At 36.0% G+C, this 112,539-nt stretch carries 90 protein-coding genes, 2 tRNA genes, 1 other RNA gene and 2 riboswitches (1 of these 95 cut by a window edge); of the genes, 57 read left to right on the top strand and 36 right to left on the bottom strand.

Annotation, left to right across the window (positions count from 1 at the left end):
* From H3T46_RS08110 to H3T46_RS08100, 3 genes are all read left to right on the top strand, one after another.
* Positions 1-2,158 (top strand): hypothetical protein (locus tag H3T46_RS08110; RefSeq protein ID WP_198196979.1); only part of this gene is annotated, 2,158 nt, incomplete at its 5' end.
* Positions 2,159-2,744: 586 nt separating this feature from the next.
* A complete protein-coding gene (locus H3T46_RS08105; RefSeq protein WP_198196980.1) occupies positions 2,745-3,167 on the top strand; it encodes a hypothetical protein in 423 nt (140 codons plus the stop codon).
* A 352-nt stretch (positions 3,168-3,519) separates the two neighbouring features.
* Complete coding sequence (locus tag H3T46_RS08100) at positions 3,520-6,369, top strand: hypothetical protein (RefSeq protein ID WP_198196981.1); 2,850 nt, start codon at positions 3,520-3,522, stop codon at positions 6,367-6,369.
* A gap of 1,328 nt (positions 6,370-7,697) precedes the next feature.
* Here H3T46_RS08100 and H3T46_RS08095 read toward each other — a convergent pair.
* Positions 7,698-7,772 (bottom strand) — tRNA-Thr (locus H3T46_RS08095).
* A 204-nt stretch (positions 7,773-7,976) separates the two neighbouring features.
* Here H3T46_RS08095 and H3T46_RS08090 point away from each other — a divergent pair.
* The 6 genes from H3T46_RS08090 (at position 7,977) to H3T46_RS08065 (ending at position 16,584) form a co-directional block, all read left to right on the top strand.
* Positions 7,977-9,635, top strand: coding sequence for a ribulokinase (locus tag H3T46_RS08090; protein WP_198196982.1), 1,659 nt, complete (start codon positions 7,977-7,979; stop codon positions 9,633-9,635).
* Between the two features lie 120 nt (positions 9,636-9,755).
* A riboswitch (FMN riboswitch) is annotated at positions 9,756-9,910 on the top strand.
* 83 nt (positions 9,911-9,993) lie between these two features.
* A complete protein-coding gene (gene ribD, locus H3T46_RS08085) occupies positions 9,994-11,118 on the top strand; it encodes a bifunctional diaminohydroxyphosphoribosylaminopyrimidine deaminase/5-amino-6-(5-phosphoribosylamino)uracil reductase RibD (protein WP_232349973.1) in 1,125 nt (374 codons plus the stop codon).
* Positions 11,100-11,735 (top strand): riboflavin synthase, encoded by a 636-nt coding sequence (locus H3T46_RS08080; protein ID WP_110438635.1) that lies wholly within the window; start codon positions 11,100-11,102, stop codon positions 11,733-11,735. The genes ribD and H3T46_RS08080 overlap by 19 nt, the downstream gene beginning before the upstream one ends.
* Positions 11,717-12,994 carry a 3,4-dihydroxy-2-butanone-4-phosphate synthase gene (ribB, locus tag H3T46_RS08075; RefSeq protein ID WP_155580121.1) on the top strand — a complete coding sequence of 426 codons (1,278 nt, stop codon included), beginning with the start codon at positions 11,717-11,719 and terminating at the stop codon, positions 12,992-12,994. Before H3T46_RS08080 ends, ribB begins: the two co-directional genes overlap by 19 nt.
* 41 nt (positions 12,995-13,035) lie before the next feature.
* The gene (gene ribH, locus H3T46_RS08070; RefSeq protein WP_155565079.1) at positions 13,036-13,512 is read left to right on the top strand and encodes a 6,7-dimethyl-8-ribityllumazine synthase; all 477 of its coding nucleotides are present in this window, start codon (positions 13,036-13,038) and stop codon (positions 13,510-13,512) included.
* 459 nt (positions 13,513-13,971) lie between these two features.
* A complete protein-coding gene (locus tag H3T46_RS08065) occupies positions 13,972-16,584 on the top strand; it encodes an MMPL family transporter (RefSeq protein ID WP_155580122.1) in 2,613 nt (870 codons plus the stop codon).
* Positions 16,585-16,629: 45 nt separating this feature from the next.
* On the opposite strand, the gene rdgB is transcribed toward H3T46_RS08065, so the two are convergent.
* A complete protein-coding gene (gene rdgB, locus H3T46_RS08060) occupies positions 16,630-17,235 on the bottom strand; it encodes an RdgB/HAM1 family non-canonical purine NTP pyrophosphatase (protein ID WP_198196983.1) in 606 nt (201 codons plus the stop codon).
* Positions 17,236-17,557: 322 nt separating this feature from the next.
* Here rdgB and H3T46_RS08055 point away from each other — a divergent pair, with 322 nt between their 5' ends.
* The 23 genes from H3T46_RS08055 (at position 17,558) to H3T46_RS07945 (ending at position 45,518) form a co-directional block, all read left to right on the top strand.
* Positions 17,558-18,460: an aldo/keto reductase gene (locus H3T46_RS08055; RefSeq protein ID WP_155567803.1), complete on the top strand. Its 903-nt coding sequence runs from the start codon at positions 17,558-17,560 to the stop codon at positions 18,458-18,460.
* A 123-nt stretch (positions 18,461-18,583) separates the two neighbouring features.
* The gene (locus tag H3T46_RS08050; RefSeq protein WP_198196984.1) at positions 18,584-21,121 is read left to right on the top strand and encodes a penicillin-binding protein 1A; all 2,538 of its coding nucleotides are present in this window, start codon (positions 18,584-18,586) and stop codon (positions 21,119-21,121) included.
* Positions 21,122-21,201: 80 nt separating this feature from the next.
* Positions 21,202-22,333, top strand: a protein-coding gene (gene prfB / locus H3T46_RS08045; RefSeq protein ID WP_110438641.1) for a peptide chain release factor 2 whose coding sequence is annotated in 2 segments (ribosomal slippage) — positions 21,202-21,270 and positions 21,272-22,333 — 1,131 coding nt in all. Because the reading frame shifts where the segments join, the coding sequence is not laid out codon by codon here.
* A gap of 93 nt (positions 22,334-22,426) precedes the next feature.
* Positions 22,427-23,140: an energy transducer TonB gene (locus H3T46_RS08040; protein ID WP_198196985.1), complete on the top strand. Its 714-nt coding sequence runs from the start codon at positions 22,427-22,429 to the stop codon at positions 23,138-23,140.
* A gap of 86 nt (positions 23,141-23,226) precedes the next feature.
* Positions 23,227-23,436 (top strand): hypothetical protein, encoded by a 210-nt coding sequence (locus tag H3T46_RS08035; protein WP_155580126.1) that lies wholly within the window; start codon positions 23,227-23,229, stop codon positions 23,434-23,436.
* Between the two features lie 159 nt (positions 23,437-23,595).
* Complete coding sequence (locus tag H3T46_RS08030) at positions 23,596-24,549, top strand: MotA/TolQ/ExbB proton channel family protein (RefSeq protein ID WP_198196986.1); 954 nt, start codon at positions 23,596-23,598, stop codon at positions 24,547-24,549.
* Positions 24,546-24,998, top strand: a complete 453-nt coding sequence (locus H3T46_RS08025; protein ID WP_155568954.1) for a biopolymer transporter ExbD — start codon at positions 24,546-24,548, stop codon at positions 24,996-24,998. Before H3T46_RS08030 ends, H3T46_RS08025 begins: the two co-directional genes overlap by 4 nt.
* Before the next feature lie 52 nt (positions 24,999-25,050).
* Entirely contained in the window at positions 25,051-25,491 is a 441-nt protein-coding gene (locus H3T46_RS08020) for a biopolymer transporter ExbD (RefSeq protein WP_230880467.1), read from the top strand.
* A 29-nt stretch (positions 25,492-25,520) separates the two neighbouring features.
* On the top strand, positions 25,521-26,753 hold the full coding sequence (locus H3T46_RS08015) for a lipopolysaccharide assembly protein LapB (RefSeq protein ID WP_198196987.1): 1,233 nt from the start codon (positions 25,521-25,523) through the stop codon (positions 26,751-26,753).
* A gap of 199 nt (positions 26,754-26,952) precedes the next feature.
* Entirely contained in the window at positions 26,953-27,519 is a 567-nt protein-coding gene (locus H3T46_RS08010; RefSeq protein WP_155566487.1) for a NifU family protein, read from the top strand.
* Positions 27,520-27,593: 74 nt separating this feature from the next.
* A complete protein-coding gene (locus tag H3T46_RS08005) occupies positions 27,594-28,190 on the top strand; it encodes a malonic semialdehyde reductase (protein WP_198196988.1) in 597 nt (198 codons plus the stop codon).
* A 4-nt stretch (positions 28,191-28,194) separates the two neighbouring features.
* Positions 28,195-28,887: a tRNA (adenosine(37)-N6)-threonylcarbamoyltransferase complex dimerization subunit type 1 TsaB gene (locus H3T46_RS08000; RefSeq protein WP_198196989.1), complete on the top strand. Its 693-nt coding sequence runs from the start codon at positions 28,195-28,197 to the stop codon at positions 28,885-28,887.
* Between the two features lie 21 nt (positions 28,888-28,908).
* A complete protein-coding gene (gene rimI, locus H3T46_RS07995; RefSeq protein ID WP_155565091.1) occupies positions 28,909-29,358 on the top strand; it encodes a ribosomal protein S18-alanine N-acetyltransferase in 450 nt (149 codons plus the stop codon).
* 175 nt (positions 29,359-29,533) lie between these two features.
* Entirely contained in the window at positions 29,534-29,977 is a 444-nt protein-coding gene (locus tag H3T46_RS07990; protein WP_110438649.1) for a Fur family transcriptional regulator, read from the top strand.
* 55 nt (positions 29,978-30,032) lie between these two features.
* A complete protein-coding gene (locus H3T46_RS07985; protein ID WP_155566490.1) occupies positions 30,033-30,881 on the top strand; it encodes a GNAT family N-acetyltransferase in 849 nt (282 codons plus the stop codon).
* Between the two features lie 62 nt (positions 30,882-30,943).
* Positions 30,944-32,527 carry an apolipoprotein N-acyltransferase gene (gene lnt, locus H3T46_RS07980; RefSeq protein ID WP_198196990.1) on the top strand — a complete coding sequence of 528 codons (1,584 nt, stop codon included), beginning with the start codon at positions 30,944-30,946 and terminating at the stop codon, positions 32,525-32,527.
* A gap of 25 nt (positions 32,528-32,552) precedes the next feature.
* Positions 32,553-34,706, top strand: coding sequence for an FUSC family protein (locus H3T46_RS07975; RefSeq protein ID WP_198196991.1), 2,154 nt, complete (start codon positions 32,553-32,555; stop codon positions 34,704-34,706).
* A gap of 71 nt (positions 34,707-34,777) precedes the next feature.
* Positions 34,778-36,688 carry a hypothetical protein gene (locus tag H3T46_RS07970; protein WP_198196992.1) on the top strand — a complete coding sequence of 637 codons (1,911 nt, stop codon included), beginning with the start codon at positions 34,778-34,780 and terminating at the stop codon, positions 36,686-36,688.
* Positions 36,689-36,846: 158 nt separating this feature from the next.
* Positions 36,847-38,964: an FUSC family protein gene (locus tag H3T46_RS07965; RefSeq protein ID WP_155571710.1), complete on the top strand. Its 2,118-nt coding sequence runs from the start codon at positions 36,847-36,849 to the stop codon at positions 38,962-38,964.
* A 115-nt stretch (positions 38,965-39,079) separates the two neighbouring features.
* Positions 39,080-41,260, top strand: a complete 2,181-nt coding sequence (locus tag H3T46_RS07960; RefSeq protein WP_198196993.1) for an FUSC family protein — start codon at positions 39,080-39,082, stop codon at positions 41,258-41,260.
* Between the two features lie 42 nt (positions 41,261-41,302).
* Positions 41,303-41,395: riboswitch (TPP riboswitch) on the top strand.
* The gene (locus H3T46_RS07955) at positions 41,387-43,798 is read left to right on the top strand and encodes a TonB-dependent receptor (RefSeq protein ID WP_198196994.1); all 2,412 of its coding nucleotides are present in this window, start codon (positions 41,387-41,389) and stop codon (positions 43,796-43,798) included. It overlaps the preceding riboswitch by 9 nt.
* Positions 43,799-43,812: 14 nt before the next feature.
* Complete coding sequence (locus H3T46_RS07950; protein ID WP_230873028.1) at positions 43,813-44,739, top strand: ABC transporter substrate-binding protein; 927 nt, start codon at positions 43,813-43,815, stop codon at positions 44,737-44,739.
* Positions 44,740-44,852: 113 nt separating this feature from the next.
* A complete protein-coding gene (locus H3T46_RS07945) occupies positions 44,853-45,518 on the top strand; it encodes a DUF805 domain-containing protein (protein ID WP_198196995.1) in 666 nt (221 codons plus the stop codon).
* A 798-nt stretch (positions 45,519-46,316) separates the two neighbouring features.
* Here H3T46_RS07945 and H3T46_RS07940 read toward each other — a convergent pair.
* Both H3T46_RS07940 and H3T46_RS07935 read right to left on the bottom strand, forming a co-directional pair.
* Positions 46,317-47,231, bottom strand: a complete 915-nt coding sequence (locus H3T46_RS07940) for a bifunctional enoyl-CoA hydratase/phosphate acetyltransferase (protein WP_198196996.1) — start codon at positions 47,229-47,231, stop codon at positions 46,317-46,319.
* A gap of 3 nt (positions 47,232-47,234) precedes the next feature.
* The gene (locus H3T46_RS07935; protein ID WP_155565106.1) at positions 47,235-47,756 is read right to left on the bottom strand and encodes a DUF721 domain-containing protein; all 522 of its coding nucleotides are present in this window, start codon (positions 47,754-47,756) and stop codon (positions 47,235-47,237) included.
* 3 nt (positions 47,757-47,759) lie between these two features.
* Between H3T46_RS07935 and mutY the strand changes: the two genes are divergently transcribed.
* The 3 genes from mutY to H3T46_RS07920 all read left to right on the top strand — a co-directional run bounded on the left by mutY (position 47,760) and on the right by H3T46_RS07920 (position 50,313).
* Entirely contained in the window at positions 47,760-48,821 is a 1,062-nt protein-coding gene (mutY, locus tag H3T46_RS07930) for an A/G-specific adenine glycosylase (RefSeq protein WP_198196997.1), read from the top strand.
* A 25-nt stretch (positions 48,822-48,846) separates the two neighbouring features.
* Complete coding sequence (hemH, locus tag H3T46_RS07925; protein ID WP_122123248.1) at positions 48,847-49,848, top strand: ferrochelatase; 1,002 nt, start codon at positions 48,847-48,849, stop codon at positions 49,846-49,848.
* Between the two features lie 63 nt (positions 49,849-49,911).
* Positions 49,912-50,313, top strand: coding sequence for a POTRA domain-containing protein (locus tag H3T46_RS07920; protein ID WP_198196998.1), 402 nt, complete (start codon positions 49,912-49,914; stop codon positions 50,311-50,313).
* Positions 50,314-50,315: 2 nt separating this feature from the next.
* On the opposite strand, the gene H3T46_RS07915 is transcribed toward H3T46_RS07920, so the two are convergent.
* Positions 50,316-50,465 (bottom strand): hypothetical protein, encoded by a 150-nt coding sequence (locus H3T46_RS07915; protein ID WP_155580137.1) that lies wholly within the window; start codon positions 50,463-50,465, stop codon positions 50,316-50,318.
* A gap of 56 nt (positions 50,466-50,521) precedes the next feature.
* On the opposite strand from H3T46_RS07915, the gene H3T46_RS07910 reads away from it, so the two are divergent.
* Positions 50,522-50,845: a multidrug efflux SMR transporter gene (locus H3T46_RS07910; protein ID WP_110438663.1), complete on the top strand. Its 324-nt coding sequence runs from the start codon at positions 50,522-50,524 to the stop codon at positions 50,843-50,845.
* A 59-nt stretch (positions 50,846-50,904) separates the two neighbouring features.
* On the opposite strand, the gene H3T46_RS07905 is transcribed toward H3T46_RS07910, so the two are convergent.
* From H3T46_RS07905 to H3T46_RS07885, 5 genes are all read right to left on the bottom strand, one after another.
* Positions 50,905-51,900 (bottom strand): aldo/keto reductase, encoded by a 996-nt coding sequence (locus H3T46_RS07905; RefSeq protein ID WP_198196999.1) that lies wholly within the window; start codon positions 51,898-51,900, stop codon positions 50,905-50,907.
* Between the two features lie 197 nt (positions 51,901-52,097).
* Positions 52,098-53,180, bottom strand: a complete 1,083-nt coding sequence (locus H3T46_RS07900) for an AI-2E family transporter (protein WP_155571718.1) — start codon at positions 53,178-53,180, stop codon at positions 52,098-52,100.
* A gap of 90 nt (positions 53,181-53,270) precedes the next feature.
* A complete protein-coding gene (locus H3T46_RS07895; protein ID WP_198197000.1) occupies positions 53,271-54,080 on the bottom strand; it encodes an ABC transporter ATP-binding protein in 810 nt (269 codons plus the stop codon).
* 10 nt (positions 54,081-54,090) lie between these two features.
* Complete coding sequence (locus H3T46_RS07890) at positions 54,091-55,203, bottom strand: glycosyltransferase 61 family protein (RefSeq protein ID WP_198197001.1); 1,113 nt, start codon at positions 55,201-55,203, stop codon at positions 54,091-54,093.
* A gap of 43 nt (positions 55,204-55,246) precedes the next feature.
* Positions 55,247-56,074: an ABC transporter permease gene (locus H3T46_RS07885; protein ID WP_198197002.1), complete on the bottom strand. Its 828-nt coding sequence runs from the start codon at positions 56,072-56,074 to the stop codon at positions 55,247-55,249.
* 312 nt (positions 56,075-56,386) lie between these two features.
* Here H3T46_RS07885 and H3T46_RS07880 point away from each other — a divergent pair, with 312 nt between their 5' ends.
* On the top strand, positions 56,387-57,919 hold the full coding sequence (locus H3T46_RS07880) for a lytic transglycosylase domain-containing protein (protein WP_232349972.1): 1,533 nt from the start codon (positions 56,387-56,389) through the stop codon (positions 57,917-57,919).
* A gap of 796 nt (positions 57,920-58,715) precedes the next feature.
* Here H3T46_RS07880 and H3T46_RS07875 read toward each other — a convergent pair.
* From H3T46_RS07875 to H3T46_RS07845, 7 genes are all read right to left on the bottom strand, one after another.
* Positions 58,716-59,075 (bottom strand): hypothetical protein, encoded by a 360-nt coding sequence (locus H3T46_RS07875; RefSeq protein WP_198197003.1) that lies wholly within the window; start codon positions 59,073-59,075, stop codon positions 58,716-58,718.
* A 65-nt stretch (positions 59,076-59,140) separates the two neighbouring features.
* A complete protein-coding gene (gene nfsB, locus H3T46_RS07870; RefSeq protein ID WP_198196505.1) occupies positions 59,141-59,797 on the bottom strand; it encodes an oxygen-insensitive NAD(P)H nitroreductase in 657 nt (218 codons plus the stop codon).
* Positions 59,798-60,299: 502 nt separating this feature from the next.
* Entirely contained in the window at positions 60,300-60,551 is a 252-nt protein-coding gene (locus tag H3T46_RS07865; RefSeq protein ID WP_198197004.1) for a hypothetical protein, read from the bottom strand.
* 140 nt (positions 60,552-60,691) lie between these two features.
* Positions 60,692-61,396 carry an SDR family oxidoreductase gene (locus H3T46_RS07860; RefSeq protein ID WP_155580142.1) on the bottom strand — a complete coding sequence of 235 codons (705 nt, stop codon included), beginning with the start codon at positions 61,394-61,396 and terminating at the stop codon, positions 60,692-60,694.
* Positions 61,397-61,406: 10 nt separating this feature from the next.
* Complete coding sequence (gene purF / locus H3T46_RS07855; RefSeq protein ID WP_198197005.1) at positions 61,407-62,885, bottom strand: amidophosphoribosyltransferase; 1,479 nt, start codon at positions 62,883-62,885, stop codon at positions 61,407-61,409.
* Positions 62,886-62,942: 57 nt separating this feature from the next.
* Positions 62,943-63,608: a CvpA family protein gene (locus H3T46_RS07850; protein ID WP_196424839.1), complete on the bottom strand. Its 666-nt coding sequence runs from the start codon at positions 63,606-63,608 to the stop codon at positions 62,943-62,945.
* A 202-nt stretch (positions 63,609-63,810) separates the two neighbouring features.
* Positions 63,811-65,544, bottom strand: coding sequence for a Na/Pi cotransporter family protein (locus H3T46_RS07845; RefSeq protein ID WP_198184747.1), 1,734 nt, complete (start codon positions 65,542-65,544; stop codon positions 63,811-63,813).
* A gap of 339 nt (positions 65,545-65,883) precedes the next feature.
* Between H3T46_RS07845 and H3T46_RS07840 the strand changes: the two genes are divergently transcribed.
* Positions 65,884-66,093: a hypothetical protein gene (locus tag H3T46_RS07840; protein ID WP_198197006.1), complete on the top strand. Its 210-nt coding sequence runs from the start codon at positions 65,884-65,886 to the stop codon at positions 66,091-66,093.
* Positions 66,094-66,348: 255 nt separating this feature from the next.
* On the opposite strand, the gene H3T46_RS07835 is transcribed toward H3T46_RS07840, so the two are convergent.
* Both H3T46_RS07835 and metH read right to left on the bottom strand, forming a co-directional pair.
* Positions 66,349-67,506: a polysaccharide pyruvyl transferase family protein gene (locus H3T46_RS07835; protein ID WP_155580147.1), complete on the bottom strand. Its 1,158-nt coding sequence runs from the start codon at positions 67,504-67,506 to the stop codon at positions 66,349-66,351.
* 89 nt (positions 67,507-67,595) lie between these two features.
* Positions 67,596-71,093, bottom strand: coding sequence for a methionine synthase (gene metH / locus H3T46_RS07830; protein WP_198197007.1), 3,498 nt, complete (start codon positions 71,091-71,093; stop codon positions 67,596-67,598).
* A 437-nt stretch (positions 71,094-71,530) separates the two neighbouring features.
* Here metH and H3T46_RS07825 point away from each other — a divergent pair, with 437 nt between their 5' ends.
* The 10 genes from H3T46_RS07825 (at position 71,531) to H3T46_RS07780 (ending at position 86,527) form a co-directional block, all read left to right on the top strand.
* The gene (locus H3T46_RS07825) at positions 71,531-73,801 is read left to right on the top strand and encodes a peptidase domain-containing ABC transporter (protein ID WP_370552764.1); all 2,271 of its coding nucleotides are present in this window, start codon (positions 71,531-71,533) and stop codon (positions 73,799-73,801) included.
* Position 73,802: 1 nt separating this feature from the next.
* Complete coding sequence (locus H3T46_RS07820; RefSeq protein WP_198197008.1) at positions 73,803-75,371, top strand: HlyD family type I secretion periplasmic adaptor subunit; 1,569 nt, start codon at positions 73,803-73,805, stop codon at positions 75,369-75,371.
* Between the two features lie 35 nt (positions 75,372-75,406).
* Complete coding sequence (locus H3T46_RS07815; RefSeq protein WP_198197009.1) at positions 75,407-77,263, top strand: tetratricopeptide repeat protein; 1,857 nt, start codon at positions 75,407-75,409, stop codon at positions 77,261-77,263.
* 35 nt (positions 77,264-77,298) lie between these two features.
* Positions 77,299-80,385: a glycosyltransferase gene (locus tag H3T46_RS07810; protein ID WP_198197010.1), complete on the top strand. Its 3,087-nt coding sequence runs from the start codon at positions 77,299-77,301 to the stop codon at positions 80,383-80,385.
* Positions 80,386-80,501: 116 nt separating this feature from the next.
* The gene (locus H3T46_RS07805; RefSeq protein ID WP_198197011.1) at positions 80,502-81,530 is read left to right on the top strand and encodes a hypothetical protein; all 1,029 of its coding nucleotides are present in this window, start codon (positions 80,502-80,504) and stop codon (positions 81,528-81,530) included.
* A gap of 70 nt (positions 81,531-81,600) precedes the next feature.
* A complete protein-coding gene (locus H3T46_RS09050; protein WP_198193409.1) occupies positions 81,601-82,875 on the top strand; it encodes a glycosyltransferase in 1,275 nt (424 codons plus the stop codon).
* A 151-nt stretch (positions 82,876-83,026) separates the two neighbouring features.
* Complete coding sequence (locus H3T46_RS07795; protein ID WP_198197012.1) at positions 83,027-84,094, top strand: ABC transporter substrate-binding protein; 1,068 nt, start codon at positions 83,027-83,029, stop codon at positions 84,092-84,094.
* Entirely contained in the window at positions 84,091-85,026 is a 936-nt protein-coding gene (locus H3T46_RS07790; protein ID WP_198197013.1) for an ABC transporter permease, read from the top strand. Before H3T46_RS07795 ends, H3T46_RS07790 begins: the two co-directional genes overlap by 4 nt.
* A 6-nt stretch (positions 85,027-85,032) precedes the next feature.
* Positions 85,033-85,788 (top strand): ABC transporter ATP-binding protein, encoded by a 756-nt coding sequence (locus tag H3T46_RS07785; protein ID WP_198197014.1) that lies wholly within the window; start codon positions 85,033-85,035, stop codon positions 85,786-85,788.
* A gap of 487 nt (positions 85,789-86,275) precedes the next feature.
* A complete protein-coding gene (locus H3T46_RS07780; protein WP_232350058.1) occupies positions 86,276-86,527 on the top strand; it encodes a hypothetical protein in 252 nt (83 codons plus the stop codon).
* A gap of 78 nt (positions 86,528-86,605) precedes the next feature.
* Here H3T46_RS07780 and ppa read toward each other — a convergent pair whose 3' ends face one another.
* Positions 86,606-87,130 carry an inorganic diphosphatase gene (gene ppa / locus H3T46_RS07775; RefSeq protein ID WP_198197016.1) on the bottom strand — a complete coding sequence of 175 codons (525 nt, stop codon included), beginning with the start codon at positions 87,128-87,130 and terminating at the stop codon, positions 86,606-86,608.
* 289 nt (positions 87,131-87,419) lie between these two features.
* Here ppa and H3T46_RS07770 point away from each other — a divergent pair.
* From H3T46_RS07770 to H3T46_RS07760, 3 genes are all read left to right on the top strand, one after another.
* Positions 87,420-87,493: transfer RNA gene (locus H3T46_RS07770), tRNA-Ile, on the top strand.
* A gap of 107 nt (positions 87,494-87,600) precedes the next feature.
* On the top strand, positions 87,601-89,280 hold the full coding sequence (gene ettA, locus H3T46_RS07765) for an energy-dependent translational throttle protein EttA (RefSeq protein ID WP_155571733.1): 1,680 nt from the start codon (positions 87,601-87,603) through the stop codon (positions 89,278-89,280).
* Between the two features lie 80 nt (positions 89,281-89,360).
* Positions 89,361-89,873, top strand: a complete 513-nt coding sequence (locus H3T46_RS07760) for a GNAT family N-acetyltransferase (protein WP_198197017.1) — start codon at positions 89,361-89,363, stop codon at positions 89,871-89,873.
* Between the two features lie 167 nt (positions 89,874-90,040).
* On the opposite strand, the gene H3T46_RS07755 is transcribed toward H3T46_RS07760, so the two are convergent.
* The 7 genes from H3T46_RS07755 to queG form a co-directional block, all read right to left on the bottom strand.
* On the bottom strand, positions 90,041-91,717 hold the full coding sequence (locus H3T46_RS07755) for a sugar MFS transporter (protein WP_232349971.1): 1,677 nt from the start codon (positions 91,715-91,717) through the stop codon (positions 90,041-90,043).
* A 191-nt stretch (positions 91,718-91,908) separates the two neighbouring features.
* On the bottom strand, positions 91,909-92,547 hold the full coding sequence (bluB, locus tag H3T46_RS07750) for a 5,6-dimethylbenzimidazole synthase (RefSeq protein ID WP_110438692.1): 639 nt from the start codon (positions 92,545-92,547) through the stop codon (positions 91,909-91,911).
* Positions 92,548-92,606: 59 nt separating this feature from the next.
* Positions 92,607-93,269, bottom strand: coding sequence for a phospholipid-binding protein MlaC (locus H3T46_RS07745; protein ID WP_110438693.1), 663 nt, complete (start codon positions 93,267-93,269; stop codon positions 92,607-92,609).
* A gap of 15 nt (positions 93,270-93,284) precedes the next feature.
* Positions 93,285-94,106, bottom strand: a complete 822-nt coding sequence (locus H3T46_RS07740; protein ID WP_155568985.1) for a VacJ family lipoprotein — start codon at positions 94,104-94,106, stop codon at positions 93,285-93,287.
* A gap of 282 nt (positions 94,107-94,388) precedes the next feature.
* Positions 94,389-95,219, bottom strand: coding sequence for a TerB family tellurite resistance protein (locus H3T46_RS07735; RefSeq protein WP_155566527.1), 831 nt, complete (start codon positions 95,217-95,219; stop codon positions 94,389-94,391).
* 171 nt (positions 95,220-95,390) lie between these two features.
* Positions 95,391-95,615, bottom strand: coding sequence for a ribbon-helix-helix domain-containing protein (locus H3T46_RS07730; RefSeq protein WP_155565136.1), 225 nt, complete (start codon positions 95,613-95,615; stop codon positions 95,391-95,393).
* Between the two features lie 20 nt (positions 95,616-95,635).
* Complete coding sequence (gene queG, locus H3T46_RS07725; RefSeq protein WP_155565137.1) at positions 95,636-96,694, bottom strand: tRNA epoxyqueuosine(34) reductase QueG; 1,059 nt, start codon at positions 96,692-96,694, stop codon at positions 95,636-95,638.
* A 371-nt stretch (positions 96,695-97,065) separates the two neighbouring features.
* Here queG and H3T46_RS07720 point away from each other — a divergent pair, with 371 nt between their 5' ends.
* The gene (locus tag H3T46_RS07720) at positions 97,066-98,310 is read left to right on the top strand and encodes an NAD(P)/FAD-dependent oxidoreductase (protein WP_198197018.1); all 1,245 of its coding nucleotides are present in this window, start codon (positions 97,066-97,068) and stop codon (positions 98,308-98,310) included.
* Here H3T46_RS07720 and H3T46_RS09045 read toward each other — a convergent pair whose 3' ends face one another.
* The 3 genes from H3T46_RS09045 to H3T46_RS07705 form a co-directional block, all read right to left on the bottom strand.
* Positions 98,311-98,625, bottom strand: coding sequence for a TM2 domain-containing protein (locus tag H3T46_RS09045; RefSeq protein ID WP_155565139.1), 315 nt, complete (start codon positions 98,623-98,625; stop codon positions 98,311-98,313).
* 210 nt (positions 98,626-98,835) lie between these two features.
* The gene (locus H3T46_RS07710) at positions 98,836-99,210 is read right to left on the bottom strand and encodes a VOC family protein (RefSeq protein ID WP_155565140.1); all 375 of its coding nucleotides are present in this window, start codon (positions 99,208-99,210) and stop codon (positions 98,836-98,838) included.
* Between the two features lie 60 nt (positions 99,211-99,270).
* Positions 99,271-100,701 (bottom strand): PLP-dependent aminotransferase family protein, encoded by a 1,431-nt coding sequence (locus H3T46_RS07705; RefSeq protein WP_198197019.1) that lies wholly within the window; start codon positions 100,699-100,701, stop codon positions 99,271-99,273.
* Positions 100,702-101,096: 395 nt separating this feature from the next.
* Here H3T46_RS07705 and pdxS point away from each other — a divergent pair, with 395 nt between their 5' ends.
* Together pdxS and pdxT are read left to right on the top strand one after the other, a co-directional pair.
* Complete coding sequence (gene pdxS, locus H3T46_RS07700) at positions 101,097-101,984, top strand: pyridoxal 5'-phosphate synthase lyase subunit PdxS (protein ID WP_198197020.1); 888 nt, start codon at positions 101,097-101,099, stop codon at positions 101,982-101,984.
* 79 nt (positions 101,985-102,063) lie between these two features.
* Positions 102,064-102,639, top strand: coding sequence for a pyridoxal 5'-phosphate synthase glutaminase subunit PdxT (pdxT, locus tag H3T46_RS07695; RefSeq protein ID WP_155567855.1), 576 nt, complete (start codon positions 102,064-102,066; stop codon positions 102,637-102,639).
* A gap of 113 nt (positions 102,640-102,752) precedes the next feature.
* Here the strand turns inward: pdxT and tgt are convergent, their stop codons facing one another.
* The 6 genes from tgt to ssrA form a co-directional block, all read right to left on the bottom strand.
* The gene (gene tgt, locus H3T46_RS07690) at positions 102,753-103,895 is read right to left on the bottom strand and encodes a tRNA guanosine(34) transglycosylase Tgt (protein ID WP_198197021.1); all 1,143 of its coding nucleotides are present in this window, start codon (positions 103,893-103,895) and stop codon (positions 102,753-102,755) included.
* Positions 103,896-104,316: 421 nt separating this feature from the next.
* Complete coding sequence (gene queA / locus H3T46_RS07685; protein WP_198197022.1) at positions 104,317-105,369, bottom strand: tRNA preQ1(34) S-adenosylmethionine ribosyltransferase-isomerase QueA; 1,053 nt, start codon at positions 105,367-105,369, stop codon at positions 104,317-104,319.
* An 87-nt stretch (positions 105,370-105,456) separates the two neighbouring features.
* Positions 105,457-106,872, bottom strand: coding sequence for a glycosyltransferase family 39 protein (locus H3T46_RS07680; RefSeq protein ID WP_198197023.1), 1,416 nt, complete (start codon positions 106,870-106,872; stop codon positions 105,457-105,459).
* 94 nt (positions 106,873-106,966) lie between these two features.
* Positions 106,967-108,328, bottom strand: coding sequence for a glycosyltransferase family 39 protein (locus tag H3T46_RS07675; RefSeq protein ID WP_198197024.1), 1,362 nt, complete (start codon positions 108,326-108,328; stop codon positions 106,967-106,969).
* 350 nt (positions 108,329-108,678) lie between these two features.
* Positions 108,679-109,245 (bottom strand): SspB family protein, encoded by a 567-nt coding sequence (locus H3T46_RS07670; protein ID WP_155566539.1) that lies wholly within the window; start codon positions 109,243-109,245, stop codon positions 108,679-108,681.
* A 34-nt stretch (positions 109,246-109,279) separates the two neighbouring features.
* Positions 109,280-109,590: a transfer-messenger RNA gene (gene ssrA, locus H3T46_RS07665) on the bottom strand.
* 115 nt (positions 109,591-109,705) lie between these two features.
* Between ssrA and H3T46_RS07660 the strand changes: the two genes are divergently transcribed.
* The 3 genes from H3T46_RS07660 to thyX all read left to right on the top strand — a co-directional run.
* Positions 109,706-111,109 carry a hypothetical protein gene (locus tag H3T46_RS07660; RefSeq protein WP_198197025.1) on the top strand — a complete coding sequence of 468 codons (1,404 nt, stop codon included), beginning with the start codon at positions 109,706-109,708 and terminating at the stop codon, positions 111,107-111,109.
* A 269-nt stretch (positions 111,110-111,378) separates the two neighbouring features.
* The gene (locus H3T46_RS07655) at positions 111,379-111,588 is read left to right on the top strand and encodes a hypothetical protein (RefSeq protein ID WP_198197026.1); all 210 of its coding nucleotides are present in this window, start codon (positions 111,379-111,381) and stop codon (positions 111,586-111,588) included.
* Between the two features lie 485 nt (positions 111,589-112,073).
* Positions 112,074-112,539 carry the 5' portion of an FAD-dependent thymidylate synthase gene (gene thyX, locus H3T46_RS07650; RefSeq protein WP_198184773.1) on the top strand. Its footprint extends 458 nt past the window's final position, so only the first 466 of its 924 coding nucleotides appear in the window; its start codon is at positions 112,074-112,076; the stop codon falls past the right edge of the window.

Here is a 112,539-nt window from a genome sequence, read left to right as displayed (position 1 = left end):
TAAATTATCTGCTGAAATGTTGGATTATACCATAAAAGTCCCAACTCCATCCCATCAGGATGCCTCTTTGGGTAAAGTCGTCGATAAAGTTTTAAATAATGTATCCTTTTCAACATTTACAAATATTTATCAAGAAAAAAAAGAAAATAATGATTTAGACGTTAAATGTATTGCAATTGGATCTGATCGTGAAAAAGCAATTGATAATTGGACACCTCTTTTTGATAAAAATAGTAGAATTGATGGAAACGGGATTAAGTGTTTCGATAAAGAAACTGGTGAATGGGTCGTTCCTGAAGACGGGATTTTGGATATTAATTATGATATTTCTTTTGGTGATATGTCAGGAAAAAAATATGTTCCTATAGTAGAAGCGGAAAATTTTTTTAACATTGATATGGCAATCAACAATGAGCTGAATAAAGTTAATGAAATTATAGAAGTGGTTGATCAGCAGAAAATCACTTCTTACATTAAACCTCTTAAAGAAAATTTAGACTTAGTTTCTGAAGAAACAAAAGATAATCAAATAAAGGTGGATAATAAAATAGATTTAGAATCCTTTTTTCTCAAACGTGCATATCCAATTATAGATTCAGGCAATTGGAAGACTGTCAAAATCACGCAAGGTATCAATAAAGGTAAAATTGCCTGGTTTGATACAATTTCTAATAAGTATTTAAAAAAAGCTATTGATCCTAATGATTACGTTTTTACAGAAGAAATTGTGGAAGCTTATGCAGGGCCAGTAATTTTGATTGATGTAGATGTGACAATATCATCCGGTACCGAAGTGTCTGGGATCAGTTTATTAACGAATGTAAATAATAAAAGACAAGATCCATATGTTTTGGTCATTGAGGAAAATGCAAAAATTTCATATTCAAATATATTTTATAGAAATGTGATATCAAGAGGCAAATCATATCATAACACGTATTCAAGTAGCATGGTTGAATTGTATAATAATGCAATATCTTTAAAAGATACCTTGATAGTTGTGGGAGAAGTGAAAGCTAAATTTTGTTCAACAAGCAAAACGTGTACAAGTACAAAGGATTATTCCTCGGGAGATAATTTGTTTTGGTTTGGAACTGATGGGTATCCTATAGGATTAAAAGGTTACAATAACGCTGAATTTATTTGTCCAATTGTTCCATTATTGTCAGAAGATAGTCCAGTATCTCATCCATCTTACTGGTTATTTAAAGATAAAAGTAAATGTTTATATAATAATGCAATGAATACAGATGAAATAATTTCATGGGTTAAGGAACATAGTAAACAAAGATTTATTTCCAATAAAACATTGATGTATTTAGGAGACTCAACCAACAACAATTTAGTAATAGATGTTGAGGAAGTAAAAGATAGCTCTGAAAATATTGTTCTTGATAAAGAAGGATATCCTGTCTTGGTTAATGTTTATCGTGTGGATAATGGTGATGAGATATACAGAGGAAATGAACCCTTAAATTTAGTCAATTGGAATAAGATAACATTAAAAAACGGAGCGATTTTAGATGATATAATTATTTTTAGAACTTATCAATATGAAGAAGATAATAGCACGGGATTGTATCTGGAAAAAAATTGCGGAATAAAAAATTCTGAAATATATGGATACAGTCTATATAATGATACAATGAGTCGATCAAGTAATAATTATTATATCTCTTCAGGAGATGTTTATTATAATATATATTCAATTTCTGAAAATGATTGTTTTTATGATATAAATGAAACCAAATTTCCAATTTCGTTATTTGATCGTGATATAATCTATTATGACAGCAACGTGAAAAAAATAACGCAAGGTAAAAGTGATAATAGTAAGATTTTTTATATTACAATAGGTGGCACTAAAAAATCAGTAGCGAGTTTAGACTTAAGAGGTGGAAAATTAATAAATCCTTCCATTTCATTTTTTTATCAAGGTTCGATAAATGTTCTTGATGAATTATCATATAATTTTAAAGAGATAGCTATTGAACCACAACTCGTTATTGCGACTAATAATATTAAAGGTCAATTGAAAAGAATTGTAAAAAAGGGGGACAGAATAAAATTGTTGGGTTATTGGTTTTCACAAATTCAGGAATTTTCATCGTTTCCTTTAGGATTAAATAAAGTTAGAACTACATTAAATTTAATATAAAATTATAAATCTTTTATATTATTATGTATTGGATGATAAAAACAATTAGTAACAATTTAAAAACAAAAAGATTAGTAAAACATTATATGCCAATCAGAATAACTTGCACATTATCCTCGATAGAATTCCGTGTTATTTGCCAGATAAGATATTTATAATGTTAAATTGTTTTTTATCAATTCTAATTCGAAATTTCTGATTGCTGATAATCTTTTTTAAATTAATAGCTAGATCCTTCGTTATTTGTTGGACCTTTATGTCAGCAAGAAATGTTAGAAGCAAGTTGAAAACTTAATTTTATTCAATAATCACCTGAAAAGGTGATTATCAAAATTTTCAAGGTTTGAGCAAATGGTTGCAACCGATTTTTTATCACAAGCATTACAATATTTCATGAATATTTTACCGGGCAATGTAACTTTCAACTTGATAGTCTTACTTACGTTTAGTGTAACGTTATGCACATTGATTACTAGATTTTGGAAAGAGCCAGATAACAAGAATAGATTACATAAATTATGGTCATTTATCAATTTTCTGGCATCTTTTAAGTTTTCTAAAAAAAACATGCGAATATCAGGAAAAAATGATAAAAAGAAAATTATATAGATCACTTTATCATCATGAACATTGGTTTGCAGAATGGTGGAGTGCGATCTTACTTTTAAGTGCTGGTATTTATGTGATTATAATACCGGAAAGTGAAATTCTTCATCCATTTTTTATCCAGGGTTATTTAAAAATTATATCCAACCAAGTTTGGTATAGTTTATTTATTTTTATAGGATTTGTCCAATTTGCAGCTTTATCATATGAAAGCCAGCTGGGACGGGCCACTTCAGCTTTTTTTGCATCAACCTTGTTTATTTGGGAAACATTAAACAATTTTGTTTATGGATCACAATCGCATTTTTGTTTATTTGCTTGGGGAATATTTGCTTTGATTAACCTTTACGCTCTGGCACGTATATTGTCAGGAGTAGAGCAGGTTTATGAATACAATTTATGAATTAATTAAATGGTGGTGGCAAAATAATGTTGAATGGATTAGATTACATGATCCATGGGTTATTCCTGTAATAGCTATATCTATTTCATTAAGTATGATTATACGGATGATATGTGTTATTATAAGAATTTTGTGTAAAAAATAAAAAATATTAATTTAATAAAATTATTTCTTAAATAAAATTAATATTGAATGTATTATTCTTAAATAATAATATATTAAATGTGTAGAGATTTTACAGTAAATATTTGAAATTATTTAATTTCTAGCATTTATTTTATGTAAAATTTTAAACATTAAAAAATAATAATATCACAAAAATTATTTATTAATATATTACAAAGTCAAAAAAATGAATTTAAAATTTCTTTTAATGCTGGGGGTTGTATCTTCCCCTATTATAAATTTTTCTCATATTACATATGCAGAAGATTATGTGGCCAAATCTCAAATAAATGTAGCTAATGGAGTGGCTGGTTTAAATAAAAATGGAGAAATAACGGCCAATGTAAATAATGATAGAATAAATAATAATTCAATAAATAGTAATTTTATTCAGTTAAATAAAAAAAATGATCGTTTACGTTTTATTACCAACAGTCCTGATACTAATAATAATGAGATTGATATGTTTTATAATGCGGATGGTAATAATAAGGATGATTTTGGTAATCCATTAGATGGGAATACATTTTATTTCACGAATAATAAATATGGTAATAATTACCGATTCAATGGAACGGTTAAAGCTGGTGGTATTGAAATTAATGGACATGTATTAAATAAACCCATTCCAGGGGGGATTGAACCAGTTGATCCGTATAATGATGATAGGAATAATGCCAATTTAATATTTTTGAGTCAACCAGGGTATGATTGGGGAAATATTAAACCCAATACGTTAATGGTTGGAGGGCGTAGTCGCAATTCTGTAGTTGGAATAAAAGCTACCTGCCAAAATACCGGACAAGGAGATCAAGGTGGATCTTGCTATCAATTTACAAATATGAGCGGTCCACAAGCATACCATCGTAGTGGTTCTGGAGTGACTGATGGCATTAATATGGATATGCGAACAATGGATAATTCTCCTATGGATTCAATAGGTGGGAATACATTGGTTAAAAATAGCGATGGTTCATATATTGTTAAAGGTAATGAATATTCGGTAATATCGAATGTTCCTGCTGGCGCAACAAAATTTGTTATCAAAGGAACCTTTGGATGTGGGTTGGGTGAAAGCAGATCACGTTGTGAATTGAGGGGTATCAATTTTGTAAACAATGCAGGAAAAATATCAAATTCTGTAAAAGTTACCCCCGGTTTTTATAATCCTTCAAATAATACGACAGAAGTAAATATTAATGATGGTTATGTTTTGAAAGATATTTTAACTCCAGATAAAAAATTAGAAATTATATATTATGCTGCTGATGGTACAGCATATGCTATTGATTTTTCTGAAGATAACAATGGTTCTCAATATGCGGCAATTTATCCATCTTTATCAGAAAAAGAAAGAAATCTTACGCACGCTCGTATGGCTGTATGGACTAATATCGCCAATGGGATGGCCAGTGTTGAAAATGGAACCAATGAAGACAGTGGTAATACAGACATGCCCGGTTATTATTATGGATATGCTGATGGGTTTGGCGATACTGTTTTAAATCAAGCCAATATTGACGCTATTAAAGCAGATAAAACAAAAACAGATGAAGAAAAAGATCTTGCCATAAGACAAAATAAAGTAACCAAGATATTTATGAGATCTTTTAGTTATCCAGGTTTAGCTGGTGACTTAGTAAAATGGAAGAATAACAAGCATCCGCTTAATGATGATCCCAATATAAAATCTCCAGGCTTAAATGCTAACGATCAGCTGGATTATAAACTTTCCTACGCTTGTTTAACAAAAAACCAGTTAAATGATAATGAGGAACTACAAAAGAGATTGCATATTGGTAATCGACCAGATTGTTTTGATAAAGTTAATATTCCTGCAGTTGTAAGGCCGGAACAAATAAATAATATAAATTATATTTATAATAGTAATTATCATCGTTATCAAAAACCCGCCCTGTTTTTAGGAATGGTTCAAAAGAATTTTAATCTTTACACTCAACAATCATTCAATAAAAGTCCTGATTCAATTACCCGTGAATTTGATAATGAATGGGATTTTCCTATGAATCAAGATCATGATGGACAAGCATCTGTGCGTGGACTTACCATGGTCTTTTCCGGAGGTGGACACCCATTGGCTCAAGGAAGCTATATGTTGCGTATGGCTGGATTCAATCATATGCCATTGGGGTTGAAAATTGATGGTATTTGGCCATATGGTGGTAAGTCTTTTGAAACTGATGCAGGTTTCTTTTTGTATAAATGGACTATGTTAGGAGCATCTCCCTATCTGCAAAATATTAATGATGTTATGAGCATATCTGGTTTGGGACAAATAAAAACCAATCAGGCTTCATACCAACTTATGACATTTATGTCTAATGATGGTAATGTAGATAACAAGCGAAATAATTCATTGCATTTGGGTTTAACGAAGCAAAATTCTACTGATCCCCTTCAGAACTTAGCCTGGAATCAATCACCAACTTGTAACGAGAATAAAGAATGTGCTGTTTTAGGTCAGATATTTTTTGATCCGTTGGGTTATATAGGTGGTATAGGATTAGGTTCTGGTTATGGAGATAAAGCTAAATTAGGATTGGTTGTAGACAAGGATGCTAATGTTTTTATAAATAAAAATTTATCGGTAACTGGTCAATCTAATAACAATAGTATTAATACTAATTTTCTTCAGCTTAATCATAAAAACAATATTTTACGTTTCGTAACTAATAGCCCTGATACGAATAATAACATGATTGATATGTTTTATAATCGGGATGGTGATAATAGAGATGATTTTGGTAACTTATTGGAATCAAACACTTTCTATTTTACAAATAATAGATATGGTAATAATTATAGATTTAATGGCACGGTTAAGGCAAATAGTATGGAAAGTGATCAATTTACTGCTAGGGGTTCCATTTCATCACGAAGATTTATTGGTTTATTGTCAACACCATCTTCATCATCAGCGTCTTGTACAACAGGAGAGTTTACAGATGATACAAATTATCATTATGTATGTGTTTCTACAAACAAATGGAAACGTGTCGCTTTGTCAGATTTTTAGACAATCAATTAATTATGATTTTATTTTATAAAATCATACATTAAATTTTTATAATAATTTTATCCCACCTTAATGGTGGGCTTTTTTTATTTTTAAAGGTAAATTTTTATATTAAAAACAACGGGAGGTATTTGTTTAAATCACCTTAAATATTGTGTTGTTATGTCAATTTTAAATTATTTTGGTCTTTGAAAATAACGCACTGATAATCATAGGTTACTGGTAATTGTTTGGTTGAAGGATATTCAGGTAATTTTACTTATTTAAAACAAATGGGTAATGGACCAGCATTAAGTATTTGTCAGATGGAACCAGCAACTTATTGTGACATTTGCAATAATTTTTTAAATAATGCTAAGCGTCAATCTTTAATATGTTTATTAATATATATTGCAGGAAACTTTAATTTAGATAGTCAGGGATTACTAAAACCTGATATATTAATAGGTAATTATTTTTTTGTTGTGGCAATATTTCGTATTTTTATATTTGAATTAAGAAATTATTATCTTAAGTCACGAAGACTGTAGCTATGGCTCAGTATCATAAAAAATACTATAGTATCAATTTAGGTAAAGTAATTTGAAGAATTATGACCATTTTCAATAAGCCATAAACTGTTAAAATAGATTAAAAATAATTTATGAATATAAAACATAAAATATGTAATATTCATTAAATAATATAAAAGAAATTATTAGATTAATAATTTAAAAATAATTATTTTATGTATGATTTTTATAGATTTTTTTATATAAAATGTATATAATCAATAAGGTAAGGTAAAAAAAGAATTACCTCCTTTATTATTGACACAACATCTAACTAAAAATTTCAAAAGGTTTTAAATAATTTTTATTTAGAAATAAAGGCCTTTTTTACCTTACCTAAATCAATCTAGCAAAATTAATTGTGAATATCAATACTAATAGTCAATAATTTATATATCGTTATATTTATTACTTAATAATAATTAATTTTTATGACAATAATAAAGAATAAATATATATTTATTTGAATAAATAATAATTCTAATTCATGTTAAATGAAATTATAATTTTTTGATAGAATATTGTTTTGAACAATGGATAAAATGTTCACAAAACATGTAAATATAACTGTAAATTATGATTAATCAATTATACAATGCTTATTTATTATTATTAAATTTGGTAGCGAATAAAAGATATAGAAAATTATTGGCTGTTTATATTGATCAATAATTTTTTACACGTTGAAATAATAACTTATTTCTATAATAAATTATTAGGTGAATTATAATTGATCACACTATATTAAATTTCCACATATCGATTTTGTTATGTTTGTGGTGCCGGATGAGGGATTTGAACCCCCGACCTTCGGTTTACAAAACCGCTGCACTACCACTGTGCTAATCCGGCAATATATAATCAACACGTGCAGTTCTATGCCTGATTTTAGATTTAATTTCAAGAAAAAAATACAAAAAAGTTAATATTTTTAATTTTTATAATAAAAAATCAATTTTTTTTGATTGCTTGAAATTAAATTGATAATCATGAAGTGAAGGGGGATTATATGAAAACAGTTTTGTTTTCCAATTATTTTCCATGGATATACAATATATGCCTCATAAAATTGCAATAGGTCTTGATTTTGGTAGCGATTCCGTTCGCGCTCTGGCTGTAGATTGTCAAAATGGTGAAGAGCTTGCAGCAAGTATCACATATTATCCACGCTGGAAAAAGGGGTTGTTCTGTAATCCTATTTTAAATCAATTTCGGCAACATCCTCTGGATTTTATGGAATCATTAACAGAGGTTGTTTGCTCAGTCGTAAAACAATTGGGTGGTGTTGCTAAAAATATTGTTGCTATTGGAGTTGATGCGACAGGATCCAGTCCTGCACCATTAGATAGGCATGGTCAAATTCTTGCGTTACGGCCTGATTTTTCAGAAAATCCAAATGCAATGTTTATTTTATGGAAAGATCATACCGCTATTGAAGAGGCGGAAGAAATTAATCGATTATGTCAAAAACCAGCATATTCTGTTTTTTTAAAAGGATGTGGAGGGGTTTATTCATCAGAATGGTTTTGGTCAAAAATTTTGCATAGTTTCAGAAATGACGAGGCTGTTAAAAAAGCCACAGTATCTTGGGTTGAATGTTCAGATTGGATTCCCGCGTTGCTGACAGGCACAACCTTACCCTATATAATTAAAAGAAACAGATGTGCGGCTGGTCATAAATGCCTTTGGAATGAACAATGGGGCGGTTTACCTTCCTATGAGTTTTTTAAAGACCTAGATCCTGTAATGGTTGAAGAATTACCCTATCCGTTATTTAAAGAGACTTATACTGCTGATATGGCTGTTGGCAAGTTAACAAAGGAGTGGGCGGAAAAACTTGGTTTAAACGAAAATGTGACGGTTTCAGGCGGGGCAATTGATTCCCATGTCGGTGCAATAGGTGCGGGTATTGAACCCTATAGTCTGGTAAAGGTCATAGGAACTTCAACTTGTGATATGTTAATGGCTGAAAATGAGCAGGTAAAAGATAGGTTTATCAAAGGGATATGCGGACAGGTTAATGGTAGTATTGTCCCGGAATATATCGGTTTCGAGGCGGGACAATCCGCTTTTGGTGATATTTTTGCGTGGTTTCAACGTTTTTTAGGCTGGCCCTTGCAATTCTATGCACGTAATAATTTTACACATTTGCAAGAGTTTTATGAAATTGAGCATGATTTACTAAATAATCTAGCTGAAGAATGGTATAAAAATAAGAATCTAGAATATTTACCGATTGCAGTTGACTGGTTTAATGGGCGTCGAACACCTTATGCCAATCAGCGTTTAAAAGGAATAATTACAGGATTAACATTGGCCACTGATGCAGTTGCGGTTTTTGGAAGCTTGATAGTTTCCACTGCTTGTGGTGCAAGGGCTATTATGGAATGTTTTGTAGAACAGGATATACCTATTAACACAATTATTGCAATTGGCGGAATTGCTAAAAAATCATCAATCATAATGCAGACATGTGCCGATATTATGAAACGTGAAATAAAAGTGTCAGATTCTGAACAGTGTTGTGCTTTGGGGAGCGCCATTTTAGGGGCCGTAGCTGCAAAGGTGTATTCTTCAGTTTTGGAAGCTCAGCACCATATGTCCAGTCCTATATCCAAGATCTATAAACCTGATTTGCATTTATCTGAACAATACGAACGGATATACGGTCAGTATCAACAATGGGCTAGGGTTTTGGAAAGACAATATGTTTAAAATTAAGTATCAAAAAATATTTATCATTGAGGAAATGGGTGTTTATCCTGAAAAAACTTGATTACAAGAATGAAAATGCTTATCTTAATGATGTCCAGTAAATGGATGATAATTAAATAACGACGTTCTTGGGGCGAGGTGTAATTCCTCACCGACGGTAAGAGAATATCATGTTCTTAAGCCCGTGAGCGCCTGTATTGTAATAATGCAGGGTCAAGCAGATTTTGGTGCGATTCCAAAGCCGACGGTTACAGTCCGGATGAGAAAGAACGATATAATTTACCTTTTACGTTTCGTTAATAACGTGAAGAAGGTATGTTATGGAGTGCCCGCGTGCGTCTAGAGATAGGAACTAGAAATGCAAGCACGCTTAGGTTCGGTTTCACAGGCTGAACAATTAAAAATGAATGAGGGAATTGATTTACCCGAAGCAATCTCTAATGCTTTTTCATATGCTATACGCGAAGCTTTACTTTATGTTGGGCAGACAGCGCCTAATCCTCCTGTTGGATGTGTAATTTTAGATCAACAGGGTAAAATCCTTGCTACTGCAGCCCATCATGAGGCAGGTAAGCTACATGCCGAAGCGTTGGCATTGCGGCAATGTCGTGTTGCAGGTGTTTGGGATAAAATTCATGATGTTATAGTAACGTTAGAACCCTGCAACCATATAGGGCGTACGCCACCTTGTTCTGAATCATTATTACGAACTCCGGCCCGTCGTATATGGGTGGGAGTTGCTGATCCCAATCCTAATGTTTGTGGTGCTGGTAATGAACGGTTAAGACAAGGCGGCAAAGAAGTTTTTTTGTTAAGAGATCTTTGCGGTAAAAAATCTCTTTACTGGCAAAAAAAATGTGAGGATCTTATTGCTCCGTTTATTCAATCTGTGTCAAGAGGGAAAGCCTGGATAACGGTTAAACAAGCTCTTGATGTTGCAGGCTCCATGATTCCACCAATAGGGAAAAAGACATTCACCTCTTTTACATCCCTATGTCAGGCTCATCAATTGCGGCGTGGAACTGAGGCGATTATAACAGGTGTGAATACGATTAAAGAGGATAATCCCTCTTTCACCGTGCGCTATGTCCCTGATCACCCGGATCGAAAACGCTTGTTGATTATTTGCACTAAACAGCAAAAGCCTCTAGAGAAAATTGTCCCTGTAAATTATATCAAAAATGCTGAAAAAAATAATTTTTCTCTTGTTACATGTTCAAAAATTGATGATTTACCATATTTATTACATAATCATAATATATTATGGGGAATGGTTGAAGGAGGGCCACAGTTATTGCAAGTCATTCGTCAAAAGAAACTTTGGGATGAATGGCTTATATTTCGAAAACAAAATAAAGGGGATGATCAGTTAAAGTTAATTTCTAACCATCTTGCTTCACCTACGCGATTACTTTTATCCCATTTCAATTTTGTTGACTTTTCGAAAAGAAAGGAGGGCACATTATGTTCTCTGGTATCATAGAGTTTCTTGGTGTTGTTTCAGCTGTTAAATATGAAAAGCAGGATTTAAAAATTCAAGCTATGGAAATTAAGATTAAAACTGGTATACCAGATTTGATTCTTGGTGAAAGTGTTGCCGTAAATGGTGTATGCTTGACGGTGACAAAACTAGGTACGAATGATGAAGCTTCCTTTTTTATCAGTTCAGAAACTTTAGATCGTACGAATCTATATGTTTTAATTGAAAATATGAAAGTAAATCTGGAACGGGCCGTAACACCTTCCACCCGGCTTTCTGGTCACATTGTTCAGGGGCATGTAGATGCAACTGGCCGTATTTTCAAAATTGAACAGAAAGGTGAGGCACATCAATTATTTGTCGCTTTACCTTCTTCATTACGTAAGTATGTTGTGGAAAAAGGTTCAATAGCCATAGATGGTGTCAGTTTAACTATTAACGGGATAAAAGAAACAGCCGAAGAAAATCACGGAATAAATGAGTTCCTGATTGATTTGATGATTATTCCGCATACTTGGAACCATACACGGCTCGGCTTGTTAAAGGTTGATGACATTGTCAATATCGAGGTTGATATCATTTCAAAATACGTGGAAAATCTATGTCAAGTTCAAAAGTGAATCAAACTTTAAGTGCGGAATTGAAACATGCTGTTTCTGCCTTGCAAAATGGGCAGATGGTTTTGTTGGTTGACGATGAGGGACGTGAAAACGAAGGTGACCTAGTTGCTGCCGGGCAATTTGTAACGCCTGAGATCGTTAATTTTATGATTACGAATGCCAAAGGTTTACTTTGTATGCCTTTACAACGTGAGCTGGCGCAGAAACTTCGTTTACCATTAATGGTTCAACACAATACCTCACCACATGAGACAGCTTTTACAGTCTCTATAGAAGCAAAAGAGGGCATTACAACAGGTATTTCTGCTTCGGATCGTGCAAAAACCTTTGAAGTGGTTGCAAGGGATTGCGTCACTGCGCAGGATATTATTTGTCCCGGTCATGTTTTCCCCTTAATTGCCGATCCTAATGGTGTTTTATCCAGAAATGGACATACGGAAGGCTCGATTGATCTATTAAAAATCGCTGGATTGAAGCCTATTGCCGCAATTTGTGAGATTGTCAAAGATGATGGATCAATGGCAAGAATGCCGGAGCTTCGTCAGTTTTCTGAAAAATATGGTATTCCAATCGTTACAATTGCTGAAATTATACGTTGGCGTGAACAGTATGACGCGAAAAAATTGGATTCCGTATCTTCATTGGTGAAAGCGGGAACAAGAGCCCATTTACCCAATTGTTATGGTGGAGAGGATTTTAAGGTTCAGGCATTCATAGACTTGAAGGGTAATGAACATCTGGCCGTTATGAAAGGAGACTTTCCATTTCATCAAACCAATGAACAAATTCCCTTGGTTCGTCTGCATTCAGAATGTTTGACAGGGGATGTGTTTGGTTCTTTGCGATGTGATTGCGGTCCCCAATTACATCAGGCCTTGAAAATGATTGGTGAATCTGAATGTGGTGTTCTGTTATATTTATGCGGTCATGAAGGTCGTGGAATAGGGCTTTTTAATAAGGTTGAGGCTTACGCATTACAGGAAAAAGGGTTTGATACGGTCGAAGCGAATCATCAATTGGGTTTTTTGACTGATATGCGTGACTGGAAAGTTGCTGGTGCCATTTTAAAAAAACTTGGTATCAAATCTTTAAATTTAATGACGAATAACAAGAACAAGGTTGAAATGATGAAAAAACAGGGTTTTGAAATTCGTCATCGTGTTTCATTGGAAATTGATGCTAACCCTTTTAACAGTCAATATTTAAAAACAAAACGAGATCGTATGGGGCATCTTTTAACCCATTTATCTGAAATATAAATTTCAGTTAGAGTTTATAACTAGTGAATAAAGGTTTTTACATGATAAAACAAGCTCCTCAATCAATACAGAAATTTTCATTTTCCAAGCCACCACGGATCGCAATAGTTGTTAGCCGGTTTAATCAAACAGTAACGAATGGATTGTGTCAAGGAGCACAGGAATGGTTGTCTGAACATCAAATTCCTTTTTATCAAGAAGATTTATATTATGCACCTGGAGCTTTTGAATTGCCTTTAATCGCACAAAAACTAGCCAAGTCAGGTAAATATGATGGTGTTGTATGTTTGGGGTGTGTAATTAAGGGAGATACAGCGCATTTTGAATTTATCAGTCTGGGTGCAACTATCGGATTGATGCAGGCCAGTTTGCATACAGAAGTTCCTATCAGTTTTGGTGTTTTAACCACTTATACTTCGGAACAGGCACAAATCCGTTCTGAAGAAAATAAGGAGAATAAGGGTCGCGAGGCTGTGGCAGCCTGTATTGAAAGTTTGGCTTTATTACAAAAAATTTAAATTTCTCAAGTATTTAATTTTTCTTGGTAATTGGCTTGATCAATTATCAAGAAAGAAAAAAGCTGCATTATTTTTTATATATTAATTGAGAATAATTATTAATTGCATAACATTGATTGTATCTTGAATGAATTTTTATTATTTTTGGGATTTAAATATATAAAAAAAAGGAGTAGTTATGTTTTTCAGTTTTAAAAAAATTAAACTGCCAGAAGAATTCGTCATATGGAAAAGTTAATAATCCAAAATTCAGAATATTGAAATCGAACCATAATGAAAATTTCTGAATTGTTATTCCTTTTTTATAAGTTGTTACAAAATTGATTTATATAATGGATGTTGAATGTTTTTAGATGAAAGCTATTTTCTTCTATTGTTTCAATTAAAAGATATAACATATTTATAAATCTATAGAGTTTTGAATTCTTCTGTATTGTACGAAAAGGATGTGTTGCCGGAATGGTTTCTGCATTGATTAGACGGATTGTTGAATTTTGCTCACGTCATGCATGGCTTGTTTTTATAGTTTATCTGTTGCTGGCAATTGTATCTATTTTTGTAACAAGTAAGAAACTGGATATAACTACTGATACTACCAAGATGTTTTCCACGAAAATGCCTTGGAAGCAGCGATCGGACTGGATGGGAAAGAATTTCCCAAATCGAGAGGGAATTTTAGTTGCGATTATTGAGGCCAAAATTCCGGAAGAAAGGGAATTAAGTGCAGAAATCCTTGTTAATCAGTTAAATCAGGATAAAAAACATTTTTATTTTGCTAGTTCACCAGAAAATAATCCTTTTCTTGTTAAAAACGGATTGATGTTCCTTGATCCTCCAGTGTTGGATCAAACATTGAATACAATAATTCGTGCACAACCTTTTTTGAGTAGTCTTGCCGCGGATACTTCTGCACGAGGATTATTTGATACGTTGGGTATGGTTGTAGAAGGTATTAAGGAAAATCAGGTTGATCTGGAACAGTATAAAAATGAATTAAATGGATTTGCTAAAACATTAGAGAAAGCATCACAAAGAGATTTTGAACCTTTTTCATGGGAGAAAAGTCTTTCTGGAGAACTTTCAAGTTTGGCTGGTCGATATCAAATCGTAGTGGCAAAACCAAAAATGGATTTAACCTCCTTGCAACCTTCAGGGGAGGCTGTTGCGTCATTAAAAAAAGCCATTTCTTCCATATCATATGTTCAAAGAGGAGATGTGAAGATTCATATTACAGGAGATGCAAAAATCAATGATGAGGAATTTTCCACGGTCATGGATGGCATGGTTCTCGGTCTTTTTGCCTCTTTTGTATTGGTTGCGGGCTGGTTATTCCTTGCGGTAAAAACCTGGCGTATTATTTTACCCATACTATATGTGTTATTGATCGGTTTGATTCTTACAACAGGTTTTGCTTCAATTGCGGTGGGCACGTTAAACCTTATATCCGTTTCTTTCGCAATTTTGTTTGTCAGTATTGCTGTTGATTTCGCAATCCAGTTTTCTGTTCGTTTCAGGGGGCAAGATATTCAAGCGGATGACAATACCAATAAAAGGCAATCAACTTTATTGGCATTGTCTAAAACAGGATATGATACAGGTCATCAGATATTTACAGCTTCTGTTGCAGCAGCAGCAGGTTTTCTGGCGTTTACTCCGACAAATTTTGTTGGGGTTAAGCAGCTTGGCTTAATTGCTGGCACGGGTATGATTATTGCCTTGATCTGCACGTTAACACTTTTGCCAGCCATGTTAACAATTTTACAGCCAAAAATAGTTCAAGCTATGGCTGGTTTTCCCAGATTGAAAAGTTTGGATAATAAATTTCGACATTATCGTTGGTATGTCCTTGCTGTTTATGCAGTGATTGCTGTTATCGGCATTTTCTTTCTGGTTGATCAAAAGGTCAGCTTTGATGCAGACCCATTTCATACCAAGGATACCCATTCTGAAGGGATGAAGGCTTTACAGTTATTGATGAATGATCCGAATACTAATCCTTATACAGCAGATGTAATGGCTAAATCTCCTGAAGAGGCAAAAAAACTCGTAGATCAGATTGGTCAGCTTTCTTCAGTGCAAAATGTTATTTGGCTTGGATCTTTTGTTCCGGAAGATCAAAAAATTAAAATTCCAATGATCAGGGATGCAGCGTCGGTCTTGTTAAACACTTTGTCAAACACATCAATCAAATCCAGACCATCAGCATTGGAATTACGTCAGTCTATGCAGAAAATGTTGGATAAACTCAATTCGGTGCAAAATATACTGACGTCTGATAGTCCATTGGAAAGAATACGTCTTGCATTGCAAAAAATTGTCAGTATGTCTGATAATGACCTCATGAAAATCAATGATGATCTGGTTCGTTTTCTTGGTTTTCAATTGCACCATCTGGAAATTATGTTAACGCCATCAGCCGTTTCTTTAACTGATGTTCCCAAAGAGTTGGCAAATGAATATCGAACAAAAGATGGATTATACAGGATAGAGATTTATCCAAAAGGCACAAATCTTGATAATGAACAAATTGCAACGTTTGTTAAACAAATTCGTTCCGTTGCTCCTGAAGCGGCCGGAACTTCCGTTGATATCATAGAAAGTGCAAATACAGTGGTTCATGCTTTTATTATCGCGGCGGTTATGGCGATAATAACTTTGGCCATCATTATATTTATCGCATTACGTCGAATATTGGATATGTGTCTTGTATTAATGCCTTTGATATTGTCAGGACTTATGACAATTATTGTGATTGTCTTAATCGATCAGCCTTTGAATTTTGCCAATATCATTACATTACCGCTTTTACTTGGAGTTGGTGTATCCTTTAATATCTATTTTGTAATGAATTGGCGTGAAGGACTATCGAATCCCTTATCATCGCCAACTGCTAGAGCGGTTCTATTTTCAGCTTTAACAACTGGAACGGCTTTTGGATCTTTGGCAGCTTCAGCCCATCCTGGAACAGCGAGTATGGGGTTATTACTATTGATATCCCTAGGATGTACATTGGTGGCGACATTAATATTTGTTCCTGCGTTATTACCCAAACGGGATATCGATAGGGAATAAATCTATTGGGATGTTTCATTCCAATAGATTATATAGAGGTAAGGGTTAGAAACAGGCCTGAATGAATTTTTGAAAAGCTAGAGCACGGTGACTAATTGAATTTTTTTTCGAATCAGACATTTCTGCAAAAGTTAACGGGTTATTTAATGGTTGAAAAACGGGATCATATCCATGACCGTATTGTCCACGGGGAGGCCAAATAAAATTACCGTCAACTTTTCCTTCAAATTCATATGTTTTACCGTTTGGATATGCAAGGGATAGCACACAGATAAAATAAGCCGATTTATCAGGAATGGACTGTAATTTATCATGCATTTTTTGCATGGCCATAGAATAATTCTTACGGGGTCCCGCCCAACGAGCAGAATATAAACCAGGATCCCCATTCAATCCATTAAGGCAAAAACCGGAATCATCTGCCAAAGCAATCATGTTTGAGGCATAACTGGCTTGTAAAGCTTTCAAGCGGGCATTTTCATGAAAGGTTGTCCCTGTTTCTTCAGGTTCTGTCAGATTAAGTTCACCTGCCGAATGAATTCTTAATGAAAAATTGGAAAGTAATTGATGAATTTCCTTTATCTTGCCTGGGTTATGGGTGGCGAGAACAAGTTCTGTATCAGGAATAATTTTAGGTGGAAGCGAAAACATTTAAATTCTTTCATCATTCAAAAATTAAATATGTTTAAATGAGAATTATCTCTGATTAAATTATAATGCCATAATAATTTGTTTAAAATTAGAATAAATATAAGGTTATGATTTAATGTACAATAAAATAATATCTCAAGATTTATTGCGACAATTATTTTTAATATGATCTAATAAAATTTCATACTGAATAGATAAAATTCATTATTAAAAATATTACTTTATATCATTCTGATAGATAATTTATTTTTCTAAAGTGGTATTTATTTTATAAATCATTTAATTTTAATAATTAATGAATGATTTATGATAGGAAAAAAGAATGCAGTCAATTGATGCGGCTTTAGCAGGTAATTTTCAATTTGATCACCAAATCAAGATTAATCGAATGGGATTTGGTGCGATGCGTATTGTTGGTAAAGGTGTATGGGGGGAACCTGAAAATCGTAAGGAAGTTATTGCAACTTTATATCGTACGTTAGAATTGGGGATTAATTTTATCGACACGGCAGATAGCTATGGTCCTTTTATCAGCGAAGAATTAATTTGCGAAGCACTTTATCCTTATCCGAAAAATTTATTGATTGGCACAAAAGGGGGGCACACTCGGCATGGGCCGGATATTTGGCGACCCATTGGCAGTCCAGATTATTTACGTCAATGTGTTTTAATGAGTATGCGTCGTCTAAAACTGGATCAAATCCGTTTATGGCAATTGCATCGTGTGGGGGAAGATACTTTTCCGGAATTACAGTTTGAAGCTATCGCCAAAATGCAGCAGGAGGGACTAATCGGTCATGTTGGGTTATCTGCCGTATCTGTAGGGATGATTAAACGTGCGTCAAAATTTTTCAAGGTTGCTTCCGTTCAGAACAAATATAATCTGGTTAATCGGGAATCAGAAGCCGTTGTTGATTTTTGTGATGAAAATAATATCGCTTTCATACCTTATGCACCTTTGGAACAGGGGGTGAAATTCACTGGTCCTGTTCTTGAAGAAATTATGAACAAAAAACACGCCTCAGCCCGTCAGATAGCGTTGGCCTGGCTATTAAAACGTTCAAAAATCATTGTTCCCATTCCCGGAACGGGTTCCGTTCAACATTTAGAGGAAAATACAGCAGCGGTGAATGTTAATTTGACGGATGATGAATGGACAAAACTTGATTTGGAGGGGAAAAAGATTTGGGATAAACAAAAAAAATCTGCAAAATTATATTTGTAAACCGAATAAAAGATCGACATATTCTTGGAATAACAACATAGTTGTTTTTTACTCATATTAAAAATGTTATATAAGAATAACTCCTAATAATCGAGTTTTCACAATTGATGTAGAGTTTTTTTTATGTCTTCGAAAAATTCTGATCCGTCTAATACTGGTAATAAATATAGTAATTCAATTATAAAACGCCCCAGATACCGTATATGGCGGATGTTGGTTGGAATACTTGCAGGCTTGTTCCTTTTTATTCTTGCGGGAGGTGGATTATTTGCCTGGATAAAATATGAGGGAGCCGTACAGGATTTGCCTACTGTTGAGGGGTTGAAAAATTATGCCCCGCCTGTTATGAGCCGGATATATGCCAATAATGATCGTGTCATGGCAGAATTGGCATCAGAGCGGAGATTATTTGTTCCCATTACCCTTATTCCGGATCGGGTCAAGAACGCTTTTATCTCGACAGAGGACAAGAATTTCTATTCTCATGGCGGGATAGACCCCTTGGCAATTGTACGTGCGGTTGTACAAGATATGTTCCGTAAAACATCAGGTAAGCGTCTGGTGGGGGCCTCAACGATTACGCAACAGGTTGCGCGTAATATGTTGCTTAACAATAAGCGGAATTTGAATCGCAAGATTAAGGAAGCTATCTTGGCAATTCGAATTGAACAATCCCTGACCAAAGATCAAATTCTGGAAATTTATTTAAATGAAATTTATCTTGGTGATGGTGCCTACGGGGTTGCTGCGGCCGCACAAACTTATTTTCATAAAAATCTTGATCAGCTGACCGTGGCAGAAGCGGCCTATCTCGGTGGATTGCCGAAATCTCCTTATAATTATGATCTTTATCATCATCCAAAAGCAGGGCTGGAACGTCGTAATTTCGTTTTGAGCCGTATGGTAGAAACTGGTGCAATCAGCAAAGAAGTCCTGAAACAGGCAATGGATGAACCTCTGCAAGTGACACAATCTGTTATAAGACGTGGACCTTTGGCAGGAACACAATGGTTTTCCGAGGCTGTAAGGCGTGATCTGATAGATCGCTATGGAATGGATAAAACAATGCAGGGTGGTTTGGAAGTTCATACGAGTTTGGATCTGAAAAATCAAAATCTAGCAACAAGGTTAATGCAGCAGGCATTAATGAAATATGATCGGCAACATGGTTGGCGAGGTGCAATAAATCATTTAAATATTGAAGATGGAAAAGAATGGAGTGATTTGCTAGCCAGACAAAAAAATCCTGCCGGGATATTGGATGCATGGCGTGTTGCCATTGTTTTGAATAGTAGTACGGGAAAAGTTGGATGGTTGGAGAATAAGAATGAGAAATTGGCTTTATTGGAAAATAAGGATGTAAGTTGGACAAAGAGTTCTTCTCATCCATTAAAAATGGGCGATGTTGTTTTAATTGAGCCTTTGGCTGATAATGGTAAAGTCGCCTTGCGTCAGGTTCCTCTGATAGAAGGTGCGTTAATTTCTGTTGATGTTCAGACAGGCCGCGTTTTATCCATGTTTGGTGGATGGTCATTTGCTGAGTCACAGTTTAATCGAGCGACACAAGCTCAACGACAACCAGGCTCTTCTTTCAAACCCATAGCTTATCTGGCGGGGATGGAACAAAATATTCCGCCATCTCAGATTTTTATGGATTCCCCTTTTTCAGCAGGTAGCTGGCATCCAAACAACTATGAAAAAACATTCTGGGGGCCAACAGCGTTACATAATGGCTTACGTTATTCAAGGAATTTGGTCACCATTCGTTTGGCCGCTCAAGTCGGGATGAATGCTATTTCAAATTTGGCAATTGAATTAGGTGAAGTGGATTCAATGCCTAAGGTTTTACCTGCCGTTTTGGGTGCTGTGGAGACAACGGTTTTCCGTCATGCTGGTGCCTATGCAAGTATTGCGGCAGAGGGGTTGTTAACAAAACCAACCTTAATTGACTATATTCAGGATCGGAATGGAAAGGTAATCTGGCATTCAGATGTCTTGCAGTTGGAACATTCGGAAGATCCAGATAGGCTTCCCCTTATTATTGATCATCGTAAACGTGTTGCATCAGCTCAAAGTTCCTATCAAATTATAACCATGATGGAAGACGTGATGAAACGTGGAACCGGTATGTCGGCAGCGCGTGGCATAGATCGTCCACTTGCCGGCAAGACAGGAACCAGTCAGGATTTTAATGATGCGTGGTTTGCAGGATTTTCACCGGATGTCGTGACAGTAGTATGGTTTGGGTTTGATCAGCCAAAAACATTGGGAAAAGGTATGTCTGGCGCTGTTGTTGCCGCGCCAGTTTGGAATGAATTCATGAAAAACATTCTGTCTAATCGTCCCAAACTTGTTTTTGCAAAACCAGAAGGTGTTTTTCTAGCAAGTTATGATACGAGTAAAGGAAGTGTAACCGATGCTTTCAAGGAAGGACAAACCCCGGGAATTAGCATCAATTTGAATAAGGGGGCAGCAACGGGTGAGTTGACAGCCCAGGATACAGGAGCTGAAAATATACCTGATTCTGAAGAGTCCATGGATAGTAATGAGGGGATTGCATCTCCATCTAATGAAGGAAGTGAAAAAAAGATTGGTGAAAAAACAGGTCAATCTTCATCTTCAGGTGAAGGGGAAGATATAGGTATGGGTGGATTATATTAAGGTTGACCTTGTATTTTTATTAAAATCTTGTTAATTGGATTAATAATTAATTGCATTTAAGGTAAATAAAGGAAACGAGTATGTCTGCGGAGAGTGATACACTCCAACAAACAATAGAGCAGTCTTTAGAACTGCTGAGGAGGCATCTTTGACTGGGATACAGCTAAAGATCGTCTAGCCGAGTTAAATAACCGCATTGAAGATCCCAATCTATGGGATGATGCGGAAAATGCGCAAAAGATTATGCAGGAAAGAACAGGGCTTGCCAATCAAATTGAGCGGGTTGAACGGTTGGAGCAGGATTGCAAGGAAAATCTTGACCTAATTGCGTTGGCTGAACAGGACAATGACATGGAAATTGTTCAGGATGCCTTGCAACAATTGCAATCAATGGAAAAAGAAGTTAAACGTCTTGAATTGGAAAGTTTACTTTCTGGTGAAGCCGATCGGAATGACTGTTATCTGGAAGTGAATTCCGGGGCAGGAGGCACGGAAGCGCAGGATTGGGCTGAGATGATGTTAAGAATGTATACACGTTGGGCCGAACAACATGGTTATAAGGTAACCATGTTGGAAAGTACTGAAGGGGAACAGGCTGGTATAAAATCGGCAACATTGCAAATAAGCGGGATAAATGCCTATGGGTGGCTGAAAACTGAAGCGGGAGTTCATCGCTTGGTTCGTATTTCGCCTTTTGATTCAGCTAAAAGACGTCATACATCTTTTGCTTCTGTTTGGGTTTATCCAGTTATAGATGATTCAATTGATATTGAAGTAAATGAATCAGATTTGAAAATCGATACGTATCGTGCATCGGGTGCTGGCGGACAGCATATCAATAAAACGGAATCAGCCATAAGAATTACCCATGTTCCAACAGGAATTATTGTCGCTTGTCAAACGGATCGATCACAACATCGTAATCGGGCAACAGCAATGGAAATGTTGAAGGCCCGTCTATATGAATTGGAATTAAAAAAACGCGAGGAAGAGGCGGCACAGACAGAAGCCAATAAAACTGATATAGGTTGGGGTCATCAAATCCGTTCTTATGTTTTGGCACCCTATCAATTGGTGAAAGATTTGCGAACGGATGTGGAAAAAACCAATCCAGATGCTGTTCTGGACGGTGATCTGGATGATTTCATGGCAGCGGCACTGGCTTTAAGGGTGGGGGCAACACGTTCAGAAGCAAGTGCGAAAGCAACATGATAAAAAGGCTTTGTTAACAACTTTGACTAATAGTGATTTATCAGTGGATAAGTATTGAAGATGAGTAATTTCACAGGAAATGGAAAGTGATTCATGGTTAATCTTAATCAACGTCATCCTATTGAATCTATTGGTATTTTAATTCTTGTTATTTTGTTTCATATTTTTGGAATTCTTGGATTGTTGTTTCTGATGCATTCCAATAAAAAAGAAGATATGCCTGCTCCATTAGAAATAAGGGTTGTAGATGTATCTTCCGCAGCATCCTCAGCTTCCGCACAGGTTTCACAACCACCTGCACCGGAAATGATTGTTCCACCTCCAACAGAGATTGAGCCTCCCCCAATCAATACAGAAGCCCCTGTACAACCTAAACCGCCTAAAATTGTAAAAAAACAAGTCAAAAAAAGGGAACCGGCTGCCCAACCTGCAAAAAGCTCGGCATCCGATAGTCAAAATCAAGGGAATATGAATGGTACATCTGGTGAGGGGATGTCGAATACTCCAAATGATGGTCCTCCTGACAGAAGTGCTGGCAGCCGTGCACTTAATGGTGTTAAAATGAATTATCCTCCTGATATGGAAGCGGCGGGTAAGGAAGGTCGGGTTATACTATCCTGTGATATTGAAGCGGATGGTCATACCAATAATTGTAATGTAATTGAAGCCAAGGGAGGAAACTCGTTTAAAGAAGAGGCTCTACGTTATGTGGCTTCTGCCCGTTATCGTCCAGCCACACGCAATGGTATGCCGGTAAAAGAGAAAAACCATCGTCTTACAATCAGTTTTAAATTAGGTGCTGGATAAATGGTTCATTTATTTTGGATTGGATATGTCAAGCAATCACCTTAAATGCAAATAAAGATAAAATTTCTTTAAATTTAGTTACGATAATGTCGAAAAATATGAATAAATTTACCAAACAATATATTGGGCAGACCAACATTGATAATCTGTGCTTTCATGATATGAATTTTTATGACAAAAATTTTAGGGATGGTTTAGTTGATGCTTTAAATATTTGTAAAAATATATTTAAGGAACATGATCGTCACGTTATTGGGTTATCAAAAATCAATCCCAGAGCGTCACCAATTCGATAACAGATATGGTATATAGGTTTGAAATGAACCTAGAATCAATTATAAGTTGATGGTTATTCATATCAATATAAAAATAAATAACGATGAATATGTTTATGTTGTCTGAGGTTGTTTAAAGAAATTACTGCCCAGTAAAATTAACGAAGGAATGTGTTAAATATGGATAAAAATAAAAGTTTATTTCGATTGATTCGTTTTAAATTCACTGTGATTGCCGCATTTTCTGGAATGCTCTGCCTGTCAGGTATAAACAATGGTTTTGCACAGCAGCCTCAGCAAAATATACCAACATCAACTGCACATGATAACTCCGCTTCTCAACCAATGCAAAATTCAGCGGGTAGCAACGTAAATCCAGTCGTTTCTTCGAGTATAGACAATCCAGTAAAACCGGAAGCTGTCCCTCAATCATCAGAAAATCCATATGGTTTAAAAGCTTTGTGGAAAGCGGGTGATATTGTTTCAAGGATAACATTGCTTGTGTTGGCAATAATGTCAGTAGGGAGCTGGTATGTAATCGTTGCAAAAATTGTTGTCCAAAACCGTGTAACGCGTGCTGGAAAAGAAGTGCGTGAAAAACAGTTCTGGCAACAAAACACTTTAAAAAAGGGTACGGAGAGTTTAGGTGGTAACTCTTCCTATCGATATATTTCTGAAAATGGTATTGATGCATTGATGCATTATGAAGGCTCCTTGCAAGAAACGATTGATTTATACAGCTGGGTGTCCATGGCCTTACATAGAGCGCTTGACACGATACAGGGACAATTGCAAGGCGGTCTGGCTTTTTTGGGAACGGTTGGATCCACTGCCCCTTTTGTAGGATTGTTCGGAACAGTCTGGGGTATTCATCATGCCTTGACCGCCATTAGTATCGCTGGACAGGCTACATTGGATAAGGTTGCCGGTCCTGTAGGCGAGGCTTTAATTATGACAGCAATTGGTTTGGCTACGGCTGTTCCTGCTGTTCTGGGATATAATTTCCTGGTTCGTCGCAATAAAGTGATTATGGATCAAACTCGCAATTTTGCTGCAGATGTTCAAACAGTCTTACTTGGGGGAAACCTGAATAATAAAAAAGCGATCCTCGAGCAAGGAAAGAGAGGCCCATGAGCTTTAATTTGAATGGTAATCGTGGTGTGAGGGATTTTATCAGCGCGGAAGGGGATAATGATGAGGTGGTATCCGAAATCAATACAACCCCCTTGGTTGATATCATGCTTGTACTACTGATTATCTTTTTAATCACTATTCCTGTTGCCACACACGCTGTAAAGGTTGATATTCCAGAACGTAACAGTCATTTAACTCAAACCAAGGTAGGAAATATAGCCCTTGTCATTAAGGCGGATGGTCAGGTATTTTGGAATGAACAGCTATTACCTGATGAGAATGCATTAAAGGCAAAATTGGCTTCGGTAGCATCTTTACATCCTCAGCCCCAAATTCAAGTTTGGGGAGACATACAGGCAAAATTTGAGAAAGTTGGTCAGGTTATCCAGGATTGTCAGCAAGCCGGGATCAGTCGGGTTGATTTTATTACGAAACCCATTAGGAAATAGTAATACGGTATAGGGTTAAGCCAGATTATATGATTGAAAAGGATATAGTATAATGCGTTCATTACGTTCTGGACATGCTCGCAGAATCATGATTCAGCAAGGTGAAAAGGAAGAAGAGGTCATGGTAAATATTAACACGACCCCCTTGATTGATGTAATGCTGGTTTTATTGGTAATGTTGATCATAACTATTCCCCTACAGACGCAATCCGTACAATTGGCCTTGGGAAGAGCAGTTCCAGTAAATGAAACAGAACTTCCAAAAACGGTGACAATCGGTATTGATTTTGATAATAGTTTGTCGATTGATGATACTGCTATTTCCAATGAGGATGCGTTACTTGATCGTTTTCGTGAAATAGCTGCTAACTCTGACCAGCCAGTTGTTGTCGTAAAGCCCAATCGATTGGCCAATTATAAAAATGTTGCCATTGTTTTGGCTGATGCCCAACGGTTAGGAATAAAAAAGATAACAATTGCCAATCAACAGTAATGGATGAGGATAGATCGGGATATTAAACTATGAAACCTGTTACTTTATTGCGAAATTTATGGATGGTGGCTTTATTGGGAACTGCTGGAGGTTTATATTCAGTTTCTATTGAATCCAAAGAAGTGGTAAGCCAAAAAATGGCTGCTCCTTTAAAAAACATAGAACATCTTATGAAACAGGGAAAGATTGCCCAGGCCAATGCTGCGCTTAAGGAAGTTCAGACAATTCCAAATCCTTCCGCCTATGAAAAAAATATTATTGAACATTTGCGGATCGCTTTGGCAATCAAGCAGAATGATCTTGATGCAGCCTTTACCGGATATGATGAGTTGATTAATTCCACACGTACGTCTGCATCCGAAAAAATTCAAATAAGAATGGCGCAGGCCAGCCTTGCCTATCGAGCTCGACAATATGTGAAGGCAATAGAATATATTAAACAGTATTTTTTGGTTGGTGGTACCAACACACATATGAAAACATTGCTGATCCAGTCATATTTTCTCAACAATAACTATAAGGAAGCAATGACAGCTCAGCAAAAACAAATAGATGAAGAAATAAAAAATGGTCAGGTACCAGCTGAATCCCAGTGGCAAATTATGGCTAATTGCCAAGAAAAACTTGGAGATCAGGATGGTTTGCGACATAGTTACACGCAATTGGCTATGCATTATCCCAAAGCCGAATATTGGGGGCATATTATGGCGGCACTATCATCCAGCCGTGATTTATCACCCTCTGTCAAACTTGAAATACTCAATTTGCGTTTTAACATGAATTTAATGAGGACCAGTGAAGAATATATGGAAATGGCGGAAGTGGCAATGCAAGCCAATATGCCGCATTTCGCATTGAAAATCCTTGCGGCTGGTTATGACAAGGGAGTATTGGGTACGGATCATAACTCGACACGTGTTATGAGACTTAGGAAATTTATTCAGGATAAAATTAACGAGAATAAATCAGCGTTACCTGCAAAATTGGAAGCTTTCGAAAAGGCACCAAATGGTGATGATATGTTGATGCTTGGATATGATCAGGTTATGGACGGTAAAGGTCAGTCAGGTCTACTATTGATGAAGGAAGCACTGAAAAAAACGTTGAAAGATTCTAATGAGGCGTTGCTTCATTATGCAATGGCACAACTACAAGTTAACCAGAAAAATCAATCAATTCAAAATCTAAAATCTATCCAAGCACAGGGAGTTATAAAAGAAATTGCTGATTTATGGCTGATTAAATTACAGACAAAATCCTAAATCTTGAAATAGGATATATTGAAATACTAAGTAATTAATAATAATATGCTTTTTCGTGAAGAGGATAGTTTGCGATATTTTTAACAATTGTTTATTTATTTGCCTATTTTGATAAATCCACTTAAAAGGCATATTTCTTGATAGGTTTTTATTTGGGTAAAACCTGTTTATTTAAGGTGGAGGGATTAAGGAACTGGGAATGCTTATTCATACGGAAGAAACACCAAACAGTCATGCATTGAAATTCATTTTGGGTAAACCGATCCTTGATTCGAACCAGACAATTGATTTTACGAATAAAGAGGCTGCAAATATGTCGCCACTCGCATTGAGCCTGTTTGATGTTGAGGGAGTGAAACGTGTTTTTTTTGGTCACAATTTTATTGTTGTAACCAAAGATGAGAAAGTTTCTTGGTATGGGCTGAAATCAGCGCTAAGTGCTATCATCATGGATTTTCTCTTGATGAAAAGACCCGTTCTCGATAAAACTTCAAAAGTCAATGTGATCGAGATGGAAGTTGCACCTGAGGATCAAGCGGTTGTTGAGCAAATAAAATGGATATTAGATACGGAAATTCGCCCCTCTGTAGCCAAAGATGGTGGCGATATCATATTTTACGGTTATAAGGATGGATGTGTTTATTTAAGAATGCAGGGATCCTGTCAGGGGTGTCCCTCTTCAGCAATGACTTTGAAACATGGGGTGGAAGTGATCCTGCAGCGATATCTTTCTGAGGTTATTACTGTGGAGCAAGTAAGAATTTAATTTTATTTGCTAAAGAAAATATCAAAAAAATCTATGTTTCGGATCAATTCGGATGATTGAATTGGAAAAAAGAAATGGATGAAACATCTTCTTTGTCTATGGAATGTCTGGATCGTCTTTTTAATTTGGCACGGACGCCTAGGGGTTGGTTAAATAGGGATGTGGAAACTTCTGTTTTATATCAGCTTTATGACTTGGTAAAAATGGGTCCAACTTCTGCAAATTGCCAGCCGGCTCGGTTTACTTTTCTTAGTCATCCGGTAAGTAAGGAAAAATTGAGACCCGCCCTTACAGACGGGAATATTGATCTGGCACTATCCGCTCCTGTTATTGTTATTGTAGCATATGATCCAATATTTTATGAAAAATTACCGATTTTATATCCAACGGTTGAATTGAGATCATGGTATGCGGGAGACATGCCATTTGCTGAAGAGACGGCTTTGCGCAATTCTACTTTGCAGGGAGGATATATGATTGTTGCAGCTCGCTCATTGGGACTTGATGTTGCTCCCCTATCGGGTTTTGACAATACAATGGTGGATCGACTGTTTTTTGAAGAGCAGGGTTGGCATTCCAATTTTTTGATATGTTTGGGATACGGGAATAAGGAAAATATTGGGGAACGAAATGAAAGGCTTGCGTTTGAGGAAGCCTGCTTAATGTTGTAAATCTATGAAAAACGATAAAACAATTTTAGTCATTAATGGTGCCTCTGCATCTGAGCAGGCACCTAATTTTATTTCTGTTGTTGTTAAGGATAAAATATATAGGTTGGAATGTGAAAAAAAATCCTTTGAACGAGGTGCCCCAGAAAGATTTCCAATCTATTTCAATGAATTTGTGCGGAACGGTTATTTAGTCGCTAATAAGATTGATCTTATTTCTATTATTATTGGACCTGGATCTTTTACAGGATTGAGGGCTTCCATTGCATTCTCATTGGGATTGCAAACAGGGTTACATTGTCCGGTTGTCCCTTTACGCCGTGGTGAGGCGATTTTTCCATATATCGAAAAAGACTATTCTGGTAAATTAGTTTGGCATATGACCCTGGCCCGAAGAAATAGGGTATTTATTGAAACCAATCAAAAATCTGAAGTAAAAGCTTTCGATTTTGTTGATATACCATGGCCGGAAGAAGAAGTTATTTTGTCAGGTGAAGCGTTTCCAATTATAGAACCTCTTATTCCAACAAAAGTCAATTGGCGCAAATCCTCTATAAATGAGGCGGATGCCGTTATGATGGCCAAGATTGCGGATCATTATGATCAGGGTGATAAAGTTACGAATAAACTCTATCCTTTATATATAGATCCTCCCAAAGCGAGTTTACCTGCTGGTGGACTGCGAAAAGCACCAAAATAAAAATGCCGAGAGAATGAAGTGATGCCGATACAATTTATTACAGAGGGAAATGGTTTAGAATATCCATTGGCATTATTACATCAATCCGCTTTTCCAGAACATGAATATTGGAAACCTGAAGATTTCAAAACACTGATGGCTTTACCTACACATTCTGCATGTGTCTATATGGATAAAGAAAATGTAATGCTGGGTTTTCTATTTTACTCCAAAATTATTGATGAAGCGGAAATAGTTACTTTTGCTGTTTCCCCCCCTTTTCAGGGAAGAGGGATAGGCAAGGCCATTCTTGAGCAATTTATAAAAAAAATGAAAATGGAAAACATCAGATCAGTTTTTTTAGAAGTTGCTGAAGATAATAAAAAGGCATATCAGCTTTATTGTAATTATAATTTTGAAGTTCAAACAAAAAGGGTTGATTATTATGGTAAAAATAAGAATGCTTATCTTATGCTAAAGTCGTTATCCTAGAACGACTCTTGATAAATAGAGAAATATATCTTTTTTAATGATTTGAATTAAGTTATAAATAGTTTGAAGAAAGCTATCTTTTGAAGTTATAATTTTTGTTGAAAATTGACTTGGCAATTGTCCGTATTCCAGTTAGGGCGCATATAGGCTTCTTTGTAATAATTGAATGAATTGTATGACACGTGAAAAAATGAATAATTTATCTCATATAGAACGGTTATGTATTAAGAAAGGTCTGAAAATGACCGGGCAGCGACGTGTTATTGCCCATGTTCTTTCGCATGCCCATGATCATCCTGATGTTGAAGAGTTATATCGACGGGCTTCAAAATTGGATAATAATATCTCTGTAGCCACGGTCTATCGTACTGTTCGTTTATTGGAAGAAAAGGGTATTCTGGAAAAACATGATTTTGGTGGGGGACGTGCCCGTTATGAAGTGACTGAACAGGGAACGCATTATCATTTAATCGATGTTGATACTGGAAAAGTGATTGAATTTGAAGATCCTGAGCATATCAAGATGATCGAGATCATGGCGAAAAAATTAGGGTTCGAACTGGTTCAGCATCGGTTGGAACTGTTTGGGCGCCGTATTAAGACAGAACAAGATTCGTAATTTTTACAAGATATATATAAATTATTTTGGTTTATGATTTATATAGAAAGAAAATATGCATAGGGAAAAGAGAAGCGGTTCTTTATCAACTTTAGAATTGAGAAGAGATAAATTTGTTGAATTACGTTCAGGTAGCCTAGGAGTCAGGTTGGCCGAGACAGAATCGGAAAAAGATGCAGCCCGAGCTTTACGTTATCGAGTGTTTTATGAAGAGATGGGAGCGATTCCTAACGAGAATATTCGTAATCTTAAAAGAGATTTTGATGAATATGATGAATTTTCAGATTATTTACTGGTAATTGACTATAATAAAATATCTGATCATGAGCGGGTCGTGGGAACCTATCGATTAATTCGAAAGGAAAATGCCGACAAGGCGGGTGGTTTTTACAGTCGTGCAGAATATGATCTTTCCGTATTACAGGAATATCCTGGCAATCTTTTGGAGGTCGGCCGCTCTTGTGTCCATCCGCAATATCGTAATCGATCCGCAATGCAGTTATTGTGGGAGGGAATTGCTGCCTATATTTTTTATTATCGAATAGATATCTTATTTGGTTGTGCCAGTTTCCCGGGAACAGACCCCGATCAATATGCCGAAATCTTAACCTATCTTTATCAAACTCAATTGGCACCCCCAGCTTTGTTAGTCAAGGCTTTGCCAGAGCGTCGTGTGGAAATGTTGCGTGTCGATCCGCATCATTTGGATCATTTTCGTTGCCGATTGGAACTTCCTCCTTTAATTAAGGGTTATTTAAGACTGGGAGGATATGTTGGGGATGGTGCTGTTATCGATCAGCAATTTAATACCACGGATGTTGCAATAATTCTTAAAACTGAACTCATTGCAGATAAATACTATCGTCATTATGAACGTCGTTTGAGAGACGCATTGGAATTTTGAATTATTAATGAAGTTTGAAAATTTATAAACTATTTTATAAAGTTATTTCATATATTAAGAAAATGGATTTTCATTTGGATAAATGGCATGACTTAAAAGGATGGCAAGGAGCATTGTATCTCACAGGTTTGGGAGGAATATCTGCCTTGGCTTTTCCACCCACCTATTTTATATTTATTTTATTTTTTTCATTTCCGTTACTTCTGCATTCAATTGATCGTTCCAAAAATTGGAAATGTGCCCTGATGAAGGGTTACTGGTTTGGTTTTGGTTTGCATACAATCGGATTATCGTGGCTTGTAAATGCTATACTGATACGGGCACAGGACTTTTGGTGGCTTGTTCCAATTGTATCTCCATTATGTGCGATATTACTTGCATTATGGACCGGTTTGCCTACGCTTTTCTATTATTGGATAAAGCCTTCAAAAAAATTGAAAATTTTTGTTTTCGCTGGTTTATGGTCCGTTTGTGATATGTCCAGAGCGGTGATGTTGCCGCCTAATTGGTGGAATCCTGTTTTGACAGGTTTTCCATGGAATCCTTTGGCCAGTACCTGGGAGATCCCTGGCAGGATAGGGGATATTTTTATCCAGACCGTTTCCCTTATTGGGGTGGATGGATTGACATTGATAACGGTTATTCTCGTCTTGCTTCCATTATATGGAAAAAAAGGATGGGTGATTATCGCTGGAACTATTTGTGGTTTGGCTTTGTTTGGTTTTTACCGTTTGGCAGAAAAACCGCCTATTACAGATAATAATACACCCATTGTTGCCTTAATTCAGGGAAATATAGCTGAAGACGACAAGATAGCGAATACAGATCCTCGCCGAATTTTCAAGAAATATATGCAACTTACTTCGGATGCGGTTGTTCAGGCGGTAACCTTGCGTCAAGAATTGGGGCAGTTTGAAAGACCTATCATTTATGCCTGGCCTGAAAGTTCTTTTCCGGGAGGTATTCAATATGATGACGCAGCCAGAAAAGTTATGATGCAAAATAATCCAGATGCTTCTTTCGGTATTATAGGAGCCATCACCCAGCAAGAACCAAATGTTCTTTACAATAGTTTGGTAGTTTTAAGACAACCGGATGGAGCGATTGATCATGTATATAATAAAGTGAAATTGGTACCTTTTGGTGAATCCCAACCTTGGTATATTCCATTTCATGTTGTACCTGGACAGGTTTTAACACCAGGTGAGGGAAATGTCACATTGAATTTATCAAGAGTAAGTTCTTTTGCACCATTAATATGTTATGAAGTTATTTTTTCGGGACAGATTCTTGATTATAGAAATAGACCAAAATGGATATTGAATTTAACAAATGATGCATGGTATGGAAATTCTGCCGGTCCTAGGCAACATCTTGCTGCGGCGAGATTGCGTGCCGTGGAGGAAGGAATTCCAGTTGTACGTGTAGCAAATACGGGAATATCAGCAGTTTATGATTCTTTTGGAAGAAAAATAAGCCAGATTGACTGGGGCGTTAAAGGAATAAGGGCGGTTGCGTTACCAGGAGCTTTGTCCTTTACGTTGTTTTCGTTGGGACATCGTTTTATTCCTTTTTGTTTGTCACTTATTTGTATTTTTACAGGAGTAGCAGGCAAATTCCTCTCGAGGGGGGAAATAATTAACTAAAGGGCTAAAGAACAAGGTTGTATGGATGGAGAATGTTCGTTTAAAGTTGAATTGGTTTAAATTTAACGTTTTTTTACCAAATATACAATCTTTTAAATGGTTATACGCTCCTAAAAAAGAAGCCATTTTTTTCTCATTGCGAACAATCATTGCCTCTTTTCTTGCTTTGGCAATTTCCTTATGGATGGAAATGGACAGCCCCAAATGGGCTGTTATGACGGTATGGATAATTTCTCAAACCTCTCGGGGAGAGACGATAACCAAATCGAAATGGCGTATTGTGGGAACCATAGTCGGAGTTGTTGTTTCGGTTTTGATTGTTGCCGCATTCCCTCAACAACCATTTTTATTTGAAATATGTCTGGCTTGCTGGATAGGGGGCTGCTGTTTTTTTGCAAGCCTAATCCGTAGCTCCAGTTCCTATAGCGTTGTATTGGCAGGATATACCTGTACAATTATCGCTTTTACAGCAAGTTCTGATCCTGAAAATGTATTTATGCTGGCAATGTCCAGGGGTACTTATATCATTTTAGCTGTATTGTGTCAGGATTTAGTTGAACGTATTTTTGCTTATAACCAGGAGAAACAGGCTCGATCTAATATTGAGAAGAATATGTTAATGGCCATAACAGGAGCCCTTAATGTTATCAAGGATGTTTTTAATGGTGATTATCAGGCTGTCTATCGGGTAAGGGAAACCTTTTCTGCTATTGCTGCAACAAGAAATACCCTAGAATTCAGAAAAGCTGAAATGACTGGTAATGATCATATGATTGACCATGTTCATGCCACTTTGTTTTCTGTAGTCATTGTTTTGACTAGATTGATGAATCTAGTGCTTTACATGCGGGAATTCAAAGAGGCAGGAAATGACTTCCATAGTATTTTTTCGCAAGTTCATAATTATGTTCAATCTTTGATTCAATTTATAAATAAGAATATGGATTTTAGAGCGCATATGCAAAAGCTTGCCGATCTTCGTTGGGAATGTCGACAGATTATTGCCAATCATATTTTTCATGATACGGCTTTAAACTATTCAGATCGTGAATCTATTGAAAAACAGTCTTTTCTACATCAAAGAATTTTATATCGGGCTTTAAGTGAATTATTGGGTGAGTTGGAAGTGGTTTTAAGGGAATACAGAATGGTTCACAATCCTCCTTTGCATGACCGTTTTACATTTAGAATGCCTCCACTGCTTAATTTCAGATTGGCCTGGTCGAATGGATTGCGTGTTTTTTTGGTGGTGATTTTGTGTTGTCTGATTTGGGAAGTTACTGCCTGGCCTAATTTTACAAATGCTCTCGGATTTTCCTGTATGATTTGTGGCCGCCTATGCCTTTTTGAAAATAGTTATAAATTTTCATTGGATTTTCTAAAAGGCACAGTTTTGGCCATGATTGTCAGTGGTATTATGAATGTTACTTTAATTGCGTCAGCAAATACGATTGAGTTGCTCTGTATCGCTTTTTTCATTCCAGCTTTTATCGGGGGATTGGCGATTTATAATTTGCCAACCCGTGGTATAGGGATGAGTTTCACAATCTTTTTATCATTGATGCTGGTTGTTGATAATCAGGATAAAATGAACGAACTGACTTTTTTCAATACGGCTTTTGCCACTGTGGCAGTGGCAGCGATTGCTATTTTTTCATTCCGATATATCGCACCATATTCACCAATTCAGGTGCGAAAATCAATTCGTCAAAGAATGATAAAAGATATTCATACCCTGCCAGTTTTATTGACCATTCCTCCGGCAAGAAAATGGCTTGCGGTAACGACGGACTGGTTTGTTTCATTGATGAGGCAGTTTGACCCCGCTAAGGAGCTAACACTGATTAGACGGTATAATCAAGGTGCATTGGCGGTAATGGTTATCGGGATTAATATTATTGAAATGAGAAAAATGATCATTCATGACATTTTACCTGAGGATGTTAAAAATCAATTGCGTGTTGTTATTAGAAGAATAAGTCATTTTAAAGGAGGGCATCATGTCAGGACTGTCTTGATCATTAAAAGTGCTATTCGACGTTTACAGTACAGGGAAAGTCATGAAAAGAACCTTGCACAAAGACTTGAAATCGGTACGGCAATTGCATGTTTAATACCAATACATTATGCATTGGAAAAAAATCTTACATTTTTCAATTTATCATACAGTGATAATTAATATGCCCCAGTTATGATTAATAATTTTAATTATTGAATAGAATAAATAAAATTATTTGAATGGTATAATTTATGTTTATTGTTTCCAATCTTTTATTTTTAATGATTATTACCATAATTTTACTGTTTTACAGTTATATTGTCGGATATCCATTTGCCAGAAAAGTAAATAAATACGGATCTTTTGAATTATCTTTCCCTTTTGGTATCGCTATTTTGGGAATAACTGCATTATGGATCAATAATTTATTTAATATTGGAACATTTCAGGCCATTATAATATTTTTATTTCCTCTGGGTCTGACGTTTTGGATCAATAAACCGAGTATTGAGTGTTATAAAAAAGGTTTTTCTGACAAACCGATTATTATTTTACCTCTGATTTTGTCATTTATAGCAGTATCAGGTGTTTTTATCAAAATAAATGGATCTGATGTTGGGATTTCTACACCCTTATTTGACCATATTAAAATAGCTTTGGTTAATTCAATTGTTAGGGATGGCTTTCCTATAATAAATCCTTTCTGTATTGATCCATCTGCAGGGGAATTGTTTCATTATTATTATCTTTTTTATTTATTGTCAGCAAATATTGTTGTATTTTTCCATTGTTCAGGTTTAAATGCCGATATTATTCTTGCTTTTATTTCTGCATTTATTTCTATATTTACTTGTTTCTATTTATTAAGTGAATTATTTTCGAAATCTATTAATAAAAAAAAAGGTCAATACTTATTCTGTTTCTTTTTATTTTCTGGTTCGATTGTTTCTTTTGTCGATTTATTGACTGGTTATAAACTTTTTAAAATTCTATCAAATGTTCATCCCCTAGAATCATGGATTGTTCAAGCCGCTTGGGTGCCACAACATCTTTTGGCTGCATCATGTTCAGTTTTGGCCTTATTTTTAATTGGCGCAAGAAATTTAAATAATAAAATAATTTTATTTTCAATTATTATTTTGGTTGGTGCCGGATTCAGCTTTTCGGTATGGGTTGGGGGGCTTACATTTGCGGTAACATCATTAATGGTTTTTGTTGAACAAATAGTTGGGAAAAAAAATAAAAAAAATGTGTTAATTAACTGGTTATGGCTGGTTCTGGGGTCTTTTATAATCATTTTACCGATTATGTATAATGTCATTACCGTCCCTGTAAGGGAATCGGGTCTTCCAATACGTATATTTATATATAATTCATCAGTTTATAAACAGTTTATAGATTTTATTTTCTTTTTCACTGGGGCAATGATTTTATGGTTTCCGGTAATAATAATTGGATTATATTGTTTGATATTTGAGATTTTATTAAAAAGAATAAAGATTGATCCATCTTTTAGGGTAATATTATTTATCTGTTTAGGGTCAATTTTTGTTTCTTTATTCATTCACAGTAGTATATATAATGACGATTTGGGTTGGCGTGCAATTTTATTATTTGTTTTGACAGGAACAACGATTGTCACTTTTTATGTCAATGAATATTGTTCCAGTTTCAAAAAAGCAATTTTTATATTCATTGCTCTAATTGGTATTATTGAACCATTAAATTTCAGTAAAATGTTGATATTCGGTGCGGATTATTATAGACCCAGACCAAGTTTAAAAGAATTAAACAAAATAACTCACCGAACCCATAAACAGGACAGATTACTAATTAATATTCATCAAAACGAGACTTTTGAACCATGGGGGGGGAATCTATTGCCACCTGTAATGGTTAACAGAAAATTTTGTTTTCAAAATATTAGCTATGTCAAAACTTTTGGGCCTAACTGGGGTGAAAAGGTTGAATTGATGGATCATGCGATCAGACAGTTTTATAACGGTAAGGCCAATGATAAGGATCTGGCCTTGATTAAACTGTTTCAGTGTAATGCAATAATTGTTACACGTTATGATTCGGTTTGGAGCTATATGCCTTATACAGATTTAACCAGTGTTTATTCTGATAAAAATTTGAGAATTTATAATTTTAATCGGTGAGGGAATATTTTTAAAGTTAAATCATGATGTTTTTTTCCTATTATAACAAAGTCAAGTAAATGTTATCATGGCGTTTATGAATATTTAATTGATGCTATTTGTTCTGATCTCTGATATATCCCTTTTCTAAAGCTGTATATTGAAGATCAGGCATTCAGATGCGTCTTAGCGATTTTACATTACCGTCATTTAGCTGGTTATTTGCCCCACAAAAAACAGCCTTGATATTTGCGCTTAGAACCATCATTGCCTCTTATATTGTATTGGTCATTGCTTTATGGATGGAATTGGATAGTCCGCGTTGGGCAATTATGGCCGTATGGATTGTAGCCCAGAATTCATCCCGTGGGGAAATCCTTTCCAAAGCTTATTGGATTATTACCGGAAATGTCATTGGTATTATCATGGCATTGGTTATTGCGGGCTGTTTTCCACAACAGCCTTTTATTTTTGAAATTTCAGTTGCCATTTGGGTGTCATTTTGTTGCTGGATTGGCAGTTGCACAAGAAATTTCAGGGCTCTGGGTATGGTGATGGCAGGATATAGTTGTGCCATTGTTTTATATGGTGCCGTTGATAATTTAAATAATGTTTTCATGCTCGCAATGGCACGGGGAAGTTATTTTATTTTGGGTATACTCGCAGAAAATTTTACCGCTCGCCTATTTGATCTCAATTTGCATCATCAGGCCCATAGAAAATTGACAGAGGATTTACAATTGTCAATTGAAGAGGCTGTTAAATCCGTTATTAATATGATGAATGGAGATGATTGGGCGGTTCAACGATCAGATCAATTTTTGGCATCCGTTATTTCATTAAATAATAATATTGAGTTTCGTGAAAAGGAGATGCAGGGTACAGGTCATACAGGGGATCATGCCAGGGCTGTATTATCTTCAGTTTTGAGTTTGATTATCAAAGCTTCGGGTTTATCCATTTTAATGAAACAGACAGAAGGGAAAAATTTACAATTTTCAAGCATTTTACCCCTTACACAAATCTATTTGCAGGAACTGCTAAATCATCTTAAGTCGGGTGTTTCCATTGATGCATCCTTAAAAGCTTTGAATTCACTAAGATGGGAATGCCGACAACGTATTGCTGATAGTTTTTACCGTGTATTAAAAGAAAAAAAAATTTCGGATGATGAATATGCAGAAAAAACTTTAAATGATCGTATATTATATCAAGGTTTACGTGAAATTTTGGCAGAATTAGAAGTTACTCTGAAAGAATTTGCTAAAAGTCGAGATATGACCTTGAAAGACCACTTTCGTTTTATTGTCAAAAATAGTTATGATTTCAAAAGGGCTTGGAGAAATGCGATCAGGGCTTTTGTGGCAATAACATTTGGTTGTATTGCCTGGGAAATTACTGGTTGGAGCTACGGTCCGCTTTTTCTTGCCTTTTTATGTATGGGATGTGCACGGTTCTGTATATTTGAGAATGCTTCGCTTGCCTGTAAGGGTTGGTTCAAGGGGGCGTGTTGGGCTATATTTGGCGGATTTATTTATAATTTTCTTTTCTTGCCTGTCATTACGAGTATAGAGGTTCTCTATTTTGTGCTTTTGATCCCGTTCATGATTGGGGGGTTAGCAATGGCGGTGCCAAAATATGCTGCGATCGCTTCGGCATGCATGTTTTTTTTCTGTTATATGATTGGATTTACTAATGTTGGTAGAATGGATGAAATAACCTTTTTTAATGATTCAATGGCTATTTTCATGAGTGGATTATTCGCCTTTACCGCATATCGGTTGGTTTTTCCTTACCAACCTCGTAAATTGAGGTTTCAGTTAAGACAGAAATTGCTGCATGGTATGCATCATTTGGCGAATGCTATTGTTGTTCCATTACCTAGAGAGTGGATTAGTTATGTAATTGAAGCTTTTGTCGTGTTAATGCGTCAGCTTGATGAGGACCGAAATACGACACTGGTGCAAACCTATCGTCATGGAACGATGGCCGTGACATTGATTGGTGTCAATATCATTCGGTTGAGAGCGATGGCTGCCCATGACATCATGACAGAAGATATTAAAAATATTCTAAAAGTTGTTTTAAGACGTATTGCGAAATTTGATGGCCGTCATGCCAAATATGGTCCACATGCAAGAACTGTTGTGATTGCCCATCGTGCCATTTCTAGGTTTCGGGAAAGGGAAAGTCATGAAAAAAATCTGGCAATCCGTATAGAAATCAGTGCCGCTATTTCTTCCCTAATAATTATTTCATATGCCTTGGATAAAAACGGATCTTTCTTACGGTTGTAGCTATTGAACATTACAAAATTGCCAGTAATCTCTTTTCATTTTTCAAAAAAAAGAATAGTTTGGAAACTGTCATCATATTTATGTGATTAAAAAATAAAAAGGTTTTTGTGATTAGGTGATCGGATCCGCCAATGTGCCGTGGTATAAAAAATATTCATGGTCCAGAAAAAATTTCTTAGAAAATTACCGTTGGATTTATGCCCCAGGCTGGTCAGCATTTATTTTTGCCCTTAGAACTACCATTGCTTCTTTTTTGGCATTGGCAATCGCTTTGTGGCTGGAATTGGATAGTCCAAAATGGGCTCCCATGACAGTTTGGGTTTGTGCAAGGAACACATCACGTGGGGAAACGATATCAAAGGCATATTGGCGTGGTGTTGGAACCGTTTTTGGAGCTATTGCCGCTGTTGTTTTTGTTGCGGTTTTTCCTCAACAGCCATGGTTATTTAACATTACAGTTGCCTCGTTTGTCGCCCTTTGTGTTTGGTGTGGAACATGCATGCAGAGTTTCAAGGCGTATGCCATGGTTTTATCAGGTTATACCTGTGCGATAATTGCCTTTAGTTCCATAAACGATCCACATGGAACATTTATGATGGCAATGGCCAGAACCACTTATATTCTTCTCGGGGTTTGGTGTGATAGTTTCGTGGGTCGTTTTTTTGATGTTAATATCGATAAAAATGCTCGGACCCAATTAAACAATAATCTTAAATTTGCAATCTGTGAAACGATTCAGTCTGTTGTCAATATGCTGTCAAAAGATGAAAAGATGGTTTTGCATTCACAGGAATTGCTGACTTCGGTTATAAGTTTTGATAATTCAATTGAATTCAGGCAGATTGAAATGAATGGTAATGATCATACAGGGGATCATGCACATGCGGCTTTATTTTCAGTGACAGCTGTTTTGGCGCGAAGTATGGGTCTATCCATACGAATGCAGCATTTCAAGAATGTAACAGCTGACTTTGCCAGTATCATTCCCAATGTTCAGGAATGTTTAAAAAGAATTTTAGATTCCATTGAAAATGATCATGATTTTAATTTGGACCAATCTTATTTGAATAAACTGAGATGGGAATGTCGACAGCATATTACAGATAGTTTTTACAAGAAAATTGATACTGAAACTCCCGATAAGGGGGCAAAACAGAGGGAAATTGTTTTTAACGACCGTATTCTTTTTCGTAAGTTAAGTGAATTACTGGGTGAGATAGAAGTTACTTTAGAGGAATATCATAAAAGCAGTCATCCTATTAAAAATGATCATTTTAAGTTTCATGTTTCTGCACCTTTAAATTTTGATCTGGCTTGGAAAAATGGTTTGCGAACTTTTGTTGCAATGATATCTGCCAGTTTGATGTGGTATATGACAGGCTGGAATATGGGGGGAACCATGGTCTCTCTGACTGGAATGGGATGTGCACGTTTCTGTTTGTTTGAAAATCCTGCACAAGTTACTTTTGGATGGTTTAAAGGTACATTTTGGGCTTTATTGGCAGGAAGTATTTTGACGCTTTATCTCATTCCACCGTTGGGAAATTTCGAATCTCTTTGTATGGCACTTTTTATTCCTACAATGTTGGGTGGATTGGGAATTGCCAATTTGAAAACGCTTCCTGTATCCGCTTCCTATGCCGCATATTTACCCTATATGTTGCAGCTGGATAACCAGGTCAGGTTGAATGAATCAACATTTTTCAATAATTCCCTAGCTTTGCTAATGGGGATATTTTTCGCGATTGCTTCTTTCCGAATAATATACTCCTATAGTCCTCTTAAAACCCGTTTGCATTTACGGCAAATGCTATTGAAAAAAATGCATGCACTCGCTTCTGTATCTTTTTATAAAAGAAGTCCCCGGATATGGCTTTTTCAAACAGCCGCTTTGTTGGTTAATATGGTACGACAGTTGAGTGGTGAGTCCAATACAAAATTGATTCATGCATATAGCCAGGGTACTGTGGCAGTGATGATGATCGGATTGAATATACTTCGTTTGCACTCCATGATCGATCATGATGTTGTGACTGAAGATATAAAGATCTTATTGAGAATTGTTTTAAGACGTATCTCCAAATATAGCGGTAAATATGGTCGGACAGTCGCGGTTTGTCATGCGGTTGTAAAAAGATTGAGAGAGCGTGAAAAAAGTGAAAAAAATCTCGCCCTTCGTATGGAGATTATTGCCGCCGTATCTTGTTTGACTGTCATTGCTGATTCCTTAGATAAAAACAAGGCTTTTCTGGATGTAACTCATCCTTTCCTGCTAAAAGAGGATAGTGTCATATAAAAGACTTGTAATTAATTAAAAAATTGATAAAAATCATTTTGTTATAAATCACCGGGGTGTCCGTTAGGGGCTGAGAATAAACCCGTAGAACCTGATCTGGGTCATGCCAGCGAAGGGAGGAACTTAATGCGATCAATTTTATTTGCTTTTGTACGTTATCTTTTACTGTTAATTCCTATTTTGGGAAAGCTTCCCTCTATTCAGGCAAAAGATATTCATATCACTCAATCTCAACCAGAAACTCATTCGATAACGCGACACGAAATGCAGTCTGATCCTGGTGAGCAGATTATAGTCAAGGGAACTTTCCGTGGTTATCCTTCTGCCAATGGATATATTGGTAAGCAAGCTGGTGGGGGATTGATTAGACCAGAAGATTCCGTTCGATCCCTTAGTACCGTTTCTTCTGATTTTATTCATAAACAGGCACCCACGTCCAATGTTTACAATCTTATAAGTCTATTGCCAGGTGCAAATGTGTCGGGATCGGACCCTTTCGGACTTGCCACACAAACGGACATGACGGTAAGGGGAATGACTTCTGATTCTATAGGATATGTTCTAGAGGGAATGCCTTTAAATGATGTGTCCGATGGCGGTGGCTATTTGAATCAGTTTGTTGATATGGAAAATCTTGAATCGGTAGGTTTAAGTCAGGGAAGCCCCGATCTTGACAGTCCTGTTTTTAATGCTGCCGGTGGCATTGTCAACATCAAGTTTCGTGAACCATCTGATCATCTGGGTGGAATGAACCAGTTTTCATATGGTTCTTATCATACGGGTAAGATTTTTGCCCGTATGGATACCGGAAAAATTGGCAAAACGGGTATTAAGGGTTTTATTTCCTATTCTTATACGGATGGGGACAATTGGCGTGGAGCCGGATATGACCATCGTCAACATGTTGATTTTAAATTTACCAAAGAATGGGGGAGTGACAATCGGGTTTCATTGCTTGGTAACTGGAACCGCTCTTTGATGAGCAGCTATTATACGCCCACTAAGCATGAATGGAAAATGAACGGAATAAAAAAAGGTAATAATTATTCAGGCACATGGTATCATAATGGAATAGACAATAGTAATTACTGGAAATTATATCAGCAAACCTTTCAGCAAATTTATCTTGCAACTCCTGGACAATTCACGCTGACAGATAAATTGCAATTTACAGTAACTCCCTATTTTCAATATGGTTATGGAAATACGCCATATGGAGCTATGCTTTCCGATCGTGGATTATGGCAGGGTAATCTTCCTGTGGAAGGGAGCATTTCCATTCCAGGGGCTGTTGACGGTCAGGGAATGGTTATGGGAGATTGGTTCCAGCGAACTTATCGTTCAGGTTTTACTCCAGAATTACATTTAAGATTAAAACATCATCATTTATACTTGGGATATTGGTATGATTATTCAGACAACTTGATAAATGAACCTTTTACGCCAGTATCAGAAAATGGCAAACCATGGGACTTGTGGGGGGGGAAAGGCAAGACGATCCGTTTACCAGACGGTCAACCACTTTATGCAAGGGATACAAGTATAATTACGCAAGTAAATGCGGTATTTATCGGGGATCGCATGAATTTTCTTCATAACAAACTGCATATTGATGTGGGATTTAAGCAAGTTATGTTATCACAGGCTGGATATAATCGTATTCCAGGACCTCAATATCGTACCGGTAACAATGTTGCCAAACCATTGCCCAGAATTGGCATGGTTTATCAATTTACAAAAGAACACCAGCTTTTTGTCAGCGCAAGTACAAATTTTTCTGTTCCCCATCAATCAACGTTGTTTGATACCTATGATCCAAATTCTGGAACATTGACAAAGAAGGGGACAAATCATTTGAAAACAGAATATTCTATTGAGGAAGAGATTGGCTATCGCTATAATGGTCCACGATTGGTTGGTTCGGTTACATTTTTTAACTATAATTATACCAATCGCATGATCAAAACAGTTTTACGACAAAACAATGCCTGGATAGGATCTTCAATTAATGCGGGTGGACAGACTTCACGTGGAATAGATGCTGAATTAGGATTGAAACCCTGGCATCATTTTAGTCCCTATATATCAGGGGAGTATTTAAATGCAACCATGGATAATGATTTTAAAACACGTGGAGATTATTTGCCTACCAGGGGAAAAAAAGCGGTAAGAAGTCCATCCTGGCAGTTTGCAATAGGGCTAACCTATGATGATGGACATTTTTTTGCCAATGGAAATATGAAAATGGTAGGCAAGCAATATGCCACCTTCATGAATGATGAAGCAATGGGTTCTTATGCAACTGGCAATCTTGCACTTGGATACCGTTTTGATTCTATTTCTTTTGCAAAATATCCAGAAATCAGGCTTAATTTTATAAATATAACTGATCAAAAACATCTGTCAGGAATAGGTACTCCAACATCGAATGCTCATAATACGGTTGGAAAAAATGGGACTGTAATCAAGGGTTCATCACCTTATTATAATATTGGTGGAGGATTTGCCACAATGTTAACGCTAACGTCCGCTTTATGAAAGTCAGGATGGTGATGAGAATTTCAAGAATATTTATCTTTTTTGCGATTTTGTGTTTCATTTCCCAGGTAAAGGCAGAGGATAAAGTCACCGTAATTTTGGACTGGTTTCTCAATGCAAGTCATGAATCTTTGCTGGCTGCTCAATATAGTGGAGCTTTCAAACGTTACAATCTCCAGGTTGAGATGATCTCACCCGCTGATCCTGGTACACCACCAAGATTGGTTGCTGCGGGACAGGCAGATATTGCGATCTCCTATCCTATTCAATTGGGCATGATGATTGACCATCATATTCCGTTAATACGAATTGGATCTCTTTTAAATCAGCCCTTAAATACATTGATTACCTCGCGGAATATCAAGACCTTACAAGATTTAAAAGGAAAAAAAATCGGTGTTTCCGTTGCTGGGGATGATCATACGATTTTGAAAACAATGTTGGAAAAGACAAACGTTCAGTTATCCGATGTACAGATCATCAACGTTAATTTTCAGCTAGAACAAGCATTAATGACTGGGGCAGTTGACGCAGTTATCGGTGCATCACGGAACTATGAAGTGATTGATCTTGAACAGAAGCATTATCAATTCAATATTTATAATCCAGAAGATTATGGTGTTCCAATTTATGATGAAATGATTTTTGTAACTCGTCCTGAACTTGTAAAAGATTCACGAATTATCCGTTTCATGCAGGCCTTAAAAGAGGGGAATGTATATTTGAAAAGCCATTCTCTAGAAGTGTTTAACAAGACAATTAAAGATCATCCTGAATTGAATACGCCCTTAAATAAAACCGCTTGGAATGTGACCTTAAATTTATTACCGACAGATCCAGTTATCTATGATAAAGCAAAATATCAACAATTTCTTGATTTTTTGTGGAATAAAAAGGTTATCAAGCATCCTGTACAAATTTCATCATTTGCAGCTTATTGATAAATGGCAATAATCTTAATAATTTTTTAAATATATTGAAAGTAACATGGAAGTCAAATAATATCAAAATTATAATAAAATTTATTTAAGTTCGAAATTTTAGAAAGATTATTATGCAGGGTCAATTACTAAATTATATAATGCAAGATAATAAAGGCTATATTGTTGGAGATAATGGTCAACGTTACCAATTTTCTGGAAATGAATGGAAAGAAAATCGTATTCCAACCAAAGGGGAGCGTCTAGATTTTGAGGTTGATGCCTCAGGACAAGCTAAATCAGTTTTCTTTGCTCTTGATAGTCAGAATGGTTCAAGTCATGAACAAAATAGTGATCAATTCGATCCAAACATGCATGAATTATATCAAACAGAGTCAACTTATAATATGTTTCAATGGTTCTGGAAATGCTTAAGAAATTTTTTTAATTTTTCTGGAAGGGCAAGAAGAAAAGAATATTGGTTTTATATGTTGATTTTGTTTTTATTAACTATTTTTATTAATGTTTTTGTACTTCTGGTTGTTGGTTTTATGGTTGGAAATCTTGATGACTATACAATGAGCATATTGACAAATATTACAAGTTCATTACTAGTCATTGTTTTTATAATTCCCTCATTCGCAGTAACCGTTCGACGTATGCATGATATAAATCATTCGGGTTGGTGGCTTCTAATAAGTTTTGTTCCCATGATTGGTTCAATATTATTTCTAATATGGATGTTGAAAAATACCAAATTTGAAAGAAACAAATGGGGATCACCTGCTAAATCCAGATAGATGATAATTTTTATGAAATTTATATAATCATTAAATTTGGTATAAAATTTGAAATTCATATACTATTACGGTTAAAATCCGTAATAGTATAATTTAAAAAATCATATAGTGTTTAAAATAATTTTAAACTAGAGGCAGATAACTTCACATTGTTGCATTTCAGAAAATAAAGGCTCTTTGTGTAGAAGACAATGATCAATGTTACAAATTTCTGGGAAAAAAATAGTAAGAAAATTATCATCCAGCCAAAAGGGAAATGTCTTGATATTGGTATTGGCACTTTGGAACAAGCATATTTGTTTTCTTGTTTCTATTGAAAAATCCTAATGGTTCAAATAATTAAGTCGGTTAGTGAACAGTTAAATCAAGTATAATTGCATCCATTATATCAAACATGTTCCAGTTTTTTGGAAAGATTTGATAAATTTTGTGAATTATTAAGGTAGAAATGACCAAAAAAAATCGGTATTATGTTTCATTTCAGGATTTATTGTTAACCATTATTTTTTTAAATATATTATTTTTTAAGATTTTCATAATAATTTTTTAGGCAGTTTTGTGTTGACAAATCTTGCTGTAAGTTTTTATCGCTTGTATTATATTAATTGTTCCGGAAAATGATTGTTGATTTGTCCGACTGATAAATGTTTTATTATCATTATTATTTGAAATGCAAATGAATACATAATACCGGATTGATCAGTAAGGATCTTCTGCCTAAATTTTCTATACTTAAGATATATCTTGAATTAGGGATTATATTAGAAGGCAGTGATAAAACTGCCTTAGGAATTTTGATTAATGAGTTAAACTATGATGATAGGATAATTTTGCCATAGCACAGGAAACAAGACGACTATCCAAACTGCTGGCACGACTGGTTAAAATGATTGGGGCTTTCGCACCTAGTACTATTCCAGCACTGTCTGCCTTTCCAATGAATGATAGAGATTTGAAAAAAATGTTTCCTGCCTCTAGATTGGGAACAACCAGAATTTGGGCCTTTCCAGTTACGGGTGTATCAAGACCTTTCATCGCCGCTGCCTCAGGGCTGATGGCATTATCTAATGCAAGGGGTCCATCAAGAATACCATTAACAATTTGTTTTCGATCTGCCATTTTGCACAAGGCTGCGGCTTCAAGAGTAGAACTAATATCTGGATTTACCATTTCTACGGCTGAAAGAATTGCAACCTTGGGAACACCATATCCTAAAGCATGATGCAGATCTATGGCATTTTGAATAATATGCATTTTAGTGACAAGATCCGGGGCAATATTAATGGCGGCATCTGTAATCATGTAAGGGGTATGCCAATTGGGACCATCCATTAGGAAAACATGGGTAATGCGTTTACCTGTTCTTAAACCGGCCTCTTTATTGATTACAGCTTTCAAGAGAATGTCCGTATGCAGACTGCCTTTCATCAATAAATGCGCTTTTTGCTCGCGAATTAATTTTACACTATGTGTGGCGGCCTCAGATTCTGAAGATGCCTCAATAATTTGATGGTTTTTCAGATCCAATCTATATTGTTCGGCGATAAGCTTGATTTGTTTTTTGGGACCAACAAAAATTGGGGTGAATAAACCAAGTTTAAAGGCTTCAAGTCCTGATTCGATAGCGGTTGCTTCGCATGGATAACATACAGCACAATAAGGTGGGGATTTATCCTTTGCTTTTTCAATAATTTTTTGATGATGGTTATACATGGATCAATTTTTTCCTTTCTTTTTTATTTGTATGTGCCCCCCCAATCGTGACAGTGCGTTTTGCAGGGGACCAGGCGGTAATATCGGAATTTCTACAGGTTCCACCAAAGATGAATGATTTATAGATTTTGTCAAAGGGTAAGTGTTGTATCGTTGGTAAACAAATTTTAAACGAGCCACAATTTTCTGGCCAAAATAAAGATTGATTTTTTCAATAAGACGTTCAGAAAAATATTGAAGTTCGGTTGCTGTTGTATTAGAACATGCAATTGTTAACGTCCCGTTGGCTAGATGACGTGGAGATGTTCTATTGCCGTATATAGGGCCGATAATATCGACCCAATTAATGCTGATCTGGCTGTGGGCAAGGGATTTTTGGCGAAAAGCCTGTTTCGTAAGGCTATGAACAGTACCGCCAATTTGACTCATTGTAAAGGTGCGCCTGTCAGGATGTCGAGAATTCTGTTCTTTTGAAGTTTGTGATAAATTGCGTTTTTTTTGGTTTTGTTTGGGAATATTTGTCATTTTATGTCAAAACAGGGTTTTTGTGCGCAGTCATTATTAGAATGGTATGATCATAATCGGCGAGATCTTCCTTGGCGAGCAAAAAAAGATGAAAAACCAAATCCTTATTATGTGCTGTTAAGTGAAATTATGCTTCAGCAAACACAAGTTGCAACGGTTATTCCATATTTTTACCGTTTTATAGAACATTTTCCAACTATTAATATTCTGGCAAATGCAGATCGTGATACGGTCATGTCACTATGGACTGGACTGGGATATTATAGTCGAGCCAGGAATTTGCACCGTTGTGCTCAGGAAATTATGCGTAAAAATGGCGAAGTTCCTGACACGGTCAAGGAACTAAAGGCTTTATCAGGTGTTGGAAATTACACAGCGGCAGCGATAGCATCAATTGCCTATAATGTTCCTGTAGTGCCAATTGATGGTAATGTCGAACGTCTGACAGCACGTTTATTTACTATCGACGCAGAGTTACCAAAAGCAAAAAAATATCTTGATGAAAAAGCTGGTCATTTAAATGATGATCTTATAGCTAAACAAAGAGCCGGTGATTTTTCCCAAGCGTTATTTGATGTGGGAGCAACAATTTGCAAACCAAAAAAACCTTCCTGTTTATCATGCCCTTTGTCTAGACAATGTTTGGGATATAAAAAGGGAATAGCTGAAACATTGCCAAGAAAGGTTGTAAAATCTTTAAGACCTGTAAGATATGGAATTGCTTTTTTTATTCAGGATCGGGAAGGCAGGATTTTATTTAGGAAACGTCCAGCAAAGGGATTGCTGGGTGGAACCTTGGAATTGCCAGGCACTCAATGGGATTTAAAGCCAATATCACTGGATAATGCAAAAGAAAGCGTTGGGGTGAAAGGATTATTTGAGGACAAAGGTTGCATTAAACATGTTTTTACACATTTTGTGCTTAAATTAAGACTTTATAAAAGAATAGAAAAAATTGATTTATCGTTTAGAAATCGAGATGAGTTATGGTATGATTTCGATGACATACAATTTCTTCCATTTTCTTCATTGATGAAAAAACTTGTTCAACTGGGCTTTGATTGATACATAAATACAGGTGGTTTTAAATATGCAAACTGTCGTAAGCCCGAAAAAAATTGGGATTTTATTGGTTAATCTGGGAACACCGGAAGCAGCGTCTTATGGCGCAATACGACGTTATTTATCAGAGTTTCTCTCGGATCGACGTGTTATAGAAATGAATCCTTTGATTTGGCAACCTATTTTACAGGGGATCATTCTAACAGTTCGACCATTCCGGATTGTAAAACCTTACCGAATGATTTGGGATAACCAAGAAAATAAAAGTCCATTAAGTGTGATTACAGAACGTCAAATTCAAAAGTTGCAATCACGGTTCAAGAACAAACCTGTATTAATTGATTGGGCAATGTCATATGGAAAACCATCCATTGAGCAAAAAATCAGTCATTTCTTAAAAAAACAATTTTATCATTTATTTCTCTTGCCCTTATACCCGCAATACAGTGCGACAACCACGGCAAGTGTCAATGATAAGCTATTTAGAATTTTGCAGAAATATCGCAAACAACCTGCAATACGCACGATGTTTTCGTTTGCGGATCATCCAGTTTATATTCAAGCTTTATATAAACAAATTGAAACGACCTTAAACTCATTATCCGAACAACCCGAACGTATAATTTTATCTTTTCATGGTCTGCCGCAAACCTATGTCGATAGAGGGGACCCCTATGAACAGGAATGTCAAAAGACCGCCACGGCATTGCGAAAAATGATGAATAAAGATGAGCGGTATATGCCGTTGGTTTATCAGTCCCGTTTTGGGCCCGGCAAGTGGCTAGAACCTAATATTACTGATGTTATTAAAAAACTTGTCACGGAAGGTGTAAGAAATATAGCGGTTATGGCGCCTGGTTTTATAACAGATTGTCTTGAGACAATTGAAGAAATCGGTCATCAATATAAAGCTTTATTTTTAAAAGAAGGAGGTAAAAAATTCATTTATATTCCCTGTCTAAACGATGGGGAAATAGGAATTGATATGCTTGAGGGCTTGATTAATGAAGAATTGCGGGGGTGGATTTAAATATCTGATTATTTTGATGAAATATTGAAATAAATGATTTTAGCTTAAGGAATGAGAAAGATTATGCAAAATATATATAGAATACACAATAAATTTTATTATTTGTTTATTATAGGTTTCAGTTTTATTTTACCATCAACAAATGTTTCGGCTTTGGTTGAGCATCAGAAAACCTCTATAAAAACTATTTCTTCAATTGTATCTCACCCTAACAAATCAGATAACGACAATCCTGTTATAGATTCAATTTTATTAACCGGAAATAAAAAAATAAGTTCTGAAAAATTATTACATGTTATTCCACTTCATCAAAGAAGTAATGTAAATGAAACAAAAATAATGCAATCAATGTTTAAAATTGCGAAAGAATATAAAAAAGCAAATATAAAAGTAACAATAACCCCAATTATTGGTAAGGTTATTAATAATCATACATCTATTCAATTTGATATTCACGAAAAATAATATTAAAATTGATTGAATTCATTTGTATCTTGGGAAATTCGTTCTTCAATTGTTTTTTTGGTTTTTAATGTGGAGCCGATAATTTTCAATATAAATAAAATCAACAGGCCAATGATAATGTCAATAATAATCATAGTGCCAAAAATACCCATAATCTTCCTCCTTTAAAAATTCTAATTTATTATATGTTGAAATGGTTTGATTGTTAATGCCTTATTTATATTTAACAATGGCTATCTGTATTGAAATTATTGCGACAAGCAGTTTAAAAGCATCAAATGGTTTTACAAATTTGGGATTTACGATTGTTTCGCTGATAGGATATGCCATATCATTTTATTCATTATCGATCGCATTAAGGATCATTCCTGTTGGAATAGCCTATGCAATTTGGTCTGGGGTGGGAACAGTAGGAATTTGCATGATTGGATGGGTGATTTATCAACAAAAATTAACTATGACTTCAATTATGGGAATATTATTTATAATTATAGGAGTTTTGATTATTAATTTAGGACAAAATTCTCATTAGGAATTAATTGGAAGCGTTGATCCCATTTAATGATTATAGAATAAACGCCCCAATTTATTTTATCGGCTTGGTGGAGCCATAAAAGAAGGTTCTATATTTTTCTTAATATGTTTGGCAAGAATTTCATCAAGTTTTTTATAGTCCTCTTTTGTCAATTGCCAGCCCAAGGCATCTTGAACACCATTTATCTGTTGGGGTTTTCTAGCTCCCCAAAGTGCAATATTGCCTTTATAACGATCAATGACCCAGCGAACAGCCAAGGCTAGCAAACTTTTATTGTAGTTTTTTTGTGCATATTCTTCCAAATCTCTAGTCGCTGCCAAATAATGTTCGAAAAGGGGTGGTTGAAATTTAGGATCAGATTTTCTCAAATCATCCCCCGTGAATTTAGTGTCTTTGTTCATTTTTCCACTTAACAAGCCACGGCAAATTGAACCGTAACAAAGGGTGGCTAATTTATGTTTTTCTGCGCAAGGAAGAATATCATTCTCGATACTTCTTTCGAACATGTTATATGGAGGTTGAATAGCGGCCAAATCGGCATATTGGCTGAATTCTTCAATTTGTTTGGTTGAAAAATTGCTGACACCGATTGCTTTGATCTTGCCATCTTTTCTCAATTTTTCCATAGCCTGTGCCGTTTCTTTAATCGGGGTTTTATCATCTGGCCAATGAATTTGATAAAGGTCAATATAGTCTGTATTCAGTCTGCGTAAAGAATCCTCAATTTCTTTTTGAATACGTTTCGGGCTGGAATCTCTAAACATTTTACCAGAATTATCCCAATTTAATCCGACTTTAGTGGCCAATACAATATTATCTCTTTTCCCTTTTAAGGCTTTACCTACGACTTCTTCTGCATGGCCAAAACCATAAACTGGCGCTGTATCAATCATATTGATACCATTGTCTAGTGCTGCATGAATGGTTTTGATAGCATTGTCGTCATCGGGTCCTCCCCATGATGATCCGCCGATTGCCCATGTTCCTAGAGCAATTCGAACGATTGTTTTATCAATATTGTGGATTTTGATTGTGTCATGTTGATTAGTCATGATCCCTCCTTATAAGACTTAAATATTTATATCAATAATAAGTTTATCATGATTTATATTTTGCGCGTAATTATTATTTAAATATTAGTAGTAAAGATATTAATATTTAATTTTTCATTAATCCATATAAATGAATATTTAGTAATAATAGTAGTAAATAAAATTTTTATTTGTGTTTCTACAGTTTTATTATTGAATCATTCAATGGGGGGCAGTTCTTCATCTGATTTCAGTTTCGGAGTACTGGCATCCATAATGGCTAGTATTGCAGCTGTCAGAGGTGAAGCAAGGATCAGTCCTGGCATGCCTAAAATTGTACCAAAAACAGTTTGAGATAAGATAGTGATAGCAGGAGGCATTTTTACAGTATGTTTTTGGATAAGAGGTGATAAGACATTTCCTTCTAAAAACTGGATGATACAATATAAGATTATGACTAATATACCTTCTTTATTCCCTTGAGAAAAACCAATTAAAACAGCAGGAACAGCCCCTATGATTGCTCCGATATAAGGGATAAAATTCGCCATGCCGGCAACAAAACCCAATGCAAGGGCCAGGGGTACCCCAATAATGCTTAAACCAATGAAAGAGCAAATCCCGACGACTAGCATGTCCAGAGATTGTCCAGCTGTCCAGGACCATAAGGCATGTCCGCCAACCATTAATAACTTACGGATTTTTGGACGTTGACGACCTGGGAAAAGACGGAGTAGGCCATTACCGTATAAATTTGGTGAGGCAGCAAAATATAAACCCGCTATGAATACAACAAATATGGTGCCAAGAACCCCAAATACAGATGTAATGAAACCGGTCATTGAACCTGCAATTCTAGAGCCAAGGGTAAAATGAGCATTACTATTATTAGAACCCCCACCAATAGAATTGGGAAGATAATTCATAATCATGTCCCCCAAGGGATTATTATGCAAACGATCCCTGAAAGTCCCGACTTGAGTTCCAAGAGCATGTTTTAATTTGATAATTTGTTCATTAATCTGCGGTCCGCTGGTTAGGATGACTGCACTAATAATGCCAACAATTAAAATTAAAACTATGGTCAGAGCTAGCCAGTGGGGAAGATGTGTATGTTTGCGAACGATCGTTGCAAGTCCCTTCAGAATTATGGCGGTTAGTGTTGCCGCAAAAATAATCATCATCAAATCGCCAATAAGCCAGACTGCTATAACCCCTACGGTCAGCAAGATGACAATTTGAAGAAGGGAATAGAGCTGTTCCTGTTGGGTTGGTTGTTCTGAATTAGAATTAGGAGACATTTTATTATATATTTATAATATTATGAATATGATCCATCATGCGATGATTGTTGTGATAATTCAATAGTTAAATAATATCATGTTGAGTTTTTAGAAAGAATTTTCACGCATGCTTTTTTCATAATGGCTGACTGTCTCTTCCACTGATCCGTCAGCGTATATTTCTCCAGCCTTTAGCCATATTACACGGGTACACCATTGCCTGATGATTGGCATGGAATGTGTTGTTAAAACAACAATTTCTGCCTTATTGATTATATTTTCCAATCGTTGTCTTGCTTTACCCTGAAAATTGTTATCTCCAGCCATGAACCATTCATCCATGAGCAAAATATCAGGGGTTACAGATGTTGCCAGACCAAAGCTTAATCGCATCATCATACCTGCAGAATATGTCTTGATTGGCAAATCGAGAAATTCATGTAATTGTGCGAATTCCTCAACATCTTTTTCCAGGGCTTTGATCTGCTCATTATTGTATTTAAGACGTTTACCCCTTAAATAAATATTTTCCCTACCAGAGAGGATACGGTTCATGCCAGCATTCGTATCCAATAAAGATTCTATTTTACCGTTAGTAATGATTTTTCCAGAATTGGGTTCGTATATTCCAGTGATTGCACGGAGCAGGGTTGATTTTCCTGCCCCATTGTGGCCTATCAATCCAACACGCTCTCCCGCTTTTATTGATAGATTGATATTTCGCAATGCTTGAACCGTTATACGGTTAGCATTGTCAACCAGAATATCAGCACCTGTTTTCTGGTTTAAGGATTGTTGCTTAGAGATGAACTTTCCTGCCTTAGCAAATAATGTTTTTTTTAAGGAACGATGATTGCTATGATAAAGAGGGAATTGTAATGAAAGTTCCTCTAATTTTATAAAACTTGATTGAGTCATTGATTGGATTTTATAACGCTCTTACATTACGAACAGTTTTTTTAAAAAATTCTATATTGATATTATCTTTTAGCATGTCAATAAAGCAGTAGTTGATATTGTTTGTGGAGGCTATTAAAAAAGGCCAGCATGATATGCTGGATTTATTTTTGTTAAAAGAGGTCAATTCCAATAAGGTTGTGTCTTTTTGACAGAAATATAGATTAATCAGTTCAGGACAATGTGGGGCTATGATAAATTCAGCCTGTGAAAAAAGTGCGATTTGTGATTCCCAGTCCATATTCTCTAAATGGATAATGGGTAAATTCAATTCATTACAAGCCTGGGTCAAGATTGATTGAAAATGATCAGAAAAACAGGGTTGATTTTTCTGGTTCGTTGCAATCAAGAAATTTGTGGGAAGGTCATTTTTATATCGGGAATTTTTGTTAATGAAATTGAAGATTCTTCTAGTGTCATGAAAATTGAAATAATCGTAAGGATAATGACTGTTTGGATGGAATAATGCTAGTTTTTTCGCTTTATATATACCGTCCTTCAAAAATATTGTACGAGAGTTTAGCTTAGCTTTTTCTAATGTGTTATCATATAATTCACGAGATATTGAATTACCAATGAATATATTATTGTTTCTATATTCAGGAATGGCAATTTTCATTGTTGTAGGTGTATATAAATTTGCCAGATAAGATTTTGACAGACAATATCCCATCCAGTGGTCGTATTGCATCCATTTGGGATCAAAAGCGAGAAAAATTTCTTCTAATAATTGTGCATCATTCAAATCAATCTTTATTTGATCTAAAGACTGATTTTTACAAAAATGAAGAGTTTCATCAATTAATTGTAGATCATTTGTTATAACTACACCATCGAATCCCTCTTGAACAATAAAATAAGCATTTTCAAGAATTGATAAAAAGAGATTTCCTTCATGGTTATAGGTTAGAATATCATTTAAATTGTTATTGTGCGGATCAATCTCAAATCCTAAATCATTTAAATTTTGCCCTTCGTAAGCCGGGATCAAGGGATGACGCAAACGTTTTGAATGATTAACTGAGCTTTTCAATACGCCAGGCGGGCGAAAAGTAAAAATAGAACAATTTTCCTTAATATTCATGGTTCAATCGCTTTGTATATCTTATAAATAAATAGTTTAAATTTTATATCCAAAAAGCCAGCCTTGTTCTCGACCGTATAAACATTATCCAAGCAAGTCCCCATAATACCAAACTATAAGCTAAAGCACTTAGATAAACAGAAATGGTAGGGATTTCTCCCAGAATAGGTCCCTTAATAATCTGCATCGTGCTGTATATTGGATTAAGCAAAAGTAATGATTGAAAATTATGAATCTGAGATGGCATCCACATGATCGGGGTAATATAATATACGATTTGTATCAGACTGTTGATTATTTGAGGAATGTCTCGAAAACGCGCACAAATACAACCTAGAAAAATACTGATGGCAAGACTATTGATAATCCAAATAATAAATCCTGGTATGGATAATAATATAATCATACCAGGCCATTTATTGTAATAAAGAATTACAAGAAAGGGAGTAATGCAGTTTAAAAGGGTAATCAGGAAATTCCTGACAACAGTACGGATCGCTTGCAGGAAAAAGGGAAGTTTAAGTGAATGAATGAAAGTGTCGGTTTGTAGAAAACATTGACATGCATCAACAATCATATTGGCAATACCGTTTTGCCAAAAAATAAAAGAGATTGAAAGATAAGGGAGATAGGTTTCCGTATGGATTTTAAACAGGGAACCGTAAATGAGACCAATTGCCAACATCATCGTCGCTGATGAGAATGTCATCCATATAGGTCCTAAAAGGGAACCCTTATAACGTAATTTGATATCTAGCCATGCCATTGAATAAGCCAGTTTCCACAATTTTAAACTTTCTTTAATATCGATCCAACATTGTAGATGTCGATAATAAAAATTCTGATTACTGGTTCGTATTTGCGTGGACATTTTAAAAATTAGACATCAATTCTTGTTGAAACAAAATATTTAGTCATGGTTTATCACAAAGAATAAAATATACACAAATCATTCTTCAAAAAATGACGGGGATTTTTTATTCTTAATACTTTTAATAATAAGTTTTCTTACTCTATTGTAAAGAAATGCTTTATAATGTACACCTTAGATAGAATTCTTAAAGTGTTTATCTGATTCGTGCAAGTCTTTGCAATCCGAACAGCTTCGTAAGATAACACTGAAAAAAAATGGATTTATTTGGAAATAAATTCTTTATGGAATGTAGATAAGGGTAAAGGTATAATGAAGCGATCAGAAGATTTTACAGAATCTGGCGAAAAACTCAAATCTGGTTCAATGAAGTTTATTATTTCCAGACAAAACGAAAAACAACTTCATGATAAATCTCTTTATTTATCCCTGGTTCGTTTTGGTGTGCTCGGATGTATTATTGGAATGTTGGCTGCATGTGCAAACAATGCACCCCGTCAGCAACAAATACCTATTGCTCAGGAAGTTGCGCATTATAAAGCGAATGCCCGTTCTTACTATACTCCACCAGGGCCTCCAGAGGATCCATGGGGGCCATATATTCAGGAGGCATCTGCTCGGTTTGATGTGCCGGAAATATGGATTCGGGCAGTTATGCAGCAGGAGTCTGGCGGGAGTTTATATCATAATGGACAATTGGTAACTTCTGGTCCCGGTGCGATGGGGTTGATGCAGTTAATGCCTCCAACATATGATGAAATGAAAATTGCTCATAATTTAGGGGATGATGCTTATGATCCTCATGATAATATCATGGCTGGAACGGCATATATTCGTCAAATGTATGATATTTATGGCTCTCCAGGTTTTTTGGCTGCATATAATGGGGGCCCTGGCAGATTGGATGATTTTTTAACACATAATCGTACATTACCTTTGGAAACTCGACGGTATGTTGCCTCAATTGGCCCTCAAATTCAGGGTATAAAACCAAACCGACAATCGCAAGCTGATTTGATGGTAGAGGGTCATGAAAATGGTATGGGTGTCAATGCAGTTCAATATGCTGCGGCAACGCAACCCGGATTTCAAAGAATGTCATTGTCGCCTCAAGCTCAGGCAGTGCAGAATGCATGGCAAAATCGTCAGACAACAGAAACGCTTAATCAGGCCAGTCTTAATGGGACAAGCTCTGCAACAACTGATAGTTTGAACAGGCAAAGTTTACGAGGGGCAGGCTCAGCAGCGACACAAGTTGCTATGGCATCACCATTGCCTTCACAGCCTGCTGTATCGACCTATCCAGTTAAATGGAAGAATTTTGACACTCATCCAGTTGCTTCTTCAACTGCACCATCAGTCGTTACGCGTCAAGATGTTAAATCAGCATGGTTGGCTAGGGGATATCAATCGACCCAGGCACCAGCAATGCAATCGCGTCCAATACCTGTTCAGGTTGCATCAGCTCCGGCAGCTTTGCCATCAAGATCAGAACGGAAACAATATTATAGACCCATTTCCTACCAATTTCCAGCTGCAGAGGCTTCTGTAAATTATAATCGTAAAAGAGGTATGGATTTAACTAAAAAAGAAAATGTGTCGTCATTATCAGGAAACTGGGGAATTCAGGTTGGAGCTTTTGCTTCATCAAGTCAGGCGAAAAATGCTATTGGTATTGCAAAAAATCGAGCTTCTCTTTTTTCAGGTAAGCAACAGGTACAAGTCGTTCAAAAAGGTAAAAGCAAGATATATCGCGCTAGGGTGACAGGGTTAAGTCTAAATGCCGCCCAGATGGCCTGTAAAAAACTAACTGCTTGCATCATGGTAAAACCATCCAATAGTTAATGATTCTAAAATTTAATTCATTAGCTAATATTAAAAGCGTGCCAAATAATTATATGTCTAGTTCGCCTTTATTAAAAATTAAATTGTGAATATCTGCAATTTGGGTTCAGTTATTGCCCGAAAAAATTGAAGGTCTGTTATAATCTTACGGTTCAACTGTTCTACTGCAATTCATGATCAGTATGGATTATGCATAATTGTTCTTCCAATTGCAATGGTATCAGCTTGTATGACTTGTCAAAATAGTTTTGGCTTTCAATGGAAAGGATATTACAACAACAGTAATAGTTGTAATGTCTGTTTGTTGCTTTATTTTCTCTGCAAAAAAAGCTTAAAACCTGGTTGGCAGGAATCAGCAGACCAAGGTCAAGATTGCAGATGAAACGTGAATAACAGTAAAACCTAGTTTTTCCGATTTCTTGCAGAACAAGATGTATTCTTCCAGATTTTATCCAATTTTGACTTAATTAATAGCAGAAATTTTTGCCCAAACAAGAATGTTGGTAGAAATTTCTTTCTTACGGCTTAATAAACCTTTAAAGGGAAATGTATGTGGTTAAGTGAGTTTTTTTTTATTAATCTGATCTGAGATTAGATGGTAGAAAAAGAAAAGCATGAAGTAATATTCATTAACCATATGAATGTCGATGTCATTCAAACCGATTATTTTTTCGTTGCCAATTAATTAATAAAATCCAGATTTGTTTTTTTGATTACCCCTTGATGGTCGTTCCCGTTGGCACAGGAGAAACCAGAAAAAATGGCTGAAGGAACAGTGGTTTGCCAGCCATATAGGTCAAGATGGAAGAATAGGATGCATATCTTTGGTTATGGGTTTTCCATGGAATATGAGTTGAAACTTTTCAATCAGCATAGACCAGTTGAATGGCGACTGACATTGATGATTAACGTTGTATATAGAACTCAAGACCATTTTTAGTTTGTTTGCTTCTTCAGGCCATAATTCGACACAATGAGGACAAGTTTTTCTTTTAAGTGAAACAGCTGTTGCCTTGATAAAAAAAAACAGTTCCAGATTTAATCTACTGCCAATATGAACAAGATGCCAATCTGTTTTTTTCAACGTTGGCACTATATTGGCATAATGGCGGTATGATAGGTTTTCCAGAGATGGGGAACTGATTTTATGGTTCAAAAAGGTGAATCAATAACCTATTATTGTTACACAATATTGTAATCGTTAAAAGTCAGTTATCCTGATTAACAGAATGTAAAGAGCTCCTCTTTGGGGAAACGTGATTTAGGTTGTTTGGCGTTATAATCAGTTTTATCATGATAACCCAAAGTAATTACAAGAATACTTGTAAATCCTTTTTCTTTTAGGTGGAATTCTTTGTCTAAAATATCTGCATCAAATCCTTCAATGGGACTGGCATCTATATTTGCTAACGAGGCACCTAGTAATAAGTTTCCAAGAGCAATATAACCTTGTTTTGCTGTCCAATTGGGAAGATCCTTTAGAATTTTTTTATGCAGATTCATATATCCGATATAAAGATTGATAAATTCTTCCTTGTTTAAATTTGGGTTATGACGGCCATCCTTAATTTCTTGTTCAATAATTTTGCGAATATAGGCTTCATCCATATCTGTTTTTGAACAAATAACAATTGTATGTGAAGCACGGTCAACCTTGTGTTTATTATAAAGGAATTCTTCCCTTACCATTGATGAGGCAACGCGCTTAATACCATTTTCCGTGGAAGCAACAATGAAGTGATAAGGTTGTGAATTAATTGAAGTAGGTGTGTAGCGTAAAAGGTCAACTAACTGATTTATAATATGATCAGGAATTTTTTTTGTTGGATCATATCTTTTAGCGGTAAAGCGACGGAGTGCAAATTTTTCGATATCCATGATTATCCTTACGTTAATAATTCATAATAAAATTATATACATGTAAAAAATGTATAATAAATTAATATATGCCTATAATCGTAAAATGAATGGAAAAAGAGATCAACCTTAAAATAGTCGGTTTATATTATGATTGTTATAAAAGTGATAAAGAATTATGTAGTTACAGCCCGTATAATGATAGATAAGATATACATGCAATTCAATTCTTTAATTATTAATTAATTTACAACTCTAAGCTTGTATTGAGTGTTTCGTGAAATGTTTTATTAATATAGAAATTTGCACTATAAAAATTAACTTGCCAATTTAAACATGTTATTTTTTAAAAGTGTATTTTTTCAAATCTTTTGTGTTCATTTATGAGAGTCAACAATATTTTAATTTTTCATAGTAAATAGATGAATAATTTGAAGATTAGGCAGTGTATTTAGATAGGATTTTACGGTTATTTTGTACAGTGGTATTATCTCAAAATATTTTATTAAATTTTAATAAGATATCAGTCAAAAAGGTTTTGACATTTTATTTTACTAAACAGAATTGATAACGTAATAATCAGTAAGGTAAATAAATTTATCGAGGTTAGAGAGGAAAGATGCGATAATTTTATAGGAATGGGGCCTGTATTAACAGATTGAGGTCCATAGGTTAAAAGTGTAAGGGCATAAAAATCAATAGTGAGAATATAAATTGTCCAAGCGATAATACTGCTAAACAAAATACCATAAATGATACGGTTAAATTTTAACATGCTCCTTCCTCCTTTCACAGGATATGATTTTTACATTCGTAATATTCCATTATTTCAAGTAGGTTTACCACTATATTGAAAATTATAAAAAAAATCAATTTAATAAAGTGGTTATATCAATTAATTTTGACTTATTAACGTTATGGATTTTGTTTTTTTAGTAAAAAAGCAAGAATTATTTTTGCCGTTTTTTCTGGCGAATTAAGTTTATCTTTATCTTCCGCAGGAAAAAAGGATTGTCTCAATAAGGTTTTGGTTGGCGGAGGGGTAATGGTTTGAACATGAACTGTAGAGATATCCTTTATTTCTTCTTTCCAACAATTTATAAGATTTTGAATAGCTGCCTGAACAGAGGTGACTGATCCCCAAAATGCACCGGGTTTCGTTATCCCCTGAAGAAAAAGAGCTTGAGAATTTGGTGTGGCGCATAACAAGGGGGACAAAGTTCGAACAAGTTTCATACAGCTTGTAAGATTGATGGAAATATTTTTTGACCAGTCTTGATCCGTTATTTGGTCAACAGGTGTAAGTGGCGTGTAATGAAAGGCTGCATGAATGAAAATATCAAGTCGATGGAATTGCTGGGCAATGGAAGGGCCAATATTATCAATTGTTGTATCGAATGGATTTTTGGGTTGCAAATCAAATGGAAATAAGGTGGCCTTACCACCTTTTTGGCGGATTATATTATCTGTCTGTATTAATCCTCCCTGCGTTCTTGCGCTGAGAACGCAGTGTGCACCAGCCTCGGCCAATGCTATGGCACAAGCCTGACCTATGCCACGACTTGCACCAGTAATGAAAGCCACCTTTTTTTTAAAAGGGAGATTAACTAAGGATGACATGACAGTTTCATTATTTATTTTGTGTTAGGTTCATGTCATGATCTGTAAGTTGAATAGGATAGTCTCCTGTAAAACATGCATCACAATATTGCGGCTTTTCGTTATTTCTTTCCTTTTCTTCCAGAGCTTTGTATAATCCATTGCATGAAATGAATCCCAGTGAATCTGCCCCAATCAATTTGCACATTTCATCAATATCATGTGTGTGTGCCAGTAGTTTTTCTTTTGATGGAGTATCAATTCCGTAATAACAGGAAAACCGTGTGGGGGGAGAGGCAATACGCAGATGAACTTCGGCTGCTCCTGCAGCTCTGACCATTTCAACGATTTTTTTGGATGTTGTTCCACGGACGATGGAATCATCAATTAAAATGACGCGTTTATCTTTTAAGATTGAACCGTTTGTGGAGTGTTTGAGTTTTACTCCAAGATTACGGATTTGATCAGTCGGTTCAATAAAAGTCCTTCCTATATAATGACTACGGATTATGCCTAACTCAAATGGAATATTGCTGGCTTTTGCATAGCCGAGCGCAGCAGGCACACCGGAATCGGGAACAGGAACAACAATATCTGCCGCAACGGGATTTTCAAGCGCGAGTTCGGCTCCAATTTTTTGACGTGCTATATATACGGATTTATTTTCAATAATGGAATCGGGACGGGCAAAATAAACATATTCGAAAATGCAAAAGCGATGAGAAATATTATGAAAAGGTTTAATGGAACGGATACCCTCATCATTAATGATGATGACTTCACCAGGCTCGATATCACGGACAAATTCCGCGCCCATGCTGGAAAGTGCACAGGTTTCACTGGCAACAACCCAGCATTCTTTTTCCTTATTCTGGTTGAGTTTGCCGAGTATCAGGGGACGAACACCTAACGGATCACGAGCGGCAATTAACATATCCTTGGAAAGGGCCACCAGAGAATATGCACCCTGAACCTGTTTTAAGGCATCAATAAAGCGGTCAATAACATTGCTGTACAGGGAAATGGCAATCAAATGGATAAAGACTTCGCTGTCTGTACTGGATTGAAATAGGCATCCTCTGCGTACCAGGGATTGTCTAAGGAGTTGTGCATTGGTAAGATTTCCATTATGGGCAACAGCAAATCCACCAAATTCAAAATCACCATATAAAGGTTGTACATTACGAAGCTGCGTGGCACCTGTTGTAGCATAGCGATTGTGACCAATCGCAATTCCACCTGGTAATTTGGCGATAACCTGGGGATCGGCAAATACTTCACCGACCAGCCCCAAACCACGATGAATATGAAAATTTCCATCGTAAGTAACAATACCTGTCGCTTCCTGACCTCTATGTTGTAAGGCATGTAATCCCAATGCAGTCAATGATGCGGCATCTTGTGTTGTCCAGACGCCTACCACGCCACATTCCTCATGAAATTTATCATCTTCATGATCTGGGGATGTATGTATTGTTGAATAGGATATTGATTCGCTAGATTTATTCATCGCAATTCCGAAAATAAATGAATAGATAAGGGTTTTATGAGTTAAAAATGGCCAGGATTATTGTGAGGGAGCAATTGAGGAATACCCCCCCTCTGGTTGAACAGCAGACGGCTCATCATTATGCGATTGATCTGTCGAAGAGGATTGATGAGATATTCCATTATGTAATCCAGTTCCGTCAGGTATTGATACTCTTGGTGTCTTTGTTTGGGGGACAACAACATCCCGTTGCATTGAGCTTGGGAGAAGATTATTAATCAGGACAGCTCCCTGATATATATAGGGAACCATTTGACTTTCTTGAAGAGGTTCAGGCCATTGTGCGGCAGGAAAAATTATTCCGCCAATCAGATAGAGAATGGCCAACCCTGCATATCCCTTAACCCCACCACATATTGCACCAAGTAATCTGTCCAGACGACCCAAAAGGGAGATTCGCGCAGAATTTTGACCGACAACGGCATTTGCCAGCGCATTAATGACAATACAGGTCAAGGCAAATATAACAATAAAGGAGGCAATATTTGCCAAATTTTCAGAGTTTACGTAAGGCGATAGCTTGGGGGCAAGATCGGGATACCAGCGATTGGCCAAGCTGGCTGCGATAACCCATCCAAATAGACCTATACATTCACGAGTAAACCCTCGCGTAAGACCGGATAAGGCACCAAGGATAATTACACCAAGACAAACAAGATCAATCCAGTTCATAGAATTAAGCACTTGATTAACTTATTCCCTTTAATAAGATTATAAAGCGGTATTAGTAAATAAACAATTCATTTACCGCAATGGGTAAATAAAAAATATTTTTATAATTTTTAATTACAAAAAACAAATAACTGTAAATTGTTTGATAATCATGGATCTCAATTATGAAGGTGGTTGAACTATATCATAAATAGAAATTATTTTTCAGAGTTTTTCAATCACGGGTTAATATATTATCTTCACGTTGTAAAATCTTGATTGGATCATTGTCGTAATTTTCTGTATCCTCTTCAGGTTGCAGACGGCTGGGTAATAGCATTCCATTCTGATCCAGAACAGGGTAGGCGGCTGAAGCTACAACATGAGTGTTTGTACGTTTTAAATCACGGGCCAATTCAATCATGAATGAACCATACTGAATCTGGTTTTTTTTATCGTCTGTGCTTTGTCGAAGATTTTCATAATAGATAGCGATAACTTTGCTTTCAATTTCACGGAATATATCCTTCTCTTCGGCAAGTTTACGGGCAATATTCTCGTCTTCATTAATCAGCAAGGTTGCTGTTGTATGCAGATTTTTATGGATGCGTCGCATCATTTTTTGCAATGGATCCATCATGGGTTTTGGTAAAATGATTCTTTGTTTAACCATTTTCTGTACGGTTGAAAGAACATTCCTGTCCAGGACATCACCCGCATTGGCAATTTGTGTACAGAAGGTTAGGATTTTTTCCACCTGATTCAATTCATTTTGATTCAAAGCTTCGGGATCCAAACCGGTGACGTAACTTTGTATTGAGTTTGTTAATTTATCTAGCGTATTATCAAAACGTCGTGCGGCGCTGGCAATTTGAGGCGTTTGATTTTTAAAACTATCGTCAACACCATTCAGCATTTTTTCCAAAATATCACATAAACGCAATGATTCCCGGGTTGCATTGCCAAGGGCAAGAATAGGTGATTGTATGACGGATTTATCAAGATAGACCGGTTTTGAGGGATCCTGAACAGTTTCCTCTTTTGTGCGTGGAAATATTTTTTTTAGTAAATTGGCGTAGGGGGTTAGGAAAGGCAAGAATAGAAGTGCCGTTGCAATATTAAATAATGTGTGAAAATTGGCGATAGATCGGTTGATATCAGGATAGTAATATGTGAACCAATGGGTGAGTGGATGAATAAAGATAAAGACAATGGCCGCACCGATAACACGGTTTATTAAATTTCCCATAGGTAAACGTTTGGCAATCACGTTTTTTCCTGTTCCCTCTATCACGGGATTGAGAGCGGTACCGATATTGGCGCCCAAAACCATGATAAAGGCTGTTTCAGCAGGTATGACATTGTGAGAGGCGAAGGACGCTATTAGCAATACAACCGCCACGGAAGAATGCATAATCCAGGTCAGGATCATTGATAATAAAATTGTAATAAAAGGCATATCTGTAATGTTGCCCAATACTGTACGAAGCGCTGGTTGGTTGGTATAGGGATGAAGGATTACCAGAAATTGATGTAGGGAGATCAGAATCAGGCCTAATCCGATGAAGACTCGTCCAAAATCACGGATATGATTAAGACCCCGGCGAAACATGATGACGCCTATCAAAACAAAAAGGGGTGCGATACGGGACACGTCAAATGATAATAGCTGGACAATTAGGGTGGTTCCAACATTTGCCCCCAGCATAACCGCCAATGCAGAAGGTAGTCCGATTACCCCATTGGCGGCAAATCCAGTGATCATAAGTCCCGTTGCAGTTGAGGATTGCAAGATTGCAGTGATACCTGCACCTGCGATAAAAGATTGGAATCTGTTTCGTAACATGGTTGACAGGAAATGATTTAACCGTGCGCCAAACGCTCGTTGCACACCGGTTTGAACCATATGAACACCCCATAAAAGCAGGGCGACACTACCAGCAAGATCAATTACAGTAACAAAATTCAAGGAATATCCTCTTTTAAAGTTTTAAGTTATTGAAGTTAGAAGAAAAAAGTTTTTTAAATAAAAAAAGTTATAAATTAAAATTATATAAATAATTGAAAAATTCCTTGTCAAAAGGTGAATATAGCATAATTTTACGCGCTTGAAATTAAACTTTCCAATTTAATTCTCGAAACTGTCGGATTTAAATTTTGAAAATATTACTGGTATCGTTTTTCTTTAATTGGGATATTTTGATAATTTATTGATTTTTTTGATATTTTTCAGGAAGAAAATTGCTTTTCCATCATTTATATCATGAATTGAAACAATTACTATTTCCATATAAAGGAGAATATGAATATGTCAGTATCGGATCATGATTATATCAATTTTTCACAAGATGATGAATTGAATTATATTTTAAAAAAATATCATAAATTTCAAGCGCATGAAAATCGGGTTGAACTGAAAAAACTTGGTCAAGCCTATAAGAATGAAATAAAGTCAAAAAGGCTAAAACATGTTGAGTTTTATCCTTATCTAGAAAAACACTTAGATAAATTAAGATAAACTGGGGTTGAGGATGATAAGGGATTATATGTTTTAAAAAAATTGTGGTAAGGGATTAATTTTTAAATAGTAAAAGATGATAAAGCCATCACTATGTTATTGTTATGTAAATTATAAATTATTCTAACCTTATCACAATGTTATTGAATATAAATATAAGATTTAAATTAATTATTTATTGTTGTGAATCGAATAATTGATTATATTTTTTAATAAATACCATTTTGCTAATTTTAAATTTTATTATGGAATGATTTATAACGGAAAACTATCAATAATTTGGTTCTTGGAGTTTTCGAGTTTATCAAAATAGCTTAAATCAAGTTGTCTTAACGGAATATGATTTAAATTTTTGAATAAAACGGGGTTATAAAAATTTATTTCTGTACGATGTATGCCTGCGAAATAATCAAAGAATTTCCATTTTCCGCCATCATGCAATTTATCATCCCACAACCAAATATTTGGGATATGATAGCTGTCTGCAATTACAAGTCCATGTAAACTGCTGGATGCAATATATTTACAGGATTTTAACTGGTCAATAAAAACGTTAATATCAGGATCGGTGATATCAATAAAAAGAGTATTGGGTGTATTTTGTAATATTTGCTCTACCCAGCTCTTTTTATATTGACTGTGATGAACAATAAGACCCCAGTCATATTTTTTTTCTTTGTCGGGGTTATATATACGGTCACATATTAATCCAGGATCCCCATAAGGTAATCTACATTTATGTGAAGTGAAGGATTCATGAGTCAATGGTCCACGTAATAAAGAAATCTTGAATAATTCAGTAGGTAATGAGGAAGGTGAAAGAGTTCCGCTCCCCCATACAGGATAAATTCTGTTTCTTGGTGTTGCCCAGTTTAAAATGCTGCCTATTCCGATTAAGTCTGTGTTTTTTAAATTGGTTCTACATATTATTTTTTTACTTAAATATCCAATAATATATAAATTTAGTTCATCACCTATATTTGTGAACTGTTTGTTGCGCCACCAATACAGATTAACAGAATTGTTCATTTTTTTGTTAACCAGAGTGTTGAATTGGTTTATATCAAATTTTATTTTATATGCTTTTTGAAGCTTGAATTTCTTCCATTGTTTATTTTTTAGCTGTACAGTTTGAAATAATGTTTGATGATGATGTGTTGTAATGGGAATATTATAATAATAACAGTTTAATCGTCGGGAAATAAAAGAGTAATTTCCGGGAAATTGATGTTTTATAATAACATGATCAAACAGGTCTTTTTTATCATGGATGAATCCTGTTTTCATATCAGTTGTGGACAAATAAACAGGGTGGTGATTGTTTTTTTTCTGAACCATATAGAGGTGATGGTTTAGATAGCATAAAGAAGATTCTTCTTCAGTTCTGCAGATTATAAAATTTTTAAGTGACATAGTTAAAAAAGTTTTTAACCTAATTTAAATTTTGTCACCTAAATTAAATGTGAATGTTTATTGCGTCAATGAAATTCATATTTTTATTGTCATACAATAAAATATTTTGCTTTAGGATGAAAAATTACCAAAGCTGACGTTGACTGCTCTGGATGCAATTGCCATTCTTCAGATAGGGAGATTCCAATCTGCTTTGCGTCAAGAAGATTCAATATATATTTTTGATCCTCAAGATTAGGGCAAGCGGGATAGCCAAAGGAATATCTGGACCCACGGTAATTTTGCATCAACAGCTTGTTCATATCAGGATCATCTTCACTACTGAAACCTAGCTCTGCCCTCATTCGTTGATGCGTATATTCAGCCATTGCCTCGGTTATTTCAACAGATAAACCATGCAAATATAAATAATCCTGGTAACGGTTTTCTTCAAACCAGATTCTGGCTGTGTCTGAAGCTTTTTGACCTACAGTGACAATTTGCAAGCCAATTACGTCACGAATGGGATCATTGTAATCCCGGATATAGTCAGTGATGCAAATGCGTTGATTGCCAGGCTGTCTTGGAAGGGTAAATCGGCACAATTCGGTTTTCCCATCCCTATCGAAGAGGATTAGGTCCTCAGCGCTCGCAGCGGCTTTCCAGTAACCATAAACGGCTTGTGGTTGAAGGATTTTTTTCTGCTCACATTGTTGGATCAATTTATATAGGATTGGTCGTAAATTTGTTTTCGCATCTTGCAGGAATTCTTCCAGCGTTTTTCCCTGCTTTTTCATTCCCCACTGCAATTGATATAAAGAACGTTCGTTTAGGAAGGGTAAAACAGCTTTTAAACTGGTTTCTAACTTTCGCGCCCCCCAAAATGGTGGATTGAGGGGAGGTTCGTGAGAAGTCATTTTATTTCTTCGCAAGGATGATTCTTCCATGGAAAAAGGAGCTACAATGGTTTTTTCCTTTTTTTCTGGACGTTTGGGTTTTTTATTTTTGATTTTTTGGGCAGCAAGATAATTATCTAAATCACCATGGGTTAATTGTTCCATAAGTGTCAAACCATCAAAGGCATCCCTGGCATAGGCAACCATCCCGTTATTTTTTTTATAGATTTCCGCACAATCTTCTTCAACGTAGGCACGTGTTAAAGCTGCTCCTCCGAGTAGAACAGGTATGCTGAGGCCTTGTTGCGCCATTTCTTCAAGGTTTTCTTTCATGATAACAGTTGATTTGACCAATAATCCAGACATGCCGATCGCGTCAGCATTATGTTCCTTTGCTGCCTTAATCATGTCTGCTACAGGTACTTTAATGCCTAGATTGACAACCTTGAAACCGTTGTTGCTTAAAATGATATCGACAAGATTTTTGCCAATATCATGTACATCCCCTTTTACCGTTGCCAAGATCATCGTACCTTTGGTTTCATTATTTTTCTTTTCCATAAAAGGTTCAAGAAAGGATACGGCTGCCTTCATTGTTTCGGCAGATTGCAAGACAAAAGGAAGCTGCATTTTCCCAGATCCAAATAATTCCCCTACCGTTTTCATGCCATTAAGTAAAAGGGAATTGATTATTTCAAGGGGGGCATAGGTTTCCATCGCCTTTTTTAAATCATCCTCCAAACCTTTGCGATTTCCATCTACAATTCGGTTATGCAATTGTTCTTCAATGGTGGTAGCGACAGCGCGAGTTGCCACTTGTGTGGCTTTACGATCAGCAAAAATTTCTAAAACTTTTTTGAGTGGGTCATAATCATCAGTTCTTCGATCAAAAATCAAATCTTCAATGACTTTAACTTCATCTTTGTCCAAAAGGTGCATGGGCCGTATTTTAGAAACATGAACAATGGCAGCTGTCATTCCCATTTTCTGGGCATGATAAAGAAAAACAGAATTCAAAACTGCTCTGGCGGCTGGATTAAGTCCGAATGATATATTGGATAATCCGAGCACAATTTGAATGTCAGGAAATTCATCGTGGATGGCTTTGATCCCTTGTAAGGTCCATAAACCCAGTTTACGGTCATCTTCTACTCCAGTGGCAATAGTAAAGGTAAGAGGGTCAATCATCAAATCGGAGTGAGGCAGGCCATATTTGTTACAGGCAAAATCAACTAATCGACGGGTGATTTGTAATTTGTCTTCAGGTGTTCGTGCCATTCCTTGTTCATCAATGGTTAATGCAACAACAGCGGCACCAAATTTACGGGCCAGTTTTAAACGATGAGCCGCTATTTCTTCACCATCCTCAAAATTGATTGAATTAATGATGGGTTTTCCACCATGAAGTTTAAGACAAGTTTCAATCACTTCCGTACTAGTAGAATCTATAACGAGAGGAACATTGATAGATGACGTGAGGCGAGGAATAATTTCCTTCATATCCTTTTTCTCATCATGACCTACAAAGGCCATACAAACATCCAGGGCGTTTGATCCTTCTTTCAGTTGTTCACGACCGATTGTAACGCATCCATCCCAATCTTGTTGATCCTGTAAATCACGCCATTTCTTAGAGCCATTGGCATTACAGCGTTCCCCAATCGAAAACAGACTATTTTCCTGTCTTAAAGGTGTGGGGGTAAAAAGACTTGAAACCGAGGGAATCCATATTGAACTTCTGGGTATACAGGCTGGTCGGTCTGTGAAGCATCCCCCCAAAGCCGCTTCTTTTTTGAGCATCTGATCAAATGCAGCAATATGATTAGGATTAGTTCCACAGCAACCACCGATCATATTTATTTTCTGTTCTTTTATATAATGGGACATCCAAACAGCCATTTCTTCTGGAGAGAGTGGGTAGTGCGTTTTACCGTTGACGAGTTCTGGCAATCCTGCGTTAGGTTGCATCGAAATTAAATGCGGCCAGTATTGAGAAAGCCATTTGATACCCTCGGCCATTTCCCGAGGACCTGTTCCGCAATTCATTCCCATCATTTGAACATCCAACGCTTCAATGACGGTCGCTGCGGCAGCGATATCACTTCCAACAAGAAGGGTACCTGTTGTCTCAATGGTTACTTGTACAAAGATTGGTAAAAAAATATCAGCTTCTTTTAATGCTATTTTGGTTGCGTTTACAGCAGCCTTGATTTGAAGTAGATCTTGGCATGTTTCAATTAAAAAAGCGTGAACACCTCCTTCAATCAAACCTCTACATTGCTCTGTAATTGCATCTTCAAGTGAATCATAATCAATATTTCCCAAGGAGGGTAGTCTAGTCCCGGGTCCGATTGATCCAAGGATATATCTACTTTTTTTATCAGCAAATGAATTTGCGGCTTCATTGGCAATTTCAGCGGCACGTTTGTTGATTTCTCTTGTTTGGTCCTGAAGGTCAAATTCGGATAGGGTGATGGAAGATCCTCCGAAAGAATTTGTTTCCACCATATCTGCACCTGCTGCAAAATAGCGTTTATGAATATCCCTAATCAAATCGGGTCTAGATAAATTAAGGATTTCTGTACAGTTTTCCTTTCCCCAAAAATCTTTGTTAATATCTAGATCAAGTGCTTGAATGATGGATCCCATTCCTCCATCACATAAAAGAATCTGTTCATGAAGTTGATTCAAAAGCTGACTTTGTTTGGACATAGAAAACCTTGATGTTAGAATTTTTTATTTATTAAAATCAGGATACTGAATTGAAATATCTACCATAATTTTAATAAAATGAAATTTATTAAATAAATAAAAAAAAGAATAAGAGGTCCATTTCGCATTTTAATTATTTGAATTAATTTTGATACTCCAAGTCCGGTTTGAAGATATGTGAAAAGAATGATAGGGTAAAACTCATTATAGTATTTATTGCATATTCAGCATGAAAAGAATTGAATTATTAAAATGATAATGATATTTTGGCAGAAAAATTACAAAGCATTAATAGATATAGTTGATTAAGGATAATGATTTTATTGTTTATTTTAATGGTCAAATAAATTTATGATAATGAAAACTGCATATTAAAAAGCTGTTCTTATTAAAAATTTGTAAAATATTTTGTTAATTTAATTGATAAAGGATGATCGGTGGATCAACCAGATAAGGGCTCCATACAGTTAGGAGCAGGGCAAAGCAATAATCAAGGGAAAACGCAGAAGCTTTCCCCAATGATGATTCGTTTACGGGCAACAATGGCAGCTGCAAAATATCATGGGGTTGATCTAGATATACGTGATTTTGCAGCTGAGCCTGGTGAAGACTCACCGTCCCCGGCAACCTTGGCACGCTGGCTGAATAGTCAGGGGTTGATTGCTAAAGGGATGCGTTTGAAATGGCGATATTTGATACGCTTGTATAATTCACCTCCCATTGTACTAATGTTTAAGGATGGTTCCGCAGGGTTGATGGTGGGTGTCAATCCTGAAAAAAGAATTGTTTTTTTAAGAGATCCGTTGAAGGGGGAAGGTGAACCTCCTATCCCTGTTGAAGAAATTCGCTTAAGGCAGGCCTGGACGGGTGATATTCTTCTTGTAAAGCGAAATAAAAATCTTTCTGAAAGTGAAGATAAGATTGATTTTAAATGGCTTTTCAAAATGGTATTGCGTGAACGTGCCTCCTTGCGTGATATTTCAATAAGTTCAATGATAATAAGTATTTTGCAAATTTTTCCTGCTTTTATAGTGATGCAGGTAGTAAATCGTGTGGTTGCTTTTCAATCAATGGCGACACTGATATCAATTAGTGGGTTGTTGATTGTCTTAAGTTTTTATGAGATCTTAATTAGTTATGCCAGACGAGAGATTACCAACGTTATGGCAACACGTTTGGATGCTCGTATATCTATTCATACCTATAATCGTTTACTTTCTTTGCCATTGGAATTTTTTGAACGACAACAGGCAGGCCGTTTAATCGGGAAGGTTTCTCAGATATATCAAGTGCGAGATTTTATCACGGGCCGATTAATGACAACTTTTCTGGATATGTTTACGTTAATTGTTATTTTACCTTTCTTATTTTATATTAGCGTTATTTTAGCATGGCTGACGGTTGTTGCGGCAGGTTTGATCGGTTTAATTGTAGTTATTTTTATTAAACCCTTAACATATTATTATAGTAATCGTATTGAAGCGGAAATGACGCGTGGATCTGCAATGTATGAAACCGTTGCAGGTATACGAACTGTTAAAACTTTAGCTTTGGAACCTTCCCGTCGTCGTAATTGGGATAATATTGTTGCTGAAGTTTGTAAATGGCGGTTATCAACAACGCGTATGCAAAATTGGCCTGAAACATTGGTTATGCCGTTGGATTTCTTTATCAATCGAGGGATTATTTTAATTGGTGCCTTTATTTGTATAACCAATCCAACAGCGGGAGTTGATGCTGGTGCAATTGTCGCTTTTATGATGCTGGGAGGGCGTGTCGCGGCTCCTCTCGTTGGATTGGCTAAATTAATGACTGTAATAACAGAAGTAGAAACCTCATTAGTTCAAGCGGGAGAAATTTTAAATAATCCAACGGAAACAAAAGCGTTGACTACAGGATTGAGACCAAAGATTATTGGTGCACTATCCTTTGAAAATATTAATTTTACATATCCTGGAGGAAGTAGTCGGGCGTTAAAAGATTTAAGTTTTTCAATCCCAGCAGGTACTATGTTGGGTTTGGTGGGGCGTAGTGGATCCGGTAAATCCACTATAACACGTCTTTTGCAGGGCGTAAGCCGAAATTATGAAGGTTTTCTAAGGCTGGATGGTGTAGATTTGCGTGAAATCAATCTTACCCATTTAAGGCGCTCTTTTGGTGTTGTTTTACAGGATAATTTTTTGTTTCGTGGAACAATTAGGGATAATATTACCGCTGGACGTCCAGGATTGACAATGGAAAAGGTTATCTGGGCAGCACGAATGGCTGGCGCTGAAGAATTTATAGAGCGTATGCCCGCTGGATATGACACTTTTATCGAAGAGGGCTCAACGAACATTTCAGGAGGACAAAGGCAACGTCTTGCAATTGCAAGAGCTGTTATTCTAGACCCAAAACTAATGATTCTAGATGAGGCAACATCCGCTCTTGATCCTGAAAGTGAAGCATTGGTTAATGCCAATTTGGAGCGAATTGCCAAGGGAAGAACGATGGTTATTGTTTCACATCGATTATCATCATTAGTGAATTGTGATCAAATACTGGTTATGGATCAGGGTGAAATGCAGGCAATTGGAACACATGAACAATTATTAGAAACCTGTGAAATTTATCGTACTTTATGGTTGCAGCAAAATCGACATGTTGATGAAAGAAAGCATTCAAAAAAGAATGAAGCCCAGAAACCTGTAATTACGGAAGGAACATAAAATGGTGGATGATAATCATAAAAATCAATTGCCAGGAAATGTGAATTCTGAAAATAACAATGAAAAATCTAATATTTCTAATGAATTGACAGATTCTACTGAAAAAAAAATAAAAAAAACTTCAGAAAAAAAAGATGTTTCATTGAATGATGAACAGGCAAGCATACCAGAAGGATATTTGCCTGCAGCAGATAACACGGCAGAATCTCAAGCTGATATGCCGATAGCTTTACTAGAGTTTACTTCACCTACTGCAGCTATTATCAATATGCCGCCAACGGCTTCTGCCCAGTATATTACTTGGGTTATTGGAGCTTTGGCGCTTTTTTCCATTATCGCGTTATGTGTATTTCCACTTGACAAAGTAGTTTCAGCTCAAGGTCGACTGGTTTCAGTGGATCCACCTTTGTTAATTCAACCAATGGAAGAGAGCATTATTAAATCAATTGATGTTAAAGAGGGGGATTTTGTAACAAAAGGACAGGTTTTGGCTCATTTGGATCCGACAATTCAACAGGCCGATATTGATAATCTACGTTTACAAGTTGAAAGTGGACAGGCTGAATTTGACCGTTTGCAGGCCGAAGCTTCTAATAAAAACTATACAGTGGACCCATTAAATCCTTATTCAGTAGAACAGGGGAATAGTTTTATAAAAAGAAAACTTGAGTATGATGCGAAAGTTGATGGTTTCAACCAGAAAATCAACGAACAATCGTTTCAACTTAAAAACTTTCTTGCAACTACTGCTGTATTGAAAGGGAGATTGCAAGTTGCATCTGATATTCATTTGATGCGGAAAAAATTGCAGGAACAACAAGTGGGAAGTCGCCTATCAACTTTAGGTTCGCAAGATACTTTAATGGATGTTGAGGATAAATTAATAACGGCACAACAATCAGCGAATGCCACGCAAAAGAAAATAGCATCTTTATTGGCTGATAAACAGGCCTACATTGAAAGTTGGAAGGGTGAAGTTTATAAGAATCTAACTTTAATTCAAAGGCAATTGGCAAAAGATAAGGGAGAGTATGAAAAGGCGAAACTTCGTCGTAAAAAAGTTTTGATGAGGGCCGAACAGGATGCAATTGTACTCTCAATTTCAAAAGGTTCTGTTGGTTCTATACTAAATTCTGGAATGCCGTTTATGACTCTAGTACCTGTTGGTACAGGTTTGGAGGTTGAAGCTGCTGTACAAGATGCGGATGTTGGATATATGAAGTTGGGTGATAAAGCGATTATAAAATTTGATACTTTTCCCTATACACAATATGGTGGAGCGGAAGCAGTTGTAACAAATGTTAGTGCCGATGTCTTTCAGCCTGGTGATACAGGTCAGGATATGAGTAATCGTCGGGGTGCAGCACCTTTACAATTTCGAGAAAAACCTTTTTATCGTGTAAGATTGAAAATCAATAAATACACTTTGCACAGTATACCGAATTTTTTTCATCCAACCCCTGGACTTACTGTTACAGCTGATGTTCATGTTGGTAAAAGAACAGCGGCTCAGTATTTAATGAATGGTATTGTACCTAAGTTAACAGAAGGAATGCGTGATCCACAGTAATGTAAAATATAAGGTGAAATTGAATTGGGAAATTTATGATGCGTGTTTTTTTTAATCCCTTGAATAAAGTCAGAAAAAAGAAAATTCAAAAACTTTTGAATAAAGGGAAAAAACATTATGAAAGAAAAGAATATGTTTCAGCATATAATTGTTTTTCACAGGGCGCATCTTTAAAATCCCCTGAAGCTCAATATTACCTGGCTTTATGTTATTTAAATGGACATGGAGTTGCTTTTAGCCTGCAAGAAGCGTCTTTATGGTTTGAAAGTGCAGCATCAGCTGGCTATAATGACGCTGAATATATGCTTGCATTATTATATATGCGTGGACTTCCCGAACTTAATGCAGTAACGGGACATGATATATTTACCCTAAAACAGGCTAAAGTTTCCGATGACTTAAAAACCGATTATGAAAAAGCTCGTTATTGGGCTCAAAAAGTAGCTGAAAATGGGTCTGCTGATGGTCAGGCCCTCTATGCTTACCTCTTATCAGAAATCACATCTGAACAAAATCAATTTGATGAAATAATAAAATGGTATGATAAGTCAATTTCCCAAGGTTCACCGCAAGGTTATATGGGGAAAGGATTATTTTTATTAAAAATTAGCAAAACCCAGGATGATTATTCAAAAGCGGCTGCATTATTGCAAGTTGCAGCTGAAAATGGACTTGGTACGGCGATTTATACCTTGGCTATTATGTATGAAACTGGAAAGGGGGTTGAAATTAATCATGAATATGCTGTTCAGTTGTATAAACAGGCTGCGGAATTGGGTATCCGACAGGCGCAAGCATTATATGGCATTGCCTTACGAAAAGGAAATGGGGTTGAGCGGAATTTCGTTGAAGCTGAAACTTGGTTAAGACGTGCTGCCGTAGGTGGGGATGTAGAGGCTGCTTCGGTATTGGCCGATATGCTGGCATCAGGTAATAAGGATATACCACCTAATTATACTGAGGCTATAAAATGGTATCAGTTTGCGTTTTTAGAAAAACAGCATGTTGGTGCCGCTTTTGCCTTGGGATATTTATATTTTAATGGTTTAGGAGTTGTTAAGGCTGTAGATAAGGCAATTGATCTTTATAAATTTGCTGCTGATAAAGGATATTTGCCAGCGTTAGATATTCTTGCCGAAATCGCTCTTACAAAATCTCAATATATTTCTGTAGAAGAAGTCGTCGATAATTATTTGCGTCCCCAAGCGGAAAAAGGCAACAAGAAAATTATGTTAAAATTAGCGATGGCATTGACAAACAATAAAAATTCTGAAGTTGATTTAAACAAAGAAAAAGAAGCAAAAAAGTGGTTGCAAATCTGTTGTGATGAAGATCCAGAAGCTCAATATTGGTATGGGCGCATGTTGTTGCAGGGAGTTGCTGGGGAAAAAAATCTTAAAGAAGCTTGTAAATGGATCAAGTCTTCAGCGGAGCATGGGATAGTCAAAGCGCAATTATTATGGGCTTCCCTTTTGTCGGAAGGGAAAACGGAAGATGGAAAAATTCATATTCAGGAAGCTTTAGAATTTTTTAAAAAGGCTGCTGAAAAAGGTGATGCATCGGGCATGTTTTCATTGGGTGCAATTTATGGGGGTGGAAATCATTTAAGGGAAAATAGGCAGGAAGCTCAAAAATGGTTTGAAAAAGCTGCTGAATTGGGTCATTCAAAAGCTCAGCTGATGTTGGGACGTTATTTATATGACGGTTTAGCGGGAAATAAAGATATAGCTAAAGCGCGTTATTGGTTTGAAAAAGCAAAAGATAATGGGGAAAAAGAAGCAGGGTTGGTATTGAATGCACTAGATGAGGAAATAAATCAGCAAGATTTGAAACCTGTTAAAAATAAACAAGTGGAAGTGGCTCCCGGTTTGTTTATATTTCAAGACACATAGCTAATTTATATTTAATTGCTTAATTGTGAGGCGTTGTGTCAGGAAAAAATAAAGCACAATTAGTGGTTTACGCTAGAAAAAAAGCAGAAGGGCTCGAAAAACTAAGAAAGAATGCACAGATTGCATATTCAAAAGCCCAAGAAGCTAAGCAAAATGGACAAATTGAGATTGCACTTCAATGGATGTGTAGAGCGCATCATTTAACACGAGGCAATCCGAACATTATCTTTGATTTGGCAGTTTTAAATCTAAAAACTGGTAATTTAGAGGGTGCCCATGATTTATTGCAGCCTTTATTGAAGCAATATGATTTCTATGAAGGCTGGATAGCACAAGCAGTTATTTATTCTTCTCGCAAATCCTCAAAACAATTAATTGAAATTTTGAATTATTTTCTTTCTCATTACAGTCCATCCCCGGAAACATGGTTATTAACTATTAATCTCTTGAAACAGGTTTCAAATATTGTCGGCTGTTGTTGTATCAAGGGCTCATTAAATGAAATATGGATAGATTCATTTAATGATTATCCAGTCAGTATTTATTTGGATAATCAATTATTTATTAAAACAAATCAGCCAAAAATTATCCTGCCTTCAGGCTGGCAGAAAAAATATAAAAAATTACGTATTGAACAAGATGGTGTTCCTTTTGTAGGCAGTCCTGTTGATTTGGAGTCAATTAATCTAACAATTGGGTTTGTAGAAGTTAAGAATGAAACATTAATCGGGTGGGTTTGGTGTCCAGCCGAGCCCAGTCGAATACCTTTAATCACTATAAAAGATTATAAGGGAAAGATTTATCATCAATTTCAACCCAAGGATGATATTGAGGTTGTTACTCTTGAAACACCTTTATTACAGGCAAAATCTTTTAGAATTCCCATCCATGATTTTTCTGCCGGAATGTATTCTGTTCAAGATGAGTTTTTGCGTCATTTAATTGGTAGTCCTTTGGATCCTAGCTTGGAATTCAGGGCAAAAACTTTTTTAATCCATATGCAAACCCCTGCATATCATAAGAAAAATATTAAAATTTCAAATGTAGCTCATTTTTTTCCTGTTCAAGCAGTTTATAAAGGATATGACCCAGTAATAGATAAAAAATCATCAGAGGGCATAGTTATTGTCATACCTGTTTATAAGGGAAAACAGATAACATTGGATGCACTTCAGAGCGTATTGAATAGTGTACCGGAAAATGTAAAGATTCAATTGGTTAATGATGCTTCTCCTGATAAGGAACTGGTTGTTTCATTAAAGAAATTCATAGATGACCAGCAAGTTTTTTGCATTAATCATAAGGTAAATAAGGGTTTTCCCACTGCTGTTAACAGTGGTATGAAGGCTTGGCCTGGATACGATATTATCTTGTTAAATAGTGATACCTTTGTAGGAGGGAAATGGACCGAAACGCTTTGTCGGGCCGCTTATCAGGAAGAAAATATTGGAACGGTAACTCCTTTTTCAAATGATGCGGGTATTTATTCTTATCCTTATCACGATAAGAAGAATTTGATGCCTGATAATCAAACAATTTTTCATTTTTCAAAAATATTTAAAAAAATAAACGAGCATCAATTAATAGAGATACCTACGGCACATGGTTTTTGCATGTTTATCCGACATGACTGTCTGGCGCAAACAGGATTGTTTCGTGAGGATTTATTTGCCCAGGGATATGGTGAGGAAAATGATTTTTGCATGCGTGCACGGCATTTGGGTTGGAAACATGTTTTGGCAGCTGATTGTTTTATAGGACATAAAGGGGGTGTTTCATTTGCGTATGCAAAAAAACTATTAGGGAAAAGAAATACGGAAATTCTCAATCGGCTTTATCCAGGATATGATGAAATGGTACAGGATTTCATACGTGATGATCCGTTATTGCCATTCCGTCGAAATATTGATCTATATAGAATTCAAATCCTGCTTGATGCTCAAAAGAAACGTCATGAGAAGTATCAATTTGTTTTACTGGTCACGCATCAATTTGGTGGAGGGGTGGAAAGGGCGGTTCAAGAAAGAACAGATATTTTACGTTCCCAGGGCTTTATTCCAGTATTGATCAGACCGATAATTTTGGGGGATGGATGTCAGATTGAAATTCAATTCAAATCAAAAAGAAATTTGGAAAAAGAAATAAACCTGATTTTTCCCAATCTAATTTTTTATTTTCCTCATGAATTAGAAAAATGCCTAATTTTTCTACAATTTCTTTCTGTAGATTCGTGTGAAATACATCATTTGAAAAAACATCATAAATTGATGACAGATTTATTACTTAAAATAAATAAACCTTATGATGTATATATTCATGACTATCTGATTTTTTGTCCGAGAACCGTTTTGTTAAATGAAACCATGCATTATTGTGGCGATCCGAGTGATTTGCAGATTTGTCAAAATTGTGTAAATAGTTTGTGGAAGGAAGAGGAAAGCCCTAATTTCATTGATATGGAAAAATGGTGGCATGATTCATGGAAGGAATTAAAACAGGCAAGGGCTGTTTATGTGCCTTCCAATGATGCATTTGAACGTGTTTCAAAACATTTTCCAGAATTGGGACAGTTGGAGTTAAAATTTCTCGAAGACGATCGTCCTGATCTCACTATGAAACAATTAACATTCTTTTCTCAAAAGCCCTGCCAGTTGAATGGAAAGATCAAAGCTAGAGATAATAGTTCAAACCGTTTCCGTATTTGCTTAATAGGTGCGATTGGAGTGGAAAAAGGGTTTGATGTCATTCTTGCCTTACTTCAAGATGCTGATAAGCGTGATTTGCCGATTGAGTTTGTATTGGTTGGTCGTTCCGTGGATGATGATTTGCTAATGCGTTCCGGTCGCATATTTGTAACAGGAGAATATAAGGAGGAAGAGGCAGTTTCCATGGTGCGGGAACAAGAGGCTGATCTTGCATTTTTCCCGTCAATTTGTCCGGAAACCTGGTGTTATTCACTAAGTATTGCTTGGCGGGCTGGATTGAGGACAATAAGTTACGATATTGGCGCTATTGCTGAAAGAATTAAGCGAACAGGACGAGGAAATGTCATTTCGTTAAATTTATCTATTGCCAAACAGAATGATTTTTTATTAAAAGAATGTAAATATGTTGGTCATTAAATAAAAATTAAAATTTGTTTTGAGAAATTATTAATTTTTTATTAGTTTTAATAAAATATTATTTAGTTATTTTAACTTTGCTATACTTAGCCATCTTTTAAAAAGGAAATATATTAATGTCAAAGTCTGATGATCAATCAAATAATAATCAGTATCAACAACGAATTATTGATTTAAATGTAAATGGTCATTTAATGAGTTTGGACACTGGATTATATTGTATTTATCATGTTGCCAATCAAATTCCGGCTGATGAATTTGGTTTGCCCGGCCTGCGTATTTCTGTTCCTCCCTTCAAACAGAATGCTACAGTTGAGATCAAGACTTTTGAAAATGATGGGTGGCTAGGCGCTGAAAAAAATGCTGTTCTAGTACGTATTTCGGGAGATGCTGGTTTGGTTCTTGTAACAGTTTATCGGAATCCATCAAATAATTATCCCGCACCTCAATTACAGGTTATTCGACTTAATGATGCTTCTGAAAATGATAATTCAAATAATTTGACAAATGGATTGGGCAATCAAAATTCGGGTATCAATGAAAAAATAGCCAGACAGTCAAAGCGTGCGGTCGCTCAACAACAGAATGAAATTGAAAAAGAAGGCAAAATGCGTGTTGTCGCCCATGTTCAACGTCTTGGTGACGTTAGTGTCGAACTTGGAGATTGGATTGGTATTCCAGACAGTAAAACATGGATTGAAGGATTCGGTTTGTCATTAGATGATCGTATACAGCCAGAAGATATTGAATATCAGGCTGTATTGGGAAAAGGGTGGTTTTCTCCCTGGTATAAGGGTAATGAATTTTGTGGAAGTAGAGGAATGTCACTTCCCTTGTGCGGTTTGCGTGTTAGATTGAATGGTGATGCCGCGAAAAAATATACCTTATCCGTGAAAGCAACCTTTATAGATGGAACTAAATTAGGTCCTGTCGATGATGATACCATTCTTTCATCGGAAACCATTGCGCCTCTAGAGGCATTTAGCCTGGATTTGATTGATCATGACAAGGTAAAAAATAGCAAGGAAGTCCCTGAAACTCATGTTAGTTCCAGCAATGTGAAGAGTATAAAACCAAGAACTAATATCAAGGTTAAAAATGCTAAACATAAATCTTCATCTAATCAGAAAAAAACTGAAAGCTGATTTTAACCAATATTGATTACCAAAATTAATTATGTTTAATTAATAATTATTGAATTAGCTCGTTAAAATTGTGAAATATTTATTCATACATCAAAATTTCCCCGGTCAGTATTTACATATAATAAAATATCTTGCGGGAAAGCCTGATAATGAAATTGTTTTTGTCAGTCAAGTGACGAGGCGAACAATTGGGGGAATTCGGAATGTCTTTTACGGTAAAATTGATCCCGTAAATGAATTGCACTCTTCCTTGAACGAATTGCATCAGGCCGTTAAAAGAGGAGAGGAAGTTTACCAAACTCTTAAAAAATTAAAACAGCTAGGTTTTGTCCCTGATATCATTATTGGTCATCAGGGATGGGGGGAGATGTTGAATGTTCAGGATATTTATCCTGATGTTCCAATATTGAAATATTGTGAGTTCTATTATCATTCAGATGGATTGGATGTTAAATTTGATCCGGAATTTTTATCTGATGAACTGCTTCCGTCACGGGTCAGAATTAAGAATACCATTAATTTAATCTCTGCGAATAATCCAGGTTGGGGACAGACCCCCACGTTGTTTCAGTGGAAAACCTATCCTGAATGGGCGCGTGGACAAATTACAGTGTTGAGAGAAGGGGTTGATCTAAAGATTTGCAGTCCTGATGCAGATATATATAATCATACAATGAAATTTGAGGATTTCATCATCCACCCCAAAGATAAATTGGTTACCTATGTTGCCCGTGGATTGGAACCCTATCGAGGGTTTCATATTCTTATGCGCTCCTTACCCAAAATTTTAAAAGAACGTCCAGACGCAAAAATCGTTATAGTTGGTGGGGATCAAGTCAGTTATGGTGCTGCGCTTCCTGGTAAATTGACCTGGAAACACTATTTTCTTCAACAGTTGGGGAATCAACTGGATCCCACTAGAATTTATTTTGCCGGGCTTTTGTCTTATCCCGTTTTTTGCAAACTTTTAAAACGGTCAGATGCGCATGTGTATATGACCTATCCTTTTGTTTTATCGTGGTCTTTACGAGAAGCGATGGCGATGGGTTGTCCGATTATTGCAAGTGATACTGACCCAGTCAAAGAATTTATTGTTCATCAGAAAACTGGAATTCTGACACCTTTTTTTGATAAAGAAAAACTTGCTGATAATGTTTTGGAGGTTCTAGAAAATAAGGATCTTTCAAGTAAAATCAGACATTTTTCTCGGGAAGAGGCTGAACGATCTCTTTCAATGGATATTTATTTAAATAATTATAATACATTAATCGATGATCTTATAAATCATCGAACGCCAGATCTAAGTCTGGGTAAATCCCCTGCCATGATTGGAGAGGAGCTGTAGATCATATCCATAAAAGAGAATTTAAATACGTTAAATTATTGTATATTACAATTTTTTTTAAATTAAGTTATATTAAAATTGTATTTTATTGAAAAATACTGATATATACGTTTTTTGCCAAATTCTCTGATTTATAATAAGGAAAAACCTTATGGATTTTGATCGCATCAGCCGTCGTAAATTTACGCGTTCCTTTCTAATGGCTTCTGGTGCCGCTTTTATCGCCGGTCGTTGTGGAAATCAGGCATTCGCTGAAGAGCAATCTCAAACTGGGGATAGTCATTTTCCTGATTTGGGAACAATGCAAAAACTTCAGGGGGCTGCAAGAAAAATAACACTTGCTTGGAGTGCGGATTCAATATGTACGGTTGCCTTTCCAGTTGCACAAGCCAAGGGTTTTTTTAGTAAATATAATCTGGATGTAAATTTTATTGATTTTGCAGGATCTGTCGACCAAATGCTGGAAACAATGTCGACAGGTAAGGCTGATGGTGCGTCAGGTATGGCCCTGCGTTGGTTGAAACCTTTACAGCAGGGATTTGATGTTAAACTTGTTGCGGGGTTACATTCTGGCTGTTTGCATTTATTGGCTTATGGTACAAGTTCCATAAAGAATCTGGCAGATCTGAAAGGTAAGACAATCGGTGTTGGAGATATTGGTGGACCAGCAAAAAATTTTTTCAGCATGCGTTTCAGGGAAATCGGGATAGATCCTGAAAAAGACGTAAATTGGCGTCAGTTTCCATCTGACATTCTACCTTTGGCTATAAAACGTCAGGCGGTCCAGGCTGCAGGACTGGATGATCCCTTGGCTTATTTACTTAAGCAGGAACATCATCTTGTCACTATAGATTCCAATATGTCAGGTGAATGGGCAAAAATCGCCTGCTGTGTTGTCGGTTTAAGAGGGTCATTGATAAGAAAAGATCCATTGGTAGGTAAGGCACTCACTCAGGCAATTCTGGAAGCAGGTCAATGGGTGCATCATAATAAGGAAGAGGCGGCTGAAATTTTTAAACCCTATGCGCCCAAGGCAACTGTTGGGCAGTTAACTGAAATTCTTGAATCAGAAGGAACTCATCAACAGGTTATTGGCAGCAATCTCCGGCAAAATGTATCTTTTTATGCACAGCAATTAAAACAAATAGGTGTTTTTCCTCTTTCTCTCGATATAAATGCGTATGCCGATAAAGTTACCGAGGACATTTTTGCTTTATGATTCAAAAAGTAAAAATGGCATATTGGTCACAATTGGCAGCTTTTATAATGTGGTTTGGGACTGCTTTTCTTACCTATTTTATCAAAAATGCTGATGATTTTCCCAGAACAACTGAATTTGCCTGTCTATGTATCATTATAGCAGTTTTTTGTATAGTAACGCTTCCATTTAATAAAGTTAGATATTATGGACCATGGTTGCTGGCTCTAGCTCTTATTACAGGAGGATGGGAAATTGTACAGGCAAAGTGGTTGTTACTGCCGCGTCCTTTTTTTGGTGCACCACAGGAATTGTTGGATGTATTCATAACAGATTGGTATCGCTTACTGGATTCCCTGTTACATTCCCTAACGTTGCTGTTGGGGGGATATATTTTTGGTTGTCTTATTGGCTTTTTAATCGGGATAGGAATGGGATGGTCTTTACGTTTTGGCTATTGGGCCCATCCTGTATTGAGGTTTTTTGGACCTTTGCCACCTGTAGCTTTTTTACCTTTACTTTTTGCCGTTATACCATCCGGTTGGTTGGCGGGTGAACTGTTAATGGCATTTGCCGCCGCTTTTCCTGTTGCAGTATTGACATGGTCAGGAATCGCAGGGGTCAATCCGGGATATTATGATGTTGCCCGAACGATGGGGGCAAGCTCATCCTTCTTGATTCGTCATGTTGCCATTCCTGCGGCTTTACCTTTTGTTTTTGTAGGGATGTTCATGGCTTTGGGTTCCTGTTTCTATATGCTTGTCGTAGCGGAAATGCTGGGGGTAAAGGCAGGTCTCGGGTTCTATATGCAATGGGCGCAGGGATGGGCTGCCTATCCAAATATGTATGCGGCTTTAATCATCATGGCGGTAATGTGCACAAGCTTCATGACCCTACTTTTTAAAATTAGGAATCGTTTACTGCGTTGGCAAAAAGAAAGTATTAAATGGTAGGGATGTATGGCAGAAAAACAAAGGATTGACATTACACATTTAAGTCATGGTTATAGTCTGGATAATGATGATTTGCCGGTATTGGATGATATTAATCTGACAATTGAACCACAGGAATTTGTTGTTATACTGGGCCCATCAGGATGTGGTAAATCAACATTGTTACGAATGATAGCGGGGCTTGAGCAACCTTTGAATGGATCGATTCAGGCAAATGGACAGGAAATTTCTGAGGCAGATCCATCAAGAGTGGTTGTTTTTCAGGATCCGACCCTATATCCATGGTTGACAGTTTGGGATAATGTCAATTTGGGTTTCAAAATCCGTAAGGAAAAGAACGATCATGCCGTTCAACTGATGCTTGAACTGATCGGGTTGAATAGTTTTAAAAATGCCTACCCTCGACAATTATCGGGTGGCATGGCACAAAGGGTGGCGGTGGCCAGAGCCTTGGTTAATGATCCAGGCATTCTTATTTTGGATGAACCACTGGGAAAATTGGACAGCCTGACTCGCATTACAATGCAAAAAGAGTTGGTTCATTTATGGCAACAAAGAAAATTCACGGCAATTATGGTAACCCATGATATTGAGGAGGCATTGTTACTGGCAACGCGCATTATTGTCATGCGGCATCGTCCAGCGCATATCATAGGTGAATTTCGGCTCAATATGGATTATCCAAGGCATAGAGACTCGGAAGAACTGATTAGAATTCGTAAAGATATATTTCATCTTTTGGGTCATCAATCTGATTGGTAATGGATTAAAAATATAATTTATATTACATAATTTCATATTAATCACTTGATATAGTATGATATTGAAAAAAAACATACTAAATATAGACATTACTATAGAAAAACAATTGACATACTTGGTGGAATTAATATAAAAAAGAGTGATAAATGTTAAATTAATATTAAGACTGCCCGTCACGTATTAATTTTTAACATTTATTAATTATTTATCACTCTTTATAAGAAGGTTATATGTCATTATCATAATGTTAAAGTTATACAACCATTGTTCCTATTTTGCATTATTTAGACCCATTGTAAAGAGTGATTTGAAAATAATTATTTTTTTTAATTTTTTGCAAATGGAGTAAATAATGCAAAAAAATGATAAAAATCAATTGAGATTTAGTCTTTCAATTCCATCTCATGCTGGAAAAATTAATAAAATCACAGAAAAATATTGATCTCATACAAGTTTGTCTCATGATCAATATATTCATGATCGACGTTTGAGATTACCACCGTTTTGCTTGGAGTTTGAAAAAATATCTCAAAAATTTAATGTTCCTCTGGATCAAATTAGAATTGCCTTAAGAGGTATAAGAACAAGAAATAAAGATCCTAAACGTGGCATGTTAAATTGTGATAGACGTTCAAGAGAAATAATTTTGGCGATGGCTAAAAAATTTAATGAACCAGTTTACAAGGTTATACAACGTTTATTGATAGAATCTGCATGGGATAAAAAAATTACTAATTAATTTTTACTAGATAACTTATCAAATCTACGTTTTACTATTAAAGAGCGGCAATAATATTATTGCCGCTCTTTATAGCATTTATTTTTTATATTTTTTAATTGCGATTTCAATTAATTCACAAGCTTTTGCCTGATTGTCCCAGCCTTGGATTTTAACCCATTTACCCTTTTCCAAATCTTTATAATGGGTAAAGAAATGTTCGATTTCTTGGCGGGTAATTTCTGGAAGCTCTGAAACTTCATGAATTTTCGAGTATAGAGGATGGATTTTATCGTGTGGAACACAGATCACTTTTTCATCCATGCCTGATTCATCCTCCATTTTTAAAACACCGATTGGACGAGAACGAATAACACAACCTGGAACCACCGCTTCCGGAATCAAAACCAGCATGTCAATAGGGTCACCATCAGCTGCAAGGGTGTTGGGAATAAATCCATAGGCAGCAGGATAAGCCATGGGGGTAAAGACAATACGGTCAACAAAAACAGCACCGCTTTCTTTGTCAACTTCATATTTTACTTTTGAACCCTTGGGAATTTCAATAACAACATTAATATCATTAGGCACGTCTTTGCCCGGTGCAATCTTAGAAAGATCCATAATCATGTTCCATTATTATTTAAAACAGAAATACTAACGAATTGCCGTTGATTTATCAATATATTGAAACGGTTAAATTTCTAGACATGAATGATCAGATAGTTATATCTGGACTTGATCCTAACTTTTTGGAAAAATTATAAAAATATATCTTAAAACTTTTGATGATATCAGGATTATGGATAAATGAAATTGAATGGAATGGGTAATAATCAAAGTTTTTTCGGATAAACGTAAAGAAAACGCTTGCAAAAATGATTGTTTTACGGCAAATATGAGCTGCGTCAACGCGCCTGTAGCTCAATTGGTTAGAGCCGACCGCTCATAACGGCCTGGTTGCAGGTTCGAGTCCTGCCAGGCGCAGACGCTTTTTATCCAGCCTGAGGGCAATAAAAGATAACGGTGATTGTCTCAGGTTCTTCCCCCTAAATATTTAATACTAGATAGATGATATAAGGAGCTTCTTAACGATGGCTGGGCCTCAATATGTATATGTGATGAAAGATTTGACAAAGGCTTATCCCGGTGGTCGTGAAGTGTTTAAAGGCATAACTTTGTCTTTTCTGCCTGGGGTAAAGATTGGTGTTCTTGGGGTCAATGGTGCGGGTAAATCAACTCTATTACGCATTATGGCAGGAAAGGATAAGGAATTTGGCGGGGAAGCCTGGGCAGCTGATGGAATCAGGGTTGGATATTTAGAACAAGAACCGCAGCTGGATGAAACTAAAACGGTTGGTGAAAATGTTGCCGAAGGTTTTGGCCCTTTAAAAAAGGCTGTTGATCGGTTTAACGAAATTTCAATGAAATTTGCCGAGCCGATGGATGATGACACCATGAATGCCTTGTTGGCAGAACAGGCTGATCTGCAAGAAAAAATTGATGCCGGTAATGGTTGGGAACTTGATCGTCAAATTGAAATTGCCCTTGACGCGTTGCGTTGCCCACCAGCTGAAGCAAGAGTCGATAAATTATCAGGAGGTGAGCGACGTCGTGTCGCCCTGTGTCGCCTGTTGCTGGAAAAACCAGATATACTTTTATTGGATGAGCCGACAAATCATCTTGATGCGGAAAGTGTGGCATGGTTAGAACAGACATTACGGGATTATGCTGGTACCGTTATTCTGATTACCCATGATCGATACTTCCTGGACAACGTTACAAACTGGATTTTGGAAATTGAGCGTGGCCGTGGTTATCCATTCGAGGGTAATTATTCTTCATGGCTTGAACAAAAGCGCAAACGTCTGGCTCAGGAAGAAAAAGAGGAAAGTGCACGTCAACGGGCCCTGGCTGCAGAACAGCAATGGATCAATTCCTCACCAAAGGCACGTCAGGCGAAAAGCCAGGCCCGTATTGCAAAATATGAGGAAATGCTTTCTCAAAGCCAGGAAAAGGCAACAGGTGTTGCGGATATATATATTGCCCCTGGCCCCCGTTTAGGTAATGTTGTTATTGAAGCGGATAATCTCAGCAAAGGATTTGGTGACCGTTTACTAATTGATAAATTGAACTTCAAATTGCCTCCTGGAGGGATTGTAGGAGTAATCGGTCCAAATGGTGCGGGTAAATCAACCCTGTTCAAAATGATTATAGGTGCTGATAAACCTGATGAAGGTGAGATACGTATTGGTGATACGGTAAAGTTGGGATATGTTGACCAGTCCCGTCATGAATTGGATCCCAATAAAACCGTATGGGAAGAAATTTCCGGTGGGACGGATGTCCTTTATCTGGGTAAGCGGGCAATTCCTTCGAGAGCCTATGTTGGAACATTTAATTTCAAGGGTTCGGATCAGCAGAAAAAGGTTGGTGTTCTATCCGGTGGTGAACGAAACCGCGTTCATCTTGCCAAAATGTTAAAACAGGAAAGCAATGTAATCCTGCTGGATGAACCAACCAATGATCTTGATCTCGATACTTTGCGTGTTCTTGAGGAAGCTTTGGAGGAATTCCCCGGTTGCGCTGTAGTTATCAGCCATGACCGATGGTTTCTGGATCGTCTTGCAACTCATATCCTTGCATTTGAAGGGGATAGCCATGTCGAATGGTTTGAAGGCAATTTTGAAGCGTATGAAGAGGATAAGCGACGGCGTCTGGGCCCTGATGCAACAGAACCTAGTCGTATCAAATATCGTCCAATTTCACGATAATTTCGGTTATTATTGATTTAAATTGAAAAAGCCCATATGATTTTTGTCATGATGGGCTTTTTATGTAAGTTTTGATATCTGTGAACTGGTTGGATTTAAGAACTTCACGTTTGATTTTATCGCCGGTAAATTGGCAGGATATACCGGATATTTTGGCTTTAAAAACGGATGTTTTGACCTTTAGTAGTATGTTGGGTGGTGTTCGAACTTCATGGCAAGTGCAAAAGGAAATGGCTGAGGATATTCTTTATTGGGGATCTCATAGGATTGGCATATATACTGTTCGCAAGCATATTCAAAATAGAACAGGTCAATTTTTGGGAATAACAGGGATACACTTGCGCAATGATAACCGTGGGCATGCATTGAGATTTGCACTATGGGGATGGGCGCAAGGGAAAGGATATGCCCGTGAGGCAGCATTTGCTGTATTGTCGGCCGCCCATGAGCGTGGGTATCAACGGATAGTGGCGGTTACCAAAGAAAGAAATATAGCCTCTCGTCGAATTCTTGGAAGTATTGGCATGAATGTTGAGGAGCAATTCGTGCGTCATGGATACAAGATGCTAACTTATGTCAGTGTATTATCGTAGAGAGAATGACTGTATAGTCCGACCAAAATTTCAAATGATGTAATGTATATTGTAATTTTTATGCAGACATGAAAAATCCAGAATACGGACAAAAATTTTTTTTTCAGTTAAAGGCACATCCGTATTCCAGATTTCAGGTTTTTTAAAGAATTATATTTATGAATAAATTATGCTGTTACTTTTTTTGGATTGGAACCTTTGGCACCGTAATATAGAATAAATGCGTAACAAATCAGGGTTAGAAAGAATGCATGCTGAATTCCAATGGCATCGCTTAGCATTCCCTGAATGAACGGTACGACTGCACCACCAACAATAGCCATAACTAACAAACTCGATGCCTGTTCTGTTAGAGGGCCCATTTCTGCAATACCAAGTGAGAATATGGTTGGGAACATTATAGAGTTGAACAACCCAATTGCCACGATGGAATAAACCGCAACGTACCCTGTGCTAAACATGGTTGTCAATAATAGACAGAGATTGATAATTGCACACCAACTTAGCATTTTACTTGGCGAACTTTTGACCATCACGGCTGATCCAACAATCCTGCCAACCATGGTGCCTCCCCAGAATAAAGTAACATATTGTGCAGCTTGCTGTTCAGACATTCTGCCGATTTCTGGCAAGGTCAGATAATTTATCATAAAACTGCCCAATGCGACTTCGGCACCAACATAACAGAAGATTCCTATGGCGCCCAAGACTGCATGAGGATGTTTGAACACGTCAGAAAGTTTATAGTTTTGTTTCTGTTGGTTTTGATTGTCGTCTTTGTTGGTAGGTAATTTAAAGATTGCTACAAAGCCAGCCAGTAAAACAAGGATAATTCCAAGCACTGCATAAGGTGTTTGAACAGATTTAGCTTGTTCTTTACGATACTGTTCAATTTTAGTATTGGTTGAATCAGAAATATGTTGTTTGAGCTGTGTGAGATTTTCCTGATCAATTGGTTGCAATTTCAGGGTTGAAAAGCTTTCAAGAGCTTCAACCAAGGACCCGGTTGGAATTTGGTCAATTTGTTCAGCGGTGAAATGACTTAATAAGCTTAATTTTTTTTCAGTTGGTATATTGTTTAGTGTTGTTCCAATTAATTCGGGTGAAAATTTTTGAAATTCTTGTTGGATTAGGGAATCCGGAAGCTTTTCGTATATATAAGGAGGTATGTTCTTCAAAGCATATGCAACATTTTCATTGGAGGCCTTTGCAAAAATTGCCTCTATATCATTTGTTGGATTATTTTCAAGAGTTGAAATCAACTGGATGGTCTGTGGATCGGATGCAATCCTGTTGGGTATTGTATAAGCGGCACCGGTTAAGATTAGAATACTGCCAAGATAAGGAGCAACAGTCGTCCCAAGGGCATTCAAGGCCTGGGCCATGTTAAGGCGGCTAGAACTTGTTTTTTGTGGCCCTAAAAGTGTGACATAAGGATTGGCTGAAACTTGCAGGATGGTAATGCCGGTTGCCAAAATAAATAGGGCAAGAAGGAAAAAGTAGTAATTCGCAATTGTTGCTGCCGGCCAGAATAAAAATGTTCCAATGGCGGCAATAATCAATCCGGTAATGATTCCTTTTTTATAACCAAGTCTGGATACAATTTTGCCTCCTGGAACAGACATTAAAAAATATGCTCCAAAAAACGTGAATTGCACCAGCATCGCTTGTGTGTAATTAAGGTTAAAGACGGTTTTGAGATGTGGAATTAAAATGTTGTTTAGACAGGTTAAGAAACCCCACATGAAAAACACGATTGAAATAACACTTAAGGCAATAGGGTAATTGGTAAATTTATTGTCTTGAGTTGTTATGGTTGACGCTTCATTTGAAGAATGACTCATAAACTTAATTCCCTTGTTATTTAGGGTTATATTTTATATCAAGATGGTTTCTTTTTTAAGGTAAATATAGAAAGGCAATATTTATTTAACAAGAACTCATAAATTATAGCAAAGCATAAAAAGTGTCTGTTAAAAAGGTTTTTTTTTAATTAAACCGTAAAAAATGCCACGAAATTCTTAATCTTGAATTGCTATTTGATGATCCATTTATTTTTTTGCGAATTACGCTTTTCCCAACCTTTTTCTTCAAGCTCTGGTTTATCCCGGATCGTTTGTGGATATCCAACACAGAGGTAAGCGATAAATTCAAGGGTTTCCGGTATTTCAAGAATCTGATGTATATCCTTTGGTGTTATGATGGAAACCCATCCAACGCCTATACCATAGGCTCTGGCAGCTAACCAGAAGCTATATATGGCCATAACAGTTGAGTAAGCGGTGGTTTGCGGCATTGTCTTGCGTCCTAGGCCTTTGCCCTGATCGGGATTGCGTTCGGAAAAAACAGCAATATGATGTGGAGCGTCATCCATTCCGGATAGTTTTAAAGAATTGTAAAGCTTTTGTTTATCGGAACTGTAATCACGGCTTGCCTGTAAATTATTTTTTTTAAAAACATTATGGATTTTCTGTCGCAATTCGGGTCTGTTAATTTTGATAAAGTACCAGGGTTCACTCAATCCAACAGAAGGTGCCTTACATGCAAAAGACAATAATTGATCCATTATTTCGTCAGGTATAGGATCTGGTTTAAAATGCCTGACATCCCTTCGCCAAGTGAACAGTTGTTCAAGTTCATTTATAAAATGATCTGAAAAACGCTCTTTAGTCATGATTACTGGCAGGATAATTATTATGCCATCATAAAATATTTTATGATGGTCAATTTAATTTAGGAATGGTTTTGAAGTTGGCGTTTTAAGGCTGCAATCAAAGCGGATACATCATTTTGATGACGTGCAATAAAAGATGTGTAATCTCCTCTTTGAGTTACGGCAAGTGACGCATTTTCACCAATAATATCAACAACCATTGGGGAGCCATTTTTAATTTCAATAATCCACTGAATGACGACATCTGGCTGTTTTGGACGTTTCAAGGTAGTCTGAATGGATTTTTTGTTTCCCTCTGTTGACGTAATTTCGCCAATGGTAAATGAAACCCCTTTATATTCTCCAAGCCGATTGGTAATTGAATTAACGAGTACCTGATGAAAAAGCTGGGTATATTCTTGTTGCTGGTCTGAAGTGGCGACCCTCCAAAAACGCCCCAGACAGAATTTCGCGATACCATCGACATCAACATATTTATTCAAAATAGGCAGAAATTTTTCTTTTTGTTCAGTCTTCGAATAATCTGCATTTACAATGGCAACCATTTCATTCCCGGTGGATCGCAGCCACTCTTTCAACTGATTGTCGGAATAGGTGGCTTCTGAAGCATGAACTTGGGTTATAAGAGGGAAAATCGCTTGTTTTGAAACAACGTTCCCAGCAAGGAGAATACCGCTAATCGCAAGTGCAGGAAAAAAGATTTTACAGGGATGAATTTTCAAAATATAGCTCCTAAATTATTTAACATACCATGCAGGGACAGTTGCTCTATGATCCTCGATAAGTGCTTTGATTTCAGCATCTTGCTGTTGTTGATAGGCACTTCGGATGGTTGCGTAAGGATCCAAAGAATCCTGTTGCAATTGATTCATCGCATCAAGATAATCAGCCCTCGAACTTATTACACCTAAAATATTATATGCCCAGTTAAAAGTTATCAAGCCATATCCTCTGGGGACATAATTCCATGGTGACAGACCAACCGCAATGATGGATCCCCCACCTTCACGTAGAGAGGTTGGTCCCATGAAGGGAACGAATAGATAGGGACCTGATTTTACGCCCCAACTGGCCAGAGTCATACCGGGGGTGGTGTCATGATGTTTATATCCAGCCATTTCGGCTACATCTATTAATCCTCCAATTCCGGCCACCATGTTTATACACCAACGGGCAAAAGCATCTCCAGCGCGTCTTGATTTACCTGCCCCGACATCTGAGAAAAAGACAACGGGTTCATCCATGGTGCGTATCATATTGCTGAGTGATTTCCGGACCACTTTTGGCACCGCCCATACATACGCTTTGGCTACAGGTTTCAGCGTATATTTATCCATTTTTATTGTAAAATTGTACATTTTACGATTGGTTGGCTCATATTTGTCATTATTATGTTTATATTCAGCCAAGGCTTCAGGATCTTTTGGTGGCGGATTACTGCATCCATTCAGAAAAATGCCAAGACAGCCCAGAAAAGTTAAGCAAGGTAATAAAAAATTCTTTTTTTTCAGTTCGGATGATTTTGGAAAATTAAAGAAAGAAAATAGGGTGAAATTCATGGCAACCTTTGTTAACTTTTAATTTGTTATAACAATTTTAAATTTTGATCATACAATTTAAATGAATTAAATAAATAATCATAACAATTTAGGCAATAACAATTCAGAACATAGCAGATTCATCATTAAACAACAGAAAAAAGAATTTGTATTAATTAAAATTGAGACATGAAAGATCTGATTGTGGTAATAAAACAACAAATAACTAAAGATCTTTTATGTTATGCTCATGTCTCAAAATTAAGAATTTGATCCAAACGATTATATAGAAAATTGTTGAAATTAAATTCCACGATTATGTTTAATATAATCCCATGCAGCATTAATTTTTACGATTTTTTGGTTTGCCTTTTCAATTTCCTTTGGATCTCCTCCTTTTGCTGCAATAAGGTCAGGGTGATAGATGCGAACAAGTTCACGCCAACGGTTGCGGATAGTTTCGGTATCCGTTTTAGGATCAACCCCAAGTATTACGTATGCATCAGGTTCGTCAGAAACAGAACGGGGACTGCCTCCTTGGGTTGCATAATCCCATACTCGTTCTGAGAGACCGAATATATGCTGGATATGTCGCAAATATTTTTCTTCAAGCGGATGAAGAGGTTCCGATTTTTTTAAATCAGAACGGGCCAGCATATATAGAAGGATAAAAACATTTTCAAGTTTGCCTTTTTCCTCTTGGAAATTGTGTTTAAGAATTTTTGCAAATTTTGGATAATCATCAACTCTTGAACGGGCCCGATCAAAAAGCATACCTATTTGCTTTTCTTGTTGTGGTGGAATATGAAGATGATGTTTAAAATAATCAACCTCACTTCGGTTGACCGGACCATCACATTTGGCAAGCTTGGCAGATAAAATGATGAGACATAATGCCATAACTTGCTCTTTTTTACCGGCATTTGAGGCCATTTGCACAGCAATATAGGTGCTGGCACCCACAAGATCGGGAGAGATCTTACGTTTCCATTGTTCAACCCATCCTCCCAAAGGTGGATTTAACAGTTTGTTTTTATCTGCAGCATGACCAATGGCAGCACCTAGTAATGCTCCAAGAGGACCACTTGTTGCGAAGCCGGCGATTGTTCCAAAAATTTTTCCAAAAACAGGCATTGAATTAATATAATAGAATTAAACTTGCTTCATTCTATTATTCTTTTGTTAAAAGGCAAATTTATTTTAAAAGTTTTCGTGGCATATATTATCTGTAATATGAGGGATAATTTATTTATTTAATTACAGTCAATGATTTTTATTGAAAAAAAAGTTGGAAAAATCAAATAACTATATTTTTTTTAATATAAAATGTAACGCTGTTAATCTTAGCATAGAGGATAGCGGATGATTTGCACACCGTTTTGCATCAATTTCAGTAATCAAATGAAGCAGGGTAAGATTTTTTGATACCGCCATTTGATCTAGAATATCCCAAAAGTCCTGTTCCAGAGCGATGCTTGTGCGATGGCCAGAAATTTGAAAACTGCGTTTTTTTAAATAATGTCGTGACATGATTTTTGATTGGCTTGCAATTATATGGATATCATAAATTGATCAAATGCCCATTGGGCTGTTTCCTTGATAATAGCATTATCATGATTTTTCCAATTTATTATTAGTGGTAAAAGATTTTCTATATTTGAATTACCTGCCGCAATCAGGATATTCCTGATAAATCGTAAATGACCAATACGCTTTACAGGAGATCCAGTGAAAAAACTTCTGAAATCTTCCTCATTGAATTGAAGAAATTTTGCAAGTGGGGGTAAAACAAGTTCGGTTCGAGCCTGTAACTTGATGTGACGACTTTGACTGGCGAAACTATTCCATGGACAGACAGCCAGACAATCATCACAACCGTAAATTCGATTTTGCATAGCCTTACGAAATTCGATGGGGATACTGCCGGCATATTCTATAGTGAGATATGAAATACAGCGTTTTGCATCCAGTTTAAAAGGCTCGGGGAAAGCCTGAGTTGGACAGGAAACCAAGCATTTTTTACAGGAACCACAATGTGATTTGCTTGCAGGTAAAGGGGGAATATGAAGAGTGGTCAATATCTCACCTAAAAAAAGCCAACTGCCAAATTGACGGGAAACCAGATTTGTATGTTTTCCCTGCCAACCTAAACCTGCCTTTTGCGCGAGAGGTTTTTCCATGATAGGTGCCGTATCGACAAAAACCTTAACCTGTTCATTATTTGAATAATATTTTGTCTCTTTTAATATAAATTGGGCTAAATGTTTCAGCCATCCCTTGATTATATCATGATAGTCCCGATTACGGGCGTAAACAGATATATTAGCACATTCAGGATGTTTAAGATTTTCCAGGGGATTTTCCCGGGGGCCATAATTTACTCCCAAGACAATTGCCGTTTTCACTTCTGGCCATAAATGGTGGGGACTGGAACGATAATATAGACGATCTTCCAACCACTGCATGGTTCCATGCCGTTTGAGAGAAATAAACTCCTTAAGTAAAACCGCTTTTTCTGGTGGTAGAGATGCTTCACAAATGCCACATTGATCAAATCCCAATTCAATCGCTTTTTTTTGAATAAGTTTGGAAAAATTTTTAGGTAGCATGAAGATATGAATATATAACTATCATCAATTGTAATTCAGATTATTTATTTATAGAATAGGTTTGTATATTCAAACAAGTTTTCTTTAAGTGTAGAAAACATTCTTAAAATGAAAAATATCAAGAGACATGATTTTTATTGTCACATAAATAAATATAGAAATAGGTCATGATTATATAGTTTTATTTGCAATTGACCTAATTATTTAAAAATTGTAACGTCATCATTAAAGAACAAATAATAAGTTGTTGTTTTAAGAAAAGTAATAATTCAAATAAAAATTCAGTTTATCAATTAAACAATTGTACGGTTTTTTTTAAATCATAAACTTTATAAGTATTCAATTAAGATCACGTAAAGGGGCAAGTAAAAATGCAGAAAAAACGTATTGTTGTATTAGGAGGTGGAATTGCGGGAATGGAATTCGTGACCCGATTATCCTCTTTATTGAAATCTGAACAATATGAATTAATGTTAATTGATAAAAGCGAATATCATATTTGGAAACCGATGCTGCATACATTTGCTGCAGGAAGTGCGAAACCCAATGAACAGGGGATTAACTTTCTTACACAGGCCAAACGTGATGGTTATATCTTTAATCCGGGAAATGTTTCAAAAATTGACTTGAAACAGAGAAAAATCACTTTAGACGCATTATATGACAAAACCAACAAAGAAATACTTCCGGAACGGAATATTGAATTTGATTACTTGGTTATTTCAATGGGCAGTAAAACCAATGATTTTAACACTAAAGGTGTAAAAGAATATGCCTATCCAATTGATGATCTGGATCATGCCCTTGATTTTTACAATGATTTAAGGAATTTTATAATACAAGCTGCAATTTTGAAGGAAAAGCATCATGTTGTCATTGTTGGGGCCGGAGCGACTGGAGTTGAGTTAAGCGGTGAAATTATCTATCAGCTTAAACAGTCTTCACAGTATGTTGGGTATGATTTTACCGATTATTTGCATTTGACAGTTGTGCAATCAGGGGATCAGATTTTACCCACTTTTGAGAAAGAAATTGGTAATGCTGTCAAAGTGACCATGAATAAAATTGGCATAAATACTTTGTTATCAGCGCGCGTAAAGGAAGTAACCAAGGATCACGTATATCTTGAAAATGGTACTGTAATTCCTGCAGATCAGGTTGCTTGGACAACCGGAATAAAAGGTGATAATTTATTGCAGGAAATTGATGGTGTCGAATATTCCAAACGATCCCAGATTGTTGTGACCCCACGATTACAAGTCATTGGGTTTCCCTATGTATTTGCAATGGGAGATTGCTCTTCTGTTCAGGATAACTCTTTACCACCAACCTCGCAAGTGGCTACGCAACAGGCCTACTATTTAAGTCGTAATTTTTTAAAACTGATTCAAGATCCTGCTTCGGTCAACCCTTTTGATTATAAAGATTATGGTTCACTTGTCAGTGTTGGACGTTATCAATCTTTTGGTGTTTTTGGTCATCATATTGCAATAAGAGGGTGGGTTGCCAAAATTGCACATTTATATTTGTATCGCTCACATCAAATCAGAATATTGGGTTTGAGACGAGCAATCAGCGCAATTTTGGCAGATAAATTCAGAAAGCTGTCAATATAGTTAGGCTCGATAAAAGGTTTTGGGTTTGCTTGTTTGTATTAAGAGCATAAATAAATCATACATCCACCACAGCCAGACAATTCCGCAAAAAACATAACCTATCAGGACTATTTTTGTAACTAATCCTAAAACCATAAGGAAAGCCATCAGGATACCGGTAAAAAATTTGTTGATATAGAGACGATGCACCCCGAAGAAGCCCAAAAAAAACCAAAGGATCATAGCGATTACAAATGACCGGTTACTAACATTTAAATTGGTTACCAGACTTATTAATCTTTTACATTCCTTTAAAGTTAAATTGTTTTTGAACATTGATGATTAGCTTCCATTAAAAATTAATGATCAATGTATTATATAGTTCAAATATCTTGATTTTAAATGTATTGGGATATGGGAATGTAGTATTAACTGTTTGTTTAAAATATAAATAAATTATTGATTTATATTAGATCAATGTTCATTATTTTTGAACATTGATTGTAAATAATATGTAACAAACTTTGAATCATTCAAGAAACTATTCTATTCTTCATAAAAAGCGCAAAGTTTGTTTCCATCAGGATCACGAAGATAAGCCAGATATTTATTTGTTCCTTTGCGTAAACCTGGAGGGTCCTCAATTGACACACCACCATTGGCTATTCCTGCGGCATGGAATTGATTGACCTGTTCGGGAGAGTTCATTTGAAATCCGATAGTTCCACCATTGGAATAAGTTGCAGCCTGTCCGTTGATTGGCTTGCAAATAATCAGTTTTTGACCATCCTTCGCATAAAAAGGACGCCCCTTTTTATCAAATCCTGAATCGGAAAGATTCATAACCTTGAAAATAGAATCATAGAATTTCTTTGCTTTTTCTACATTGTTGGTGCCGACGCAGATGTGACTGAATAACATGTTTATTTCCTTATAAAATTACTTGATTTGTATAAATAGGTTAGAATTGATATTGCCTTTTCACAATGAATTTTTTAATCTTTTGATTGTTTTTGAAGAAAAATGAGAGAAATTAAATCGTATCTCTCCTTGAGACCCTCCAAATTCTTCACCCTTTGCAATAATTATTTTTTGTTTTAACCATTCCTGTAAAAGGGTGGACAATTCCTTGTTTTTGTCTGGAGGACATTTTGAATAGAGATAAAGTCCACCTTTTGGAGGTTGAATTTGAAACAGAGATTGGTAATTTTGATCCAACCAATGACATAGATTCTTTGCTTTTTTCGAAAGTTTTTTCTGTAGAAAATTGAAATGATTATCCATTTGATGGGTTAAATAATACTGGGCAAGTAATTGTGGTAAAACACTTATTCCACCCTCGATTTGACGTCTAACATTGGCAAGCTGATGGATAATGGGACGAGGGGCTATAATCCAACCAACACGGATTGCTTTACCAATATATTTAGATAAAGAACCAAGATATATAACCTGTTTGTATTTGTCATACATTTTGATGGATCTACAATCGGTATTCTCATCAAACGAAAGTAGGCTATATGCATCATCTTCAATAAGAGGAATTTGATTATCATGACAAAGCCGTAGGATTTCTTTTTTACGAAAAGATGAAAGGATTGAACCGGTTGGATTTTGAAAAACTGGATTTAAAAAAATCATTTTTACGGGATGTTTACGAATCAATTTCTGGAGTATTTCTGGGTTCACCCCATTTTGATCCAGTGCAGCAGGATGAACACGTAAACCGGAAGCTTGAAAAATGGGAAGTCGGAAAAAAGAGGAAGGGGTTTCTATCGCAATATGATCGCCTGGCCCTAACAAGGTTTGAGTCAATAAAAAAAGGGCCTGCTGAGTTCCAGTTGTAATCAGAATTTCGGATAGGTCAACTGATATACCTATACGTTTTTTCATATGATATTGAACGGCCTGGCGAAAGGAATAAAGACCTAGAAGTGTAGTTTCATCATCTTGTTCTAACGATAGAACATGTTGCCAGGGTAAATCGGTAGGATCAATTTTTGGTAAAAGGGAAGGTGCAAGATCACCAGTTGCCATATCAATAAGGTTGATATGCTTTTCCTGAACCTTTTTACGTAATTCTTGTATATGAATCTGATAGGGATCTCGCTGATATTGGGTATATACCGATTTGACAGGATACCAATTCATTGATGGATAAAGATTTATTTCATGTTTGAGCGGATTTACATACGATCCACTGCCTATTTTTCGAATTAATAATTTTCGATCTGTCAATTCGTTCAATGCACGGATAACAGTTGAACGATTGATGTTCAGGAGATGGCTCAACTGCCTTTCAGAAGGCAATCGTTCACCAGGACCCAGGGTGCCATTGATAATGGCTTGCTGAATAAGATGAATAAGTTGTTGATATAACGGTTTATTGGAAGAGGAAGACAAAGTCCACATGATGATCAAACCCTGAATACAGAGTCATGATATAATATCAATATTTTTTTTACTATATTATTTTTTCATTATCATTATGGAATTATTTCCATTGCTGGATATTATCAAGCTAGGTTTTTGGTTATAAAACATATTTCTTTCAAAATTGCCGATTGTATTTGTTGTAAAGACATCGAACGATCTTTCTATTATTCTTTCTACAAACGGGAAACTCTTTGTCAAATTTATAATTCCAGTTGATCCGGCATTGGTTATTAGTCATGGCAATTTTCAAGTGAGCTTATAAATTTAATGATTATATATAAATTGGATGGGTTTGAATCATACCAATTGGATGTTTTAATTCCCTGAATGTTTATGCATGATAATCTTAATTTAAACCGGAGAATATATTAATGAATAAAAAAGTAGGATCTGAAAGAGTAAAACGTGGTATGGCCCAAATGCAAAAGGGTGGGGTCATTATGGATGTTGTGAATGCAGAACAGGCAAAGGTAGCAGAAGCAGCGGGTGCAGTTGCCGTGATGGCTCTGGAACGGGTTCCTTCTGATATCCGTGCTGCTGGAGGGGTGGCTCGTATGGCTGATCCAACTATTGTCGAGGCTGTTATGAAAGCGGTGACTATTCCTGTAATGGCAAAAGCCCGGATTGGTCACATTGCCGAAGCTCGCGTACTTGAAGCAATGGGTGTTGATTATATTGATGAAAGCGAGGTTCTTACACCTGCAGATAATGAATATCATTTGCTGAAAAGTGAATATACAGTGCCTTTTGTGTGTGGATGCCGTGATTTAGGTGAAGCGTTGCGCCGTATCGGAGAGGGTGCCTCTATGTTAAGAACCAAGGGGGAACCGGGCACAGGTAATATTGTTGAAGCTGTACGTCATATGCGCAAGGTTCAGTCACAAATTCATCATGTAATGGGATTGAAAGACGATGAATTGATGGTATATGCACGTGATCTTGGTACACCTTATGAATTGATTAAACAGGTCAAACAACTTGGCAAATTACCTGTTGTAAATTTTGCTGCGGGCGGTGTGGCAACACCTGCGGATGCGGCCTTGATGATGTCATTGGGTGCTGATGGCGTTTTTGTTGGATCCGGTATCTTCAAATCAGAAAATCCCGAAAAATTTGCCCGTGCAATTGTTCAGGCAACAACTCATTATGAAGATTACAGATTGATTGCCGAATTATCCAAGGGGTTGGGTGTGCCAATGAAGGGTATTGAAATGAGCAAATTATCAGTGGATGAACGAATGCAAGAACGGTCCCACTAGATTTTGGGAAGGGGGAAATTTAAATTTCCCCTTTATGAAATTTTTATAATGTTGATCAAAAAGGTATATATGAACCATTATGCATAAAAAAATTGGGGTTCTTGCGTTACAAGGAGCAGTGAGTGAGCATATTGCCCAGTTGCAGGGATTGGGTGCTTTGGGAATTGAGATCAAAACAGCAGAAGATCTTAAGCGGGTGAAGGGATTGATTATACCTGGTGGTGAATCAACAGCAATCAGCCGTTTGATACAAGAAGTTGGACTTTATGAACCAATACGTGATTTTGCAAGAAAAAATCCGGTTTTTGGTACTTGTGCAGGCCTAATTTTGTGTGGTTCCTCTATTACAGATGGTGGAGAGAAATTAAAACCTTTAAATTTGATCGACATTGACGTAACACGTAATGGTTTCGGTCGTCAGATTGACAGTTTTGAAGTTGATTTGGATATAAGGAATATAGGAAAAAATATTCCTTCCGTTTTTATTCGCGCCCCTTATATTGCTTCAGTTGGTGAAGATGTAAATGTCCTGGCGGAATATGATAAAAAAATCGTTATGGCGGAACAGGGGAATATTCTAGTTTGTTCTTTTCACCCCGAATTGACTGATGATAATCATGTAATGCGTTATTTTATGGATAAAATTCCGGATTAATTCTTGAAAAAATCATTTATTAATTACAAATTTTTAAAAAATTTAGCCAATATCATAATAAATTATTGATATTGGCTTATTTATATGAAACTGTTTTATTTGTTAAAATAAATTTAATTCCATTCATCCAGTTTCCAATCGCCTTTATTCCAGTCATTATGCAATTCTGTCGCTTTTTCTTCTAAATTTTGATCCAAGATAGCCTGGTGTATAATTCGCATTAGCCTTTGGTAATAGGCAAGATTATGCCAGGTTAGCAACATTGCTCCAAGGATTTCCTTGCTGCGGAAAAGATGATGGATATAGGCACGACTGTGTTTTGAACAGGCGAGGCAATCACATTCTGGATCAATAGGTCGCCGATCATGAATGTGACAGGCGTTTTTCATATTAAATGTTCCACGGCTTGTATAGGCACGACCGGTTCTTCCCGCTCTTGTTGGCATGACACAATCGAACATGTCAACCCCCCGCATAACTGATCCCAACATATCCTGTGGCGTTCCCACACCCATTAGATAACGAGGTTTGTCTGATGGAAGATAGGGAACAGTCACATCAAGGGTTTCAAACATTTGTTCTTGGGGTTCACCAACAGCAAGTCCGCCAATTGCATAACCTTCAAATCCTATTTTGTTTAATGCCTCCGCGCTTTCAATCCTTAAATCGGGTTCAATACCTCCCTGAACAATGCCGAATTGAGCATAACCAGGTCTTGTCTTGAAGCGTTTTCTTGACCGTTCCGCCCAACGCATCGACATACGCATTGAGCTGGCAATGGTATCATGACTGGCTGGAAGTGCAGGACATTCATCAAAACACATGGTTATGGTGGCATCAAGCAGATATTGAATATCCGTCGAGGATTCTGGTGTCAATTTATATGTGGATCCGTCAATATGAGAACGAAAGGTAACACCTTCCTCGTTCAGTTTACGTAAGGCCCCCAGAGACATCACCTGAAACCCGCCAGAATCCGTTAAAATAGGTCCAGACCAATCCATAAATTTGTGTAATCCACCCAGTTCATGAATCAGTTCCGCCCCTGGACGAAGCATCAGATGATAGGTGTTTCCCAATACTATTCCCGCTCCGGTTGAACGGACAGCATCCATGGTCATGGCTTTGACTGTTCCCACTGTTCCTACAGGCATGAAGGTTGGCGTGATTACGTCGCCATGAGCGGTATGTAATATTCCCGCACGGGCTTTATGATCTTGAGCTTGTTGTGTCCAATGGAATTTTAACGATGTCATGATTGATGTGTCAAATTAAAAAAGGTCAATTTATTGATGTTATATAAATTTATTCTATGAAAAGGAAGATTAAAAAATTATCTAATTATCATGGATATTGAAAATTTATCATGATCTGGGGGATAGTGATCATTAATAAAATGATAAATAAAGTAGATTATATTCTTTGAAATTCTTACAAGTTTTCGAAAAACCTGAATATTTTAACATTATAATTGATAAATATTGTATTTAGAGATAGGCATTTAATATAGTTAATATTCATTCAGTAATAAATCAAAGTATTGCAGAAGATATGGCTGTTGTTGGTTCTATCTAGAAAAATCCCTGTGATAATTTATCTTGCATGAAATCTGAAAATCTTTCATTCATTTAAAATGACAGGGTTGTTATAACCCTGGAAATTAAAATATTTTGTTTATTATAAAAATTCTTTTTCGATAATACATGCATCCCCGTAAGAATAAAAACGATAATTGTTTCGAATAGCATGTTCATAGGCTTGACGCATTTTTTCTGTTCCACCAAAAGCGCAAACCAGCATAAATAATGTGGATCTGGGTAAATGAAAATTAGTCATCAAAATATCGATGGATCTGAATTGATGACCCGGACGTATAAAAATGGATGTTTCCTGTTGAAAAGGGTGAAATATTCCTTGTCGATCAATGGCACTTTCCAATAATCGCAAGGTTGTTGTTCCCACCGCGATAATACGTCTTTTTTCAACTTTAGCTTGATTCAATCGTTCAGCGTTTTCTGGACTGAGCACGCCATATTCTGCATGCATATGGTGATCATTGATGTTTTCACTTCGCACTGGTAAAAATGTTCCAGCACCCACATGTAGAGTAAGGGCCAGCCGTTCAACACCTTTATGATCAAGCTGGGTTAATAATTCTTCTGTAAAATGCAATCCGGCTGTAGGAGCGGCAACTGCACCAGGATTTTGTGAAAATATTGTGTAATAATCCAGCTCATCCCTTTCAGTTGGTCCATAGGGACGACGAATATAGGGAGGTAGCGCCAATTGACCAGATGTATTAAGCCATTTATCAAATTCATTACCCTCAAGATTAAAACGGATAAACGCACCACCACCTGCTTCAAGTTTTACCACTGTGGCAAAACATTTTTTATCTGGAAAATCAAGGCGGTCTTGTTCCTTTAAACGTTTACTGTTTTTGATCAATACATGCCAAGTACCATCTCCCATCGGTCGATCAAGTGTAATCCCAATGTGAGCCACACCCCTTTGTGCGAATAATTTGGCGGGAATGACCTTTGTATCATTGGCAATCAAGATATCACCCTTTTGAAAATAACAGGGTAAATCCCGTATTGTTTTATCCTGAAATTTCCCCGATTTTGATGGAATGTAAAGAAGTTTGGCAGCCTCTCTGGGACGGGCCGGATGCTGGGCAATGCAATGTTCAGGAAGCTTGAAATCAAAATCTGCAGTAAGATCAGTCATGGATTATTATGATTGGGCCATTAAAAAATGTTGAGAATATACATTTATTAAATGTATATATCGGTTAGAAAGATCAAGAGATAAGAATTATTGGTCCTCTTGGCAAGTATACAAACGAACTGTATCGTCTTCATAACGTATATCATTTAATGTTTTTTCTTCAGTTAAAATACGGCATCCTGTCACATCGGGATTATCTTTTGCTCCAACGCGATAATAAGCCAATGAATTCTTTACTGGTTTCCCTTGTTTAATCGTATCATTATTAAAATTACCCATAACCATAAAGGATAATCTTTCCGCCTGTGTTATCTCATGTGGCGTGAAAATGGCGCTGGTTAGAGGGAAAGCGTTTTTTTGTAATTGATCGTAATAGGCAGGTAACTTATTTTTCGAAAATTGATGCAAGGTATTCATATTATAGATTAATGCAATGATTGCTAATAATAAGGTTAGTAATTTTGTATAATAATTAACATCACGCCCAATTAAAATGGCACTGATGATACAGATCAAAATTATATGGGTATAACTGTAATGGGCCAGTCTTGTTTTGGCGAGACTGAAGATCAGAAAACTTGACAGGATTGCAGAAAGAATAATTAAAATATCATATGAAAACATTTTCCATTTTCTAAATGAAAAAGAATAAATCAAGGCGAAAATGAAAATTATGGTGATCAGACTAAAATGGTCCACAAGCTGATTAAAAAAATACCAGATGGAATGGTAATGACCTGTAATACGGTCAGAGGCTCTGGCTATAAGGTCATAGCGGTACATTTCCTTGATAAAATCGAACTTGTCATAGGGATAACGTAATGCTAGCCAGATTAAAATAGGTGAAAAAAAAACGATTATGGGAAAGGTAAATGATTTTATTGAAAGCTGTTTGTTTTTGAATAAATAACCGTAAGCAATAAAATAGGGAATAGCCATAAAAAGAGCATGCCAGCTTTTTGTTAAAAAAGCCAAGGCAGAAAAAAAAGCCGCAAGTGCAATATGTCGGGTATCATTTTTACTTGCTAGGGCGATTACAACCATAACTTGGCAAAATATATAAAAAGCATCCGCGTCTCCAGAACGGAAACCGTGGGTTTTGATTATCAGGGATGCAGTAAATATTAGGGATAAAAAAAGAATGGAGCTGATTATATTATATTTTTTATATGTGTAATAACAGACAATACTGCAAAGCAGTATTGTTGAGACTATTGAAAATAATCGTACTGTTAAAATGGATTTCCCAAATAAAGAAATGATAATACAAGTTGGTAAAAAGCTGAGTATGGGCTTTAAATTCCACATATCAGTTTTATTCATCCATGTGTTGATAATCCAGTTTTTATTGATATTCATTTCAATTGAACTGACTGCATGACGGCTTTCGTCCCAGCTATCGAAATGGGTAAGATTTATGTGATAGAAAAGGGTGTAATAGAAAACTGCAAGAAGTATAAACAATAGAATAATAAAAAAATTTTTTCTTGTTAATAAAAACATAATTATTCAGTCATCATTATAAAAACAGGTTTTTATTCATAATCAATTATTTCGTTAGAAAATATAGGGTTTGAATGAGTGTTAAAATGTTAATTTATAAATTTTTACAAGAAAATAAAGATATTTCGTTCTGATCATGTTTATTTTTTAATTCTGTTACTTTTTCAGTTACGGGATGACATCGATTGATATTGGAATTGTCATTGCCTTGATCACGATAAAAAACCAGTGCTTTTGATATGGGTTTTCCATATTTGATTTTATCATAATTGAAATTGCCAAATACCATGATAGCTAAACGTTCATTCTGTTCTATATGTTGTGGTACATATAAGGTATTATATTTTGGATAGGCATTTTTTTGTAGTTGATAATAATAGTCTGGCAAATGTATTGAAGAGATTTTATGTAGATTGGTAAATGCAAAAATAACTGCTATAAAACTTAGAATAATAATAAAATATCGGGTATATTTATTAATGTCTCGACCAATCAAAATACTTGTGACCAGACAGATTAATATAATATGCGTATAGCCATAATGGTAAAGTTTTGTTTTAGCCATACTGTAAATCAGCAGACTACTCAAAATGGCTGATAAATAAATGATGATATCATAAGTTAAAAAATGTTTTTTCCTATATTTGTAACTATAAAATATGGAAAATATAAATGTTAAAAAAATGAGGCCAAAATTATTGAATAAAATTTTTATAAAATAATTCCAGCTATGAATATGATTTTCAATCATATGGGAGGAGCGTTTTATTAAATCATAACGCACCATTTCTTTGATAAAAGCAAAACCATCATATTGATAACGTATGCCAAGCCATATTAATATGGGCAAACTAAAACAAATGACAGGATATAAAATAGCTTTTATATTGAATCGATGGCTTTTAATTAGATAACCATAGGAAATTAAAAAGGGTAAGCCCAGGAAAAGAGCATGCCAACTTTTTGCTAGAAAAGCTAACGATGAAAAAAAAGCGGCCAGAGTAATATGAAAATGATCATACTTTGTTGCTAATGATAATGTTGCGATAATTTGACAAAGGATAAAAAATGAATCAATGTCACCGCTTCTGAAAGCATGGTTACGAATTAAAAGTGAGGTTGTAAATAGAAGTGAAATAAAAAGAATGGCTGTGTAAATATTATATTTTTTAATTGTATAATAACAGACAAGATTACATAAAAATATTGCACATAAAAGAGAAAAAAGACGGATTGCTAGAATTGATTTGCCAAAAAGTAAAATCATTAGACAAGTTGGCAGAAAACTTAAAATAGGTTTTAAATTCCACATGTCGGGTTGGCCAGCCCAACTGTTTATAATATAATTATGATTGTAGATCATTTCCAAAGCACTGACGCCGTGTCGGCTTTCATCAGAACTGGCAAAAGGGATTTGGTTGATATGAAAGAATAGAATAAAAATAAATAGACCCATTAAGGCTATTAATAAAATATTCCAAAAATTCTTTATGATTATTAACATGTTTAAAATATTTATAAATTAAAAATAATTTTTTTATATTAAAATGATTGGGAGTCAATGAATATTATACAATAAAATTCTATATAATAATAAATTTATAATGAATATAAAGACTTGCAGTTTATTTGTTATTGTGAAGGAATATAATTTAAATATTTAAATTATATTAGAAACTACGAAGCATGATAGTAGGATTAATAGTCTAATCAACTAAAATATTTTTTATAGCACAATACGGTTTATTACCAATTAAACTTTTGGTTTTGTTAAACTATTTATCATTTGATATTATATTATAAAATTTAATCGGTTTTTTTTCTAAAAGCATCTAAACTTATAACCTGTGATTTCTCTTTCGATGCGTTACTTTCCTTAGAAGGTTTAGCATCTTTTAATTCTTCCATATTATTTGTAACTGTACGGAGTGTTTGAACAGGTGTCTTTTCTTCAGATTGAATCACGGTTAGACTAGAGGGAATAGGCTGAAAATTAAATGCTAGATTAACAAACGGATCTGCAAACCCAATAATAGATCCGAACGGAATAATCAATATACTCCCAACCCCGCCAAATGAAAGACCAACAGACATTTGCTGTTTAATTCTGTTGATTTTCAGATCCCAAAATTGATGTTGTAAAACAATCGTCATTTCTTCTGGATATTTTTCTTTAAGTTGGGGTGGAATAATCACATCAGGATAGTCGGTTTTAAACTGGATATAGAAATTATGACTCCCAGGCAGTCCATCTTTTGCAACTGATTCCAGAGCTTTTAACATGACCTCACGATAGGCAGCTTCAATCCATTCATTATATGGTAAAAGGGAAGGAGGGTTTTCGTTAGAACCTGAATTATCTGAATTGGTCATTGTCTAAACTTTAACTATAAAATCAATAATCTAAAGTGAAGGGTTTCTGTTGCCCGGCACCCTTCAAGCCGCGCTTGTCACATTGGCTTATTAGGCCGCGATAGCGTGTGCCTCGAAATTATCGTTGGCATTTGTAAAAAACAGTCCGATAACGGTGGTACAATACCGAGCAAAAAATATATCTTTACTACGCGTGTCGATCCTGTTTCGTCCCCATAAGCTTTATGGTGGAGACGCCGGGTACCGCCCCCGGGTCCACTACGCCTATTTCATATACCGTTTATTGCCATAGTTGGGTAAACCAACAATTTTAATATAATAATATTTCACTAATAAAAAAAGGGGAAATTAATTTTTTTTGATCCAAATTAAATTTCTGGGTAACCGTAATTAATTTCCAATTGTTTTTACTTATTATTTCTTTATAATTTTCCGTAATAATCTTAACAGGAAATAAGCAATGAAAAAATCAGTAATCTTTGGAACAACCGCAGCCATTCTTGTACTAGGTTCAAGTCTTGGAGGTGGATATATTTATCTTCAGCATCAGCTACACAATCGTCTTGATGCGGGAATTAAAATGTTGGAGCAATCCTTTCTGGGTTCTTCTATTGTTTATGATCGCAGTGTAACCAATGTATTCACACGTAGTGCCATTTTGGAAAAAGTGAAGATCAAAGGCCAGTCTGGGCAATTATATACAATGGATAAATTGAATATCAAATCTGGTTCACGTAATGGATTGATGAGCGCTACAATTGATAATTTTGAGACAAAAATTGATAGTGACTTGATGATGAATAACGGGCAGATTCACGTTGATCATATTGATTTAAACAATTTTGTTCCCAGAAAGGATTTGCTTGACATCGATGCATCTGGAAAAATCAAGAGTGTTTATTTTTCAAAGGCAAAATTTGATTTGTTAAATCTGAAGAATATTACAATGAAATTATCTTCTGGATCGGAAAAGATAGCAATAGCTCAATATCAAATCAAAAATTATGGATTAGATCGAAAATCCGACCAAACTTTGAATGATTTCCGTTATTATGATAAAGTTAATAATCGGGACAATTATTTCAATATTCAATCACTTCAGATTAAGGATTTGAGTTTTGCTAAATTTTTCCAAAATATTGAAAATGGAAAAACATTTGAATTTGCAAGTGACGAACCTAAACTTTTTCATATTAAAAATGTCGAATTAAAAATTGATGCTGCACGATATCAGCTTGGTGACATGCAAATTTCGACAGAAAAAGATGGAAAAAACCGTTTGTTTAGAGGTAATAAATTCGATAACTTACAATTACAAACCGATAGTGATCCAAGACTGTACGCTTTAAAGCAATATGGTTATGATCAACTAAATATTTTCGGGAATTTGTCCGCGCAGTATCATTATGATCTGCAAGAATGGAATCTTGAACCGTTCCAGATTGGTGCAAATAATATTGGGAATGTAAAAATTAATGCTCGTGTAAAAGGTCCGGAAAAACCATCAGCAAATAATGAAATGGCAATGATAAATGATTATAAGATTGTATCCTTTACAATGCATTTTCGTGATGATGGATTAATACAACATTTGGCTGATCTTAAAAGCCGTGAAAAGAATGAATCCGTTGATCAGATTAAGCAAGAATGGATTGAGGATTTACAGAAACCCGATAGAGATTTTCCGGAATTGTCTAAACAAGCTGGAAATGCTGTCATTGATGTTATTTATCATCCGGATCATGAGCTTACAATTGAGGTTAATCCAGACAAACCTTATTCATTTTTAGATCTAACTTCATATAATGCCAGTCAGATAATTGATCATTTGAATATTAAGGTTCACAGTGATTCTAAGCATTAATAATGGATTTTATAAAATAAATTCATGAATTTATTCGGCTGGATTGAATAAACTTACATAAATTACATTTTCAAGATGTGCAAAATGAATAAATTGAAAAAAGTATTTTTCTCTCTATTTGTTTTGCTTTTTATTTATTATAGGACTGAATTTATATAATATAAGTTATAGGGGGGGTCCTGTTCATATTAGAATACACGCATAATGCCCTGACACGGATTGCAGGAAAGTAGCCAAACTTGTTGCCAAAGATATTGAATGGAATAAAGATGGAAAAATCAGGGTATCAAATTCATATTAACTATTTGAGAACAGAGGGTATGGGAAACGGTACAAGAATTATTTTGGGAAGTATAGCCAATTTTTTATATAAAACAGGCTATCATTCAATTACGGCTGATTTTTCATATGATGATAATCAGTCATTTTTTACTAATGAAGCCCGCTATATATTTCGGAAAAAATTTTGTCCACATTGATCTGTCCTGTTTATCGGGTTTGAATTTAAAGCCGCAAAATTTTGATATGGATATTTTATATAATCGATTAATTTTAAAATCCGGAGAACTATTTATTATAGATTCCGGTTTAAAAGAGCAATTCCTAAGGGAGAGAGAATACAAATCTAATCTTTCCAGAACGGATATGATCGATAAAATTTATTAATCTTGAATCTTCCCAACAGGGAAAAAATTTTACTCTTGATTATCATTTTTGTCAGAGTTTGCCAAAATCTTTAGGGATCCACATAATGAAATGAAAAATATCAGCTGATTTTGGACAGGGTGTAAAAGTTAATGATTTGTTTAAAAGCAGTTTTCTTGATTTTTTTAAATAGCTAACGAGGGGAATATGCAAATCATGACTGTTAAAAACCATTAAAATCATATATTTTAGGAAAATAGTTTTATACTGGTTTATAAATAATTTCTTAGTCGTACTTAAAATGAGTAAATAGATTATTATGGCACTTACAGAAGAACAACAGGCAGATATTAAAGCGCAGTCAAGTCAGCAACTTTATACAAAACGGCCAATTTCACCAGGTTTGGAAGAAATGCTTTATCAAGCTTTTCCTGTACTGGATCATGGATTTGTCAGGGTTGTCGATTATATGGGTAATGATTCTGCAATTGTTCAGGCAGCCCGAGTTTCATATGGAACCGGTACAAAAAAAGTATCGGAAGACCGTGGTTTGATTCGATATTTAATGCGTCATTATCACACAACCCCTTTTGAAATGTGTGAAATTAAGTTTCATGTTAAATTACCAATTTTTGTAGCACGACAATGGATTCGTCATCGTACGGCCAGCGTGAATGAATATTCGGCCCGATATTCAATAATGGATAGAGAATTCTATATTCCCGAACCTCGCGTATTGGCAATGCAAAGTAAGGTTAATCATCAAGGTCGTGGAGAAGTTCTTT

It is taken from the genome of Commensalibacter sp. M0133 (assembly GCF_016101485.1).
Classification (GTDB): Bacteria; Pseudomonadota; Alphaproteobacteria; order Acetobacterales; family Acetobacteraceae; genus Commensalibacter; species Commensalibacter melissae.
The sequence above is the reverse complement of the archived record's forward strand: the minus strand, read 5'-3'. Positions and strand labels throughout refer to the sequence as shown.

What these genes read in the sequence shown, in the direction of transcription:
- H3T46_RS08105 (WP_198196980.1), top strand. Translation starts at nt 2,745, where the DNA reads ATGATAAAAAGAAAATTATATAGATCACTTTATCATCATGAACATTGG.
- H3T46_RS08100 (WP_198196981.1), top strand. Translation starts at nt 3,520, where the DNA reads ATGAATTTAAAATTTCTTTTAATGCTGGGGGTTGTATCTTCCCCTATT.
- H3T46_RS08090 (WP_198196982.1), top strand. Translation starts at nt 7,977, where the DNA reads ATGCCTCATAAAATTGCAATAGGTCTTGATTTTGGTAGCGATTCCGTT.
- ribD (WP_232349973.1), top strand. Translation starts at nt 9,994, where the DNA reads ATGCAAGCACGCTTAGGTTCGGTTTCACAGGCTGAACAATTAAAAATG.
- H3T46_RS08080 (WP_110438635.1), top strand. Translation starts at nt 11,100, where the DNA reads ATGTTCTCTGGTATCATAGAGTTTCTTGGTGTTGTTTCAGCTGTTAAA.
- ribB (WP_155580121.1), top strand. Translation starts at nt 11,717, where the DNA reads ATGTCAAGTTCAAAAGTGAATCAAACTTTAAGTGCGGAATTGAAACAT.
- ribH (WP_155565079.1), top strand. Translation starts at nt 13,036, where the DNA reads ATGATAAAACAAGCTCCTCAATCAATACAGAAATTTTCATTTTCCAAG.
- H3T46_RS08065 (WP_155580122.1), top strand. Translation starts at nt 13,972, where the DNA reads ATGGTTTCTGCATTGATTAGACGGATTGTTGAATTTTGCTCACGTCAT.
- rdgB (WP_198196983.1), bottom strand. Translation starts at nt 17,235, where the DNA reads ATGTTTTCGCTTCCACCTAAAATTATTCCTGATACAGAACTTGTTCTC.
- H3T46_RS08055 (WP_155567803.1), top strand. Translation starts at nt 17,558, where the DNA reads ATGCAGTCAATTGATGCGGCTTTAGCAGGTAATTTTCAATTTGATCAC.
- H3T46_RS08050 (WP_198196984.1), top strand. Translation starts at nt 18,584, where the DNA reads ATGTCTTCGAAAAATTCTGATCCGTCTAATACTGGTAATAAATATAGT.
- H3T46_RS08040 (WP_198196985.1), top strand. Translation starts at nt 22,427, where the DNA reads ATGGTTAATCTTAATCAACGTCATCCTATTGAATCTATTGGTATTTTA.
- H3T46_RS08035 (WP_155580126.1), top strand. Translation starts at nt 23,227, where the DNA reads ATGTCGAAAAATATGAATAAATTTACCAAACAATATATTGGGCAGACC.
- H3T46_RS08030 (WP_198196986.1), top strand. Translation starts at nt 23,596, where the DNA reads ATGGATAAAAATAAAAGTTTATTTCGATTGATTCGTTTTAAATTCACT.
- H3T46_RS08025 (WP_155568954.1), top strand. Translation starts at nt 24,546, where the DNA reads ATGAGCTTTAATTTGAATGGTAATCGTGGTGTGAGGGATTTTATCAGC.
- H3T46_RS08020 (WP_230880467.1), top strand. Translation starts at nt 25,051, where the DNA reads ATGCGTTCATTACGTTCTGGACATGCTCGCAGAATCATGATTCAGCAA.
- H3T46_RS08015 (WP_198196987.1), top strand. Translation starts at nt 25,521, where the DNA reads ATGAAACCTGTTACTTTATTGCGAAATTTATGGATGGTGGCTTTATTG.
- H3T46_RS08010 (WP_155566487.1), top strand. Translation starts at nt 26,953, where the DNA reads ATGCTTATTCATACGGAAGAAACACCAAACAGTCATGCATTGAAATTC.
- H3T46_RS08005 (WP_198196988.1), top strand. Translation starts at nt 27,594, where the DNA reads ATGGATGAAACATCTTCTTTGTCTATGGAATGTCTGGATCGTCTTTTT.
- H3T46_RS08000 (WP_198196989.1), top strand. Translation starts at nt 28,195, where the DNA reads ATGAAAAACGATAAAACAATTTTAGTCATTAATGGTGCCTCTGCATCT.
- rimI (WP_155565091.1), top strand. Translation starts at nt 28,909, where the DNA reads ATGCCGATACAATTTATTACAGAGGGAAATGGTTTAGAATATCCATTG.
- H3T46_RS07990 (WP_110438649.1), top strand. Translation starts at nt 29,534, where the DNA reads ATGACACGTGAAAAAATGAATAATTTATCTCATATAGAACGGTTATGT.
- H3T46_RS07985 (WP_155566490.1), top strand. Translation starts at nt 30,033, where the DNA reads ATGCATAGGGAAAAGAGAAGCGGTTCTTTATCAACTTTAGAATTGAGA.
- lnt (WP_198196990.1), top strand. Translation starts at nt 30,944, where the DNA reads ATGGATTTTCATTTGGATAAATGGCATGACTTAAAAGGATGGCAAGGA.
- H3T46_RS07975 (WP_198196991.1), top strand. Translation starts at nt 32,553, where the DNA reads ATGGAGAATGTTCGTTTAAAGTTGAATTGGTTTAAATTTAACGTTTTT.
- H3T46_RS07970 (WP_198196992.1), top strand. Translation starts at nt 34,778, where the DNA reads ATGTTTATTGTTTCCAATCTTTTATTTTTAATGATTATTACCATAATT.
- H3T46_RS07965 (WP_155571710.1), top strand. Translation starts at nt 36,847, where the DNA reads ATGCGTCTTAGCGATTTTACATTACCGTCATTTAGCTGGTTATTTGCC.
- H3T46_RS07955 (WP_198196994.1), top strand. Translation starts at nt 41,387, where the DNA reads ATGCGATCAATTTTATTTGCTTTTGTACGTTATCTTTTACTGTTAATT.
- H3T46_RS07950 (WP_230873028.1), top strand. Translation starts at nt 43,813, where the DNA reads ATGAGAATTTCAAGAATATTTATCTTTTTTGCGATTTTGTGTTTCATT.
- H3T46_RS07945 (WP_198196995.1), top strand. Translation starts at nt 44,853, where the DNA reads ATGCAGGGTCAATTACTAAATTATATAATGCAAGATAATAAAGGCTAT.
- H3T46_RS07940 (WP_198196996.1), bottom strand. Translation starts at nt 47,231, where the DNA reads ATGTATAACCATCATCAAAAAATTATTGAAAAAGCAAAGGATAAATCC.
- H3T46_RS07935 (WP_155565106.1), bottom strand. Translation starts at nt 47,756, where the DNA reads ATGACAAATATTCCCAAACAAAACCAAAAAAAACGCAATTTATCACAA.
- mutY (WP_198196997.1), top strand. Translation starts at nt 47,760, where the DNA reads ATGTCAAAACAGGGTTTTTGTGCGCAGTCATTATTAGAATGGTATGAT.
- hemH (WP_122123248.1), top strand. Translation starts at nt 48,847, where the DNA reads ATGCAAACTGTCGTAAGCCCGAAAAAAATTGGGATTTTATTGGTTAAT.
- H3T46_RS07920 (WP_198196998.1), top strand. Translation starts at nt 49,912, where the DNA reads ATGCAAAATATATATAGAATACACAATAAATTTTATTATTTGTTTATT.
- H3T46_RS07915 (WP_155580137.1), bottom strand. Translation starts at nt 50,465, where the DNA reads ATGGGTATTTTTGGCACTATGATTATTATTGACATTATCATTGGCCTG.
- H3T46_RS07910 (WP_110438663.1), top strand. Translation starts at nt 50,522, where the DNA reads ATGCCTTATTTATATTTAACAATGGCTATCTGTATTGAAATTATTGCG.
- H3T46_RS07905 (WP_198196999.1), bottom strand. Translation starts at nt 51,900, where the DNA reads ATGACTAATCAACATGACACAATCAAAATCCACAATATTGATAAAACA.
- H3T46_RS07900 (WP_155571718.1), bottom strand. Translation starts at nt 53,180, where the DNA reads ATGTCTCCTAATTCTAATTCAGAACAACCAACCCAACAGGAACAGCTC.
- H3T46_RS07895 (WP_198197000.1), bottom strand. Translation starts at nt 54,080, where the DNA reads ATGACTCAATCAAGTTTTATAAAATTAGAGGAACTTTCATTACAATTC.
- H3T46_RS07890 (WP_198197001.1), bottom strand. Translation starts at nt 55,203, where the DNA reads ATGAATATTAAGGAAAATTGTTCTATTTTTACTTTTCGCCCGCCTGGC.
- H3T46_RS07885 (WP_198197002.1), bottom strand. Translation starts at nt 56,074, where the DNA reads ATGTCCACGCAAATACGAACCAGTAATCAGAATTTTTATTATCGACAT.
- H3T46_RS07880 (WP_232349972.1), top strand. Translation starts at nt 56,387, where the DNA reads ATGAAGCGATCAGAAGATTTTACAGAATCTGGCGAAAAACTCAAATCT.
- nfsB (WP_198196505.1), bottom strand. Translation starts at nt 59,797, where the DNA reads ATGGATATCGAAAAATTTGCACTCCGTCGCTTTACCGCTAAAAGATAT.
- H3T46_RS07865 (WP_198197004.1), bottom strand. Translation starts at nt 60,551, where the DNA reads ATGTTAAAATTTAACCGTATCATTTATGGTATTTTGTTTAGCAGTATT.
- H3T46_RS07860 (WP_155580142.1), bottom strand. Translation starts at nt 61,396, where the DNA reads ATGTCATCCTTAGTTAATCTCCCTTTTAAAAAAAAGGTGGCTTTCATT.
- purF (WP_198197005.1), bottom strand. Translation starts at nt 62,885, where the DNA reads ATGAATAAATCTAGCGAATCAATATCCTATTCAACAATACATACATCC.
- H3T46_RS07840 (WP_198197006.1), top strand. Translation starts at nt 65,884, where the DNA reads ATGTCAGTATCGGATCATGATTATATCAATTTTTCACAAGATGATGAA.
- H3T46_RS07835 (WP_155580147.1), bottom strand. Translation starts at nt 67,506, where the DNA reads ATGTCACTTAAAAATTTTATAATCTGCAGAACTGAAGAAGAATCTTCT.
- metH (WP_198197007.1), bottom strand. Translation starts at nt 71,093, where the DNA reads ATGTCCAAACAAAGTCAGCTTTTGAATCAACTTCATGAACAGATTCTT.
- H3T46_RS07820 (WP_198197008.1), top strand. Translation starts at nt 73,803, where the DNA reads ATGGTGGATGATAATCATAAAAATCAATTGCCAGGAAATGTGAATTCT.
- H3T46_RS07815 (WP_198197009.1), top strand. Translation starts at nt 75,407, where the DNA reads ATGATGCGTGTTTTTTTTAATCCCTTGAATAAAGTCAGAAAAAAGAAA.
- H3T46_RS07805 (WP_198197011.1), top strand. Translation starts at nt 80,502, where the DNA reads ATGTCAAAGTCTGATGATCAATCAAATAATAATCAGTATCAACAACGA.
- H3T46_RS07795 (WP_198197012.1), top strand. Translation starts at nt 83,027, where the DNA reads ATGGATTTTGATCGCATCAGCCGTCGTAAATTTACGCGTTCCTTTCTA.
- H3T46_RS07790 (WP_198197013.1), top strand. Translation starts at nt 84,091, where the DNA reads ATGATTCAAAAAGTAAAAATGGCATATTGGTCACAATTGGCAGCTTTT.
- H3T46_RS07785 (WP_198197014.1), top strand. Translation starts at nt 85,033, where the DNA reads ATGGCAGAAAAACAAAGGATTGACATTACACATTTAAGTCATGGTTAT.
- ppa (WP_198197016.1), bottom strand. Translation starts at nt 87,130, where the DNA reads ATGGATCTTTCTAAGATTGCACCGGGCAAAGACGTGCCTAATGATATT.
- ettA (WP_155571733.1), top strand. Translation starts at nt 87,601, where the DNA reads ATGGCTGGGCCTCAATATGTATATGTGATGAAAGATTTGACAAAGGCT.
- H3T46_RS07755 (WP_232349971.1), bottom strand. Translation starts at nt 91,717, where the DNA reads ATGAGTCATTCTTCAAATGAAGCGTCAACCATAACAACTCAAGACAAT.
- bluB (WP_110438692.1), bottom strand. Translation starts at nt 92,547, where the DNA reads ATGACTAAAGAGCGTTTTTCAGATCATTTTATAAATGAACTTGAACAA.
- H3T46_RS07740 (WP_155568985.1), bottom strand. Translation starts at nt 94,106, where the DNA reads ATGAATTTCACCCTATTTTCTTTCTTTAATTTTCCAAAATCATCCGAA.
- H3T46_RS07735 (WP_155566527.1), bottom strand. Translation starts at nt 95,219, where the DNA reads ATGCCTGTTTTTGGAAAAATTTTTGGAACAATCGCCGGCTTCGCAACA.
- H3T46_RS07730 (WP_155565136.1), bottom strand. Translation starts at nt 95,615, where the DNA reads ATGTCACGACATTATTTAAAAAAACGCAGTTTTCAAATTTCTGGCCAT.
- queG (WP_155565137.1), bottom strand. Translation starts at nt 96,694, where the DNA reads ATGCTACCTAAAAATTTTTCCAAACTTATTCAAAAAAAAGCGATTGAA.
- H3T46_RS07720 (WP_198197018.1), top strand. Translation starts at nt 97,066, where the DNA reads ATGCAGAAAAAACGTATTGTTGTATTAGGAGGTGGAATTGCGGGAATG.
- H3T46_RS09045 (WP_155565139.1), bottom strand. Translation starts at nt 98,625, where the DNA reads ATGTTCAAAAACAATTTAACTTTAAAGGAATGTAAAAGATTAATAAGT.
- H3T46_RS07710 (WP_155565140.1), bottom strand. Translation starts at nt 99,210, where the DNA reads ATGTTATTCAGTCACATCTGCGTCGGCACCAACAATGTAGAAAAAGCA.
- H3T46_RS07705 (WP_198197019.1), bottom strand. Translation starts at nt 100,701, where the DNA reads ATGTGGACTTTGTCTTCCTCTTCCAATAAACCGTTATATCAACAACTT.
- pdxS (WP_198197020.1), top strand. Translation starts at nt 101,097, where the DNA reads ATGAATAAAAAAGTAGGATCTGAAAGAGTAAAACGTGGTATGGCCCAA.
- pdxT (WP_155567855.1), top strand. Translation starts at nt 102,064, where the DNA reads ATGCATAAAAAAATTGGGGTTCTTGCGTTACAAGGAGCAGTGAGTGAG.
- tgt (WP_198197021.1), bottom strand. Translation starts at nt 103,895, where the DNA reads ATGACATCGTTAAAATTCCATTGGACACAACAAGCTCAAGATCATAAA.
- queA (WP_198197022.1), bottom strand. Translation starts at nt 105,369, where the DNA reads ATGACTGATCTTACTGCAGATTTTGATTTCAAGCTTCCTGAACATTGC.
- H3T46_RS07680 (WP_198197023.1), bottom strand. Translation starts at nt 106,872, where the DNA reads ATGTTTTTATTAACAAGAAAAAATTTTTTTATTATTCTATTGTTTATA.
- H3T46_RS07675 (WP_198197024.1), bottom strand. Translation starts at nt 108,328, where the DNA reads ATGGGTCTATTTATTTTTATTCTATTCTTTCATATCAACCAAATCCCT.
- H3T46_RS07670 (WP_155566539.1), bottom strand. Translation starts at nt 109,245, where the DNA reads ATGACCAATTCAGATAATTCAGGTTCTAACGAAAACCCTCCTTCCCTT.
- H3T46_RS07660 (WP_198197025.1), top strand. Translation starts at nt 109,706, where the DNA reads ATGAAAAAATCAGTAATCTTTGGAACAACCGCAGCCATTCTTGTACTA.
- H3T46_RS07655 (WP_198197026.1), top strand. Translation starts at nt 111,379, where the DNA reads ATGGAAAAATCAGGGTATCAAATTCATATTAACTATTTGAGAACAGAG.